This window comes from Pararobbsia alpina (assembly GCF_965118125.1).
GTDB lineage: Bacteria > Pseudomonadota > Gammaproteobacteria > Burkholderiales > Burkholderiaceae > Pararobbsia > Pararobbsia alpina_A.
This window is the reverse complement of record NZ_OZ221287.1, coordinates 3,627,364-3,742,706: the sequence shown is the minus strand read 5'-3', so window position 1 is coordinate 3,742,706 and position 115,343 is coordinate 3,627,364. Positions and strand designations below refer to the sequence as shown.

At 61.3% G+C, this 115,343-nt stretch carries 95 protein-coding genes, 4 tRNA genes and 2 pseudogenes (3 of these 101 cut by a window edge); 49 read left to right on the top strand and 52 right to left on the bottom strand.

The genetic code is table 11. The features are described from left to right. Positions 1-807, top strand: the end of a protein-coding gene (locus ACMFWR_RS16155) for an Orn/Lys/Arg decarboxylase N-terminal domain-containing protein (protein WP_413192612.1). 1,467 nt of this gene lie to the left of the window's left edge; the window shows 807 of its 2,274 coding nt (coding positions 1,468-2,274); its start codon lies off the left edge, out of view; its stop codon occupies positions 805-807. Positions 808-1,016: 209 nt separating this feature from the next. Here ACMFWR_RS16155 and argH read toward each other — a convergent pair whose 3' ends face one another. The 4 genes from argH to ACMFWR_RS16135 all read right to left on the bottom strand — a co-directional run bounded on the left by argH (position 1,017) and on the right by ACMFWR_RS16135 (position 5,103). Continuing rightward, complete coding sequence (gene argH, locus ACMFWR_RS16150; RefSeq protein WP_413192611.1) at positions 1,017-2,423, bottom strand: argininosuccinate lyase; 1,407 nt, start codon at positions 2,421-2,423, stop codon at positions 1,017-1,019. 159 nt (positions 2,424-2,582) lie between these two features. Next, positions 2,583-3,401: an anti-sigma factor domain-containing protein gene (locus ACMFWR_RS16145; RefSeq protein ID WP_413192610.1), complete on the bottom strand. Its 819-nt coding sequence runs from the start codon at positions 3,399-3,401 to the stop codon at positions 2,583-2,585. After that, a complete protein-coding gene (locus tag ACMFWR_RS16140) occupies positions 3,398-3,970 on the bottom strand; it encodes an RNA polymerase sigma factor (protein WP_413192609.1) in 573 nt (190 codons plus the stop codon). Before ACMFWR_RS16140 ends, ACMFWR_RS16145 begins: the two co-directional genes overlap by 4 nt. 293 nt (positions 3,971-4,263) lie before the next feature. Next, complete coding sequence (locus tag ACMFWR_RS16135; protein WP_413194928.1) at positions 4,264-5,103, bottom strand: helix-turn-helix transcriptional regulator; 840 nt, start codon at positions 5,101-5,103, stop codon at positions 4,264-4,266. A gap of 306 nt (positions 5,104-5,409) precedes the next feature. Here ACMFWR_RS16135 and ACMFWR_RS16130 point away from each other — a divergent pair, with 306 nt between their 5' ends. The 3 genes from ACMFWR_RS16130 to ACMFWR_RS16120 all read left to right on the top strand — a co-directional run bounded on the left by ACMFWR_RS16130 (position 5,410) and on the right by ACMFWR_RS16120 (position 9,308). Continuing rightward, a complete protein-coding gene (locus ACMFWR_RS16130) occupies positions 5,410-7,053 on the top strand; it encodes a filamentous hemagglutinin N-terminal domain-containing protein (RefSeq protein WP_413192608.1) in 1,644 nt (547 codons plus the stop codon). Positions 7,054-7,056: 3 nt separating this feature from the next. Next, entirely contained in the window at positions 7,057-7,458 is a 402-nt protein-coding gene (locus ACMFWR_RS16125; RefSeq protein ID WP_413192607.1) for a hypothetical protein, read from the top strand. 92 nt (positions 7,459-7,550) lie between these two features. Continuing rightward, a complete protein-coding gene (locus ACMFWR_RS16120) occupies positions 7,551-9,308 on the top strand; it encodes a ShlB/FhaC/HecB family hemolysin secretion/activation protein (RefSeq protein WP_413192606.1) in 1,758 nt (585 codons plus the stop codon). 141 nt (positions 9,309-9,449) lie between these two features. On the opposite strand, the gene ppc is transcribed toward ACMFWR_RS16120, so the two are convergent. Further along, positions 9,450-12,473 (bottom strand): phosphoenolpyruvate carboxylase, encoded by a 3,024-nt coding sequence (gene ppc / locus ACMFWR_RS16115; protein WP_413192605.1) that lies wholly within the window; start codon positions 12,471-12,473, stop codon positions 9,450-9,452. Between the two features lie 276 nt (positions 12,474-12,749). Here ppc and hemC point away from each other — a divergent pair, with 276 nt between their 5' ends. The 4 genes from hemC (at position 12,750) to ppa (ending at position 18,241) form a co-directional block, all read left to right on the top strand. Further along, entirely contained in the window at positions 12,750-13,748 is a 999-nt protein-coding gene (gene hemC, locus ACMFWR_RS16110; RefSeq protein ID WP_413192604.1) for a hydroxymethylbilane synthase, read from the top strand. A gap of 86 nt (positions 13,749-13,834) precedes the next feature. Then, positions 13,835-16,381, top strand: a complete 2,547-nt coding sequence (gene hemDX / locus ACMFWR_RS16105; protein WP_413192603.1) for a fused uroporphyrinogen-III synthase HemD/membrane protein HemX — start codon at positions 13,835-13,837, stop codon at positions 16,379-16,381. Positions 16,382-16,385: 4 nt separating this feature from the next. Next, positions 16,386-17,579 carry a heme biosynthesis protein HemY gene (locus ACMFWR_RS16100; protein WP_413192602.1) on the top strand — a complete coding sequence of 398 codons (1,194 nt, stop codon included), beginning with the start codon at positions 16,386-16,388 and terminating at the stop codon, positions 17,577-17,579. A gap of 134 nt (positions 17,580-17,713) precedes the next feature. Beyond that, the gene (gene ppa / locus ACMFWR_RS16095; RefSeq protein ID WP_413192601.1) at positions 17,714-18,241 is read left to right on the top strand and encodes an inorganic diphosphatase; all 528 of its coding nucleotides are present in this window, start codon (positions 17,714-17,716) and stop codon (positions 18,239-18,241) included. Between the two features lie 211 nt (positions 18,242-18,452). On the opposite strand, the gene ACMFWR_RS16090 is transcribed toward ppa, so the two are convergent. Further along, positions 18,453-19,793 (bottom strand): GNAT family N-acetyltransferase, encoded by a 1,341-nt coding sequence (locus tag ACMFWR_RS16090; protein ID WP_413192600.1) that lies wholly within the window; start codon positions 19,791-19,793, stop codon positions 18,453-18,455. 139 nt (positions 19,794-19,932) lie between these two features. On the opposite strand from ACMFWR_RS16090, the gene ACMFWR_RS16085 reads away from it, so the two are divergent. Together ACMFWR_RS16085 and ACMFWR_RS16080 are read left to right on the top strand one after the other, a co-directional pair. Continuing rightward, positions 19,933-21,984 carry an NAD(+) synthase gene (locus ACMFWR_RS16085; RefSeq protein ID WP_413192599.1) on the top strand — a complete coding sequence of 684 codons (2,052 nt, stop codon included), beginning with the start codon at positions 19,933-19,935 and terminating at the stop codon, positions 21,982-21,984. 212 nt (positions 21,985-22,196) lie between these two features. Then, complete coding sequence (locus tag ACMFWR_RS16080; protein ID WP_413192598.1) at positions 22,197-22,535, top strand: P-II family nitrogen regulator; 339 nt, start codon at positions 22,197-22,199, stop codon at positions 22,533-22,535. A gap of 368 nt (positions 22,536-22,903) precedes the next feature. Here the strand turns inward: ACMFWR_RS16080 and ACMFWR_RS16075 are convergent. Both ACMFWR_RS16075 and trxB read right to left on the bottom strand, forming a co-directional pair. Beyond that, positions 22,904-23,638 (bottom strand): annotated as a pseudogene (locus ACMFWR_RS16075) (Smr/MutS family protein); the annotation flags it as partial. Next, complete coding sequence (gene trxB, locus ACMFWR_RS16070; RefSeq protein ID WP_413192597.1) at positions 23,523-24,482, bottom strand: thioredoxin-disulfide reductase; 960 nt, start codon at positions 24,480-24,482, stop codon at positions 23,523-23,525. The pseudogene ACMFWR_RS16075 and the gene trxB, both read right to left, overlap by 116 nt. Before the next feature lie 673 nt (positions 24,483-25,155). On the opposite strand from trxB, the gene ACMFWR_RS16065 reads away from it, so the two are divergent. The 5 genes from ACMFWR_RS16065 to ACMFWR_RS16045 all read left to right on the top strand — a co-directional run bounded on the left by ACMFWR_RS16065 (position 25,156) and on the right by ACMFWR_RS16045 (position 31,389). Continuing rightward, on the top strand, positions 25,156-27,510 hold the full coding sequence (locus tag ACMFWR_RS16065) for a DNA translocase FtsK (RefSeq protein ID WP_413192596.1): 2,355 nt from the start codon (positions 25,156-25,158) through the stop codon (positions 27,508-27,510). Positions 27,511-27,784: 274 nt separating this feature from the next. Continuing rightward, positions 27,785-28,429: an outer membrane lipoprotein chaperone LolA gene (gene lolA, locus ACMFWR_RS16060; protein ID WP_413192595.1), complete on the top strand. Its 645-nt coding sequence runs from the start codon at positions 27,785-27,787 to the stop codon at positions 28,427-28,429. Beyond that, on the top strand, positions 28,422-29,735 hold the full coding sequence (locus tag ACMFWR_RS16055) for a replication-associated recombination protein A (protein WP_413192594.1): 1,314 nt from the start codon (positions 28,422-28,424) through the stop codon (positions 29,733-29,735). The genes lolA and ACMFWR_RS16055 overlap by 8 nt, the downstream gene beginning before the upstream one ends. Before the next feature lie 102 nt (positions 29,736-29,837). Beyond that, the gene (gene serS, locus ACMFWR_RS16050; protein ID WP_413192593.1) at positions 29,838-31,130 is read left to right on the top strand and encodes a serine--tRNA ligase; all 1,293 of its coding nucleotides are present in this window, start codon (positions 29,838-29,840) and stop codon (positions 31,128-31,130) included. Positions 31,131-31,298: 168 nt separating this feature from the next. After that, positions 31,299-31,389: transfer RNA gene (locus tag ACMFWR_RS16045), tRNA-Ser, on the top strand. Positions 31,390-31,569: 180 nt separating this feature from the next. Here ACMFWR_RS16045 and ACMFWR_RS16040 read toward each other — a convergent pair. Next, positions 31,570-32,424: a formyltransferase family protein gene (locus ACMFWR_RS16040; RefSeq protein WP_413192592.1), complete on the bottom strand. Its 855-nt coding sequence runs from the start codon at positions 32,422-32,424 to the stop codon at positions 31,570-31,572. 406 nt (positions 32,425-32,830) lie between these two features. Here ACMFWR_RS16040 and folE point away from each other — a divergent pair, with 406 nt between their 5' ends. From folE to araH, 4 genes are all read left to right on the top strand, one after another. Continuing rightward, positions 32,831-33,640, top strand: coding sequence for a GTP cyclohydrolase I (folE, locus tag ACMFWR_RS16035; RefSeq protein ID WP_413192591.1), 810 nt, complete (start codon positions 32,831-32,833; stop codon positions 33,638-33,640). A 326-nt stretch (positions 33,641-33,966) separates the two neighbouring features. Then, positions 33,967-34,962: an arabinose ABC transporter substrate-binding protein gene (locus tag ACMFWR_RS16030; protein WP_413192590.1), complete on the top strand. Its 996-nt coding sequence runs from the start codon at positions 33,967-33,969 to the stop codon at positions 34,960-34,962. A 234-nt stretch (positions 34,963-35,196) separates the two neighbouring features. Next, positions 35,197-36,696, top strand: coding sequence for an L-arabinose ABC transporter ATP-binding protein AraG (gene araG, locus ACMFWR_RS16025; protein ID WP_413192589.1), 1,500 nt, complete (start codon positions 35,197-35,199; stop codon positions 36,694-36,696). Positions 36,697-36,771: 75 nt separating this feature from the next. Further along, the gene (gene araH, locus ACMFWR_RS16020; protein WP_413192588.1) at positions 36,772-37,761 is read left to right on the top strand and encodes an L-arabinose ABC transporter permease AraH; all 990 of its coding nucleotides are present in this window, start codon (positions 36,772-36,774) and stop codon (positions 37,759-37,761) included. 140 nt (positions 37,762-37,901) lie between these two features. Here the strand turns inward: araH and ACMFWR_RS16015 are convergent, their stop codons facing one another. Continuing rightward, positions 37,902-38,648: a GntR family transcriptional regulator gene (locus ACMFWR_RS16015; protein ID WP_413192587.1), complete on the bottom strand. Its 747-nt coding sequence runs from the start codon at positions 38,646-38,648 to the stop codon at positions 37,902-37,904. A 189-nt stretch (positions 38,649-38,837) separates the two neighbouring features. Here ACMFWR_RS16015 and ACMFWR_RS16010 point away from each other — a divergent pair, with 189 nt between their 5' ends. The 5 genes from ACMFWR_RS16010 to ACMFWR_RS15990 all read left to right on the top strand — a co-directional run bounded on the left by ACMFWR_RS16010 (position 38,838) and on the right by ACMFWR_RS15990 (position 46,082). Continuing rightward, the gene (locus tag ACMFWR_RS16010; protein ID WP_413192586.1) at positions 38,838-40,040 is read left to right on the top strand and encodes a pyridoxal-phosphate-dependent aminotransferase family protein; all 1,203 of its coding nucleotides are present in this window, start codon (positions 38,838-38,840) and stop codon (positions 40,038-40,040) included. Beyond that, positions 40,037-40,795: a 2-keto-4-pentenoate hydratase gene (locus tag ACMFWR_RS16005; RefSeq protein WP_413192585.1), complete on the top strand. Its 759-nt coding sequence runs from the start codon at positions 40,037-40,039 to the stop codon at positions 40,793-40,795. The genes ACMFWR_RS16010 and ACMFWR_RS16005 overlap by 4 nt, the downstream gene beginning before the upstream one ends. A 314-nt stretch (positions 40,796-41,109) precedes the next feature. Then, positions 41,110-42,393 carry an MFS transporter gene (locus ACMFWR_RS16000; protein ID WP_413192584.1) on the top strand — a complete coding sequence of 428 codons (1,284 nt, stop codon included), beginning with the start codon at positions 41,110-41,112 and terminating at the stop codon, positions 42,391-42,393. A gap of 320 nt (positions 42,394-42,713) precedes the next feature. Further along, entirely contained in the window at positions 42,714-44,357 is a 1,644-nt protein-coding gene (locus ACMFWR_RS15995; RefSeq protein ID WP_413192583.1) for a methyl-accepting chemotaxis protein, read from the top strand. Positions 44,358-44,675: 318 nt separating this feature from the next. After that, positions 44,676-46,082 (top strand): MFS transporter, encoded by a 1,407-nt coding sequence (locus ACMFWR_RS15990; RefSeq protein WP_413192582.1) that lies wholly within the window; start codon positions 44,676-44,678, stop codon positions 46,080-46,082. A gap of 166 nt (positions 46,083-46,248) precedes the next feature. Here the strand turns inward: ACMFWR_RS15990 and ACMFWR_RS15985 are convergent, their stop codons facing one another. From ACMFWR_RS15985 to ACMFWR_RS15930, 12 genes are all read right to left on the bottom strand, one after another. After that, on the bottom strand, positions 46,249-47,493 hold the full coding sequence (locus tag ACMFWR_RS15985; RefSeq protein ID WP_413192581.1) for a helix-turn-helix transcriptional regulator: 1,245 nt from the start codon (positions 47,491-47,493) through the stop codon (positions 46,249-46,251). 66 nt (positions 47,494-47,559) lie between these two features. After that, positions 47,560-49,896 (bottom strand): TonB-dependent siderophore receptor, encoded by a 2,337-nt coding sequence (locus ACMFWR_RS15980; protein ID WP_413192580.1) that lies wholly within the window; start codon positions 49,894-49,896, stop codon positions 47,560-47,562. 206 nt (positions 49,897-50,102) lie between these two features. Then, positions 50,103-50,405, bottom strand: a complete 303-nt coding sequence (locus ACMFWR_RS15975; protein WP_413194927.1) for a Rieske (2Fe-2S) protein — start codon at positions 50,403-50,405, stop codon at positions 50,103-50,105. Between the two features lie 106 nt (positions 50,406-50,511). Continuing rightward, positions 50,512-51,630, bottom strand: a complete 1,119-nt coding sequence (locus ACMFWR_RS15970; protein WP_413192579.1) for a branched-chain amino acid ABC transporter permease — start codon at positions 51,628-51,630, stop codon at positions 50,512-50,514. A gap of 56 nt (positions 51,631-51,686) precedes the next feature. After that, entirely contained in the window at positions 51,687-52,550 is an 864-nt protein-coding gene (locus ACMFWR_RS15965) for a branched-chain amino acid ABC transporter permease (RefSeq protein WP_413192578.1), read from the bottom strand. After that, complete coding sequence (locus tag ACMFWR_RS15960) at positions 52,547-53,290, bottom strand: ABC transporter ATP-binding protein (protein WP_413192577.1); 744 nt, start codon at positions 53,288-53,290, stop codon at positions 52,547-52,549. Before ACMFWR_RS15960 ends, ACMFWR_RS15965 begins: the two co-directional genes overlap by 4 nt. Further along, positions 53,287-54,015: an ABC transporter ATP-binding protein gene (locus tag ACMFWR_RS15955; RefSeq protein ID WP_413192576.1), complete on the bottom strand. Its 729-nt coding sequence runs from the start codon at positions 54,013-54,015 to the stop codon at positions 53,287-53,289. The genes ACMFWR_RS15960 and ACMFWR_RS15955 overlap by 4 nt, the downstream gene beginning before the upstream one ends. Further along, positions 54,012-55,367: an ABC transporter substrate-binding protein gene (locus ACMFWR_RS15950; protein ID WP_413192575.1), complete on the bottom strand. Its 1,356-nt coding sequence runs from the start codon at positions 55,365-55,367 to the stop codon at positions 54,012-54,014. The genes ACMFWR_RS15955 and ACMFWR_RS15950 overlap by 4 nt, the downstream gene beginning before the upstream one ends. A 153-nt stretch (positions 55,368-55,520) precedes the next feature. Next, the gene (locus ACMFWR_RS15945; RefSeq protein ID WP_413192574.1) at positions 55,521-56,618 is read right to left on the bottom strand and encodes a maleylacetate reductase; all 1,098 of its coding nucleotides are present in this window, start codon (positions 56,616-56,618) and stop codon (positions 55,521-55,523) included. Between the two features lie 95 nt (positions 56,619-56,713). Further along, positions 56,714-58,177: an aldehyde dehydrogenase family protein gene (locus ACMFWR_RS15940; RefSeq protein ID WP_413194926.1), complete on the bottom strand. Its 1,464-nt coding sequence runs from the start codon at positions 58,175-58,177 to the stop codon at positions 56,714-56,716. Positions 58,178-58,318: 141 nt separating this feature from the next. Next, positions 58,319-59,314, bottom strand: coding sequence for a hydroxyquinol 1,2-dioxygenase (locus ACMFWR_RS15935; protein WP_413192573.1), 996 nt, complete (start codon positions 59,312-59,314; stop codon positions 58,319-58,321). 124 nt (positions 59,315-59,438) lie between these two features. Then, entirely contained in the window at positions 59,439-59,933 is a 495-nt protein-coding gene (locus ACMFWR_RS15930) for a hydroxyquinol 1,2-dioxygenase (RefSeq protein ID WP_413192572.1), read from the bottom strand. 244 nt (positions 59,934-60,177) lie between these two features. Between ACMFWR_RS15930 and ACMFWR_RS15925 the strand changes: the two genes are divergently transcribed. Further along, a complete protein-coding gene (locus tag ACMFWR_RS15925; RefSeq protein WP_413192571.1) occupies positions 60,178-61,191 on the top strand; it encodes a LysR family transcriptional regulator in 1,014 nt (337 codons plus the stop codon). Between the two features lie 111 nt (positions 61,192-61,302). Here ACMFWR_RS15925 and ACMFWR_RS15920 read toward each other — a convergent pair whose 3' ends face one another. After that, positions 61,303-61,917, bottom strand: a complete 615-nt coding sequence (locus ACMFWR_RS15920; RefSeq protein ID WP_413192570.1) for an NAD(P)-dependent oxidoreductase — start codon at positions 61,915-61,917, stop codon at positions 61,303-61,305. 102 nt (positions 61,918-62,019) lie between these two features. Here ACMFWR_RS15920 and ACMFWR_RS15915 point away from each other — a divergent pair, with 102 nt between their 5' ends. Then, a complete protein-coding gene (locus ACMFWR_RS15915; protein ID WP_413192569.1) occupies positions 62,020-63,030 on the top strand; it encodes a LysR family transcriptional regulator in 1,011 nt (336 codons plus the stop codon). Between the two features lie 114 nt (positions 63,031-63,144). Here the strand turns inward: ACMFWR_RS15915 and ACMFWR_RS15910 are convergent, their stop codons facing one another. The 4 genes from ACMFWR_RS15910 to ACMFWR_RS15895 all read right to left on the bottom strand — a co-directional run bounded on the left by ACMFWR_RS15910 (position 63,145) and on the right by ACMFWR_RS15895 (position 69,017). Then, entirely contained in the window at positions 63,145-64,125 is a 981-nt protein-coding gene (locus tag ACMFWR_RS15910; protein WP_413192568.1) for a Gfo/Idh/MocA family protein, read from the bottom strand. A 51-nt stretch (positions 64,126-64,176) separates the two neighbouring features. Next, complete coding sequence (locus ACMFWR_RS15905; RefSeq protein ID WP_413192567.1) at positions 64,177-64,686, bottom strand: DUF1993 domain-containing protein; 510 nt, start codon at positions 64,684-64,686, stop codon at positions 64,177-64,179. Positions 64,687-64,734: 48 nt separating this feature from the next. Continuing rightward, positions 64,735-66,810 carry a M3 family metallopeptidase gene (locus ACMFWR_RS15900; protein ID WP_413192566.1) on the bottom strand — a complete coding sequence of 692 codons (2,076 nt, stop codon included), beginning with the start codon at positions 66,808-66,810 and terminating at the stop codon, positions 64,735-64,737. 545 nt (positions 66,811-67,355) lie between these two features. Continuing rightward, on the bottom strand, positions 67,356-69,017 hold the full coding sequence (locus ACMFWR_RS15895) for a methyl-accepting chemotaxis protein (protein ID WP_413192565.1): 1,662 nt from the start codon (positions 69,015-69,017) through the stop codon (positions 67,356-67,358). Between the two features lie 537 nt (positions 69,018-69,554). Between ACMFWR_RS15895 and minC the strand changes: the two genes are divergently transcribed. From minC to ACMFWR_RS15875, 4 genes are all read left to right on the top strand, one after another. Beyond that, positions 69,555-70,436: a septum site-determining protein MinC gene (minC, locus tag ACMFWR_RS15890; RefSeq protein WP_413192564.1), complete on the top strand. Its 882-nt coding sequence runs from the start codon at positions 69,555-69,557 to the stop codon at positions 70,434-70,436. Positions 70,437-70,503: 67 nt separating this feature from the next. Further along, complete coding sequence (gene minD / locus ACMFWR_RS15885) at positions 70,504-71,319, top strand: septum site-determining protein MinD (protein WP_413192563.1); 816 nt, start codon at positions 70,504-70,506, stop codon at positions 71,317-71,319. A gap of 9 nt (positions 71,320-71,328) precedes the next feature. After that, positions 71,329-71,580, top strand: a complete 252-nt coding sequence (gene minE, locus ACMFWR_RS15880; protein ID WP_413192562.1) for a cell division topological specificity factor MinE — start codon at positions 71,329-71,331, stop codon at positions 71,578-71,580. A gap of 243 nt (positions 71,581-71,823) precedes the next feature. Next, entirely contained in the window at positions 71,824-71,958 is a 135-nt protein-coding gene (locus tag ACMFWR_RS15875) for a hypothetical protein (RefSeq protein WP_413192561.1), read from the top strand. A 198-nt stretch (positions 71,959-72,156) separates the two neighbouring features. Here ACMFWR_RS15875 and ACMFWR_RS15870 read toward each other — a convergent pair whose 3' ends face one another. Together ACMFWR_RS15870 and ACMFWR_RS15865 are read right to left on the bottom strand one after the other, a co-directional pair. Then, on the bottom strand, positions 72,157-73,533 hold the full coding sequence (locus ACMFWR_RS15870; RefSeq protein ID WP_413192560.1) for a chloride channel protein: 1,377 nt from the start codon (positions 73,531-73,533) through the stop codon (positions 72,157-72,159). 245 nt (positions 73,534-73,778) lie between these two features. Continuing rightward, positions 73,779-73,970 carry a hypothetical protein gene (locus ACMFWR_RS15865; protein WP_413192559.1) on the bottom strand — a complete coding sequence of 64 codons (192 nt, stop codon included), beginning with the start codon at positions 73,968-73,970 and terminating at the stop codon, positions 73,779-73,781. Positions 73,971-74,230: 260 nt separating this feature from the next. Between ACMFWR_RS15865 and ACMFWR_RS15860 the strand changes: the two genes are divergently transcribed. Continuing rightward, complete coding sequence (locus ACMFWR_RS15860) at positions 74,231-75,535, top strand: diguanylate cyclase (protein ID WP_413192558.1); 1,305 nt, start codon at positions 74,231-74,233, stop codon at positions 75,533-75,535. Between the two features lie 3 nt (positions 75,536-75,538). Here the strand turns inward: ACMFWR_RS15860 and ACMFWR_RS15855 are convergent, their stop codons facing one another. After that, positions 75,539-76,051: a TonB C-terminal domain-containing protein gene (locus ACMFWR_RS15855; RefSeq protein ID WP_413192557.1), complete on the bottom strand. Its 513-nt coding sequence runs from the start codon at positions 76,049-76,051 to the stop codon at positions 75,539-75,541. 122 nt (positions 76,052-76,173) lie between these two features. Between ACMFWR_RS15855 and ACMFWR_RS15850 the strand changes: the two genes are divergently transcribed. After that, positions 76,174-76,560: a hypothetical protein gene (locus ACMFWR_RS15850; protein ID WP_413194968.1), complete on the top strand. Its 387-nt coding sequence runs from the start codon at positions 76,174-76,176 to the stop codon at positions 76,558-76,560. Between the two features lie 7 nt (positions 76,561-76,567). Here the strand turns inward: ACMFWR_RS15850 and ACMFWR_RS15845 are convergent, their stop codons facing one another. Both ACMFWR_RS15845 and ACMFWR_RS15840 read right to left on the bottom strand, forming a co-directional pair. After that, positions 76,568-77,206 carry a surface-adhesin E family protein gene (locus ACMFWR_RS15845; RefSeq protein ID WP_413192556.1) on the bottom strand — a complete coding sequence of 213 codons (639 nt, stop codon included), beginning with the start codon at positions 77,204-77,206 and terminating at the stop codon, positions 76,568-76,570. Between the two features lie 275 nt (positions 77,207-77,481). Beyond that, complete coding sequence (locus tag ACMFWR_RS15840) at positions 77,482-77,892, bottom strand: hypothetical protein (RefSeq protein WP_413192555.1); 411 nt, start codon at positions 77,890-77,892, stop codon at positions 77,482-77,484. On the opposite strand from ACMFWR_RS15840, the gene ACMFWR_RS15835 reads away from it, so the two are divergent. Next, complete coding sequence (locus ACMFWR_RS15835; protein ID WP_413192554.1) at positions 77,878-78,102, top strand: hypothetical protein; 225 nt, start codon at positions 77,878-77,880, stop codon at positions 78,100-78,102. The two genes, ACMFWR_RS15840 and ACMFWR_RS15835, sit on opposite strands and share 15 nt — an antisense overlap. Before the next feature lie 218 nt (positions 78,103-78,320). Here the strand turns inward: ACMFWR_RS15835 and ACMFWR_RS15830 are convergent. From ACMFWR_RS15830 to rph, 4 genes are all read right to left on the bottom strand, one after another. Next, a tRNA-Ser gene (locus ACMFWR_RS15830) sits at positions 78,321-78,410 on the bottom strand. A gap of 251 nt (positions 78,411-78,661) precedes the next feature. Then, positions 78,662-79,855, bottom strand: coding sequence for a radical SAM family heme chaperone HemW (gene hemW, locus ACMFWR_RS15825; protein WP_413192553.1), 1,194 nt, complete (start codon positions 79,853-79,855; stop codon positions 78,662-78,664). 184 nt (positions 79,856-80,039) lie between these two features. Beyond that, positions 80,040-80,693: an RdgB/HAM1 family non-canonical purine NTP pyrophosphatase gene (gene rdgB, locus ACMFWR_RS15820; RefSeq protein ID WP_413192552.1), complete on the bottom strand. Its 654-nt coding sequence runs from the start codon at positions 80,691-80,693 to the stop codon at positions 80,040-80,042. Between the two features lie 116 nt (positions 80,694-80,809). Beyond that, the gene (rph, locus tag ACMFWR_RS15815; protein WP_413192551.1) at positions 80,810-81,550 is read right to left on the bottom strand and encodes a ribonuclease PH; all 741 of its coding nucleotides are present in this window, start codon (positions 81,548-81,550) and stop codon (positions 80,810-80,812) included. Positions 81,551-81,961: 411 nt separating this feature from the next. Between rph and ACMFWR_RS15810 the strand changes: the two genes are divergently transcribed. From ACMFWR_RS15810 to ACMFWR_RS15795, 4 genes are all read left to right on the top strand, one after another. Then, a complete protein-coding gene (locus ACMFWR_RS15810) occupies positions 81,962-82,897 on the top strand; it encodes a YicC/YloC family endoribonuclease (RefSeq protein WP_413192550.1) in 936 nt (311 codons plus the stop codon). 126 nt (positions 82,898-83,023) lie between these two features. Then, on the top strand, positions 83,024-83,632 hold the full coding sequence (gene gmk, locus ACMFWR_RS15805) for a guanylate kinase (protein ID WP_413194925.1): 609 nt from the start codon (positions 83,024-83,026) through the stop codon (positions 83,630-83,632). A gap of 167 nt (positions 83,633-83,799) precedes the next feature. Next, positions 83,800-84,003, top strand: a complete 204-nt coding sequence (gene rpoZ, locus ACMFWR_RS15800; protein ID WP_413192549.1) for a DNA-directed RNA polymerase subunit omega — start codon at positions 83,800-83,802, stop codon at positions 84,001-84,003. A 90-nt stretch (positions 84,004-84,093) separates the two neighbouring features. Beyond that, positions 84,094-86,478 carry a RelA/SpoT family protein gene (locus ACMFWR_RS15795; RefSeq protein WP_413192548.1) on the top strand — a complete coding sequence of 795 codons (2,385 nt, stop codon included), beginning with the start codon at positions 84,094-84,096 and terminating at the stop codon, positions 86,476-86,478. Between the two features lie 163 nt (positions 86,479-86,641). On the opposite strand, the gene greB is transcribed toward ACMFWR_RS15795, so the two are convergent. Continuing rightward, positions 86,642-87,220, bottom strand: a complete 579-nt coding sequence (greB, locus tag ACMFWR_RS15790) for a transcription elongation factor GreB (protein ID WP_413192547.1) — start codon at positions 87,218-87,220, stop codon at positions 86,642-86,644. Between the two features lie 118 nt (positions 87,221-87,338). On the opposite strand from greB, the gene ACMFWR_RS15785 reads away from it, so the two are divergent. Then, positions 87,339-87,415, top strand: a tRNA-Arg gene (locus tag ACMFWR_RS15785). A 350-nt stretch (positions 87,416-87,765) separates the two neighbouring features. On the opposite strand, the gene ACMFWR_RS15780 is transcribed toward ACMFWR_RS15785, so the two are convergent. From ACMFWR_RS15780 to ACMFWR_RS15770, 3 genes are all read right to left on the bottom strand, one after another. Then, positions 87,766-88,077 (bottom strand): transposase, encoded by a 312-nt coding sequence (locus tag ACMFWR_RS15780; RefSeq protein WP_413192546.1) that lies wholly within the window; start codon positions 88,075-88,077, stop codon positions 87,766-87,768. Positions 88,078-88,220: 143 nt separating this feature from the next. Further along, entirely contained in the window at positions 88,221-89,372 is a 1,152-nt protein-coding gene (locus ACMFWR_RS15775) for a porin (protein WP_413192545.1), read from the bottom strand. Positions 89,373-90,116: 744 nt separating this feature from the next. Further along, on the bottom strand, positions 90,117-90,338 hold the full coding sequence (locus tag ACMFWR_RS15770; protein WP_413192544.1) for a hypothetical protein: 222 nt from the start codon (positions 90,336-90,338) through the stop codon (positions 90,117-90,119). A 351-nt stretch (positions 90,339-90,689) separates the two neighbouring features. Here ACMFWR_RS15770 and ACMFWR_RS15765 point away from each other — a divergent pair, with 351 nt between their 5' ends. Beyond that, on the top strand, positions 90,690-90,893 hold the full coding sequence (locus ACMFWR_RS15765; protein WP_413192543.1) for a cold-shock protein: 204 nt from the start codon (positions 90,690-90,692) through the stop codon (positions 90,891-90,893). Between the two features lie 129 nt (positions 90,894-91,022). On the opposite strand, the gene ACMFWR_RS15760 is transcribed toward ACMFWR_RS15765, so the two are convergent. From ACMFWR_RS15760 to ACMFWR_RS15750, 3 genes are all read right to left on the bottom strand, one after another. After that, complete coding sequence (locus tag ACMFWR_RS15760) at positions 91,023-91,625, bottom strand: chorismate mutase (RefSeq protein ID WP_413192542.1); 603 nt, start codon at positions 91,623-91,625, stop codon at positions 91,023-91,025. A 270-nt stretch (positions 91,626-91,895) separates the two neighbouring features. Beyond that, the gene (locus ACMFWR_RS15755; RefSeq protein ID WP_413192541.1) at positions 91,896-92,042 is read right to left on the bottom strand and encodes a hypothetical protein; all 147 of its coding nucleotides are present in this window, start codon (positions 92,040-92,042) and stop codon (positions 91,896-91,898) included. A gap of 480 nt (positions 92,043-92,522) precedes the next feature. Continuing rightward, a tRNA-Thr gene (locus ACMFWR_RS15750) sits at positions 92,523-92,598 on the bottom strand. 401 nt (positions 92,599-92,999) lie between these two features. Between ACMFWR_RS15750 and ACMFWR_RS15745 the strand changes: the two genes are divergently transcribed. The 4 genes from ACMFWR_RS15745 to ACMFWR_RS15730 all read left to right on the top strand — a co-directional run bounded on the left by ACMFWR_RS15745 (position 93,000) and on the right by ACMFWR_RS15730 (position 98,482). Further along, a complete protein-coding gene (locus ACMFWR_RS15745; RefSeq protein ID WP_413192540.1) occupies positions 93,000-94,490 on the top strand; it encodes an amino acid permease in 1,491 nt (496 codons plus the stop codon). Between the two features lie 113 nt (positions 94,491-94,603). Beyond that, positions 94,604-96,085: a coniferyl aldehyde dehydrogenase gene (locus tag ACMFWR_RS15740; RefSeq protein ID WP_413192539.1), complete on the top strand. Its 1,482-nt coding sequence runs from the start codon at positions 94,604-94,606 to the stop codon at positions 96,083-96,085. A 292-nt stretch (positions 96,086-96,377) separates the two neighbouring features. Beyond that, complete coding sequence (locus tag ACMFWR_RS15735; RefSeq protein WP_413192538.1) at positions 96,378-97,733, top strand: tyrosine-type recombinase/integrase; 1,356 nt, start codon at positions 96,378-96,380, stop codon at positions 97,731-97,733. Next, positions 97,730-98,482, top strand: a complete 753-nt coding sequence (locus ACMFWR_RS15730) for a hypothetical protein (protein ID WP_413192537.1) — start codon at positions 97,730-97,732, stop codon at positions 98,480-98,482. The genes ACMFWR_RS15735 and ACMFWR_RS15730 overlap by 4 nt, the downstream gene beginning before the upstream one ends. A gap of 75 nt (positions 98,483-98,557) precedes the next feature. Here ACMFWR_RS15730 and ACMFWR_RS15725 read toward each other — a convergent pair whose 3' ends face one another. Beyond that, positions 98,558-99,892 (bottom strand): hypothetical protein, encoded by a 1,335-nt coding sequence (locus tag ACMFWR_RS15725; RefSeq protein WP_413192536.1) that lies wholly within the window; start codon positions 99,890-99,892, stop codon positions 98,558-98,560. Between the two features lie 633 nt (positions 99,893-100,525). Between ACMFWR_RS15725 and ACMFWR_RS15720 the strand changes: the two genes are divergently transcribed. Next, a complete protein-coding gene (locus ACMFWR_RS15720; RefSeq protein WP_413192535.1) occupies positions 100,526-101,644 on the top strand; it encodes a hypothetical protein in 1,119 nt (372 codons plus the stop codon). A gap of 73 nt (positions 101,645-101,717) precedes the next feature. Here ACMFWR_RS15720 and ACMFWR_RS15715 read toward each other — a convergent pair whose 3' ends face one another. Beyond that, a complete protein-coding gene (locus ACMFWR_RS15715) occupies positions 101,718-102,002 on the bottom strand; it encodes an H-NS family nucleoid-associated regulatory protein (protein WP_413192534.1) in 285 nt (94 codons plus the stop codon). Positions 102,003-102,445: 443 nt separating this feature from the next. Beyond that, entirely contained in the window at positions 102,446-103,114 is a 669-nt protein-coding gene (locus tag ACMFWR_RS15710; protein ID WP_413192533.1) for a peroxiredoxin-like family protein, read from the bottom strand. Position 103,115: 1 nt separating this feature from the next. Here ACMFWR_RS15710 and ACMFWR_RS15705 point away from each other — a divergent pair, with 1 nt between their 5' ends. Next, complete coding sequence (locus ACMFWR_RS15705; protein ID WP_413192532.1) at positions 103,116-103,832, top strand: TetR/AcrR family transcriptional regulator; 717 nt, start codon at positions 103,116-103,118, stop codon at positions 103,830-103,832. 599 nt (positions 103,833-104,431) lie between these two features. On the opposite strand, the gene ACMFWR_RS15700 is transcribed toward ACMFWR_RS15705, so the two are convergent. Continuing rightward, a complete protein-coding gene (locus ACMFWR_RS15700) occupies positions 104,432-104,692 on the bottom strand; it encodes a hypothetical protein (protein WP_413192531.1) in 261 nt (86 codons plus the stop codon). A gap of 114 nt (positions 104,693-104,806) precedes the next feature. Further along, the gene (locus ACMFWR_RS15695) at positions 104,807-105,031 is read right to left on the bottom strand and encodes a potassium channel family protein (RefSeq protein WP_413194924.1); all 225 of its coding nucleotides are present in this window, start codon (positions 105,029-105,031) and stop codon (positions 104,807-104,809) included. Between the two features lie 1,596 nt (positions 105,032-106,627). Between ACMFWR_RS15695 and tnpA the strand changes: the two genes are divergently transcribed. The 3 genes from tnpA to tnpC all read left to right on the top strand — a co-directional run bounded on the left by tnpA (position 106,628) and on the right by tnpC (position 109,024). Next, a complete protein-coding gene (tnpA, locus tag ACMFWR_RS15690) occupies positions 106,628-107,107 on the top strand; it encodes an IS66-like element accessory protein TnpA (RefSeq protein WP_413192530.1) in 480 nt (159 codons plus the stop codon). Further along, positions 107,088-107,321, top strand: coding sequence for an IS66 family insertion sequence element accessory protein TnpB (gene tnpB / locus ACMFWR_RS15685; RefSeq protein ID WP_413192529.1), 234 nt, complete (start codon positions 107,088-107,090; stop codon positions 107,319-107,321). Before tnpA ends, tnpB begins: the two co-directional genes overlap by 20 nt. 149 nt (positions 107,322-107,470) lie before the next feature. Next, complete coding sequence (gene tnpC / locus ACMFWR_RS15680) at positions 107,471-109,024, top strand: IS66 family transposase (RefSeq protein WP_413194923.1); 1,554 nt, start codon at positions 107,471-107,473, stop codon at positions 109,022-109,024. Between the two features lie 66 nt (positions 109,025-109,090). Here tnpC and ACMFWR_RS15675 read toward each other — a convergent pair whose 3' ends face one another. Beyond that, positions 109,091-109,669, bottom strand: coding sequence for a nucleotidyltransferase family protein (locus tag ACMFWR_RS15675; protein ID WP_413192528.1), 579 nt, complete (start codon positions 109,667-109,669; stop codon positions 109,091-109,093). Between the two features lie 141 nt (positions 109,670-109,810). Between ACMFWR_RS15675 and ACMFWR_RS15670 the strand changes: the two genes are divergently transcribed. Continuing rightward, the gene (locus ACMFWR_RS15670; protein WP_413192527.1) at positions 109,811-111,448 is read left to right on the top strand and encodes a S46 family peptidase; all 1,638 of its coding nucleotides are present in this window, start codon (positions 109,811-109,813) and stop codon (positions 111,446-111,448) included. A gap of 368 nt (positions 111,449-111,816) precedes the next feature. Here the strand turns inward: ACMFWR_RS15670 and ACMFWR_RS15665 are convergent. Next, positions 111,817-112,271 (bottom strand): annotated as a pseudogene (locus tag ACMFWR_RS15665) (tyrosine-type recombinase/integrase); the annotation flags it as partial. 444 nt (positions 112,272-112,715) lie between these two features. After that, positions 112,716-115,343, bottom strand: partial view of a caspase family protein gene (locus tag ACMFWR_RS15660; protein ID WP_413192526.1) — the 3' portion only. It continues 9 nt past the right edge of the window; only the last 2,628 of its 2,637 coding nucleotides appear in the window; its start codon lies off the right edge, out of view — the gene reads right to left on this strand; its stop codon occupies positions 112,716-112,718. Continuing rightward, a protein-coding gene (locus ACMFWR_RS15655) for a hypothetical protein (protein ID WP_413192525.1) crosses the window boundary here: on the bottom strand, positions 115,316-115,343 show its 3' end. 548 nt of this gene lie beyond the right edge of the window; only the last 28 of its 576 coding nucleotides appear in the window; the start codon falls outside the window, past its right edge; the stop codon is at positions 115,316-115,318. The genes ACMFWR_RS15660 and ACMFWR_RS15655 overlap by 37 nt, the downstream gene beginning before the upstream one ends.

Genomic DNA, 115,343 nt, shown 5'->3' with positions numbered 1-115,343 from the left:
GACTGGTTCTTCAAGGTCTGGGGTCCGGAACACCTCGCCGAGGAAGGCATCGGCGATCGTGAGGACTGGATGCTGCGTCCGGGCGACCGTTGGCACGGCTTCGGCGATCTGGCCGAAGGCTTCAACATGCTCGACCCGATCAAGGCGACGATCATCACCCCGGGTCTCGGCATCGACGGCGATTTCGGCGACACGGGTATCCCGGCTGCGATCGTGACGAAGTACCTGGCCGAGCACGGCATCATCGTCGAGAAGACGGGTCTCTACTCGTTCTTCATCATGTTCACGATCGGCATCACGAAGGGTCGCTGGAACAGCATGGTGACCGAGTTGCAGCAGTTCAAGGACGATTACGACAGCAATCAGCCGTTGTGGCGCGTGCTGCCTGAGTTCGTCGCGCAGCATCCGGCCTACGAGCGTACGGGTCTGCGTGATCTGTGCGACCAGATCCATAGCGTCTACAAGGCGAATGACGTGGCGCGCGTGACGACGGAGATGTACCTGTCGAGCATGGTGCCGGCGATGACGGCGACCGAAGCCTATGCCAAGCTCGTTCACCGCGAGATCGATCGCGTGAAGATCGACGAACTCGAAGGCCGTGTGACGAGCATTCTGCTTACGCCGTATCCGCCGGGTATTCCGTTGCTGATTCCGGGCGAGCGTTTCAATGCCATCATCGTCCAGTATCTGCAATTCGCACGCGAATTCAACGAACGCTTCCCGGGCTTCCATACGGATATTCACGGGCTCGTGGCGGAAGTCGTGAATGGCAAGGTCGAGTATTTTGTCGACTGCGTGCGGGATTAAATGAGCGATAAGTGCGCGATAAGTGCGCGATAAATGAGTCAGTTCATTGCCCGATTTATCGGGCAATGAAACAGAGATTGGCGGGTGATTTGCCGAAGTAAATAATATTTCGGCCTTTCAATGCAGCCAATAAAAAGGGCCGCTCCGATGATTCGGAGCGGCCCTTTGTTCGTTGGGCGCCGATATGTGATCGGACGCCCGGGGAGCGATCAGGCCAGCGACTTGCGCGCCTCGGCAATCGCCGCCTTCACGCGCGACGGCGCCGTGCCGCCGATATGGTCACGGCTGGCGACCGAGCCTTCGAGCGTCAGATAGCTGAACACGTCGTCGCCCAGCAGCGAAGCGACGGCCGGCAGGTCGGCGCGCATCTGTTCAAGCGACAGGTCGGCGAGATCGATGCCGCGCGTTTCGCAGATCCGCACGGCATGCGCGACCGCTTCGTGCGCATCGCGGAACGCGAGACCGCGCTTGACGAGATAGTCGGCGAGATCGGTCGCGGTCGCAAAGCCTTGCAGCGCGGCAGCGCGCATATTGTCGGCCTTGACCGTGATGCCCGCGACCATCTCGGCGAAGATCCGCAGCGTGTCGGCCACCGTATCGACCGTGTCGAACAGCGGTTCCTTGTCTTCCTGATTGTCCTTGTTGTACGCGAGCGGCTGGCCCTTCATCAGCGTGAGCAGCGCCACGAGGTGGCCGTTGACGCGTCCCGTCTTGCCGCGTGCGAGTTCGGCGACATCCGGGTTCTTCTTCTGCGGCATGATCGACGAGCCTGTGCAGAAGCGGTCCGCCAGATCGATAAAGCCGACGCGCGGGCTCATCCAGAGCACGAGCTCTTCGGACAGGCGCGACACGTGCGTCATCACGAGCGACGCCGCGGCCGTGAATTCGATCGCGAAGTCGCGATCCGAGACGGCATCGAGCGAATTGCGGCAGACGCCGTCAAAGCCCAGCGTCTTCGCCACGCGTTCACGGTCGATCGGATAGCTCGTGCCGGCCAGCGCAGCGGCGCCGAGCGGAAGCTGGTTCACGCGCTTACGGACGTCGAGCATGCGCTGCGCGTCGCGCGTGAACATCTCGAAGTAGGCAAGCAGGTGATGACCGAACGTCACCGGTTGAGCGACTTGCAGGTGCGTGAAGCCCGGCAGGATCGTTTCGGCATGCTGATCCGCGAGATCGAGCAGGGCGGTACGCAGACCGCCTAGCAGGTCGCCGATGCGATCGATCTCGCCGCGCAGCCACAGGCGGATATCGGTCGCGACCTGGTCATTGCGCGAGCGGCCCGTGTGCAGGCGCTTGCCGGCGTCGCCGATCAGCGCCGTCAGGCGGGCTTCGATATTCAGGTGAACGTCTTCGAGGTCGAGTTGCCATTCGAACTCGCCGCGCTCGATTTCACCGCGGATCTGCGTCATGCCTTGTTCGATCTTTGCGAGATCGTCGGCACTGATGATCTTCTGCGCGGCGAGCATGCCGGCATGGGCGAGCGAGCCCTCGATGTCGACGAACGCAAGGCGTTTGTCGAAGAACACCGACGACGTGTAGCGTTTGACGAGCTCGGACATCGGCTCGGAGAAGCGGGCAGACCACGCTTCGCCTTTCTTGTGAAGTTGGGACGTCATGGTGAGGTGCAGTTAGGGACAGCGAGTCTCGCCGCGGGCGTGCGCGGCATTGCGCGACCGTGTCGAGCGGCCAGGGCCGCTGTGTGCGGTCGACGGGGTCGGCGAATTATACCAACCGTGCCGCGCCGGACCGCCGCGCGTCGACACGGCGGTTGCGCATCAGCTCGCGGGGACGAGTTTGCCGGTGAGGATGACGGGTCCCGTCGGTCCATTCGGATTCGGCGAACCACCGGACGGTTCGACCGAAATGGCGAGCACGGCGTAGTTCTGCGGCCGGTGCTGAACCTTGAAGACCGCCGCGCCTTTACGGGGCAGCACGCCGAGCGATACCGGGGTGCCGCTCGACGGAATCCCCCAGAGTTGCAGGTCACGCCCGCTTGGCGCAGCACTGTCGCTGAGCCGGCGCAGCGTCACGGTGCTGTGGGCATCGTCCCACGTCACCAGCATGGTCGAATGCGACTGATCGTCATGGAGCACCGACACATAGGCGACACGCGACTCGCCGGGTGCGCCGAGCGGTACAGTCGGTGCGATGCTGCGCAAGGCAATGACGATGGACACGATCGCCGCGGCCACGGCGACGCCGGCGATGCCGCGCCAGACGCTGAGCGATTCCCACCAGCGCGGCGCGGGCCGGGCGGGTGCCGCCTCGGGCTGTGGCGGAATAACGGTGGGTTGCTGGGGACGCTGTGGACGTGCGGGCGATGGCGCCCCGCTCGGCGCATCTGCGCCCCGTGTGGCGGAGGCGAGCCCGAGGCGGCTCTCGATGGCAAGCCAGACCGAGCCAGGCGGCTCCACGGCGCGGCCCAGCTCGCTCATCGCGTCGAGCCGTCGTTGCCACTGCTGGATGGCCTGATGAATGGCCTCGCTGCTGTTGGCCAGGGTATCGAACCGGTGGCGGGCGCGCCCGCGCAACGTGCCGAGCGCATATTCGGCAGCGAGACGGTCGATGAGCTCGGGGCGTCGATGCAAGTTCATGCGGCCCCCAGACACGTTTTGAGTTTCTCGAGCCCGCGCCGTATCCACGACTTGACCGTGCCGAGCGGCACGCGCAACGACGTCGAGACTTCGCTGTGGCTCTGGTCCCGCAGATAGGCGAGCGCGATGGCCTGACGCTGTTCGGGGTCGAGCACGTCGAGACAATGCGCGAGCGCGCGCGCCTCCTGACTGATCGACAGGGCGTCGGCGGGCTCGACGTCGCCGGAAGGCAGCAACTCGTCGAGGCTGTCATCCCATTCGCTCTCGGCGGTCGCGCGTACGCGCCGCAGGTGATCGAGCGCGCGGTGCCGCACGATCGACGCGAGCCAGGTCATCGGCGCCGCGAGGCTCGCCTGATAGTCGCCGGCATGCCGCCAGATATTCACGAAACTGTCTTGCAAGACTTCCTCCGCCCATTCGCGTCTGACCAATATACGCAGGGCGAGTCCGAACAGTTTCGCGGAGGTCAGATCGTAGAGGGCGCGCAAGGCCGTCGGGTCGGCGCCCTGGATGCGGGCGAGCAGATCGGCGAGCGAATCGGGCGTGGGTTCCGGACGTGTCGCTGGCATGGGCGGGTAGTCGAGAGGAGAACGCGCGGGCTAAGTGGGCCTAAGTGAGTTTAGGCAGGCCAAGCGGACTCATAGTAACCAGAAAAACGCACGGCCATGAAGTGTCGGAAGGGGAGGCGGTAAACGGTCGTTCGAATCGGAGCGATATCAACGCTTCAACGCAGTAATCAGGTGCTTGGGGCCCCGTCCAACCCGTTCTGACCCAGCCCGGCTCGGCTCGGTGCGCGCAACCTCAGTCGCACGTTCGACGCGAGGTTTGGCGTCCGGGTAGGGCGACAGGCACACGACGGCGCCTACGTCGATCCGTTCCCGGAGGCGTCGCTACGGTAAGCCGTACCGTCGAACGGGATCAGCGCCACAAACTTGAGATCGTCGCGCAGCGCGGGCTTGAGCGTGATCTGGTCGAAGCGAAGCAGGCCGTGCACCGGGTGGTTGAAGTCGCGCACCCCGCCTTCGCGTTCGCCGACGTCCTGCGAGCGCCAATACAGCGCGAAGTCGTCGCTGCTGGTGAGGAGGTTTTCGATCAACGTCCGTGTCGGCGTGTCACTCAGATGCCGGCTCGAATCCGCGCGGAATTCGCCCACGAGGCGGCGCGCACGGGTGCTCCAGTCGACAACGAGTTCGCGCGCACCGGGGCTCGTGAACATCCAGCGCAGCAGGTTGTGATCGTCACCGTCACCGAGCAGCCCCACGAACAGATCGCTCGCGCGCGTGTTCCAGGCCAGCGCCGTCCACTGCCGGTCGAGCACGTACGCGGGCGCATTGAGCAGGGCGACGCTCGCAATCAGCGCCGACGGCGCGTCGCTGGCACCCGCGGTCGGTTCGGCCGGATCGCGCAGCGCCGCGAGCTCGAACAGGTACGCACGCTCGGCACGAGTGAGCCGCAGCGCGACCGCAATCCGGGCCAGGGCGTCCGGGGATGCCGAAACCGGACGGCCTTGCTCGATCCACGTGTACCACGTCGGGCTGACGCCGCAGAGTTGCGCGACCTCTTCCCGGCGCAAACCCGGGGTGCGCCGCCGGTTTCCGGGCGGCAACCCTGCGGCGTCGGGCGCCAGGCGTTCGCGATGGGCACGAATAAAGTCGCCCAGCTCGCGCGCCGGCGAGCGCGGCGGCGCAGGGTCCTGCCCGATGGGCGGTGCGGACGACTGCGGCGAAGCGGGCGGATTCGATGGCATGGGTCAGGGGTGAGCACAATCAGTAACAGGATAAGCGATCCACTGTACCAGTAGTAGAAGGACTCGTCGTCGTGTCCCCGATAGGTCATGGCAACGGGAACATTTCTGAAAGTCGCTGTCTTCTGTCCTGTATTTCGCCGGGTAAGTCGGCCATACGGCTATCAGTCTTTTCCCATTTTTTGCCAGGTTGCACTGATCAACCGGACCCGCCGCTAGAGTCGTTGGCGTTATCGCGACTCGATATTCAAGGAGGGTAACCGCATGGGTGCACACAACTTTCAGCGATGGAAACGTCGTTCGTGGTTCAGTCGGATTGTGGTCGTCTCACTGGGATGCATCTGGATGGGTGAAGGCGTACGGGCTCAATCCGGTCCACCGATCGTGCCGGCAGAAGGCAGCCCTCATGCGCCGTCGGTCGTTCAGCAAGGCGCGGTACCGATCATTAACATTAATGCGCCGTCGCCCGGCGGCGTGAGCCGCAATGAGTACGAGGCCTTCAATGTCCCTCGCGAAGGCGCCGTGCTCAACAACACGGGCGCGAGTGGTCATTTGACGCAAGTTGCCGGCGCGGTGGCTGGCAACCCGAATTATTCCGGCGATCAGGCAGCGTCGCTGATCCTCAATGAAGTCACGGGTACGACCTGGACTTCGATGCTCGGGGCGCTTGAAGTCAACGGGCACGCTGCAGACGTAGTGGTAGCGAATCCGAACGGCATCTTCTGCGGAGGGTGTTTATTCAACAATATTCCGCGCGTCGTGCTGACGACGGGCAAGCCTTTTTTTGATGCAGAAGATCGGCTCAGCGGCGTTCGCGTGACACGCGGCGAACTCGTCGTGCACGATGCGCTGGGTGCCGATTCCGTCGCACGCCTTGACCTGTGGGCGAAAAAGATCGTCGTCGCGGGCACGGTGCGGATCGAGCAGGGCGAGTTGTTCGCCGTTGCGGGCAACACCATCGTACGGGACCGCGGCAGGCACGACACGCCGACCGTCGAGCCTGTCGGCGGCGAGCCGGTCCGGCCCGCAGGTCCGCACGGCTCGCCGGATCGTACGGACGAATGGGGCATCGACGTGATGCATCTGGGCGGCGTCTTCGCGGGACGCATTGTGCTGATTGCATCCGGTGACGATATCGGTGTGCGCAATCTGGGGCGCCTGTATGTCGACGAGAAGCCCCCGAAGGGACCCGCAGGCCGATCGAACGACACGCCGGGCCGACGAATCGATATCCGCACGCGCGGCCTTTTCGAAAACGCCGGACGGATCGAGTCATGGCACGCCGTCGACATCCGGTCCGACGGGATCTTCAACCGTTCCACCGGCGTGATGGATGCCGTCGATGTCCGCCTTCACGGCGGGCGTCGGGTGGCCAATGAAGGCCATATTCACGCAACGTTCGCGGTCATCGCGGCCGACGAGGTCACGAACTACGCCGGCAAGGTCGCGCCGTGGCAATTCCGAAGAGAGCGCGACGCACAATGGCGAGCCCAGTATGACGCCCTGAAGTCCGGGCATGTCGACACACGCGAGCGACTGACGGTCGCGACGCAGCGCCTGTTGAACGGCCCCGGCGCGCAGATGCGATCTGACGCAGACCTGCGCATTCACGGCAACGCAGGGCGATGGTCGTCGCAGTACGCACCACCGGCCGCGCGCGTGTTCAGCAACCACGGTGTCGTGCTCGCGCAGCGCAGTCTCGACGTATCTGCCGACGCAATCCAGAACTGGAATGAGAGCCTCAAGATTGTCGGCGGGCCACGGCAGCGCGACAGGGTCGTTGAATATGTGGATACCCATTCGCAACGAAGCTATGCCCAGCGTGACGTTCGCCACGTCACGGTGAATGGCGTGCCGATGCTCGAGACGCACGACGGCCAACGGATCTCCCACTACACGCGGTATTAAGTCGTGCGAGACATCGGCAGTCAGATCGCGGCCGAAAGCCTCCCGGGCAGACTCGAGTCAGGCGGCGACATGCGGCTGCGCGGTAACGTCGTCAACGACAAGGGCGAAATCGTGGCGGGCATGCGTTTCCGGCATCAGCCGATCAAGCCGGACCAAACCATCCGAACGATCGATGCTGTCGGGAAGCGCGTGCAAACCGACAACGGCGTGAGGATTACGACGTTCGTCGGCCCGTGTGCCGATGGAATCTCGCAGTGCCGGCATAGCAATGCGCCCGTCAGGATCGAGAATGTGTGGCAGGCCGAATATCATCCGCTCAAAGTCGGATTTATCCGGGAGGGCGGACGCGACCTCAGCGAAGTCGACGTGCGCGCCCGGAGCATGCGGTCGGGGCTTGCACCGTGACAGCCGGGCCGAACGGTCGAGCGTTGCGCCGGCTGTTCGCATGCGTTGCACTGTGCGGGTGGGCGCGGATCGTCCACGCGCTCGAATCGCCCGTGCATGCCGATGCAGTGCTTCATTCGCAGTCCGAGGCCGCGTCGGCACAGATGCAGCGTGATCGCGACCAGCGCGAGGCCGAAGCGCGTGCACGAGACCTGATCGCGCCCGATGTGCGAGGCGAGATCTCGCATGCCGGCGCTGACGAGGCCGCCGCGCTTCCGGTCGAAGCTCCCTGCTTCGTTCTCGAGCGGTTTGAACTTGCCGTGCCGCAGACATTGCCCGCCGAAGCCCATCGTGCGGGCGCGTCGGCACGGCCGACGGATCCGTTCGCGTTTGCGCTTGCGTGGCTCGACCCCTATCGCGGTCAATGCATCGGCGAGCGCGGTGCGCAGCACATCGTCGACGGACTCGGCGCACAGGTGCTTGCCCGAGGCTATGTGACCACGCGGCTTCACATCCCGCAGCAGGATCTGTCGTCACGCGTGCTCAGGATCGATCTGATACCCGGCCTGATTCATGCGATTCGGTTTGACGGCGCACTGGATCGCACGTCGTGGCGCACGGCGTTTCCGTCCGGGCCGGGTCATATCCTGCGGCTGCAGGATCTCGAACAGGCGCTCGTCCAGTTCAAGCAGGTGCCCGGCCAGGATGCGTACTTCCGTGTCGAACCGGCGAACGAGCCCGGCCAAAGCGATATCGTCGTGACGCTGGAGCGTGAGCGACCGTGGCGATTGAGCGGCTCAGTCGACAATGGAGGCGTTACGCAAACCGGCAAGCTGCAGGGGACGCTCTCGCTGAGCGTGGATAACCCATTGGGGCTGAACGACCGGTTCAATGCTGCGCTGAGCCATGACCTCATGCTGGGTCAGCGTGGCAGGGGTACGCGGGGTTGGAGCGCGTACTACGCCATACCGTATGGTTTCTGGTCGTCATCGCTCACGGCTTCCGAAAGCGCCTATTCGCGGCGCGTCGCACCGCAGGGCTCGCGTCATGCCGCTTCGGGCACCTCGAAGGTGTTCGAATGGCAATGGGCCCGGCATCTTTTGCGCACGCATTCGGCCACGCTTGGCGTTCAGTTCCGGCTCGGCAGACGCTTTGCGCGCCATTTTTTACGGGATGTCGAAGTCAAGGTGCAGCGTGTCAACACCACGCACGTGCAATGGGGGCTCATCGAGCGTCACTACTTCGGAGACGTGCAGGTCGATTCCCTGCTTGCCTGGCGGCAGGGCGTGCGCTGGTTCGGATCGCATGAGGGACCGGCGCATGACGGGCCGACTTATCACTATCGGATGGCGCTGCTCGATACGAACGTGTCCGTACCCGCGAATTGGGGGCGATGGCGCCTCACCTACACGTCGGCGTTTCATGGCCAATGGACGCCTGACCGGCTTTATAAGATCGACCAGCTTGCAATTGGCTCGCGCTGGACCGTCCGTGGCTTCGACGGAGAGCAGGTGCTTAGTGCGGAGCGCGGGTTTTACTGGCGCAACGATCTCGCCATGGCGCTTCCAGGAAGCGGCAACACGTTTTACGTGGGGGTGGACTATGGGCGCGTGTTCGGCCCGGGTACGGAGTGGGGGAGCGGCACGCAGCTGATGGGCGCGGTGATCGGTTGGCGGGGCATCATCGGACGGCGCGCGTCGGCGAGCCGTTCTGCAGCTGCCTCAGCGCCGACGCAGGCCCTCACATTGGCCGACACGGGCCTGCCTGGCGTGCTGAGCTACGACATTCAAGCGGGCGTGCCAGTCTGGACGCCCCAGGGCTTCTCGACGGCGCCGATCGCCGTGGGGTTCCAGCTTGCGTACCAGTATTGAAACTGCGACAGATACAGTGACTGCGATGGATACAGTCATTGCGATGCATACAGCGACTGCAAGTAGTACGGTTCCCGCGAGGGATACATCACCGACACCCATGCTGATGACGACCAGCACGGGTGTCGGGTGCGATGGTGCTTAGCCCGTATTGCGCAGGCCCGCCGCGATCCCGTTGATCGTCAGGTGGATGCCGCGGTTCAGGCGCTGGTCGTCCATGCCCGAGCGGTGCCGCTTGATGAGCTCGACCTGCAAGTGATTGAGCGGATCGAGGTACGGGAAGCGGTTCTTGATCGAGCGTGCGAGCAGCGGATTGGCCGCGAGCCGCTGCGCGTTACCCGTGATTTCCGACAGCACCGCCGACGTGCGTTCCCACTCGCCGACGATCCGGTCGAACACGTGCTTGCGCAGCTTCTTGTCCGTCACGAGCTCCGCATAGCGCGATGCGACCGCGAGGTCCGTCTTCGCCAGGACCATGTCCATGTTCGACAGCAGCGTGGCAAAGAACGGCCAGGTCTTGTTCATCTTGCGCAGTGTCGCGAGACGTCGCGCCCTCTCGGCCGGCGTGGCCGATGCACCGAGCCACGACTCGACGGCGCTGCCGAAGCCATACCAGCCCGTGAGCAACAGCCGGCATTGACCCCACGAAAAGCCCCAGGGGATCGCGCGCAGGTCTTCGATCTTGCGCTGCTTCGGATCCTGCAGCTTGCGCGATGCAGGACGGCTGCCGATATTGAGCTCCGCAATCTCGTTGATCGGCGTCGACTGGAAGAAATAGTCCTTGAAGTTCGGCGTTTCGTAGACGAGGTCGCGATACGAGGCCATCGCCGCGTCGGACAGCGCTTGCATGGTTTGCTCGAAGACCGGCAACTGGTCCGGCGCATTGCGATCGGGCAGCAGCGAGGCCTCGAGCGTGGCGGCGACCACCGTCTCGAGATTGCGTCGGCCGATCTCCGGGTTACCGAATTTGCTCGCAATGATTTCGCCTTGCTCGGTCAGGCGGATCTGGCCGTTGACCGTGCCCGGCGGCTGCGACAGGATGGCCTGATACGTCGGACCACCCCCGCGGCCCACGGTGCCGCCGCGGCCATGGAACAGGCGCAGCTTCGTGCCGCGTTGCTCGAACAGTGCGACGAGCGCGAGTTCGGCACGGTAGAGCTCCCAGTTCGACGTCAGGAAGCCGCCGTCCTTGTTGCTATCCGAGTACCCGAGCATGACTTCCTGCTCGCCGCCTTGTTCCTCGACCACATCGGCAATGCCCGGCAGGTCGAAGAAGTCGCGCATGATGTTCGGCGCGTCGCGCAAGTCGGCGATGGTTTCGAACAAGGGAATGACCATGATGCCGCAGCTCGCCGGCGCTTTCGCGTCGCCCAGCCGGCCGTTGAACAAGCCCGATTCCTTCTGCAGCAGCATGACTTCGAGCAAGTCGCTGACCGTCTCGGTGTGCGAGATGATGTAGTTGCGCACCGCGCGCGCGCCGAATCGCTCGCGGATCGAGCGCGCGGCTTCGAACACGGCCAGTTCGCTGACCGTGCGGTCCGAGTAGTCGAGCCACGACGAGCGCAGCGGGCGCGATTGCGCGAGCTCGGCTTGCAACAGCGCGACCTTTTCGCTTTCGCTGAGCGTCGTGTAGTCGGCGATGACACCGGCGTTCGACAGCAGTTCGGCGATCACCGCTTCGTGGATATCCGAACTTTGACGCAGGTCGATGCTTGCGAGGTGGAAGCCAAAAATATCCGCGGCGCGCGCGAGCGGAATCAGGCGCGGCCGGGCAAGCGACTCGCCGTGATTCGCCATGAGCGAGTCGACCAGCACGTGAAGGTCACGTGCAAAGTCCGCCGGGCGAGCATAAGGCAGCGCGTCAAAGGTCTCGCGCGTGCCGATCGTGTCTTCGCCGAGCAACTCGCGCGCCGTCGCGGCGAGGCGCGCGTAGATGCCGACGAGCGCACGACGGTACGGCTCATCGCTACGGTGCTCGGACTGATCGGGTGATGCGTTGACCAGTTCCTGCAGCTCGTCGCTCGTACCCGCGAGCAGGCTCGACACCGGGAGTTCGGCGCCCAGCGCGTGCACTTCCTCCAGATAGTGTTCGAAAATCGTCGTCGCCTGGCGCGTGATCGCACGTTCGAGCGTTTGCGCCGTCACGTTCGGATTGCCGTCGCGGTCGCCGCCGATCCAGTTGCCCATCTGCAGAAACGGCGGCAACGTTGCAGCGATGCCGTGCTCGGCCAGCGACTGCTCGATATCGTCGTAGAGCGCCGGGATTTCCGACAGGAACGTGGTGCGGTAGTACGACAACGCGTTTTCGATTTCATCGGCGACGGTGAGCTTCGCGTTGCGCAGCATCCGCGTTTGCCAAAGGATCGTCACGCGCGCGCGCAGCAGGGCCGTGTTGTGCTCGCGCTCACGCACGGTCAGGTCCTGGTCGCGTTCAGCCAGCAGACGCGCGATGTCGTGCTGCGCATCGAGGATGCTCTTGCGCTGCACTTCGGTCGGGTGGGCCGTCAGCACGGGGACGATCAACGCTTCGTCGAAGAACTGCTGCAGCTTCTTTGCACAGTTCCGGTCGACTTCCTTGAGCCGGTCGAGCGCGTGTGCCACCGTCGAAGGTTGCGATACCGACCCGGCGATCGCATGAACGCGGCGGCGACGGTTGTGATGGCGGTCTTCCGCAATATTGGCCAGATGCGAGAAATAGCTGAACGCGCGCACCACCGAGTTGGTTTGCTCGCGGTTCAGCTTGTTGAGCATCTTGTCGAGCTTCTGCGCCGCTTCGCGATCGTCTTCGCGGCGGAATTTGACTGCGGTCTGACGAATGGTTTCGACGACTTCGAAGACTTCGTCACCCTCCTGTTCACGCACGACGTCGCCGAGCAGGCGACCGAGGAAGCGGATGTCCTCGAACAACGGCTGGTCCTTGTCTTCACGCGCACGGGGCGTGGCACTCTGACCGTTGACGGCGGGTTTGCGGCCGACCGGCGCGCTTTTGGCGGCGCCGCGCTTGGCCGGCGCGGGTTTCGCGGCTGGCCGGGCGGGGGATGTCGTGGCGGGCTTTGCTGCAGTGCGCGTGGCCGACTTGGCCTTCGGCACCGAGGTCTTGGCAGCCGCCGCGGTCTTCGACTCGGGCGCCTGTGCCCGTTTGGTCGTGTCTCCGGGCGTCTTCATGGTGGTCCTGGCCGCGTTGGAGCGGGTGGCGGCGATACTGCGCTTGGCAGAGCGGGTACGGTCCTTACCGAGAGACGTCACGATGTTTCCTCAATGAGCATGGGTCATGGCACCGCATGGGTGCGTGCTACCATGTTTTCTTATGTCCACCCCTTGGCCAGAGCCCCTGACAAAATGATCGACTCGCCGTCGCGCGGTTTAGACGTTCCGCACGCAACGCTCAATCAATGGTTCATCCGCGAGGCCGGATGGTCCGCATTTTGTCAGGGTCTCTGAATGAATACAGGGGTGGTGTCTTCTTCCCAGCCGCCTAAGAAGCTGGTGATCGCGTCGCGCGAAAGCCGCTTGGCGATGTGGCAAGCTGAACATGTTCAGGTTGCACTGCAAAAATTATATCCATCTTGCGACGTTTCGATCCTCGGAATGACGACGCGAGGCGATCAAATTCTTGATCGCACGCTGTCGAAAGTCGGTGGAAAGGGTCTTTTTGTTAAGGAACTCGAAGCGGCGCTGGCCGATGGACGCGCCGATCTGGCGGTGCATTCGCTCAAGGATGTGCCCATGGATTTGCCGCCTGGCTTCGCGCTGGCGGCGGTTCTGGACCGTGAGGATCCGCGCGATGCGTTCGTCTCGAACGACCATGCATCGCTCGACGACTTGCCCCCGGGCAGCGTGGTAGGCACCTCGAGTCTGCGTCGCGAGGCACTGTTGCGTGCACGCTACCCTCATCTCGTGATTCAGCCGCTGCGCGGGAATCTTGATACACGGTTACGAAAACTCGATGCCGGCGACTACGCGGGCATCATCCTCGCCGCGGCCGGACTCAAGCGACTGGGTCTCGCGGCACGCATTCGCAGCGTGCTCGAACCCGAGGTCAGCCTGCCGGCAGCCGGACAAGGCGCACTCGGTATCGAAATTGCGGCGGCACGCTCTGACGTCGCGCAATGGCTTGCCCCGTTGCATGACGCACGGACTGCGTTTGCGGTCAGCGCGGAGCGTGCGGTGTCGCGTGCACTTGCCGGCGGTTGCGAAGTGCCGCTCGCCGCGTATGCGGACTGGCATGACGAGGATGGCCAGCAACGTCTGCATCTGCGCGGCTTTGTCGCGCTGCCCGACGGCTCGCGCATCCTGCGCGCCGAGGGGAGCGCGCGGCCGGCCAGCGAAGCGGCCGCCGATGCACTCGGCCGCGAGGTCGCCGAGGCACTGGCCGGGCAGGGTGCGCGCGAGATCGTGCAGGCTGTCCGCGGCGTCAGCGCGCCGCCCGAGAACGCATGACGCAAGGGCCGGCTGTGCCCGACCATTCGCCGGATCCGTCCGGTAACCCGCCGTCGCGGCCGCAGCGCGACGACCCTGCGCCCGCTATGTCCGACACTCCCGACACGTCCAGTTCGTCGACGGCTCGTGCCGTACGCGCAGCCGGTCCGACTCGAGTCATCCTGACGCGGCCTGCGGGCCAGTCCGCGGCGCTTGCCGCGTCCCTGCGCGAAAACGGATGCGAAGCCGTTGAATTTCCGTTGATTGCCATTGCGCCGGCACAGGATCCCGCGCCGCTCGATGCCGCGCTCGGGCGGGTTGGCGACTGTGCACTCGTGGTTTTTGTCTCGCCGAACGCCATCGATCAGGCCTTCGCGCGCTTCAAGGGCGTCTGGCCCGAACACGTGCCGGTCGCGGTCGTCGGCCCGGGGAGCATCGCGGCGCTGTCGCATCACGGGATCGCCGCGCCCGGATATCGGGTCATCGCGCCTGACGGCGCAGCGGTTCAGGCGCGTGCACTGACCGGCGGCCCGGAGACGTCGAGACCGGGCCCGTTTGCTACGCCGGGGTCGTCATCGACAACTGCATCGCCTACGGTACCTGTCGCCGCCGCAACCCCGCAGCCGGACGCGGGAACGACGCCGACCCGGAGTGAGGCGCAACGTGCCGCGGCCGCTCGAGCCGTATCAAGCGACAGTTTCTTTGCCCCGCCGCCCGATCCTGTCACCGTCGACGCTGCTGCGGCGGCAACGGCGGAAGGCTCGACTGTCAGCGCATCGACCGACACGCCCGTCGACCCGGACTCGGTGCGCTTTGACTCGGAAACGCTGATTGCCGCGCTCGAACGCGAGTTGGGCCTGGCTTCGCTCGCCGGGCGGCGCGTGCTGCTCGTGCGCGGCAATGGCGGACGCGAACTCGTCGCCGACACGCTGCGTGAACGCGGTGCTGAAGTCGAGCCGGTCGTCGCTTACCAGCGCAGCGTGCCGGTGCCGGATCCGGCGGCGTTGACCCAGGTGCGGCGCTGGCTGACGGAGCAGCACCCGGAACGTGACCCGGTCTGGGTCGTGACCAGTTCCGAGGGCGTGCGTAACCTGTCGACGCTCGCCGAAATTCATTTCGACGCTCGGGAACAGGCTGCGCTGCACCGCGCGCGTTTTGTCGTGCCGCATCCGCGCATCGCCGAATCGGCTCGAAATGGCGGGTTTGGTACAGTTACGATCAGCGGAGCAGGCGATGCGGCGCTGATACGCGCGATTCTTGCCCTGGACGCCGGGGTTGAAGGCGATGCCAAAGCCAGGGTCGAAGACCCGGCTTTGAACGCAACGACTGCGGCACAAGCGTCGCAGAACTCGCGGGGTGATGCGCCACAACCCGAAACGCCGCGTGCCGATGTGCACGCTGGCCCGTCTGTCAATTCAGCCACCGGAGATCGGGCCTCGACGGACCCGTCTCCGCGGACCGGTGCGACTCCGGCCGCTTCATCGACTCCTCGCGGAGCTTCATCGAGCATGACTGATTCGAAAGACACCTTGACACCGACCCCCATGCCGCCGACGCGCTTCAGCGCGAGCGGCGCCGACCGGCCCGCACCGTCGGGCCGGCAACGCGGACGCCTCTTGCTCGCATGGCTGGCCCTGATCCTCGCCGTGGCGGCGGGCGTCGGCGCGTACGCGTTGAACCGCAAGCTCGACCGGATGGAGCGCGCGCTCAACGACCGTCAGCAGACGAGCGAACGCACCGCCGCGGCTTCGACGCAGGAAAGCACGCGCGCCTTCGAATTCGCGCAGCAGACCGACCGGCGCCTGTCGCAGATCGAAGGCAAGCTGGCCGATGCGCAGGGGCAGCAGCAGGCGCTGCAAAACATGTATCAGGACCTCGCGCGCGATCGCACGCAGTGGACGTTGTCGGAGATCGAGCAGATCGTCGCGAACGCCAGCCAGCAGCTTCAGCTGACGGGCAATGTGCAACTCGCGCTGTTTGCCCTGCAGAACGCCGACGCGCGCCTGTCGCAGACCGAAGGCGCGCAGATCCTCGCGATTCGCAAGGCCTTCGCGCAGGACATCGACAAGCTCAAGGCGACGCCGAACGTCGACATCGCCGGCCTCGCGATCAAGCTCGATGATGCGATCGCACGCATCGACTCGCTGCCGCTCGCGGGCGAAGGCCCCGTGCCGCAGGCAGACTCGGCGTCATCGTCGGCGGCCGCGTCGACGGATACCAGCTCGGCTGCGTCGGCCACGGCCGGTGCGACCGGTGGCAATGCCTTCTCGAATGCGGTCAAACGCTTTGACGCTTTTTGGGGTGAGTTCGGCACACGACTGCTGCACCAGCTCTCCGGCGTCGTTCAGGTTCGCCGCATCGACAACGCCGACGCGATGCTGGTTGCGCCGGATCAGGGGCAATACGTTCGCGCGAACCTGCGCCTGCGCTTGCTGTCGGCGCGCCTGTCGCTGCTCTCGCGCGATCAGAAGACGATGGACTCGGACCTCGACGCCGCGAATGCCGCGATCGCGCATTACTTCGATCCGAATGCACCGGCGACGCGTACCGAGCGCGACCTGATCGCACAGGTACGGCAGGCATCGACCGCGGTCGAGCTGCCGAACCTCAATGCGAGCCTCGACGCGATCCATCAATACAAGAGCGGGGACTGACGCGATGGCGATGCGTGCTCTCTTCTGGCTGGTCCTGCTCTTTGTCGCTGCGGTCGTGATCGCGTTGTTCGGCCATTTCGATGCGGGGCAGGTGCTGATCGTCTATGACCCGTATCGGGTCGACATGTCGCTGAACTTTGCGATCGTGGCGATCGTCGTCACGTTTATCGTGCTGCACATCGTGATCCGCACGGTGCGCAATATCTGGAAGATGCCCGATCGCGTAGCGGCCTATCGTGCGCGCTCGCGTGCCGCGAAGGCGCATGCGTCGTTGCGTGAGGCCGTCGCGAATCTGTTTTCAGGCCGGTTCTCGCGCGCCGAGAAAGCGGCGCGCGATGCAGGCGTGATCGGGGAAAACCAGCCGCCCGCCGCGATCATCGGCGCGCTCGCTGCACACCGCATGCACGAATATGCGCGCCGCGATGCGTGGCTCGAGCAGATTTCCGAAAAGGACTGGCAGGATGCGCGCCTGATGGCGAGTGCCGATATGCGGGCCGATGCGCGCGACGCCGAGGGCGCTTTGAATGCGCTCGCCGAACTCGAAGCGCAGGGCGTGCGACGCCTGCATGCGCAGCAGATTGCGTTGCGTGCGCATCAGCAGCTCAAGCATTGGCCCGAGGTGCTCAAGCTCGTCAAGCAACTCGAAAAGCGCGAAGCGATTCATCCGGCCGTGGCATTGCGGCTGCGTCAGCTCTCGGCTGAAAACCTGCTGCGCGACCGGCGCCACGATTCGGTCGCGTTGCTCGAATGCTGGGACGGCCTGCCGCTCACCGAGCGCCAGACACCGCGCATTGCGGATCTCGCCGCCGATCTGTTGCTCCAGCTCGACAGGCCTCGCGAGGCACGCAAGATCGTCGAGGATGCGCTTGCCCAGCAGTGGGATGCGCGGCTGCTGCGCCGTTATGCAGACTGCGGCGGCAGCGAGGCGCTGCCTTTGATTCAGCGCGCCGAGGGCTGGCAGGAAGATCATCCTGACGATGCCGACCTGAAGTTCACGCTCGGCCGGCTCTGCCTGCAGCAACAGCTGTGGGGCAAGGCGCAGGCCTTCCTTGAACAGTCGCTTGCGCTTGCGGGTGAGAACGACACGCTGAAGGTCCGTGCGCATCGCGCGCTGGCCCGGCTCCATGAAGAACTCGGCAATACGCTCGAGGCGAGTTCGCACTATCGTGCGAGTGCGCTTGCCGTGAAGCTGACCTGAGATCGGCCAAGGTCTCGCCGCTGGCCGCCAGCGGCGAGGGCCCGGCGGCCTTGCCGCTATAATTGCGGCCGACAACATTTCCCCGAACGGCGCGTTGCGCGCCGACCGACAGACCCCCTGAAACAGAGAACACCATGAGCTTCGATCGCGTGCCTGCTGGCAAAGACCTGCCGTCCGATTTCAACGTCATCATCGAGATTCCCGCGCAAAGCGATCCGGTCAAGTACGAAGCCGACAAGGAAATGGGCCTGCTCGTCGTCGACCGTTTTGTCGGCACGGGCATGCGTTACCCGGTGAACTACGGCTTTATTCCGCACACGCTGTCGGGCGACGGCGACCCGGTCGACGTGCTGGTGATCACGCCGTTCCCGCTGCTGGCGGGCTCGGTCGTGCGTGCGCGTGCACTGGGCATGCTGCAAATGACCGACGAGTCGGGCGTGGATGCGAAGCTGATCGCCGTGCCGCACGACAAGGTCTGCCCGATGACCGCGCATATCAAGTCGATGGACGACGTGCCGGGCTACTTGAAGGACCAGATCAAGCACTTCTTCGAGAACTACAAGGCACTCGAAAAGGGCAAGTGGGTCAAGGTTGAAGGCTGGGTCGGCATCGAAGCCGCCCACAAGGAAATCACCGACGGCGTGGCGAACGCGCAGAAGTAAGCTCCGTCGTTCGCTACGGCGGCCCGGCGTGGTCGCTGTCGCAATCGGACTGGAAAAAACCCGGCGAATGCATGACCGCCGGGTTTTTTTGCGCCATCAGTTCGGCTTGGCGCTCGGCTGGATCATCGAATATTCGCCAAAAACGCCATATTCGCTGAACAGCGAATATCGACGCACGGGCGGCGCCGCAGGTGTCAAAAGATTTTCCATTTCATTCGCAAGCCGGACCGCTTGCCTCGGGCGTCGGGTGCCTGAACGGGTCATGCTCGCGCAGCTCATCGACGTAGTTCTGCATATGCGCGGTTTCCTGGGCGAGGAACCGCTCGACCGCATCGGCGAATGACGGATGGGCGAGCCAGTGCGCGGAGTGCGTGACGGTCGGCAGGAAGCCGCGTGCCATTTTGTGTTCGCCTTGCGCGCCGCCTTCGAAAGCTCGCAAACCTTCTTCGATGCAGAATTCGAGCGGCTGGTAGTAGGCCGTTTCGAAGTGCAGGCAGGGGATGTGTTCGATGGCGCCCCAGTAACGTCCATAGAGCGTGCCGCCGTCGATCTCGCGTTGGTAGACGACGAGTGAGCTCGCGACGGGCTTGCCCTCACGCTCGCCGATGACCATCAGCAAGTTGTCGGGCATCGTCTGTCCGATCGTCCTGAAGAAATTCAGATTCAGGTACGGACTCGAATAGTGATCGCGGTAGGTCTGCTGGTAACAGCGATTGAAGAATCGCCAGTCGGCTTCGGTAATGTCGGGGCCCTTGATTCGACGCATCGTCACACCAGCTTCCTGAACCTTTCTGCGTTCCGCTCGGATGTTTTTGCGTTTCTTTTGCTCGAGCGTCGCGAGGAAATCGTCGAAGCTCTGATAACCCGGATTTTCCCAGTGAAACTGCACGCCGGTTCGAGCCATCAGGCCGACCGCGTCGAGCACGGTCGCTTCTTCGTCGGTCGGATAGAGAATGTGCAGCGATGACACGCCGGATTCTTCGGCGAGCGCGCGTAACGTTGCGGCGAGGGTCAGGCGGCTTTCGTCGTCGACGGCCATCAGGCGCGCGCCGGTCACGGGCGTGAACGGTACGGCGCAGAGCAGCTTCGGGTAGTACTCGAGACCATTGCGCCGATACGCATCGGCCCAGGCCCAGTCGAACACATACTCACCGTACGAATGGTCCTTGAGATACAGCGGCGTGGCAGCCACGAGTTCTTCGCCTTCGAAGCTCGTCGCGCCGATCTTTTCGTTGTCACCGAGGGTATGGACGACACCGTCGTCCGCGCCGTTTTCGTCGCTGGCGTTGTCCGCCACATGTGCGACCTGTGCGACATTCGCGTCGTCCGTGTCGCCTTGCCCATTCTTCGAACTGTTACCCGTCGTGCGCCATATCGTCACGAAGCGCGGCGCCCACCCTGTTTCGGCCGTCGCGCAACCGGCGGTGGTCAGCGCGCTTAGGAATTCGTGCCGGAGAAAGGGTGTCGGGCGTGGCTGCTTTGCGAGCAGGGCGTTCCACATTTCGGCATCAAGGTCTGCCGGTGAGTCAACGATGCGCGTGCGATAATCCATCAGAACTGGATGACTCCGAAAGCCTCGCCGATCAAGCGCGATGCATAAGGTCTTAATTCGTCCCTATCTTAGCTGCATATCCCGTCCCGCGTTGCCCACCCGGCATCGGATGCCGGTGCGGTACCCCTAGGATTGCGTCATGACCCACCCGTTCTTCAATCTCTACACCCATGGTTTTGCGCGTGTCGCCGTCGGCGTGCCGCGCTGCCGGGTTGCCGACCCCGCATTCAATGCCGCCGAGACGATCGCGCTCGCACGCAAGGCCGCCGCGCAAGGCGCGGTCATCGTTGCGTTTCCCGAACTCGGACTCTCGGCCTACACCTGCGATGACTTGTTTCATCAGTCCGCCCTGCTCGATGCGTGTGAAGCGGCGCTGAGGACCATCGTCGATGCGTCGAATGAAATCGCGGCGACGGTGATTGTCGGCATGCCGCTGCGCGTGCAGCACACCTTGTTCAATTGTGCGGTGGTGGTGTCGGCGGGGCAGGTGCAGGGGATCGTGCCGAAGAGCTATCTGCCGAACTACAGCGAGTTTTACGAGGCGCGCCAGTTCAGCGCCGCGGAGAACGCGGCAGTCGACTCGATCGAACTCTTCGATCGCACGGTGCCATTCGGCGCGGACCTGGTCTTCCAGGCCACGCAGATGCCGCTGCTGCGTTTTCATGCGGAAATCTGCGAAGACGTGTGGGTGCCAATTCCGCCATCGTCGTTCGCCGCACTCGCGGGCGCGACCGTGCTGATCAATCTGTCCGCTTCGAATGTCGTCGTCGGCAAATCGGGCTATCGTCATCAGCTCGTCGGCCAGCAATCGGCGCGCTGCCTTGCCGCGTATCTCTACACATCGGCCGGGCGGGGTGAGTCGACGACTGATCTCGCGTGGGACGGTCAGGCACTGATCTATGAAAACGGCGAGCTGCTCGCCGAGTCCGAGCGCTTCCTCGACGACTCGCATCTGATCTATGCCGATGTCGATCTCGAGCGGCTCTCGCATGAGCGCCTGCATATGACGACGTTCGCGCAATCCGTGCGCCGTCATCGGGACGAAGTCGCACGCTTCCGTGTGATTCCGGTAGATATGCGGGCGCCCCTCGATCGCGCACTGCCGCTCAATCGCAATGTCGAACGGTTCCCGTATGTGCCGGCCGATCCGCGCCGTCGCGACGAGCGCTGCAACGAGGTCTACAACATTCAGGTGCAGGGCCTCGTGCAGCGGCTGTCGTCGAGCAAGATCTCGAAGGTCGTCATCGGCATTTCGGGCGGACTCGATTCGACACACGCGCTGCTGGTCTGCGCTAAGGCCATGGACCGGCTCAAGTTGCCGCGCACGAATATTCTGGCGTACACGATGCCGGGCTTCGCAACGAGCGAACGCACGCTGAATCAGGCGCGCGAGTTGATGCGCGTGGTCGGCTGCACGGCCCACGAAATCGATATCCGGCCCGCCTGCGAACAGATGCTGCGCGACCTCGGCCATCCCTATAGCGAAGGTCAGGCTCAGTACGACGTCACGTTCGAAAACGTGCAGGCCGGCGAGCGCACGAACCATCTGTTCCGGCTCGCGAACTTCAACCACGCGATCGTGATCGGCACGGGCGATCTCAGCGAACTTGCGCTGGGCTGGTGTACGTATGGGGTCGGTGACCATATGTCGCACTACAACGTGAACGCGAGTGTGCCGAAGACCTTGATCACGCACCTTGTGCGGTGGGTCGCCGAAACGCGTCAGATCGGAGAGAGCGGCGTCGATGTGCTCGAAAACGTGTTGTCGACCGAGATCAGTCCCGAACTCATTCCGTCGAGCGAGTCGGGCAAGATCGAGCAAAGGACCGAGTCGGTGATCGGGCCCTACGAACTGCAGGACTTCAACCTGTACTACACGCTGCGGTTCGGCTTCGCGCCGTCGAAGGTCGCATTCCTGTCGTATTCGGCCTGGCATGACCGCGAAACGGGCCGCTGGCCCGAAAACGCGAAGGTCGCGCGCAATCAGTACGCCCTGTCGGCGATCAAGCACAACCTCGGCATCTTCCTCGACCGGTTCTTCCGTCAGAGCCAGTTCAAGCGGTCGTGCATCCCGAATGCGCCGAAGGTCGGCACGGGCGGATCGCTATCGCCGCGCGGTGACTGGCGCGCGCCGAGCGACTCGGAATCGATCGTGTGGCTCAAGGAACTGAGCACGGTGCCCGAGCAATAGCCGGGCGTGAGGCGCCCGCATGAGGTGTACCCCGCATCGAGTGTCCCGGCGAGGCAGGTAGAATGCACCCATGCACGCGACTGTGCGGCCCGACGATAACCGGCCCGATCCGGTGGTCGGCCGGGCCTGCGACGCCCCCGAAACCGTCCGAATCAAAAGAATCAGAAGAATCCGAAGCATCCACCGCACATCAAGCCTTTTAAGGGACCACCATGAAACGAATCACTGCGATCATCAAGCCGTTCAAGCTCGACGAAGTGCGCGAAGCGCTGGCTGAAGCCGGCCTCACGGGCCTGACGGTGACCGAGGTCAAGGGTTTCGGCCGTCAGAAGGGCCACACCGAGCTGTACCGCGGCGCAGAATATGTCGTCGACTTTTTGCCGAAGGTCAAAATCGAGGTCGTGGTGACCGACGCGCAGTGCGACAGCGTGATCGACGCGATCGTCAATGCCGCACGCACGGGCAAGATCGGCGACGGCAAGATTTTCGTCTCGGACATCGACCGCGTGATCCGGATCCGGACCGGCGAAGAGAACGAAGCCGCGATCTGAGCGGGCGAAGGGATAGGAAAAACGGCGCCGCGGCGCCGTTTTTGTTTTCTGGAAGCGTATGCCGTCTTGTCGTTCGCAAGCCCGATTGACGGCGCCTTCGCGAACACGCACCCTGCGCGCGATGCTCCACTTTGCTGCGCAGATTGCCCGAACGGCCGTGCGAGCCGGCGATGCCGAGCTTAAGGCCGAGTCTTTCCGCCGACGGGATAGCGTTTGAGCAGTTCGGCAAACGAGGCCTCAAGCGCCTTCTCGGCCGGCGTCGCGGCTTTGCCGGCCGTTGGCGCGTCAGCGGCGGCGCCCATCTCGTCAACTGCATGAGACACCTGGTCGCTAATCGGCAGTTTCTCGGCTTCTTTTGCGAATTGCGTCGACGGTTGAAGCAGCACGACGACCGCGCCCGCGCCGCCGTCATGCGGACGGGCCTGGCAGAACGCAATCACTTCTTCTTTCTGGGCGAGCCAGCGGCGAACCTTGCCCTTGAGCACGGGTTCCTTGCCGACCGATCCGAGCCCCTTGCCGTGAATCACGCGCACGCAGCGCAGGCCATGTTTGACGGCCTCGCGCAAAAACGCGCCGAGGGCTTCGCGCGCCTCGTCGCTGCGTTGGCCGTGCAGATCGAGTTGAGCCTGCACGATCCACGTGCCCGCACGCAGTTTCTTGACGACATCGCCACGCACGCCGGGCCGGCAGAATGACAAGGTGTCGTCGACGTCGAGCAAGGCTTCGGGATCGAACTCGTCGGAGATCGATTCGACGAGGACTGCTTTCTCGTCCTGCTGCGTCTTGAGCGGGAGCGGCGGCGGGGTATCGCGTTTTTTCGGCGCGCGCGTCGGCACCGCGAGCGGCGCGACTTCGCCGATCGAACGCCGGAAGACGTCCGCTTCGGCCGCAGCCTCGCGCTTGCGGCGCTCGGTCTCGATCCGGTCGCGTTCGCGGGCTTCAGACTCGGTCTTCAGCTTTTTCGCGAACGCGCCGAGATCGGCGAGATCAGTGATCTTCGAGGCCTTCAAGGTAGCGCTGTGCGTCGAGTGCAGCCATGCAGCCCGTGCCGGCGCTCGTGATGGCCTGGCGATACACGTGGTCCTGCACGTCGCCGGCAGCAAACACGCCCGGCACGCTGGTTGCCGTGGCGTTGCCGCCGAGGCCGGCGTGCGTGACGATGTAGCCGTTCTTCATCTCGAGCTGACCGTCGAACAGGTCCGTGTTCGGCTTGTGACCGATCGCGACGAACACGCCCGCGAGCTTGATGTCTTCGGTCGCGCCCGTGTCGCGGTGCTTGATGCGCAGCGACGTCACACCGGCCTGATCGCCCTGAACTTCATCGACGACGTGGTTCCACTTGATCTCGATCGCGCCTTCCTTTTCCTTCGCGAGCAGGCGATCGACGAGGATCGGCTCGGCGCGGAACTTGTCTCGGCGGTGCACGACCGTCACTTTCTTCGCGATATTCGACAGGTACAGCGCTTCTTCGACCGCGGTATTGCCGCCGCCGATCACTGCCACTTCCTGCTGCTTGTAGAAGAAGCCGTCGCAGGTGGCGCAGGCCGACACGCCCTTGCCCATGAACAGCTCTTCGGACGGCAGGCCCAGGTACTGGGCCGAGGCGCCCGTCGCGATGATCAGCGAGTCGCATGTGTACTCACCCGCATCGCCGATCAGGCGGATCGGCTTTTCGGTCAGCTTGGCGGTGTGAATGTGGTCGAACACAATTTCCGTGTTGAAACGCTCGGCGTGCTCGAGGAACCGCTGCATGAGCTCCGGACCCTGGACGCCGTTCGCGTCGGCCGGCCAGTTTTCGACGTCGGTTGTCGTCATGAGCTGACCGCCTTGTGCGAGGCCCGTGACGAGCACCGGCTTCAGGTTGGCGCGTGCGGCATACACCGCGGCGGTATATCCGGCGGGGCCGGAACCGAGGATCAGCACTTTGGCGTGTTTAACTTGCGACATGTTCTTTCCCCAAAACGGGCAATCAGCAGGCTGTTTTTAGACCGGCAATTATAAGCGGGTGCCGCTACAAGACCGAATCATCCCTATCTATCGCACTGATAGCCGGAACCTCTCTGCGTCGGCCCGGGCGCGCGGGGCGCCTGCGCAGACCGCGCGTCAGAGCCGGATTCCGGCCGTCTTCAGAGTCCATATGGGGGTGGCTTCAAGGGGAGCAAGGCGGTTCGAGGGATCGCTCGATTGTGCAAGGTGGGCGCGGTCGTATCGATGACATGCGCCGCAATCCGGCGCGTGGGCATCGGTTCGCCTGGCGCAACGTCGCGGCGCTTGTGCGGCCACGACAGATCGCAAGGCAGCAGGCGACCTGATGACACGACGTGTAGTCGGGGCCCGGAGGCAGGCGACTCACGGCCAGGGTCGCCACGCACCGGCTGCCCGAATGTTGTTTTTTAGGGCCGGAAGGAGCCGCCGGAGTAGGGAAAGGGGAGCGTTCTCGCTCGGGTGTAGGAGTGTTCAAGCAAAACGTTCGGAATTTGCCCTTGAGCGTTGTTTTTGCTGCTTTTCGATACACATTTTTTTGAGTCTGACCACCCCGATGCGGCTGGAACGCGGGATCGGCGGTTTACAATGGCACGCATCGAACACCCGGCACATCTTGTGCCGACTAAGCATTTCAATGGCGAAAACGACTTATTCCCCTGGCGCGAACGCGCTGCCGCATCGGATGTCGCGGCTGTTTTCGGAAATTCGCTGGCTGATTCAGGCAGCGTTGCTGCTGTTTCTCGTCATGGCGCTGGTCAGCTACAGCCGGCGCGACCCAAGCTGGACGCACTCGGTGCAGGTCGACCACATCTCGAACTGGGCAGGGCGTGTGGGCGCATGGACGTCCGACATGCTGTTCCTCCTGTTTGGCCTGTCGGCGTACTGGTGGATCGTGCTGCTCGCCCGGGGTGTCGCGGGCGGCTACAAGCGCATTGCGGAGCCGCGCGAATTGCGTTCGCGCACGGGGCGCGCGCTCGACGATGACGAGGACGACGCGCCTGTCACGCATTTCGGCGAAGGCTGGTTCGTGCAGATCGCTGCGTTCGTGCTCGTGCTGCTCGCCTCGATGGGCATCGAGTCGCTGCGCATGTGGTCGCTCAAGCTCGCGCTGCCGCGCTCGTCGGGTGGCGTGTTCGGCGATATCGTCGCGAGCGCGGTGTCGCATGCGCTTGGCTTTACAGGCGGGACGCTCGCGTTGCTGCTGGCCTTTTGTATTGGCCTGTCGCTCTATTTCAAATTCTCGTGGCTCAGCGTGGCCGAGAAAGTCGGCGAAGCGCTCATCAATGCCGTGACGCTCGCGCGCCTGCGCCAGGAAGCGAAGCGTGACCGCAAGGCGGGCGAGGTCGCAGCCGTCAAGCGCGAGAACAAGGTCGAACGTGGCCGCGTGAAGCTCGAGGAACACGAGCCGGTGCAGATCGTGCCGCAGGTGACGACCGTCGCGACGTCCGAGCGCGTTGAAAAGGAAAAGCAGCAGCCGTTGTTCGCCGAAATGCCCGACAGCACGCTGCCGCCTCTGGCGCTGCTCGATCCGGCGTCCGCGGTTCAGGAAACGGTGTCGGCCGATACGCTCGAGTTCACCTCGCGGCTCATTGAAAAGAAGCTCAAGGACTTTGGCGTCGACGTCAGTGTGGTCGCCGCGTATCCGGGCCCGGTCGTGACGCGCTACGAAATCGAGCCGGCAACGGGCGTCAAGGGCAGCCAGATCGTCGGCCTCGCAAAGGACCTCGCGCGTTCGCTCTCGCTCGTGTCGATCCGGGTCGTCGAAACGATCCCGGGCAAGAATTTCATGGCGCTCGAGTTGCCGAATCCGCGCCGCCAGACCGTGCGCCTCTCGGAAATCCTGGGGTCGGAAGTCTATGCAGATGCGTCGTCGGCGTTGACGATGGGTCTGGGCAAGGACATCAGCGGCAAGCCGGTGGTCGCCGACCTCGCGAAAATGCCGCACTTGCTGGTAGCCGGGACGACCGGTTCGGGCAAGTCGGTCGGGATCAACGCGATGATTCTGTCGCTGCTCTACAAGGCGACGCCCGATCAGGTCCGCATGATGTTGATCGACCCGAAGATGCTCGAAATGAGCGTCTACGAGGGCATTCCGCATCTGTTGTGTCCGGTCGTCACGGATATGCGCCAGGCTGGCAACGCGCTGAACTGGACCGTGGCCGAGATGGAGCGCCGCTACAAGCTCATGAGCAAGCTTGGCGTGCGCAATCTAAGCGGCTACAACAACAAGATCGACGACGCGGCCAAGCGCGAAGAAAAGATTCCGAACCCGTTCTCGCTGACACCGGATGCGCCGGAGCCGCTCGACCGGCTGCCGACCATCGTGGTGGTGATCGACGAGCTCGCTGACCTCATGATGGTGGTCGGCAAGAAGGTCGAAGAGCTGATCGCGCGGATTGCGCAAAAGGCGCGGGCAGCGGGCATTCACTTGATTCTCGCGACGCAGCGCCCGTCGGTCGACGTGATCACGGGCCTGATCAAGGCCAATGTGCCGACGCGGATGGCGTTCCAGGTGTCGTCGAAAATCGACTCGCGCACGATCCTCGACCAGCAGGGCGCGGAGTCGCTGCTCGGCATGGGCGATATGCTGTATCTGCCGCCGGGTACGGGGCTGCCCGTGCGCGTGCACGGTGCCTTCGTGTCCGACGAAGAAGTGCATCGCGTGGTCGAGAAGCTCAAGGAAGGCGGTGAGGCGAACTACATCGAGGGCATTCTCGAAGGCGGCATCGCCGGTGAAGACGGCGCGATCGGCGGTGAAGCCGGTGCGGGCGGAGCGGGCGGCGGCGAAGCGGATCCGCTTTACGATCAGGCCTGCGATGTCGTGATCAAGCACAAGCGGGCGTCGATCTCGCTGGTTCAGCGTCATTTGCGGATCGGGTATAACCGCGCGGCGCGGCTGCTCGAGCAGATGGAGCAATCGGGCATGGTGTCGGCGATGTCGTCGAACGGCAATCGTGAGATCCTCGTGCCGACACGGGAAGCGGAGTAGCCTCGGGCTCGCGTATGCTCCGGCGTGCCGGGGCGTGCCGGGGCGTGCCGGGGCGTGCCGGGGCGTGCGCAGCGTCGCATCCGGCAACACCTTCGCGTTGCAGTGGCGGTACCGCACGGCGCCCTGTTCCACGGTAGTCCGCACGCGTTGTGCACGGCCCGCCTGATCAGGGCGTTAAACACCCAAACACGTAGGGCGCGCACAGGGAATCGGCATTTGTCAAAATAGGGCACGTTTGTTGCGGCGCCCGCTTCATCCGATTCACGATACGACTATGAAATCCATTCTTCGAACTGCGGTGCTGACCGCATCGCTGCTGTTCGCCTCGCACGCCTTCGCGGGCGGGATCGACGACCTCAAGGCGTTTGTCGCGCAAGTGCACTCCGCGCGAGGTGATTTCGTTCAGCACCAGATCACCGCGAACAAAAATGCGAGCGGCGCGGCGGCCGTCAAGGCCGGCGGAACGCAAAGCGGCAACTTTGTGTTTGCGCGGCCCGGCAAGTTCATCTGGGCGTACACCAAGCCTTATGACCAGTTGCTGCAGGCCGACGGCGACAACTTCTACGTCTACGACAAAGACCTGAACCAGGTCACCGAGCGCAAGCTCGGAAGCGCACTCGGTGCGAGCCCGGCTGCGATCCTGTTCGGCAGCAACGATCTCGACAAGAGCTACAACCTGCGCGACGTCGGCGTGAAGGACGGCATCGACTGGCTCGAGCTGACGCCCAAGAGCCAGGACACCCAATTTCAGCAGATCGGCATCGGCTTCAAGGACGGCACGCTCGCAGCGATGGAACTGCATGACGTGTTTGGCAACGTCACGCTGCTGACCTTCACGAACGTCGTCAAGAACCCGAGTTTGCCCGCCGATACGTTCAAGTTCACACCGCCCAAGGGCGCGGACGTGATCAATGGATGATTTGTTCAAGGTCGAGCCAAGGCGGCCGCTTGCCGAGGCTTTGCGGCCGGCGACGCTCGCCGATGTGATCGGCCAGAAACACCTGCTCGGCCCCGGCAAGCCGTTGCGGCTCGCATTCGAGTCGGGCCGGCCGCATTCGATGCTGCTCTGGGGGCCGCCGGGCGTTGGCAAGACGACGCTCGCGCGCCTGACTGCCGACGCGTTCGACTGTGAGTTCATTGCGCTGTCGGCTGTGTTCGCCGGTGTGAAGGACATTCGCGCGGCCATGGAACAGGCTGAGCAATACCTCGCACAGAGCGGCAAGCAGACGCTGCTGTTCGTCGACGAAATTCACCGCTTCAACAAGGCGCAGCAAGACGCGTTGCTGCCATTCGTCGAATCGGGCCTGGTCGTTTTTATCGGCGCAACGACCGAGAATCCGTCGTTCGAGGTCAATTCGGCTTTGTTGTCGCGCGCGCAGGTGTATGTGCTCAAGGCGCTGACCGAAGACGAGATGCGCGAATTGCTGACTCGAGCTCGCGAGACGGCGCTCTCGCACCTCGAGTTCGAAGAGGCGGCGATCACGACGCTGATCGGCTATGCCGACGGCGACGCACGGCGGTTCCTGAATCTGCTCGAACAGACCGACACCGCAGCCATGGCCTCGGGCAAGTCGAAGATCGATGCCGAGTTTGTCGAAAACGCGCTCACGCTCAATGTCCGGCGTTTCGACAAGGGCGGCGACAACTTCTACGACCAGATCTCGGCCCTGCATAAATCGGTCCGTGGCTCGCACCCCGATGCCGCGTTGTATTGGCTGTGCCGGATGCTCGACGGCGGCGCCGATCCGCGTTATCTCGCGCGGCGCATCATTCGTATGGCCTGGGAAGACATCGGCCTGGCCGATCCGCGTGCGATGCAGATCGCCAATGATGCAGCGCTGACCTACGAGCGCCTCGGCAGCCCGGAAGGCGAACTCGCGCTCGGCCAGGCGGTGATCTATCTGGCGATCGCGGCGAAGAGCAACGCGGGCTACAACGCGTTCAATCAGGCGATGGCTTTCGTGCGGCAGGATAAGTCGCGTGAAGTCCCCGTACATTTGCGCAATGCGCCGACCAAGCTCATGAAAGAGCTCGGCTACGGCCATGATTACCGCTACGCGCATGACGAGCCCAACGCCTACGCGGCGGGCGAGACCTACTTCCCCGACGATCTCGACGAGCCCGGCTGGTACCAGCCGGTGCCACGCGGCACCGAGTCGAAGATCGCCGAAAAGCTCGCCTGGCTGCGCTCGCTCGACAACGAGGCAAGGCGCTCGGAGGAGTAATTTCACGAAAAGCGGGCATAAATCCGGCCTGAACCCGTGAAGTCCCCCGACGCGCTCGGTTAGAATCGCCAGATTCGAATAAACACCCGCAGCGATCTCTTCATGCTCGACCTACAACTTCTCCGCAAGGATCTCGACGCCGTCGTCCGGCGCCTGGCCGACCGTGGCTTCACGTTCGATGCCGCCACGTTCAGCGCACTCGAGGCCGAGCGTCGCGATATCCAGATCAAGACCGAAGAACTTCAGAGCCGCCGCAACTCGCTGTCCAAGCAGATCGGCGCATTGAAGGGCAAAGGCGAAGACGCATCGGCTGTGATGGCCGAAGTCGGCGGCATCGGCGACACGCTCAAGGCGTCGGCCACGCGACTCGACGAGATCCAGACGAAGATGTCGGACTTCCTGCTCGGCGTTCCGAATCTGCCGCACGAGTCGGTGCCGGCCGGCAAGGACGAAAACGACAACGTCGAAGTGCGTCGCTGGGGCGCGCCGCGCACGTTCGATTTCGAGGTCAAGGATCACGTCGATGTCGGCGAGCCGCTCGGTCTCGATTTCACGACGGGCGCGAAGCTCTCGGGCGCGCGCTTCACGTTGCTGCGCGGTCCGATGGCCCGTCTGCATCGCGCGCTCGCGCAGTTCATGATCGATACGCACACGACACAGCACGGCTACACCGAGTGCTACACGCCGTATATCGTGAATCCGGAAGTGCTGTTCGGCACGGGCCAGCTGCCCAAGTTCGGCGACGACATGTTCCGCGTCGAGAAGGGCGGTGGCGAAAACACGATCACGCAGTACCTGATTTCGACGTCGGAAATCACGCTCACGAATACCGTACGCGACAGCATCCTCGATGCCGCGCAACTGCCGATCAAGCTGACCGCGCATTCGCCGTGCTTCCGTTCGGAAGCGGGTTCGTACGGTCGCGATACACGCGGCATGATCCGCCAGCATCAGTTCGACAAGGTCGAGATGGTGCAGGTCACGACGCCCGATCAGTCGTATGAAGCGCTCGAGCAGATGGTCGTTCACGCCGAGACGATCCTGCAGAAGCTGGAACTGCCGTATCGCGTGATCACGCTGTGCACGGGCGATATGGGCTTCACCGCTGCGAAGACGTACGACCTCGAAGTGTGGATCCCTGCGCAAGGGACCTATCGCGAGATATCGTCGTGCTCGAACACCGAAGCGTTCCAGGCGCGCCGCATGCAAACGCGTTTCCGCAATGCGCAGGGCAAGCCCGAGAACGTGCATACGCTCAACGGTTCGGGTCTCGCTGTGGGCCGTACGCTTGTTGCCGTGCTCGAGAATTATCAGAACGCGGATGGCTCGGTGAATGTGCCGACGGTGCTGCGTCCGTATCTCGGCGGTCAGGCGGTATTGACGAAGCTCGACTGATCGACTTCTGCTGCGCAACAAAAAATATTGAGCGGAGTGCAACAAGGGACTTGAAAAGCCGAAAGGCCTCCGCTAATATCTCGTTTCTGTCGCAGCTGACCTCCCCGCGACAGATCAAGCAGTTCAAAGCGGCCAGCAGTATCAGCGTCGCGCAGGCTGTGAACACCCGGAAAGGTGGCAGAGTGGTCGAATGTACCTGACTCGAAATCAGGCGTACGGTTTCCCCGTACCGTGGGTTCGAATCCCACCCTTTCCGCCAAGTATTGATAAAAAAGCCCATGCAAGTCATGGGCTTTTTTGCATTCAGCAGTTTGCAAATCGTCGTGCTGTATTCGTCACGCGTGGCGCGATTCGAATGACTTCAACTGTCGTGCCCGTCGTGCTCTTTGCACTCAGGTTTTGCGAAGAGGTCAACGACGGGAGATACCCGAAGCGTGATTCATCGACGTTGTGCGCGTCGTGCTTCCGCCGACAGTGGACTCCATTCGAGCAACGCAATGAATCCGTCGCTCGCTGCGACGATCAACTGCTCGCCATGGCGATGCACGACGGTGCCGGGTTCGAAACGATGCGCTTGTTGCCACGCCTCCACGCGCGACACGTAGAGCTTGCCCTCGCGAAGCGGTGCAATGCATTCGAGCAAACCGAATGAGCGTACCGTCAGCATGATCTCGTCGATGGTCAGCGAGAAATCGAGCGTGCGATGCGCATCGGTGTCGAACGGCCAGTAGTCACCACCGTGTTGCGGAGTGGCCGCGGGCCAAAGCGTTGGCAGCTCACGTGCCGCCCGTAATGCAAGCGGGCCGAGTGCGAGTTGCGTCTTGAGCTCGAGCGTCTCGTGCGTTTCGTTCTCCTGCATGGGAAAGAAGGTCTGCGCAAGAATGTCGCCGGTATCAAAGTCGGGTTCGATCTTGTGGCAACTTACGCCCCACTCGCGCCGCCGTTCCCGAATGGCGCGGCATAGAGGATAGGGGCCACGCGCCACGGGTAGCGGAGACGGATGAAAGTTGATGGCGTAGGGCAGATACTTGCGCCAGTCCGGCACGCGCCACGGATGCCCGGCGACCACGAGCGCGACGCAGCCGTCGCGCGCGAGATCAGACAAGTCCGCAGGCAGGATCCGCGAAAGCTGGATCGGCACGCGAAGGCGCTCAGCGCGGGCCAGCATGGCAGCGTTGGTGTCTCGCGCCGAAAGCAGGTTGGTCGAGAATATTTTGATCGGTTCCCAGCCGGCTTCGACGAACGCGTCGAGGACAATCTGGTACCGGTCAATCGTGGCAATGGCAAAGCGCATAAGCGGACTGGCAGCAATCGAGGGCGCGGCTCGCTGTTGGATCCGCTCATCGAGCCGGTCATCGATGCGATCGTCGATACATAGAAGGATGCGACGACCGATGCCACGATGAATGCAATGAGTGGGACAGTGAGCCGAACGCGCACTGTGCGCTTGTCAGCACGAAATACGAAGAGGGTGCATATTGCCTGGCGTTACGGGTGTAATGCATCACGAGATGATTCAATAACCCCACGGAGCGTGGTGCGGCGAGCCGGGCATTTTGACCGCGCCGCGCAGCGCGGCTAGCATGTGGGATTGGCCGGAATCGGCGCGCGGCCGGGGCAGGATAGTGACCCGCAGTATTGACCCCGAGTCCGCGCGATACCCCGAAACATAAACCGGCGTAGCAAACGAGGATTTCCCGATGGACGACGTTAAGGCGGCGCCACACGACCCTGCAGAACAGGCTCAGGCTGCGGCCGGCGTGCATGCCGACAAGCATGCCCAAAAGCGTGACGCCGGTCATGCCGGCGATGACGCGCACGAAGACGAAGGCGTGCCGCTGTCGACTCGCATTCGCGAGCGCGTGATCAACGCGCGCGGCCGCTATTTTGCGAATGACAATATTGCGGAATACATCCGCGACGGCGAACTCGACACCCTTCAACAGGAAGTCGAGGAGAAGATGCGCGGTGTGCTCGAAAGTCTCGTTATCGATATCGAGAACGATCACAACACGCAGGACACCGCACGCCGTGTGGCGAAGATGTTTATCCGTGAGGTGTTCAGCGGCCGTTATCAGGCCGCGCCTCCGGTGACCGAGTTTCCGAATGCGGCCGCGCTCAACGAACTGATGATCGTCGGTCCGATGACCGTGCGCAGTGCCTGCTCGCACCACCTGTGTCCGATCATTGGCCGCGTGTGGATCGGCGTGATGCCCAATGAGCATTCGAACCTGATCGGGTTGTCGAAATATGCGCGCCTGATGGACTGGATCATGAGCCGTCCGCAAATTCAGGAAGAGGCGGTTGCGCAACTCGCCGATCTTCTCGAGAAGCGCCTGCAGCCCGACGGCCTCGCTGTCGTGCTCGAGGCCGATCACTACTGCATGCATTGGCGCGGCGTGAAGGACAACCAGTCGAAGATGGTCAACAGCGTGATGCGTGGCTCGTTCCTGCGCGATTCGGTCCTGCGTCGCGAGTTTCTCTCGCTGCTTCAGACCAACGCACGCTAAACAACACACACGGCGATTCAACGCAGTTGCGTCACAATGACGCATTCGTCACAATATCTATTCGGTTTTAGCAAGGGCTCGCACTTCGCGGGCCTTTTATTTTCTTTCTGTTTATTTCCCGAATCCCATTTGCAGAGATCTGTAACTTTCACGGATCCATTTAACCCACATGTTGGGCTCTGCATGATAGGGATTTCCCGACTTATCGAAATCGGCAAGTCGCAAAAAAAATTTGGTATTAGAAAGCGCGGGCGCGCTTCGATATGCTTCGTCGACTCATAGCTTGAGCCACCACCCTTACAACAACAGACGAAGATGGAGACTGCATGAAGCGCCTTTTGAAATCCGCCATTCTCGCGTCGGCTGCCGCCGCGTCCTTTGGTCTCTCGATCGCCGGTGCACACGCTGCCGATGCGACGAAGATCGGCTTCCTGGTCAAGATGCCCGAGCAAGCCTGGTTCATCAATGAACAAAAGGCTGCGACCGAAGCAGGCAAGAAGGACGGCTTCGACGTGATCAACATCGGCACGCCCGATGGCGAGAAGACGCTCGCAGCGATCGACAACCTCGGCGCACAAGGCGCACAAGGCTTCGTGATCTGCGCACCGGACGTGCGTCTCGGACCGGCAATCGCCGCCCGCGCGAAGAAGTACAACATGAAATTCGTGACGGTTGACGACCAGCTCGTCGACTCGTCGGGCAAGCCGCTCGCAGACGTGCCCCACCTCGGCATGTCGGCATTCAAGATCGGTCAGCAAGTCGGCACGACGATCGCCGACGAAATGAAGAAGCGCGGCTGGAAGCCGGAAGAAGTCGGCGCGATCCGCATCTCCGACTACGAACTGCCGACGGCAAAGCTGCGTACGGACGGTGCGACGGACGCACTCGTTGCAGCGGGCTTCAAGAAGGAAAACATTTTCGACGCGCCGCAAAAGACGACGGATACGGAAGGCGGCTTTAACGCAACCACGCCGGTGCTGTCGCAGCACTCGAACATCCACAAGTGGGTCATCTTCGCGCTGAACGAAGAAACCGTGCTGGGTGGCGTGCGTGCAACGGAACAGCTGCATATCGCATCGGATAACGTGATCGGCGTTGGCATCAACGGCGCGGGCGAAGCCTGGGCCGAGTTCCAGAAGAAGGCGCCCACGGGCTTCTTCGGCACGATCGCAGTGAGCTCGACGACGCACGGCCGTCAAAGCGCGGAAAACCTCGATGCGTGGATCACGAAGGGCACGAAGCCGCAAGCGAACACCGAAACGACCGGCACGCTGATGACGCGTGACAACTGGACGCAGGTCAAGACCCAACTGGGTCTGTAATCGGACGAGCCTGCGCAACGGCCGAGGCATGCACGAGGACATCACACCCGGATGTCCTCGAACGCAGCTCGAATTCCGAAGCCAGGCTCCGAAGCGTGCCACGAAGCGACGATGCGCGAGTCCGGTGAGATCGGCGCACGCATTGTCGAAGTAGTCTTGTATCGAAACTGAACGAGAAGGCCTCGAGGCGCGCATGGACGATTCGTCCTGCGCGCCGCTTTTTTACGGACATCGATGAGCGCACCACACGACAGTTATTTGTACCTCGATGACATCTCCGTGCGTTTTCCGGGGGTGCTCGCGCTCGGCGGCGTGTCGCTCGACGTGCGTGCCGGCGAAGTGCACGGGCTCATGGGCGAGAACGGCGCGGGCAAATCGACGCTGCTCAAGGTGCTCTCGGGCGTGAATCATCCCGAAAGCGGCACGCTGCATCTGGATGGCAAGGCCCAGACCTTCGTATCGACGAAGGCGGCGATCGACGCCGGCATTGCGATCATTTACCAGGAACTCCACCTGGTGCCTGAGCTCACGGTTGCGGAAAACCTGATGCTCGGCCAGTTGCCGAACCGCTTTGGCGTGCTCGACGAACGCACGCTCGTGAAGCGCGCGATCAGCGAACTCGAGCGCCTCGGCGAAAAGATCGACCCGCAGACGCCCGTCAAGGCGCTGTCGATCGGTCAACGCCAGATGATCGAAATCGGTAAGGCGCTGATGCGCAATGCGCGCGTGATCGCGTTCGATGAACCGACCAGTTCATTGTCGTCGCGCGAAACCGAACGTCTTTTTGCGATCATCCGGCAGCTTCGCGCCGAAGGGCGCGCCATCATCTACGTGACCCATCGCATGGATGAGGTCTATGAGCTCTGCGATCGCGTGACGGTGTTCCGCGACGGCAAGCGCGTGTCGACGTACGAGTCGGTCAAGGATCTCGATCGCGATACGCTGATCAGCGCGATGGTCGGGCGCTCGATCACCGACGTGTATGGCTACCGCACGCGTGAATATGGCGATGTGCAAATCGAAGTTCGTGACCTCACGGGTCCCGGACTGACTGCACCGGTGAGTTTCGCCGCGCGCAAGGGCGAGATCGTCGGCTTCTTCGGGCTCGTCGGCGCAGGGCGTTCCGAGCTCATGAAGCTGATCTACGGCGCGGAGCAGTCCACGGGCGGCGAAATCCGCCTGAATGGCAAAGTGACGAACTTCCGCACGCCGCGCGACGCCGTGCGAGCAGGTCTGGCACTGTGCCCCGAAGATCGCAAGCAAGAAGGCATCGTCGCGATCGCATCCGTCAGCGACAACCTCAATATCAGCTGCCGGCGCCACCATAGTCCGATGGGTTTCCTCCTCGACGATAAGCGCGAGGCGCAAACGACCGATGAGTACATCGACAAGCTCGCGATCAAGACGCGCACGGGCGAGACGGTGATCGGCACGCTGTCGGGCGGCAATCAGCAGAAGGTGATCCTGTCGCGCTGGCTGGCCGAGGAAATCGACGTGTTCCTGATGGACGAGCCGACACGCGGCATCGACGTCGGCGCACGGGCGGAAATCTACAACCTGCTGTATCAGCTCGCCGAGACCGGCCGCACCGTGCTCGTCGTGTCGAGCGACCTTGCTGAAGTGATCGGCGTCGCCGATCGCGTGCTGGTCATGAAGCAGGGCAAGCTCGTGGGCGATTTACCGAAGGCTGAAGCGTTGCCCGAGAAGCTGATCAAGCTCGCCTTGCCGCAGTGAGACAGATCAAGCGCCACTGATAAAGAGCGACAGATAGCGAGACTGAAGGCAGAAGCATTCTTTAGGAATTTATCGATGAACACTTCCATTCAACCTAACGCCGCGCCCGGCGCACGTGCGCGCACGGCCCGCATGTGGGACCTTATCAACAAGTCGGGCATCGTCATGGTGTTCCTGATCTTGCTCATCGTGTTGTCGGTCGCCGTGCCGGGCTTCACAAGCGTGCGCAATATTCAGGGCCTGCTGCTGTCGGTCACGCTGATTGGCTCGATCGCGGTCACGATGATGTTCGTGCTCGCGCTCGGCGAGGTCGATCTCTCGGTCGCGTCGATCGTCGCGTTTTCGGGTGTCGTCGCGTCGACGGTGATCACCGCGTCGCATAGCGTGACGCTGGGCATTCTGGCCGGCATTCTCGCCGGCGGCCTGGTGGGCCTGATCAACGGCGTGCTCGTTGCACGCTTCGAAATCAACTCGCTGATCGTCACGCTCGCGATGATGGAGGTCGTGCGCGGCCTCGCGTACATCACGTCGAACGGCGACGCCGTCATGATCTCGGAAGAGCGCTTCTTCGACCTCGGCGGCGGCGATATCTTCGGCATCGGCTACCCGGTGTGGAGCACGATCGTCGGCTTCATCATCTTCGGCTTCCTTCTGAGAAAGACGGTGTTCGGCAAGAACGTGCTCGCCGTCGGCGGCAATACCGACGCCGCACGCCTCGCCGGCCTGCCCGTGATGCGCATCAAGGTGCTGGTGTTCGTGCTGCAGGGCCTCGTGACGGGTTTTGCCGGCGTCATGCTCGCATCGCGGATGAGCCTGGGTGACCCGAAGACGTCGGTCGGCCTCGAGCTCGGCGTGATTTCGGCTTGCGTGCTGGGTGGCGTGTCGCTCACCGGCGGCGTCGCGACGATCTCGGGCGTGCTGGTCGGCGTGCTGATCATGGGCTCGGTGCAGGACGCGATGAGCCTGCTCAACGTGCCGACGTTCTATCAATACCTGATTCGCGGCGGCATTCTGCTGCTCGCCGTGCTGTTCGACCGCTTCCGTCGCAGCAAGCGCATCGTGTAACGACGCAGCGCCTCAAACACAGCGCTGCAAACACAACGGGCCGTCGCAAGTGATCGCATAGCGAATCACTTGCGACGGCCCGATTGTTTTTGTGTCGTTGAACGGAGTCTGTTCAGACTCAGCGTTCCGGCCTTAGTGCTTCAAGCCGCTGCGACCGTCCGCATGGCTGCGAGCACAGCGTCTTTCTTCTCGCTCAGATGCGAGCGCAGAATGGCCGACATCATCGCGCCATCGCGTGCTTCGAGCGCGGCAATCATCTTCTCGTGATCGGACACTGCGCGCTGCCATTTCTTCGGATCGTGATTCGACCGGAAGCGCAAAGCCTGCAGGCGGCGATTGACCGACTGATAGGTCTGACGCAGCGACGTATTGCCGGCGATCTCATTGATGAGGTCGTGAATCTGCTGATTGAGCGCGTAGTAGCCGGGCAGATCGACGCGCGCGTAGCACGCGAGCATCGAGAAATGCAGGGCCTTCACTTCGGCCAGTTGCTCGGGCGTGATGCGCGCGCAAGCCAGCTCGCCAGCGAACCCTTCGAGGCATCCGAGCAATTCGAACGCATCGATGATGTCGGCTTCGCTGAGCACCGGCACCACGGCGCCGCGATTGGGCTGATGCTCGATCAGGCCTTCGGCCGCCAGCGCCTTGAGCGCCTCACGCAGCGGGGTGCGCGAGACGCCGAGCGACGCGCAAAGGTCGCGCTCATTGAGGCGCGTGCCGGGCGGCAGCGTGCCTTCGACGATCAGCTTGCGAAGGGCGGTCGTGACCGCCGCATGCAAGACCGGCCGCTCGATCGTCACGCTGCGAATACCTTCGAGCGCGGCTTCGAGTTCGGGCGTCTTACTGACACCCTTCAGTTTGGGATTCTGTATGCCGTTGTCCGTCATATCGTGGCTCGTTTTCGAATCAGGGTTTACCAAAATATTAAGGGCACAAAATTACAATCGTCCATACGGGTAAGCGCCACAGTCGGCGCTCAGGCAGAAACCTTATGAACGCTACTCATACGATTGCAAAGGACATCGGGCGCGAGTATGGTATGCAAAATACCAAATACCACCACGCGTCGAGGAACCATGCTGAAGCTTAATTCGCATCCCAGCGGTCGCCACTTTCTCCAAATACCGGGACCCAGCACGGTTCCAGATCGCATTTTACGGGCAATGGATTATCCGACCATCGATCATCGAGGTCCGGAATTTCAATCGCTCGGAATAAAAGTACTCGCGTCGATTCGGAAAATATTCAAAACCGATAATCCGGTCGTGATCTATCCTTCGTCCGGCACGGGCGCGTGGGAAGCCGCTCTGGTCAATACACTATCAGCTGGCGATCACGTATTGATGTACGAGACAGGCCATTTTGCGACACTTTGGAAAAAGCTGGCCGATAAGCTTGCATTAAATGCGGAATTGATTTCTGGTGATTGGCGTCATGGTGTGGATGCCGCCAAAATCGAAGAACGTCTGAAAGCGGATACCGCGCACCAGATCAAGGCGGTCTGCGTCGTGCATAACGAGACGTCGACGGGCGCGACGTCGGATATCGCCTCGGTGCGTGCGGCGATCGACCGCGCGGGTCACCCGGCGCTGCTGCTTGTCGATACGATTTCGGGTCTCGGCTCGGCCGACTACCGCCACGACGAGTGGGGCGTCGACGTCACGATCAGCGGTTCGCAGAAGGGTCTGATGCTGCCGCCGGGTCTGGGCTTCAATGCGATCTCGAAGAAGGCGCTCGAGGCATCGAAGCAGGCGACGCTGCCCAAGGCGTATTGGGGCTGGGAAGAAATTCTCGCGATGAACGAGAAGGGCTTCTGGCCGTACACGCCGGCGACGAATTTGCTGTACGGCTTGTCGGAAGCGTGCGACATGCTGCTCGAGGAAGGGCTGGATCAGGTATTCAAGCGCCATCAGCGTCACGGCGAGGCGGCGCGTCGCGCCGTGCGCGCATGGGGCTTCGAGGTGCTCTGCCAGAACCCGGCGGAGTACAGCCCGGTGCTGACAGCGATCGTAATGCCGGAAGACGGCAAGGGCGGCCGCCACAACGCGGATGCGTTCCGCAAGGTCGTGCTCGAGAACTTCAATATGTCGCTCGGGCAGGGGTTGGGCAAGGTAACGGGCTGGGTGTTCCGGATCGGGCACCTGGGCGATTTCAACGACCTGACGCTGCTCGGCTCGCTGGCCGGCATCGAAGCAGGTCTGATCAAGGCCGGCGTGCCGCATCAGCGTGGCGGCGTGCAGGCAGCGATCGACTATCTCGCGGAGACGGCTGGACGATGAACGACGACCGGATGCGGCGCCTGGCGGGTTTGCTGATCGACGCACGCCGTGCGGGCACGACGCTCGACACGGTGCCGGACGATCTCGTGCCGGCGGACAATGACGAGGCGTACACCGCGCAAGCGATCACGATCGCTGCGCTGGGCGGATCCGCGGGTTACAAGATCGGGGCACGCTCGCCCGAAGCGGCGCCGCAGTTCGCCGCGTTGCCGGCCGACAAAGTGATGCGCAACGGGGCGACGCTTGCGTTCGGCGCGTTTGCGCGTGTCGGCCTCGAGCTCGAAATTGCGTTCCGCTTCGGCAGCGTGGTCGATGCATCGTTCGCGTCGCTTGACGATACCGCCATCCTCTCGCGCATCGCGACGGTTCACGTGACGAGCGAAGTCGTCGACAGCCGCTACGCGGACTTCCCTAAGACACCCAAGCTCGCGCAGCTCGCCGACTTGCAGAACAACGGCGCGCTGGTCGTCAACGAAGGCGTGCCGTATCGCGATGACCTGCCGTACCTCGAGCCGACCGTGGCGTTTCGTTGCGGCGCGCACGAGATCTTCAAGGGGCCGGCACGGAATCCGTGCGGCGACCCGCGGCGTCTTGTGACGTGGCTTGTGCGTGACCTGCTCGCGCGCGGCAGAACCATCGCCGCCGGTGATGTGCTGACGTGTGGCTCGTATACGGGCTGCCAGTTTGTGCAGGCCGGGGGTGCCGTCAGCGGCACCATCGACGGAATCGGTGAAGTGAATTACACGCTCGCTTAGGTGTCGTGATAAGCGGCGTGATACCAGGGTGGCACCCGGCCCAGTCCGCGCAGCGCGCGGCGTGGCCGGCAAGGACGCAGCGGGATTGGGATCAGGACCAGATCCGGCTCCCGACGATGCGTTCAGTGGCAGAACCGTGACAGTTCAGTAAGACCTTACATGAACCTGTCACGCAGTATTGGCTAAGCTGGCCGCCTTGCCGGGGTCAGCCCGACGATCAACGAAAAGATCTGGACCAGAACAGCCAGGCACCACGGGAGACGCGCCACATCACGGCGTCGCACGCGGCAGCGGGCCAAATACGGGAGCTTCTGATGTTTCGCCGTGTCACCACGAAGGTGCTTCTCCTGCTAAGCGTGATGTACTGCATCACGTATATCGATCGTGTGAATGTCAGCACCGCGGCCGCGCAGTTCGGCCCCGAGTTCGGGCTTTCGCATACGCAGATCGGGTTTGTCTTTTCCGCTTTTGCCTATCCCTACCTGATCATCCAGGTGTTCGGCGGCTGGCTCGGCGATCGCTTCGGGCCGCGTCGCACGCTGACCGTCTGCGCGATCGCGTGGGCGGGTGCGACGATCCTGACGGGTTTCGCCACGGGCATCGTGTCGATGGTGTTTGCGCGCCTGCTGCTCGGCCTCGGCGAAGGCGCGACCTTCCCGACCGCGACGCGCGCGATGTCGAACTGGATGGTTCCCGAGCGCCGCGGGTTTGCGCAGGGCATCACGCACGCGGCCTCGCGGATCGGCAATGCCGTGGCGCCGCCGCTCGTCACCTGGCTGATGCTGACCACCACCTGGCGTGGCGCGTTCTTTATCGTCGGCGCGGGCAGCATGATCTGGGCCTTCGTCTGGGGCTGGTACTTCCGCGACAATCCGCGCGAACACCGCCGGATCTCCACCGAGGAAGCCGATGCACTCCCGGCCTACAGCGGCAATCGCGCGCAGACGCCGGTGCCCTGGGGCCCGCTTCTGGCGCGCATGCTGCCGGTCACGGTGGTGTACTTCTGCTACGGCTGGGTGCTGTGGATGTTCCTGACGTGGATTCCGCAGTACTTCCAGCAGAGCCATCATATGCAGCTCGGCAAGTCGGCCGTGTTCTCGTCGGGCGTGTTCTTCGCCGGCGTGATCGGCGACTGGCTCGGCGGCGTGGTCACCGACCGCGTGCTGATGCGCACGGGCAAGCTGCGCCTCGCGCGCAACTGGATGGTCGCGATCTGCATGATGCTGACGTTCCTGTCGCTGCTGCCGATCCTGCTGGTGCCGAATATCAGCGTGCCGCTCGCCGCGATCTCGCTGAGTGCCGGGTTCTTCTTCAACGAAATGACGATCGGACCGATGTGGGCCGTGCCGATGGATATCGCGCCGAAATACTCGGGCACGGCGTCGGGAATCATGAATATGGGCTCGGCGGGTGCTGCGATCGTCAGCCCCGTGATCGGCGGCTGGATCATCGACCGCACCGGGAACTGGAGCCTGCCGTTCGTCGTGCTGATGGTGCTTATGCTGATCGGTACGGTACTCGCGTTCGTGATGCGCCCCGAGCGCCAGCTCGAAACCGAGGCCGAAGCAGGGAAAGCCACCGAGCCGCGTTACAGCTAAGTCGGCTGGATTCGCGGGCAGCATTGTCTTGCGGGGCGGTTCCGGGGCGGCGAGATGGCCGAACCGGGCCGGACCCGACTCCCCCTATGCGGAAAGCGCATCGCTAAACACTATGCATGCACCAAGCGCCTGTTTTTACGGGCGCTTTTTTTCGCGCTCTATCTGTCTAATGAATAAAGTTTTACAGAAATCGGCCGTAGTTAATGGGATGCGCCGGCGCGAAGTGTATGCAAAACGTAGGTGTCGATGTATCACATTGAAAGGATGAGAACCGGACAAAGCCGGCGCCGCGGTTTCGTTCGGGTCGTGGAACTTCACTCATGTTAAAGAACCTCTCGATTCGCCAATGCGTCAACGCCATCATCGGCCTGTTCGGCCTTGCGTTGATTGCGGGTGCCTTGCTCGGCGTGCTGTCGCTGAACTCGGCCAATCGCTCGCTCAAGCAGATGTACACGGTCGATACGCCAGCCGTGGCCAATCTTGAGGGCAGCTCAGGCCAGTTGCTCCGCCTGCGTCTCGCGCTCGCGACGTATCAGTCGCTGGTCGATATCAATGACGCGGATGGTGCGAACGCCGTGCTCAAGCGCGCCGACACGTACATCAAGCTCTCGGACGAGCGACTCAACGCCTATCTTGCCCAAGTGGGCAACGACGAGGGCGGTCGCAGTCTTGTCGAAGATATGCAGAAGAAGCGTGACGCGTTCCTGCATACCGGCATCGATCCGGCGATGGCTGCACTCAAGGCCGGCGACAAGGCGGCGTTCAACGAATTTCAGGCGCACAAGCTTTCGCCGCTGTATTCGGCGTACGAGAAGGCGATGCTCGAACTCGAGAAGCGCCAGGTCGATATCGGCGAGGCGCGTTACGAGGCGGCGCAATCGCAGTTCTCGATGGTGATCATCGCGGTCGCGATCGGTATCGGCGCTGCCTTGCTGTTGTCGCTGTTTGCGCGAATCTGGCTCGTCAATTCGATCGTCAAGCCGGTCGATGCCGCTGTCGAGAGCTTTGGCCGTATCGCGGCCGGCGATCTGACGGGCACGGTCGAGGTGCGCAGCAACAACGAAATGGGCAAGCTCAGCGCTGCGCTGAGCACGATGCAGGACTCGCTGATCGCGACCGTGGGCGTCGTGCGCACGGGGACCGAGTCGATCAATGTCGGCGTGAGCGAGATCGCATCGGGCAACACCAATCTGTCGCAACGTACTGAAGAGCAGGCGGCGTCGCTCGAAGAAACCGCGGCGAGCATGGAAGAGCTGACGTCGACCGTGAAGCAGACGGCCGATAACGTCCGTCAGGCGACCCAGCTTGCCGACGGCGCGTCGAGCCTGGCTGCCGAGGGTGGCAAGCTGGCCCGCGACGTGGTCGGCACGATGCAGAACATTGTCGACGACTCGCGCCGCATCGGTGACATCGTCGGCGTGATCGAAGGCATCGCGTTCCAGACCAACATCCTTGCACTCAACGCGGCCGTCGAAGCGGCACGCGCCGGTGAGCAGGGCCGCGGGTTTGCAGTCGTCGCAAGCGAAGTGCGCTCGCTCGCGCAACGCAGCGCGACGGCGGCCAAGGAAATCAAGGGCTTGATCTCCGATTCGACGCAGCGTGTCGAAACGGGCGCCACGCTCGTCGAGCGCTCGGGTTCCACGATGAGCGAGATCGTTGCCGCGATCAATCGCGTGAGCGCGATCATGAACGAAATCGCGGCTGCATCGAGCGAACAGAGCAACGGCATCGACCAGGTCAATATCGCGATCTCGCAGATGGACAACGTGACGCAACAGAATGCGGCGCTCGTCGAGCAGGCCGCCGCAGCTGCGGCCTCGCTCGAAGATCAGGCACAACGCCTGAGCGATGCGGTGGCGGTGTTCCGCATCGAGCAGCAAGCACGAGCAGCATTCGGCGGTCGCTCATCGGGTCACACGAGTGCCACGGGCAATATGCGCATGGACTTCCGCCCCGCGCGTTGAGGCTCGTTAGCTCGTCGACTCGTGGATACGTCGGATCGGTGGCTCGCTAAAGCCCAGAGGCACCCAGGCGTCGAAGCTTGAGTGCTTCAATGCCCCAAAGCCTCTTGGCCTCAACGTTGGAATGTTCAAAGCTTCAAGGCGGCCCGCATGCGCGGCCCGCCTTTTTTCTTGGCTGTGATATTTTGCCGGTAGGCTTGCAACAAGCCCTGTGCGAGGGGGCGCAGAAGCGGTCCCGCTGTACATGGCGTGCACGGGTCTATCCACTGTCTATTGCGTCCGTCCACCGCGCGCTTATCACCGCCACGTCGTCAGAAGTTCATGCAGCAACACGAACACGTCACGCCCCAATCTGCTATCGCAGGTGAAACGCATCGGCTCTCGAAGGTCATTGTTGCGACTTCGCTTGTCAGTTGCATCGAGCTGTTTGACTTCACGGTGTTCGGGCTGTTTGCCGCCGTTATCGGCGAGCAATTCTTTCCCGCTGCAAACCCGCTGACGTCGCTGTTGCTCGCCGCCGGCACGTTTGGCGCCGGGTTTCTCGCCCGGCCCGTCGGCGCGGTCTGGATCGGCCGGTACGCCGATCGCGTCGGGCGGCGTGCGGCCATGCTGTCGACAAGCTGGATGATGGCCGCAGGTACGGCCGCGATCGCGTTGTGCCCGCCGTTTTCGCGCATTGGCGTTGCGGCCCCGATCGTCGTCCTGGCCGGGCGACTCCTGCAAGGGCTGGCCGCCGGCGGCGAAATCGGTGCGGCAGCCAGTTACGCGATGGAGGCGGTACCGCGCGCGCGTCGCGGTTATGTCGTGAGCTGGCAGCTCGCCGGTCAGGGCGCGGCCGCATTGCTCGGCGCGTGCTTTGGCCTGGTACTCACGCATTCGATGCCGGCAGCCAGTTTCGCCGCATGGGGCTGGCGCGTTCCGTTTCTCGCTGGCCTGTTGATCGTGCCAATCGGCTTTTACGTGCGCCGCAGTCTTCCCGAGGTGTCATCGACGCAGGACACGCCGGTCGCAGTCGTACAAACGGCCACACTGCCAGTGGCATCGGCATCGGCATCGGCATCGGCATCGGCATCGGCGTCCACGGCGATACCGGTGGCGGCACCCACATCGACTGTGGATCGATCCCCGTTCGTCGAACTCTGTCGCGACTTCGGCGCACCGGTCGTGCTGGCGACGTTGATGATGCTGTGGCGAACCATACCGGTCTACACGATCGTCTATTTCATGCCGAGCTATCTGACGCGCGTGACGCATCTGCCTGCGATCGTGGGGTTTCGATCATCGGCTTTGTCGGCGCTGCTGCTCGTGATCCTTTCGCCGGTGTCGGGGATGCTTGCGGATCGGCTGACTCGTCTCAAGCCCTTACTCCTGATAACGTCAGGACTCGCGACCCTGCTTGTGGTGCCGGTGTTTTACGTCTTTACGCACGCGCACGACGAAGGTCCGGTGCTGATCGCGATTGCAGCGATCAGTATCGTGATCGCGCTGGGCGCGAGCGCGGGCACCGTGCTCGTGCTCGAGCGGCTGCCGTCGCGCGTGCGCGCGAGCGGTGTGGCGCTGTCTTATGCCTTGGGCGTCGCATTGTTCGGCGGCACTGCGCAGTTCGTCGTCACGGCGTTGATCAAATGGACGGGCGACCCCATGTCGATCACGTGGTATGTCGCGCCTGCGTGTTTGGTGAGTTTCTGCGCGTTCGCGATGTTTGACGAACAACGTGCGACGACTTGACCCCGGGGTGCTGCAAAGTCGGGTGACGGATTAAGCGCGCTCGCGATTCGAGCCGGGTCCTTGCCTAAGCCGGTACGTTGACTAGGTGAGGACGCTACCGAGGCGAGTACGCTACCTAATCGAGGACGGTAGCTAAGCGAGGACGGTAGCTAAGCGAGGACGCTGCCTATGCCGGCGTCAATATGTGACCGGTCTCGCGCGATGCGACCCGGAAATCCTGCGGCGCGATGTCGTACGCGCGGCGAAACGCGCGCGTGAAATCCGACGGACTCGAGAACCCGGTGCCGTACGCGATGTCCGTCACGCTCAGGTGCGGACGGTGAGCAAGGTCATCTGCCGCCTGACGCAGCCTCAGGTGACGGATGTAGGCGCCCAGCCCGCCTTCGTGCTGGAACATCCGATACAGCGTGGGACGCGGCAATTGCAACGCGTCGAGCACCGTGTCGGGTGTCAGCGAATCATCGAACAGATGATCGTGGATGTAGCGACGCACGCTGCCGAACATGGCAGCGCGCTTCGCAGCGCGCGCATTGCCGCGCAACCCTGCTTGCTTGCCGAATGCCTCGACCAGCAATTCAACGCCGGTGCGCAAACTCTGCTCGGCGAGATCGGCGTCCATGCGGTGGATCGTCCGGCTCAGCTCGGTCACATGCTCGACGATCAGGCGCGTCAGCGGCGAATCGTTGCGCATGCCGCGACCGTGCATGGCTTCAGGGTCGGGGAAGATCTCTGCGGCGACTTCAACCGGGGCAAACAGTGTCAGCACCCGGCACGCACTACGACGCATACGAACGGGCTGGCCGAGATGAAGCGCCAGCAGGCTCGCCGACGTGGTGGTCTGGTTGCGTTGTGATGCATGCACCGCGACGTTATCGACTTCGCCGTCGAGAAATACGTGAAAGGCGAACGTGCGAATGGAATCCTTCGAGATACGGGCAAGCGATCGATCGAGCCACATCGCGTCCGAGCGGCAATCGGTAAAAACGAAACGACCGACGCTGTACCGCTCGATCGACGCCGAGAACGGATGTTTGAGGTCAGACAGCGACGGCACGACATCGATCACGTGTCCGACGCGCTCACGCCACGCGAGCAGCCGATTCCGAGGCGAGTGTGACTCGACATCGAAATGGCTGTGGATGATGCTTTGACGGGGCGCAATCAACGCGCCGCGGGCCGTGGCGTAAGGGTTCATTACCGGTGTGCGTTCTGCTGCTGAGGGCGATCGCTGCCCGATCGCTGCAGCCATTCTAGCGAAGACTTCCGTTTGCCGCCGAGCCCTCAAAAACGCCCGAGTGCGGAAAAACGACGCTGCTTTGCCGACAATTCGCGTCGAAACGAGCGTGTCGAAATGACCGATTCGTCTCCGCCACTGGCACACGGCGACACGCAACTGTGTCGGACTAAACAACGAATGCCCCGCGCACTCAACTCCCTATTGACTTTGGTCAGAGCGCGCGGGGCGACGCACAAAACATCAGAAGTGCGTGTGCAGGTTCACGAACGCGCTCAGTGGGTCGCCGACATAGGCGCCGGCCGCATTGGCAGCGATGAAGTAGCGTCGATCCGTGAGGTTATGGACATTGAGGTCGATGCCCCATGAATGCGCCTCGTAGCCGAACGCGGCATTGAAGATCACATACGACGGAATGGAATTGACGTTCGTGATGTCGCTGAACGTCTGGCTCTGGTAATTGACCCCGGCGCCGACGTGGAATCCCGACAGACCCGCGATCGCAAAGTCGTAGGTCGTCCAGAGGTTGGCGATGTAGGCGGGCGCACCTTGCGGATGGTTGCCGACCGAGGAGATGCCCTGCGGGTTGTCGGTGATCACCGCGTGTTGCGCTGTCACATTGGCGACGACATGCCAGGCATCCGTCAGGCTTGCGTCGAACGAGGCTTCGGCACCTTTCGTGCGCTGACTGTCGAACACGACGCTTTCGATGCCGTTGATCGTGGTTGCCGCAGCGACGTTGTCACGTGACACATCGAACAGCGCCGTGTTCAGCACGTAACGGTCATCAAGGAACGAGAACTTGATACCGGCTTCATATTGCAAAGCGGACTCGGGCGCGCCGATGCCGTTTTGGGTGTTCTCCGAGTTGAAGTTCGCGAGATGGCTCTTCGAGACGCCGAAATACGGCGACAACCACGGCAGCGCTTTGTAGAGCACGCCGATATTCCAGCTGACCGGCGCATCGTCGCGGGTCTGCGTCATGCCGGCGATGAGTGGCTGGCCTTCCGAATCGAAGCGGCCCGGGACGGTCACGTTCGGTGTCAGCGACGTGTCCCACCAGTCCTTGCGCACGCCGGCGCGCACCTTGAGCGCATCGGTCACGTCGATCTGATCCGTCGCGTAAAGGCTGTAGTTGTTCGCGACGAGATGATCGTTGTCGCACGAGTGCTTCGCATCACACAGGAACTTGAGGCCGACCGTCGACGTTTCCGGCGGGACCGGATTGAACGCGTCAGGAATGTTCGGCAGATCGGCGGTGCTGCGTTCCGTGTCGATGATCTCGTGCTGATATTCGAAGCCCGTGAGCAGCGTGTGGTGGACGGAACCTGTTGCGAACTTCCACACCGGCTCGAGCTGATAGTCGATGCTGTTGTCCGAGTCGTCCTGTTGACGCAATTGCCGTCCGACCACTTCATCGCCGCTGACCTTCGTGCTCGTGCTGTCGCCATTGCCGAGCACGTCAAGGCTGCGGTGCAGGTACGACAGACGGTTGTTGATGGTCAGGAAGTCGTTGATCCGCCATTGGTCGGTCAGCGTCGGGCGCACATAGGTGCCGCGTGCAAAGGCGAACGGTGTCGAGTATTTCGAATCGATCGACACGTTCGACAGCGGTGTGCCGTGGAAATACAGAATGCCGTACGAGTCCGGGGTCTCGTGAATCTCGCGTGCATCGACCGAGAAATCGATCGTGTGATCATCGAGCTTCCATTCGAACGACGGACGGATTTCCTCATCGCGGTTCGCGAGGTCACGGAAGCCATCGGCACGTGAGACGGTCGCATCGACGCGATAGTTGAGTCCGCTGATCGCGGTCGGGCCGGTCACATAGCCGCTTGTCGATACCGTGCCGAACGAGCCGGCCTCGACCTGCGCGCCTGCATGAAACTCGGCCGAGGGCTTGAAGTGCACGATGTTGATCGTGCCGCCCGGAGGCCCGCTGCCGAACAGTGCGGAGCCCGGGCCTTCGAGCACCTCGATGCGTTCGACGCCGTTGAGCGAGTGCGAAATGCCGCCGAGCAGGTCGCCGTCGGAGAAGCCGTCGTTGAAGATCTGGGCATTGAGGCCGCGGATCAGGAAGTGGTCGTAGTAGCCCTTCGTGTCCTGGCCGCCGACGTTGACGCCGCTTGCGTTGGAGAGCCCTTGTCGAAGCATCGTCGCACCTTGCTCCTGAAGCAAGGTGGACGGAATGACCTGCACGCTGAGCGGCAAGTCCTTGAGTGCCGTACCGGTCTTGCTGACGCCGGTGATCTGGTTCGGGTCGTTGACGTTATCCGACGATGGGGCGCCCGACGGCGCCTGCACCTGAACCACCGGAAGTGTGCCGGCATCGATTGCAGATCCGGACCTTGATGGCGAGGCGGACGGATTCGCCTGGGCAACTTGCTGCGCGAATGCAAGCACTGGCATCGCGGCCATCAATCCGACAAGCACGGTCGGCATACGGCGGCGCGGCACCGTTGGTGTCGCCGCTTTGTATGCGCCTGCGAGTTCGTGTGTGTGACGCGTAGCGTGTGCTGTGCGTTGGCTATGGCGTCGGGGCGTGCGTGATCGTGCGTCGAGCGTCTTGTTGTTCGTCATGCGTTGTCCTGTGTCCGAGTGCAGCTCGTCATGCGCCCGCGTGTGTGAATCGCGGACGTGAGTCGGCCCCCACCGCATGCGGCGTCGCCGCGCGGTGTCCGAAAGGGGCTGGCAAATGAGAATCACTTCGATTGTGCGAAGCCACTGATAAACGAGCGGCATCGACAGATTCATCCCGGACGGGGACAGAGTTGCGTTACAACGTTTTACAAGCGGAGCACACGACCTTCACTGACAAAGACGTCAATCCGGGTAAGCGCCGCGCCTTCGCACGGGCCATCGACGCAGAGGCCATCTTCAAACCGGAACATCGCGCTGTGATGCGCGCACATCAGCATGTTCGCGTCGTATGTGCAAAACACGCCGGGTTCGAAATCGAGCGGGATCGAAAAGTGTGGGCAACGGTTCAGATAGGCCCAGGCTGCGTCGCCCCGGCGCAGCACGATGTATTGCGTCTTGTCGTCGACCTGAACGGCGATCGCGCCGCCGTCGGTGATGTCGTCGAGCATGCACAGCCGTTGCGTGTCGGACGGTGCGGTGCTTTGCGCCTCCACGTGCAGCGGCCCAGCCTCGTCCTTCGATGTCATGTCCATACGTCGGTTCCGCACCCGGCACTCAATGATTGGCATGTGACGGCGAAAGCGCCGTGTTTTGTTCGCCGAGGGTGGCCGCGTCAGAGGGCGCAGCTTGCGCATGGCTCAGCGCATCGTTCGAGACATCGCCCGCTGCAAGTGGCAGCACGAGCCGCCGGCTGACCGGGAAGAACTCGATGCCGAAGCGGCGCGAGACATAGCCCCAGAGCCCCTGCGGAAAGAAGATCGTGACAACGATCGCGAGCAAGCCGAGTCCGATCAGGTAGGTCGTGCCGTAGTCGGACAGGAACTTGTTGAGCAAATAAAACAGCAGCGTGCCGACAATCGGTCCCTCGAGCGTGCCGAGCCCGCCGATCATGACGATAAAGATCGCGAACGCGGTCCAGTTGACCGAGAACGCGGCGTCGGGCGAAATGCGCAGATTGCCGACGAAATACAGTGCGCCTGCAAGCCCCGCACCTCCCGCCGCGCAGAGATAAACCAGCAGGCGCGTGCCCGCAACATGAATGCCCTGGCTGCTCGCGGCAACCGCATCGTCACGGATCGCGGTCAGGGCGAGGCCGGTTTTTGAACGCAGGAAGCGGTAGACCAGTGCAATCGTCAACGCGACGATCGCCAGCGCGAGCCACAGCGTGATCGATTCGCGCGTGCTGCGCGAAATGCTGCGCAGGCCCGTCAGACTCGTGCCCGATCCGCCGCCGAGCACCGAGATATTGGCAAAGCCGAGACGGAACACTTCGGCGATGACCCACGTGCCGACGGCGAAGTACCCGCCCGACAGGCGAAACGCAATCCATGAGACCGGCACCGCGATCAACGCGGTCAATGCAGCGGCGATCGGCACCGATACGAAGGGTGACAGACCGACGACGTTGGCCAGCACGAGCATCAGATAGCCACCGAGGCCGAGATAGGCCTGTTGCCCGATCGATACCATCCCGCCATAGCCGGCGAGCAGGTTCCACATCATCGCGAAGACGAAATACGACGCGATCTGCGTGAAGTCACGCAATGCGTCGCGCCCTGCCCAGAACGGCATGGAGGCGACGACGATCGCGAGCACGATCAGCACGAGGCTGGCGATATGACTCGCTCGTGTGGCGCGTCGGACTTCGAAAGGAGGGCGCACGGCATTCATCATGACTTCACTCTTGCGGAGGCACGTCGACGAGTTCGAGGTGCGTGGTTCAAATTGGACTAGCGCGTGCGAGGCATCAACCCTTGCGGGCGTGCGACGAGCACGGCGAGAAACACCACGTGGCCGAGCCAGATACCCCAGCCCGGGTCGATGTAGAAGCCGATCTGCTGCGCGATGCCGAGAAACACGCCGCCGGCGAACGTACCCCAGAACGAACCCATGCCGCCGATGATCACGGCTTCGAACGCATAGAGCAGCAGCGACGGACCGTCGCTCGGCGACACGGCAGTGCGCATCGAATACAGCGTCGCGGCCACGCCGATCAGCACAAAAGCGATCCCCATCGCAAATGCGAAAGTGCGTCTGTGCGAGACACCCATGAGCCGCACGATGTCGCGATCATCCGAGGTCGCACGAAAGGCCCGCCCGAGCCCCGTCTTGCCGAACAGCCACTGCATCGCGAACGTCAACGCGACCGTCACGACGAGGGTCAGCAGCGGCAGATATCCGATCGTGAGGCCGCCGAAGGTCACGCTGGCCGATTCGAATCCTCCTGTTGCGATTGAGCGCGGGTCAGCCGAGAAGAGCTGCTGCAGCACGTTCTGAATCACGATCGACAAGCCGAACGTGACGATCAGTGATGGCAACGGGTCGCGCACGGCAACGCGGTTCAGCACGAGATACTGAAGCGCGAACCCGAAGCCGAACGCGATCACGAGCAACAGCACGATCGCCAGCGCGAGGGGAAGGTGCGCGTAGCCGGTCAGCGCGACGAGACCGAACACGAGCAGCACGATAAAGTCGCCATGCGCCGTGTTGGTCATGCGCATGACGCCGAACACGAGCGACTGCCCCATGGCGAACAGCCCGTAGAGCGCACCGAGCAGCACGCCCTGTACAAGGATATTGGCGAGTGCGATCATGCTGCGACTCCGAAGTAGGCGTTCGCGATGTCGGCATCCGACGCGTCGGCGGAGGTTCCGCTCAGCGACACCCGGCCTTCCTGCAGGCAATAGAACCGTTGCGACACGCGGCGAGCGAGCTGCACATCCTGCTCGACGATCAACACGCTCATGCCGTCAGCGACGATCGCCGGCAACGCCTCGTAGATCTCGCGCACGACGATCGGCGCAAGACCGAGCGACAGCTCGTCGCACATCAGCAGGCTCGGGTTGCTCATCAGCGCGCGGCCGATCGCAACCATCTGCTGTTGCCCGCCCGACAGCGAGGTCGATGGGTGATGACGCTTTTCCTTGAGGATCGGGAAAAGCGCGTAGATCGTGTCGAGGTTCCATCGCTGCGCGGCGCGCTGAGTGCTGCCCCGAGTGTTGCGGCGAGCACGGTTGGCTTGCGCGCCCAGCAGCAGATTCTCCTCGACCGTCAGACTCGCAAACAAACGTCGTCCCTCGGGCACCAACGCAAGGCCGAGTCCGACGATGCGCTCGGCTGGCATGCCGCCGATCGGCGCGCCACGCCACGTCACCTGATCCGCCTTGGCGGGTAGCAGCCCGGTGACCGTCTTCAGCAGGGTCGACTTCCCCGCGCCGTTCGCACCGATCAGCGCGACCACTTCACCTTGCCCGACTTCGATATCGACGCCAAACAGCGCCTGGAAATCGCCGTAGCCGCCCGTCAAGCCATGTGTCGCCAGCAGGGTGTTCATGCTGCGGCCTCCAGTCCAAGATAGACGCGACGCACCTCAGGATCATTCATGACGGCATCTGGCGCGCCTTCGGCAAGGTGCTTACCGAAGTTGATCACGAGCAAGCGATCGGCGAGCGCCAGCAACGCATGCACGACGTGTTCGATCCAGACAATCGTCACACCCTGCTGCTTGACGCGTTTGATCTCGGCGACCAGCGAGTGCGTTTCGGCCTCGGTGAGGCCGCCCGCGATTTCGTCGAGCAAGAGCAGCTTGGGGCGTGTTGCGAGCGCACGCGCCAGTTCGAGCCGCTTGCGGTCGAGCAGCGTCAGCGCGCCCGCAGGGCGGTTCGCTTTCGCTCGCAGCCCCGTGTGGTCGAGCACATCGACACAGAGTGCGTACGCCTCGTCCTCGCCCGCTTGCGCGCCATACGTCGCGGCAACGAGCAGGTTCTCGAACACGCTCATATTGCCGAACGGGCGCGGCACCTGGTACGAGCGGCCGATACCGGCGACACAGCGCGCATACGGCGGCAGCGCGCCGATATCGGTGCCGGCGAACTCGACGCTCCCCGAGTCGGCGCGCGTATCGCCGCTGATCAGGTTGAACAGCGTGGTCTTGCCCGCGCCGTTCGGCCCGAGAATCCCGAGCGTTTCGCCCTCGCTGACCGAGAAGCTGATGTTGTCGGTCACGGTCAGCGCACCGTAACGCTTCGAGACGTTGCGAAGTGACAGCAGTGTGGTCATGACAAGAGCTTCAACGGAGCAGAAACAGGAATCGCCGGTGCGAGCTGGTTGTTGACGATCGCGAGGTCGAAGCGCGTCTTTTGTCCCTTGACCCACTGACCGCCGACCAGCGGCGTCTTCGCCACGTTCGGCACCGGACCCTTGCCCCAAGTCACGTTGCCCACGACGGTGTCGAGCTTGGTGGATGCGATCGCATCGCGGATCGCCGTATTCGAGTCGATATCCTTGGTGCGCTTGAACACGTCGACGGCGATTTCAAAGAGCGCGTGCGCGAACCCGATCGGCTGTGTCCACTGCTTGCCCGTCGACTTCTCGTAGTCGTCGGCGAGCGCTTTCGCGGACTGACCCGTCAGCGACGATTTGAACGGGTGCATCGGCGTCCACCAGACTTCGGTCGACAGGCCTTCGCCAAGATCGCCGAGCGCTTCGAGCGTGCTCGGGAACAGCAGCGCCTTGCCGATCGACACGACCTTCGGCTTGAGACCTTGCTGGCGGGCCTGCACGAGGAAGTTCTTCGCGTCGGGCGGGATCACGACGCCGGTGATGATGTCGGCGTTGACTTGCTTGAAGGCCGAGATCTGCGACGAGAAGTCCTGCGTCATGCTCTGGAAGCGTCCGGTGTCCTTGAGCGTAAAGCCCTTTTGCGTGAGCACCGGCGGAAAGCCGAGTTTCGCATCGCCCCATGCATTGCCGTCGCCGTCGTTCGGGAACAGGCCGCCCACGACCTTGTCGGTCTGCACCGACTGCCACATGCCTGTGTAGACGCCGATGACGTCTTCGAGGCCCCAGAAGAAGTGGTACGTGAAATTGAAGCCCTTTTTCGGGTCACCCTTGCGCCCGAAGAACCATGGCTGCCAGGGAACGACCGTCGACACGCACGGCACTTCGTTGAGTTCGCATGCATCGCTGACCGGGTTGGCGGTCTCCGGCGTGCCGCTCACGAGCATGATGTCGACCTTCTCGCGCAGGATCAGATCGCTGGCCACCTCGCCGGCGCGATTCGGGTTGGACTGACTGTCCTTGACGATGATACTGACCGGCAACGTCTTGCCGCCCACGCTGATGCCGTTCTTGAGCACCGTCTGCATCTGCTGGATCGTGAAGCGGTCCGCTTCGCCGAAGGGAGCGAGCGGTCCCGTTTGCGGCGAGACGTAACCGATCTTGATCGTGCGTGCGGAAGCCGCGCGTGCGAGCGTCGACAGCAGCGGACTGCCGGCGACCAGCGCGCCGGCGCCCAGCTTCAGCATCTGGCGACGGCGGTCGCTGGCGGGTTGCCCGGCAGGGTTGTCCTGATCGGCGAGGGTCTCGAACTGCGCGCCATCGATCGGGTCTTTTGCGTCGTGCTCGGTCATGATTGTCTCCTGGTTATTGTGCGTTTCAGCGTGTGCGTACCAGCTTGTGTGTTACTGCATAAGCGCTACTTCACATACATCCGTGCGTCCATATTTCCCGGCAAGCGCGTTCCTCATGGGCTACTGGACATGGGCTTCACCCGCGGAGCCGGGTCATCGCGGCACGACGGACTCGGCCGCACCCGCTCGCGCGACTTCCGGCCTTCTGCCCTCGAACGCGTCACGCAGCAACGCGGCGAGCGGTTCGCGCTCGAGCGGCCGCGGGTTCCAGTACGGATCGCGAAGCGCGATATCGAGCGCGGTCGCGAGGTCAGCCTCCTTGAATCCCAGTTCGCGCAAAGACACGGGCGCGCCATTCGCCTTGGCGAGGTCGTAGATGCCTTGTGCTGCGTCGTCCGAGCCGAGCGCGCGTGCAATGCGTGTCATGGCTTCGGGCGCGGCCTCGCGGTTGTAGGCCAGCGCATGCGGCAGGACGATGGTGTGCGTCTCGGCATGAGGCAGGTTGTAGCTGCCCCCGAGCGTGTGGCAGAGCTTGTGATGGATCGCCATGCCGACCGAGCCGAGTACCGCTCCGCAGAGCCACGCACCATAGAGCGCATCGCTGCGCGCGCCGATATCGGTGGGGCGACGCACGAGACAGGGCAGGCCCGACGCAAGCGCACGGATCCCTTCCTCGGCCATCATCGCCGTGATGGGGTTCGCGTCCTGCGAGTAGAGCGCTTCAGCGGCATGCGCAATCGCATTGATGCCGCTCGTCACGGAGATCGTCGTCGGCAGCGACAGGGTGAGTTCGGGATCGTAGATCACCGTCTTCGGAAGCACGCGCGGGTCGCGGCCGGTCTTTTTGATGCCTTCGTCAGTGATGCCATAGATCGGCGTCATCTCCGAGCCCGCATATGTCGTCGGGATGGCGATGATCGGCAGCCCCGAGTCGAGAGCGATCGCCTTGCCGAGTCCGGTGGTCGAGCCGCCACCGACGGCTAAAGCGCAGTCGGCGCCGAGCCGGTCGGCGACTGCACGTGCCTCTCGTGCGACCGACAGTGGAACGTGCATCACTGCATCGGCAAAGACCCCGGCTGTGCGGTCGCCGAGTCGTGCGGCGATCGCTTCAGCCTGAACGCGTTGTTGCGGGGTCGACAGCACGAGGGCGCGTCGCAGGCCCAGGCGATCGAGCTCGCGTTCGAGGTGCTGCAGACTCCCCGCGCCGAATATCACGCGGGAGGGCAGGCCGTTGTAGATGAAGTCGTTCATGGCGATATCGGCAAGATCTTTAGAGCGGCGTAGTCGTCCTGGTTGGCATGGATGGCGAAGTCAACGCCGTCATCACGGCCGCCGCACGGGCTGACTCAACGCGGATACCACGGCGGTGTCTGCGCGTCGACATTGATCCACACCGACTTGGCCTGCGTGTACTCGCGCATGACATCGAAGCCCATCTCGCGGCCGTACCCGCTCGAGCCGACGCCGCCGAACGGCGAGCCCGGGTTGACGCGCTTATACGTGTTGACCCACACCATGCCGCTGCGGATATCGCGCGCGAGACGGTGCGCGCGTTGCAGATCACGTGTCCAGAATCCCGCGCCGAGGCCGTACTCCGTGCCGTTCGCGATCGCGAGTGCTTCCTCTTCGGTATCGAACGTGTTGATTGTCACGAACGGACCGAACACTTCTTCCTGACACACACGGTCATCGGGCCTGGCTCGCACGACGGTCGGTGCGACATAGCAGCCGTTGGCCAGCGCCGCGTTTGACGGCGCGGCGCCGCCGGTGAGAATCTCACCGCCTTGCTCGCGCGCGATATCGACATACGCGAGCACGCGATCGCGGTGTTGCTGCGAGGTCAGCGGGCCCATCTCGGTGTCGGGATCGAGCGGGTTGCCCACACGGATCGATCCGGCGAGCTTGATAAAGCGCTCGGTGAAGGCGTCGGCCAGCGAGCGATGCACGATGAGCCGCGAGCCGGCGATACAGGCCTGGCCCTGGTTGTGGAAGATTGCAAAAGCCGACCCCTGCAGCACCGCGTCGAGGTTCGCATCTTCGAACACGATATTGGCGCCCTTGCCGCCGAGTTCGAGCTGCACCTTCTTGAGGTTGCCGGCCGATGCCTTGACGATTTCACGTCCGATTTTGGTGGACCCAGTAAACGCGATCTTGCTGACGTCGGGGTGCTCGGCCAGATATTGCCCGGCAACGCCACCGAGGCCGGGCACGATATTGACCACGCCTTCGGGGAATCCGACTTCGGCCATCAGCTCGGCAATGGCGAGGCTCGACAGCGGCGTGAGTTCCGCGGGCTTCATGACCACGCAATTGCCTGCGGCAAGCGCGGGCGCCATCTTCCAGCTCGTGAACATCAGCGGGAAATTCCACGGCACGACCTGACCCACGACGCCGACCGGTTCACGCAGCAAGTAATTGAGGAAGCCCTGTTCGACCGGAATGACCGACCCCTCAAATTTGTCGGCCATGCCGCCGAAGTAGCGGAAGGTCGCCGCCGTGCGTGGCACGTCGAGAAAACGCGTGTCGCGAATCGGGTGCCCGGTGTCGAGCGATTCGAGCCAGGCGAGGCGTTCGCCGTTCGCCTCGATCGCATCGGCGAGCTTGAGCAGCAAGCGCCCGCGATCGGCAGCCGCCATGCGGCTCCACTTCGGGAACGCGGCCTTGGCGGCGGCCACGGCCCGGTCGATATCCGCTTTGCCGGCCAGTGCGATATCGGCGATCTTCGCGTTGTCGTGCGGATTGAGTACGGCAAGCGTCTCGCCGCTTTCGGCGGCCACGAAGCGCCCGCCAATAAACAATTGCGTCTGGATGGTCGACTGGCGATTATCGAATTCGACACTTCGGGCGGTATTCATAAGCAGTTCTCTTTCGGCGTGTCGGGGTACGCAGGGACGAGCGTGCCCCCGGCGCCCGGCATGACCGGGCGGTTGTGAGTGACGGCGCGTGCGGTGTTAGAACTGCACCGGATACGGTGACAGTTCGCCGCTTTCGTAGCGCTTGGGCAGGTTAGGCGTGGCGTTCTCCCACACGAGCAGCATCGAACGTTTCTGTGAGTAGCCTTTGTGGCGGATATCGGCGGGCATCGCGGCGATATCGCCTGCGCGCATCGTCACGCGTGCGCGCGGTTCACCCGTGTTCTTGTCTGCGACGTCCCAGACGATCTCGTCTGACATCTGCAGAAACCACTCGACGCGGTCGTTGCCATGAAACACCGGCAGCACGAACTCTTCGGTCGTCGGGCAGAACAGGCTTTCCTTGCAGACCGAGGTCACCGACGGGTTCCACGTCACGTCGGAACGCGACAGGTACTTGAACAGGTTGAACGCGTGCAATTCCTTCTCGAACCCGGGTTCGGCGTGGATCTCGGGCTCGTCTTGCTCGACGTCGTTGAATTGACGGTTGATCGGATAGTCGTCGCGCAACGGCGAGTCGCCTTCGAGCCCGGGCATGCGTTTGGTCGCGATACGCGAGCGGTCGATTGCGGCGAGGTTATCGCCATGCTTGGCGCCGAATGCCGTGCCGGTTTCTTCGGGGGCGGCAAACGGGTCGAAGCCTTCATTGACCCAGTCCTTCATGATCGCCTTGAAGGTCGCCATGATCACCGGCGTATCGAACTGTTCGAGGAAGTCGACGCCGGCCTCCTTGTAGCTCGCGTTGAACGAGCCTGCATAAAGGTCGACCTTGCCATAGTGGTTGCGCGTGCCGAGCACTTCGTCGAAGTTGACCCAGCCGTAAAAGAAGCCCCATGCGATATCGCGCATCATGGCGCGCAGGAATGCGTCGGCATGCATCTGATGGGAGTGCTGCGAGCCTTTGGCCGGCCATTTGACCGTGACGAAATAGGCGTCGCGCGTGAATTCGAAGTGACCGAGCTGGAACGTGCGGTAGCCGGTGACCGAGTCGGGCTGGCTTGCGCGGACGTTTTGGGGAAGAGTGGACATATCCATCGTGTGTGCCTCGTGGCGGAGTCGTATGCGGTGGCGCGTTCGTTGCGGGCGCGGTAACGGGTCGGTTCAGGAAGTCGCTAGGAAGCCGTTAAGCGAAGCCCATAAGCAAACCGGTAAGGTCGGCTCAGTGCAGGCAGATCTCGTTCCATTTCTCGACCGAGTTCGGGCCGAGAATGGTCTGCACGATAACGACACCCGGCTTTTCCGCGCGGAACTGATACGCGACGCCGGCAGGCAGCAAGGCCTGGTGACCGCGACGCAGCTTCACGTAACCCATCGACCGTCCCTGCGGAGCGGCATCGAGCTTGTAGGTGCCTTCGGAGTCCGCCGGCGCGAGTGAGCCTTCTGCGTCGGGCTTGATGAAATGGACGGTGACTTCACCGTCCATGACGACCGTGAATTCGTCGTGCGCTGCAGCGAACCACGGCGACTGTCCTTCGGCGCGCAACGACTCGATGACGAACTTCAGATTCTTGCCGACCACGGTCTTCTGATAGGGCGGCGCCTTGCTGGCGACCTCGTAGATATTGGAGAACGCGTAGTTCCCCGCATCGCCCTTGATGATCTCGATCGATCCCTTCTGAAAGTGCTCGAGACTTCCGAAAATGGTGTGCTGCATGTCGTCCTCCAGGTTGTCCGTGTCGATAGATGCACGGTGGCTGTGAGGAAAGAGTAGTGACGTGCGGCGCGTGAAGCAATCCATCGAGGGTCAGGAATTCCGAACGCTGGCAGCGCAATTTGCGAACGGTGACGGTGTGTGTGCGCGTAACGAATTTCCGCCGCGAATGCGTGCTTTTGTGAGGGAAAACAAGGGCGCGCGCCAATTGACAGGTTTCGTTTGCGCTCGACACAATCGCGCGACCATGGACCTATTCCTGAGTATCGAAGCCTTTGTGAAGGCCGCCGAAGCCGAGAGCTTCGCCAACGCCGCGCGCCAGCTCGGCATCGGCAAATCGTTGGTGACGGCACGCGTCAAGCAGCTCGAAGAGCACTACGGCGTGGCGCTGTTCCATCGCTCGACGCGCGCGGTGCGGCTCTCCGAGATCGGCGAGAGCTACTACAAGGACTGCGCCGAACTGCTCAAGCGGGTGTACGACCTGTCGGCGCGCTCGCAAGTGGAAACGCTCGCGCTGAGCGGGACGTTGCACATCCACGTGCTGCCGGGTTTTGCACTCGGGCACTTCTCGCGCACGCTGATCGATTTTCGTGCGACCTATCCGCGCATCGAGTTCGAGGTCACCGTGAGCGACCGGATCGTCGATCCGGTACAGGAAGGCTTCGACGTCGCGCTCCAGATCTATCCGCCCGCATCGAACTCGCTTGTCGAGCGGCGGCTTTTCCCGGTGAGGGGCGTGTTGTGCGCGGCGCCGCAGTATCTGAAGGACGAACCGGTTATCGAAACGCCGCTCGATCTGATCCGCCATGATTTCGCGCGCTACGCGTATTACCCGTGGGGCGACAAGTGGCCGCTGATGAAGGGCAACGAGTGCTTCGAGATCGAGCTGTCGCCCGTGCTCAAGACCAATAGCGTGCACTTGCTGCTCGAGTTCGCGCGTGCCGGTGCCGGCGTCGTGTATCTGCCGACGATGGTCGCGGCGAATGACTTGCTCGAACGTCGACTCGTGCGCGTGCTGCCGGACTATGCCGCGCCGCCGCTGTGGCTCTCTGCGGTTTACCCGACGTCGCATCGCTCGACGAGCAAGGTCAAGCTATTCGTCGACTTCCTGCGCGCGCGCTTTCAATCGGAGCCGCAGTGGGACAAGGCGCTCGGCATCGCGACGGATATCGAAGGGGTCGACGAGACGGGCTTGCCTGAGGGCAATGGGGTCGAGGGACACGCACCCGACATCGAGCCGGGTGCGTCGTCGGGCCGCTAGAAGGCCTGGAGAACGGCCGGAGAAGCCGGTCGTTGGCGATGAAGGGCTGCGAAATGGCCTCGGCGTTGAAGCTGCACGAGGCCCGCTGCGTCGCTTCTCTGCAGTCAGCGATTAGTAGCCCACCGAGAAACGCTTGCGGCTATGCGCGTGCTTTTCGAGTTCGTCGACAAGCGCGATCGCGTAGTCTTCCATCGAGATCGAGCTCTTGCCTGCTGCATCGACGATGAGGTTGTCGGTGCCGAGCCGGTACTTGCCGGTGCGCGTGCCCGGTTCGAGCAGTGCAGGCGGCGACAGGAAGGTCCAGTCGACGGTCTGATCACCTTGGCGCAGGGCGTCAAGGAATGCGGCGCCCGCCGTCGCTTCAGGCCGATACGCTTCAGGAAACTCGGGTGAATCGAGCAGACGCTTGCCCGGCACGGCCTCGAGGCTCGCGGCACCCCCAACGACGAGCAGACGCTTGACGCCGCCTTGCGCAACCGCGCTCGTCAACGCGGCGGCGTTCGAGCTCTGGAACTTGCCGGCGCTGATCACGGCGTCGTGCCCGGCGATCAGCGGCACGAGCGACGACGGCTGCGTGGCATCGCCCTCCTTGACGGTCAGCCCCTTCTGCGCGGCGACGTTGGCGGTATTGCGTGCGATACCCGTGACTTCATGGCCCCGGCTCAGCAATTCCGTGGCGAGCCGCGAACCCTGACGTCCCGTGATGCCGATCAAAGCGACTTTCATACTGACTCCTCGATGAAATGGTGGGTCGATCATAGTCGTTAGATTCGGTCAGAAATAGACGATAATTCCGACGGGTTTGTTGCATGAATCGAGCGAATTCATATGGATCGTCTGACCGCAGCTAAAGTCTTTGTTGAAGTTGTCGACCGCGGGAGCCTGACCGGTGCGTCGCAGGCACTCGATATGTCGCGGGCCATGGTCTCGCGTTACCTGAGCGAGATGGAGGAGTGGGTCGGCGTGCGGCTGCTGCACCGGACCACGCGGCGCCTGAGCCTCACCGATGCCGGCCAGGACACGCTGCCGCGGTGCCGGCAGATGATCGATCTCGCGGGCGCGATGCGTTGCGCGCTCGACGCGGACGCGTCGCCGCGCGGCTTGCTGCGGCTCACCTGCAGCATGTCGATCGGGCACGCCTATCTTGCACCGCTGATCGCGCGCTACGTCGAGCGCTATCCGGGAACGTCGATCGATATGCTGCTGGTCGACCGGCTCGTGAACCTTGTCGAGGAGCGCGTCGACCTGGCCATTCGCGTCACGAGTGATCTCGACCCGGGCCTGATCGCGCGACCGCTTGGCCAGTGCCCTTCGATCGTGTGTGCGTCGCCCGAGTATCTGCGTCGCCACGGTACGCCGATGACGGCCGAGGCGCTGAGCGAGCACAACTGCCTGACCTATACGTACTTCGGCAAAAGTATTTGGCGCTTCACGCCGCGAGAGACGAGTGAGGGTGCGGGTGCTCAACGTTCTGCATCGGTCGGAGCCGACGCAGAGACGGGCGACGAAACGAACGAACAAATCGCCATTCCGGTGAGCGGCAACCTGAGCGCGAATGAGGTGACGGTGTTGCGTGAAGCCGCGGTTGCCGGTGCGGGCATCGCGATGCAGCCCGCGTATGCGGTGCAGCAACTGATTCGCGAGGGCAAGCTGGTCGCGCTGCTGCCAGAGTATCGGCCGGATGAAATGACGATCTACGCGGTCTACGCGTCACGCAAGCATATGCCCGCGATTCTGCGCACGCTGATCGATTTTCTCGCCGAGCACTTCGCTGCCGATCCGATGTGGGGCGCGGTGCCCGTGACACGTCCGAAGAAGGTCCGGGTCACGGAGGCGTAGCGAAGTCGATGAACCCATACCGACGCTGCGCCCACCACGTATCAGCGCCGGAATCGGCATGCGCTCCTCAATCGCATCGACATCAACATCGACGTTGTAACCGCGGGCCGCCGGTTATTCGAACGGATAACGCAGACCGATGCGCTCGCGCGCAGTGTCGAGCACTTTCATCGTGGCCAGCGAATGATCGAGCGGCAGCAGTTCGCTTTCGAGCTTGCCCGCTCGCAGGCACTCGCTCACGTGATCGGCCTGGAATTGGTAACCGTTGCCTTCATAGGGCAGCTCGATATATTCCTCGCCTTCGCCGCGCGTCAGCGTCAGGCTGCGCGGGCGGCACAGTTCGCCGTTCAGGCGGATGCGGCCCGTGGTGCCCGTAATGACGGCATCGAACGGCGAGCGCGCGAGAATCGTCGCGCCCGACAGGCTCACACCGCCATCGCGATGGCGCATGCTGACCGCGATTTGCTCGTCGACGCCGGTGTGACCGATCGATGCACTGGCCTGCACGTCTTCAACCGGGCCCAGAAAGAACGTCGCGACCGAAATCGGATAAATGCCGATATCGAGCAACGCACCACCCGCGAGCGCCGGGTCCATGACGCGATGCGAGTCGTCGACATTGAACACCGCGCCGAAATCGGCCTGCACCATCTTCGGCGTGCCGATGGCGCCGCTATCGACGAGTGCCTTCGCGTGGACGACGGCCGGGATAAAGCGCGTCCAGAGCGCTTCCATCAGAAACACCTGCTTTTCCCGTGCCTTCGCGACGACGCGTTCGGCCTCCGCGAGATTGACCGTGAAGGGCTTCTCGCACAGCACCGCCTTGCCCGCCTCGAGGCACAGCAGGGCTGTGCTCACATGCTGCGGATGCGGCACGGCGATATAGATGACATCGACCTCCGGATCGTTCACCAGTTCGGCATAGCTGCCATAGCGGCGCGCGACATTGAACTGATCACCAAACCGATGCGCGCTGTCGATCGAGCGCGAACCAACGGCGACAAGTTCTGCATCGGGCGCCGACTGAATGCCTTGCGCGAACTGTGTAGCGATCCTGCCCGGGCCGAGAATGCCCCAACGAATGGTGCGTGTCATGGTGTCAGTTCAAGGAGTGGTTGGCGCGCGCCGCCGGGAGTCGGGAGTCGCTTAGTTGAACGGTCCGAGATAGTCGAGCTTGCCCACCGGCAGCCCGTTGTGGCGAAGAATGTCGTGCGCCGTCGTCACGTGAAAAAAGAAGTTCGGCAACGCGAAGGTCAGCAAGTAGTTGTCGCCCGAGAAGTTCGGCTTGAAATCGCCGAAGTTCAGTTGCACGGTGCGTGCCTCTGCACCCTGGAATGACGCGGGTTGCAGGGTCTCGAGATAGGCAACGGTCTTCGCGATCCGCTGCTGCAGTTCGTCGAAGCTCGTTTCCGTGTCTTCGAAGCGCGGCGCGGCCACGCCGCTCAGGCGCTGGCCCGAGAGCTTGGACGTATCACTTGCGCGCTGGATCTGACCGGTGAAGGGCAGCATGTCCGGCGCGAGGCGGGCGTCGAGCAAGACGGCCGGCGCAATCTTGTGCGTGTCGGCATACGCCTCGGCCTTGCCGACCAGTGTCGACAACACGCGCAGACCGCGCACGAACACGGGTACGGAAGCCTGGTACATCGTTAACGCCATGGTGTTCTCCTTATACGTAACGAGTCGACGCACTGATCGTGAATGCGATCAGGCGCTGACGGACATGTCCTCGTCGATATCGATGAGGCCGCGCTTGGCCAGCATCGGCTCGACCTTCGGATCGCGCCCACGGAATGCCCGATAGGCCGCGCCCGGTTCGAAACTGTTGCCCGCGCTGTAGACGTAGCGATACAGGCGCTCGGCGGTCGGGGCATCGAACGGGCTGCCCCGCTCGATAAACGCGTTGTAGCCATCGGCATCCAGCACCTCGGCCCACATGTACACGTAGTAGCCGGCCGCGTAACTCGAGCTTGAGAACAGATGCAGGAAGTGCGACAGATAGTGCCGCTGGCCGATGTCCGCGGGGACACCGAGCTTCGCGCATTGCTCGGCCTCGAATGCCGCGATATCGACGGGCGTGCCGTTCGGCAGCGAATGCAAGGCCATATCGATCAGTGCGGGTCCCACGTACTGAACCGACGCCCATGCCTGATTGAACTGGCGGGCCCGCTTGAGCTTCTCGAGCAGCGCGGCAGGAATCGGTTCGCCCGTGTCGATATGGCGCGCGTGACGCTGGAGTACCTCCGGCTCTTCGGCCCAGTTTTCGAAGATCTGTGAGGGCAGCTCGACAAAGTCGTTGAGCACCTGCGTGCCCGCAAGACCTTCGTAGCGGACGTTCGACAGCAGACCGTGCAAGCCATGACCGAATTCATGAAACAGCGTGCGCACGTCGTCAAAGCTCAGCAGCGTGCGTTCGGCCTTCGCAAAGTTATTGTTGTTGATGACGATCGGCAACGTGCCGCCATCGATCGCGGACTGGCTCTGGAAAATGCTCATCCATGCGCCACCACGCTTGGTCTGGCGCGCGTAGTTATCGCCGATAAACGTGCCGATCTGCTTGCCGGTGCGGTCGAGCACTTCCCACAGTCGCGCGTCGGCGTGATAGAGCGGCACGCCGCGCTTTTCGACGAAGCGCACGCCGAACAGGCGGTGGGCGCAATCGAACATCGCGCCGATCATGTTCTCGAGCGAGAAGTATGGCTTGAGTTCGGCATCGTCGAGGTCGTAACTCGTCTGGCGAACACGTTCGGCCAGATAGCGCCAGTCCCATGCCTCGATGGGCGTCGGCTCGCCGAGTTCGGTCGCCATCGCCGTGAGGCGCGCGCGGTCGGCGTCTGCCTTTACGAGTGCGGGCGTCCAGGCGCGCATCAGCAAGTCGTTTGCGGTTTCGGGCGTGCGCGCCATGCTGTCGTCGAGCTTGAATTCCGCATAGGTCGAGAAGCCGTGCATGGCCGCCTGTTGCTGGCGCAACTCGATGATGCGGGCCGCAATCGCGTAGTTCGCGTGCTCGCCGGGGTGCGCGCCGCGTGCGACCCGTGCGCGCCAGATGGTTTCGCGCAGATCGCGACGCGTCGAGAACGTCATGAACGGTTCGGCGATCGACGGCGACAGCGTGATCGCGTAGCTGCCCTCAGGCAGGTCGCGTTCGGCGGCCGCCGAACGAGCGGCCTCGCGGACCGATTCAGGCAGACCCGCGAGATCGGCTTCGCTCGTCAGCGTCAGCGCGAATGTCGATTCGTCGGCGAGCACGTTCTGCGAGAACTGCGTGGAGAGCGTCGCAAGCTCTTCGGTCAGTTCGGCATAGCGCGCGCGGTCGGCGTCGGAAAGCAGGGCGCCTGAACGCACGAAGTCCAGATGCTTGCGCTCGAGCAGGCGCAATTGCTCGCTGTCGAGACCGAGCGTGTCGCGCCGCGCGTAGAGGGCCGCGATGCGCGCGAAGACGCCGGCATGCATATAGGTGGCGTTGGCGTGCGCCGCGAGTTTCGGCGACAACTCCATTTCCAGGGTCTGCAACGCGGGCGACGTTTCGCTCGAGGTCAGGTTCCAGAACAGATTGCTCACACGCATGAACAGGCGACCGGATTCGTCGAAGGCCTGGACCGTGTTCACGAAATCGGGTGCGGCCGCGTTGGCGGCAATCGCGTCGAGTTCGCGAAGATGCTCGGCCATCGCGACATCAAACGCGGGCACATAGTGCTCGGGCTTGACCTTGTCGAACGGGGGCAGGTTATAAGGGGTGTTCCAGGGCTGCAGCAGTGGATTCGAAGCGAGCGAGTCTGACATGGCCGAATCGGAAGATCGAAGAAGCGAGACGAAGATAGTAGTCCGGTGCGCAGCGTTTTGCACGAACCTCGGTGCAGTAAGGCAATGCAGCATGTGACGGGCAGGATTTCCGCTTCTTGAGGGGCGGGTTGCTGAACGACGGTCGCATGGCGGGTCGCCGTGGACGCTTGCTTTGTGGTGCGGCCGTCGTTGCGCAGAGACGGCGGGCATCGATGCGAAGGGAATGCAAAGAAGAGAATCACGACGATGCGCCGTGTCACCTCGCACGATTTTGCGTCGTGAGTGATTTTGCGTGTCGGATCAGATGCTTGGAAAGTTATGCGGGCGGTTGTCCACAACCTTGCCAACATTTCCTGGGGACAACTCGCGTCACAGCGTGTGACGCGAGTCTGAAGACGGTGCGCGAGCGTTCGCGCACGTTTTTGAATCGCATGCGATTTCGCGCATGCGATCAATGACTTGAAAACTTATTCCAGCGCTTGTCCACAGCCCTTTCAACATAAACCGTGGACAAGTTCGAACATGTACGACTGAGGTGAGTGACCTCAGGCCGTGCGCAACTCGTGCTCCGCATAGGCCGCGCGGCGGCGTGATGCGTCCTGGGCGCCGGAGCCTTGCGAATCGCGACGCGCATCACTGCCGCCGTTGCCGCTTTGTCCGCCGCTGAGCCGGAACACCGCGACTGCATCACGCAGGATCGCAGCCTGTTCTTCGAGCGACTTCGCCGATGCAGCGGCTTCTTCAACGAGTGCCGCGTTGTGCTGCGTGACTTCGTCGATCTGCGTGATGGCCTTGTTGACTTGCTCGATGCCGTCGCTTTGCTCGCGTGCGGCCGCTTCGATCTCGCCCATGATGTCGGTCACCTTCTCGACCGATGTCATGGCTTCCTTCATCGTGGCGCCGGCCTGGTTCACGAGTGCCGAACCTTCCTCGACACGCGCGACCGAGGTGCCGATGAGGTCCTTGATTTCCTTCGCCGCCGTGCCCGAACGCTGCGCGAGGTTGCGCACTTCGGAGGCCACGACCGCGAAGCCGCGGCCCTGTTCGCCCGCACGTGCCGCTTCAACTGCTGCGTTCAGCGCAAGGATGTTGGTCTGGAACGCAATGCCTTCGATCACGCTGATGATCTCTGCGACCTTGCGCGACGACTGCGTGATGCCATCCATCGTGTGGATGACCTGGCCGACCACTTCGCCACCGCGCGTGACCGTGTCCGATGCGTTGTGCGCGAGGCGGCTGGCCTGCTTCGCGTTGTCGGCGTTCTGCTTGACGGTCGCCGACAGCTCTTCCATGCTCGCCGCGGTTTCTTCGAGCGCCGCGGCTTGCTGCTCGGTGCGGCGTGACAGATCGATATTGCCCGCCGCGATTTCGTTGGTGCCGAGGTGAATCGCATCGGTACTGCCGCGAACCTGCGATACCGTAGAGATCAGGCCTTCTCGCATCTTCTGCAACGCGACGAGCAGCTGACCCATTTCGTTCTTGCCGCCGCCGCGGATCTCGACACTCAGGTCGCCCGCCGCGATGCGCTCGAAGTGTTCCATCGTGTGACGGACTGGCTTGACGAGCGCGGCGGACAGCATCACGCGCGCGGCCAACGCAACGACGATCGTGATCGCACCGACGGCGAGAAACAGGCTCGATGCGATCGTGAAGCGCTTGCTTGCGACGTCGGCTTGCTGCTGCTCCATCTTGACCTGATAGTCCTCGAGCGCGTTGATCGCGTTCGAGTAGCTCGCGTACAGGTTGTTCGCGGTTTCGCCCTGAATCTGACGGAACGTGGTGAAGTCGTTGTCGTTGAGTGCCTTGAATTCGACTTCGATCGCATCGTCGACAAGCGTCTTGCGCGCTTTGGCGACGGCTTCAGCCAGACGTTGCTCCTCGGGCGAGGAGAACGGCGTGTTCATATACTGAGCGAAATCGTTGCTCGACTCGACGAGCACCTTGTGTGCAGCCGGGAGCAGATCGTCCGTCTGCTTGCCGACACTGAACAAGGTCTCGTAGCTGCCGAGCGCCAGTCGCGACTTGAGCAGTTTTTCAGAGCTTGTCTTGAGGTTCGAAAGCGCGGCGGAGTTGTGCTGCACTTCGTGCAGTCCGCTGTTGGCGAGCTTGAGCCCCGCGAACCCCACCCCGATCACGACGATCAGGAAGGCGACGAATATCCCGATGACCAGCGTCAGGCCACCGCGGATCGTGATGTTTTTCAGCATGCTTTCAATTCCCCGTTGAGCGTTCCTGCCGGTATGAGCGTTACACCGGCCCCGCCAGTGAGTTATCGGCACGCGGCATCACGCTCTAAATGAGGGTTTATGCGGGGTGGTTTAGAACCAGTTTGAAGGCGTGTTTGAGGGAGTGCGAAATATTCGAGTGGTTATTCGAATATCCATGCGAGCAGTTTGGTATGCAACTATCGGAACGTTCATACGCGCGGTATACCTTACCGATATCGCTGTGTGAGGCGCCGTGTGACGCGCTATGTGAGGCACACGGCGGGTGCTCAAATCCATGCCGGGAGATGCAGGTATTTGTCTGAAGCGCTGACACAGATCGCTCATCGATCGCTCAGGGTTCGGCGATATCTTGCTGCGGCGTTTTCACGCTTTCTGTTTAGATGTCATTCTTACGTGTTTCGCCGTTATGCTTCGTCGCCACTGCGCGAGGTGTGCAAATGGCATACCGAAGTTGGATTTTTTCTGAGTTCCCGGCCGACGCCTGTAAAATAGCCGGCAAATTTTTTACCCCTTCCTATGTCGCAGAAAAAGACGCCGTATTTCGAGTTGCGCAGCGGCTCGGTCGACACGTTGCTGTTTTCGGTCAAGACGACCGATCTCGACGCGTTGAGCAAGGAACTCACGCGTCGCTTCGAGGCGACGCCCGAGTTTTTCGCGAATGACGTTGTCGCGATCGATCTGCGCCGCCTCGAGGCAGGCGAGAAGATCGAGATGAGTGCGCTCGTCCATCTGCTCGAACAGGTCCGGATGCGGCCGATCGGCGTGGTGGCCAGCGAGGCCCAGCGCGAGTGGGCGGGCGCAGGCAGCCTGCCGCTCGTCGAGTCGCGCGACCGTCGCGGCATCAAGGACCCTAAGGACACCCGGGATTCGCGGGAGGCTGAGACCGACGGTCCCGCTCAGGCGGAACTGGCGATCGGCGACAATGGCTCGGCATCGAACCCCGATTCGGCTGCGGTGACGACTGGCGCGAGCACCACGAATGTGCCTGGCCTCGGCGCCGCGGCTCAGCAAGGTGCGCAGGCGGGCGGCACGAACGCGAATGGCGGCGACGGGCTCGTCGTGCGACCGACGCTTGTGATCGACAAGCCGCTGCGGTCGGGTCAGCAAGTCTATTCAAAGGGCGATCTCGTCGTGCTCGGTCTCGTGAGCTACGGCGCGGAAGTGATCGCTGAAGGCAATATCCATATTTATGCGCCGCTGCGCGGCCGGGCATTGGCCGGCGTGCACGGCAATCATGCGGCACGGATTTTCTGTACGTGCCTCGAACCCGAGCTGATCTCGATCGCAGGAATCTACCGGACCACCGAAAACGCGTTGCCGCCCGATGTGGTCGGCAAGCCCGTTCAGGTCCGCCTGGATCAGGAGAAGCTGTTGTTCGAGACACTGCGTCTGAATTGACCGCCGGCGGGGCGACGACGATCCCCGCCGACTTCATGCAAATCACCGATCTATAACAGGACCAGGAATGGCAAAAATCATTGTGGTGACTTCGGGCAAGGGCGGTGTGGGCAAGACCACAACCAGCGCGAGTTTCGCGTCGGGCCTCGCACTGCGCGGCGCCAAGACCGCAGTCATCGATTTCGACGTGGGTCTGCGTAACCTCGACCTGATCATGGGTTGTGAGCGCCGTGTCGTGTATGACCTGATCAATGTGATCCAGGGCGAAGCCAATCTGAACCAGGCCCTGATCAAGGACAAGAAGTGCGAGAACCTGTTCATCCTGCCCGCGTCGCAGACGCGCGACAAGGATGCGCTGACGCTCGAAGGCGTGGGCAAGATCATTGAAGACCTGATCGGCATGGGCTTCGAGTACATCGTCTGCGACTCGCCCGCCGGTATCGAATCGGGCGCGTTGATGGCCATGCATTTTGCCGATGAAGCACTGATCGTCACGAACCCCGAAGTGTCGTCGGTTCGCGACTCGGATCGCATTCTCGGCATTCTGGCGTCGAAGACCAAGCGTGCGATCGAAGGCAAGGATCCGATCAAGGAACACCTGCTGATTACGCGTTACAACCCGAAGCGCGTTGTCGAAGGCGAGATGCTGTCGCTCGGCGATATTCAGGAAATTCTGCGCATTCAGCTGATCGGCGTGATCCCCGAGTCGGAGTCGGTGCTCCATGCTTCGAACCAGGGCGTGCCGGCGATCCATATCGATGGCTCCGACGTTGCCGAGTCGTACAAGGACGTCGTCGCGCGTTTTGTCGGCGAAGACAAGCCGATGCGATTCACCGATTACCAGAAGCCCGGGCTGCTGTCGCGGATCTTCGGCGGCAAGTAAGGGGGGAGTATGTCGATACTTTCATTTTTGCTGGGCGAAAAGAAGAAGTCGGCTTCAGTTGCGAAGGAGCGTCTGCAGCTGATCATCGCGCACGAACGCGCGGGCAACACGAGCGCCGACTATCTGCCCGCGCTCCAGCGCGAACTCGTTGCGGTGATCTCGAAGTACGTGAAGATCTCGAACGACGATATTCGCGTGTCGCTCGAACGGCAGGACAATCTCGAGGTGCTCGAAGTCAAGATCGAGATTCCTCAGGCGTAGCACGGCCGTAGCACTCGTAACCAAACGTTAGGCCCGAATCGCGGTTTTTTCGAGGCCACTGGCGGGCAGGGGTTGTTTGGACTGGCTTTTTTGGTAGAGGCACACGGGATGTGAACGGCGCACGCAACATTCGTTCACAAACCATGGCACCGCGTAATAGTCGGGGTGTCGACCGCGGCAGGGGTTCACACATTAAATGGACACAACCGTCGAAGACGGGTCTGTATCCAAGTGGAGAACCTTATGAAGAAGCTCGTCATGCTGACCGCCGCCGCGGTCCTCGCCTCGCTGCTCAGCGGCTGCATCGTCGTACCGGCCGGCGGCCCGTACTACGGAGGCGGTTACTACCATCACGACCACGGGTACTACTACCATTGATAAAAAAGGCACGATGAGACGTGAGTCTCGTCGTGCCTTTTGCTTTGTTGCTGCGTTGTTGCCGGTCGGTCGTTCCTCGGTTGTTGCCGGGTTGCGTCTCGATTGTCGCTCGGTCCTTGCTCGGTCGTCGCTCGATAGTGATTGGATCGCAGCGTGACTGTCGCTTGATGGTGGCGTGACGGCGGCGCGACTCCGGCCTTAGTGCGGATGCTGTTCGAGATGGGCCGTCGCGTGCGGGTCGGGTTCTGTCTCCGGCGGAGGGGCCGTGGCGGCGTGAGCCTGAGCCGCGTAGCGTTCGGACAGCGCCTCGTAGAGCGGTGGCGTGAAGATCCTCGATACGCGGCTCGAAATGAGTGCCGTCGCCATCAGCGAAATCACGAGTGCGTGACCGTTGATCATTTCCATCACGATCACAAACGCCGTGATCGGCGACTGCGTCACGCCGGCGAGATACCCGACCATCGCCAGGCCGATCAGCATCGGCAGCGACATCGAACTGAAGAGACTGTGCAGCGCGTTGCCGATGCCCGCGCCGATCGACAACGAAGGCGCAAAGATCCCGCCGGGAATGCCGGGCAGGTAGGAACCGACCATCGATGCGAATTTCAGCAGCGGATAGAACACCGACAGCGCTTGACCTCCGTCAAGCAGGCCGCGTGCTTCGGTGTAGCCGCTGCCGAACGTCTTGCCGCCTGCCACGATACCGATCACCGCCACCGCGAGACCGCAGAGCGCAGCAAAGCGGACCGGGTAATCAGCACGCATGTTCAGAAGCTTTGCCGGCATCCAGCGGCGCGTGTTGAGCAGAAGCCAGCCAAAAATGCCGCCGGCGATCCCTGTCACGATTGCAGTCACGACGACCGCGATAGCCATCGTGTTCGGGAACGGCCCGGTCACGTTCATCGAGCCGAAGTACGTGTAGTTGCCGTTGATGGCCAGCGCGACGATCCCGGCGAAGACGATCCCCGTGATCACGACACCGCTCGCTCGCGCCTCGAAACTGCGCGTGAGTTCCTCGATCGCGAACACGATACCCGCCAATGGCGTGTTGAACGCCGCCGACAGGCCGGCAGCCGCGCCCGCGAGTGCGAGCTGTCGATCGATCAGTGCGTTTGCGCGGGGATAGAAGCGCCGCAGATTGAACATGATCGCCGAGCCGACCTGCACGGTCGGACCTTCGCGTCCGATCGTCATGCCGCCGATGATGGCGATCAGCGAAATCACGATCTTGCCCGCGACGACGGGTAGCGAAAGCAGTTTCTCGCCCATGCGTTCGCCGCCGACCTGAAGCGTCGCAATGACCTGCGGGATGCCGCTGCCTTCTGCCCCATTGAAGTAGCGTCGCGTGAGCCACACCGAGAGCGCACACGCGGCGGGGGTGACGAAGATCGGCAACCAGAAGTAGGTGTGTTCCATGCGCAGGAACAGATCGAACCCAAGATCGATGAGTCGCGCATACAGGACTGCGATAAGGCCGACCACGATGGCGCCGATCCAGAACACGCCATATTTGCGCATCAGGCGTCGGGCATGGCGGTAAGTTCGCCCGTGAAATTGCTGGAAAGGTTCGAACATCGTCGGCACGCAGGCAAAAGGCGATTATAGGACGCGATGACGATGCTCTGGAGAACAGACCATACGGAGGCGGCGTCGCGTGATGCTGCGTGACGGTGATCGCGATGATGCTGGCGGCGCAGATACGGTGTCGATGCGGTGTCGTCGCCGGGTCGATCGCCGCGTTTTGAGGCGAACGCGGCCATGCCTTGCGACGCGAAGGAAGAACTGCGATCGAACGGGTTACAGCAACGAACCGCTTTCGGTCACAGCACCATCTCGGGCAGAAAGAGTGCGATCAGCACGATCAGCACGGCACCGATATCAACAAGCAGCGCCTTGACGCACAAACCGAATACGGTCATGTGTTTCGAGCGCAGCGCAACGACCAGGGTGCCGATGAGCGCGAGCGCAATCATCGTCACGATGTCGCCATTGGTCAGGTGGGGAAGCATCATCGCGGCATCCTCTCGACAAAACCGCCTCTCGCGTGTGCGGGCGAAGAGGCGCGAGCGCCATCGGCCGGCGCTTGCCTGATCCTGCTTTTTGTTTCGAGTATAGGCCGTCAAAAGGCTGATCAAAATCATTGCAAGCCCTTGTCGGATCAGGACTTTCCCTTGTTTTAGGAGGGTTCCTCGGCAGAAATTCCCTGATTTATTTACAAATTGAGTAACTATGCTAGATTCCGGCAACGACCTTTGATCAGACAATAATCCAGATGAACTGGGATCCAGTCAGCGGGGCGAATGCAGCGGTATGGTTGGCGATCGTATTGGGTTTGCAGGTCTTGATCGTCTTGCTTTACCGCTGGGCCAACGGCGTATTGCCGGGGCTCAGACCATTCCTGATTAGTGCATTGCTCTCTCTGGCGGGGGCGATGATTCGCCTGACCGTTCATCCGGGCAACGACGCGTGGCAAAACGCGTTCGCGCTTGTCGGCGGCGTCGCCTTGATCGTCGCACCGTGTTTACTTCATTTAGCGCAACATCGCCTTCAGCGTCGCCACGGCCGGGCGCTGCCCTTGCGTTCGGCAGCGCTGATTGCAGTCGTGGCCTATCTGGCGTGGGCACGGATCGGTGACCCCGCGGTGCGTGATCTCGTCGTCGATGTCTGGCGCGCCGCGGTGTTCAGCCTGTGTGCCTGGCAAGCGCGGCATTTCCGGCGCGTAAGCGAACGGCATCCGGCATTGCCGGGTGTGGCGGCCGCGGCTTCGTTGTTGCCCGCAGGCGGTGCGGCCGCGCATGCGCTGCGCATCGTGCTCGATGTCTTCGATTGGTCGCCGCACTGGCTGACCGTGGTGACGCAGCCTGGATCGGCTGCCGTGTTCGAAGCGGTGACGGGTACCTTGCTGACTTTTGTGTTCGTCGCCGCTGCGACCTGCGCGATTCGCGATCGTTATCTTGATCAAGCTCGAGCGTTTGCCGATCAGGCCGAGCGCGATCCGTTGACCAACCTGATCAACCGTCGCGGGCTCGAACAGCGCCTGGACCGCCTGGCGCAGACACATCACCGGACGATCGGCGTACTCGTCATCGACGTCGATTACTTCAAGTCCGTCAACGACCGGTTTGGTCATCTTGTCGGCGATCTGGTGCTGCAAAAAATAGCGCTCCGTTTATCGGCGACTGTGCGGCCCGGAGACTTTGTCTGCCGTTTCGGGGGCGAAGAATTTGTTGTCGTCGTGCCGTGCCGCGAGATCGACGACGCACACGCAGCCGCCAAGCGATTGCGTCATGCAATCGGCGGCGAGCCGTTTGAGACGGGCGAGAGCGATGTGTCGCTGACCATCTCGATCGGACTCGCATTCGGCTTGCTGGATGACGCGGAACTGCTGCTGCGTGATGCCGACGAACGGGTGCTGCGCGCGAAGCATGTCGGGCGCAATACCATCGTGATTCCGACTGAGGATGGCCCGGTGCGCGGCTTTATCGCCACTGAGCAAATCGAAGAGCAGGCCGATTTGTTCGACTGGTTCGATGCCGGGACCGAGGATCTGTTCGGCGCGACTGAAGCACCGGTTTGACGGCTATTCCGTTTCTCCGTCCTGCTGGGGCGCGGCGAGCGATTGCAATTGGAATCGGCCGTCCGTGTTGAAGAGCCAGCCCTCCATCAGTTCGACCTGACCCGCAGCATTGAGCACCGATGCCGGCGGCTCCGGCAACGGGGCCGAACGTCTGAGCGTCGTGATCGCGACTTTCTCGGCGACGTCGTCGCCGTTCGTGCGGAACACGGACGAGCGCAGGATCTTGCCCTGACGGTCCACCACGAACGACACGATGACCACCGAACGCAGCATCGCTTGCGGCCGGCCCGGCGTGATGACCTCTGCATTGACCGTTTCGATGCGCTGGGCGACCTGAGTCTTGTAATCGTCGGTGCGAACCTGCTTCGCTTTATCCGGGCCCAGGTAAAGCGATTGAATGAATGACTTCGCCGCTGGCGCTTCAGAGCACCCGCCCAGCAACGACGCGCCCGCCGCGGCGCAGCTGATGGCCACAACCATCAGGGTCTGGGTGACGGCGTCGCGAGGCATCTTCATCGCAGGCATCCGGTGCGAAGGGTTTATTCATCATAGGCAACGCTGCTTACGACGACATTTTTCCGGGATCGGTATTTGCTCTAAGCCACAGTGGGGTCATCCTGATCCGAAGGAGCGAAAACATGCCACAGACACATGCCCAGGAACATGCGCTGTCGCGCCACCACGCGGGCAGGAATCCACGGATGAGCGGCGCACCGACGAAAGCCGACGAGGAAGGTATGAGCGTGAGCCACGCGAACATGCAACCGGATACGGCGTCTGCCGCGAGTGAGAGCGGAACCGTGCGCCGACCGCGCGCTGCGCAGGCCGGCTCGGGGACATCGCATGGCGCTGAACACGAGCGCCATGACCCGGCGACCGAGTCGGACTTACAGCATCCGCAGCCGGCCCATCACAACGACAACGAGAAGAGCAAGTTGCCCGAACGGGGCGATGAAGGGCGCAAGCAGGCGCCTCACGATCGACCCGGAAAGAAGTCGGGCGAGGGTGAAACGCCAGTAGGCTGATGAATCGTTATTGAAGCTGCGTAGCCGGATGCTGCGGTTCCATCGACGGAATCGCTGTCGCCGAAGCCGCATCCGAGGCGGAGGCGCTGGGTGCGGCAGCCGGTGCCGCGCCCGGTTGCAGCAGCACGTCCTTGACCGGGAACGGCGCGGGGCCGCTGCAGACCGCGTTGAACATGATCGCGCCGATCGTGCCCGGCACGGCAGGGCGCAAGTCGAGCGGCGCATCGGGCGCGACCCAGCTCGTGACCGAATGGCCGCCGCCGTCCTGACCACCGAACGCGATGAATTGATCCATGCCGATCGTGCCGCTGTCGCAATCCGCGACCACATGCTCCTTATACGACCGGAACGTGAAAGATTCGGACGTCGCGACCGGTGCCGGATAGTTGAACAGGAACCACGCCGACGCGGGCGGCGGTGCGCTCCGGAAGAACGATTCGATCGGATTCAGGCGCGCGGAGCGCGGCACGCGGCCTTCCGTCTGCATGCTGACCGTGACGCTCGTGCGCGGGATTTCCGCAATCGTCAGCCAGGACGCGAACGCGCTGCCCGCCGGCACAGCGAAAAGAAGCGCGAGCGCCGAGAGGGCGCGAGCAGGGCCGCTGCGAAGGCTGAGGCGGCGTGCAAATGTCGGTTGCAGGTTCATGCGGCGGACCGTTCCAGGATGCGAATAAACAGAGTCTGTGGGGTCCGGGTCCTGCGTCCGTCCTTGTTTCCGGCCCGATGATTCCGGGGCACGGGGCGAGGCGGTCAGACAACCCGTCAATTCCACGTAATTTCCGATATCACCAGTATGGTCGATTTGCCGCCCGGTTTAGGCGTTGAATAGACGGGGGAAATGGCGGCTGATTGGCGGGATTGGGACCTCAATCCCGCCAATGGTAGCGATTTGAAAGGGAAGGCCGCGACTCCGTGGCGGGATCACCGCTTCGAAGGCTTCTTGATCGTTCCGTCCTGCTCGGTCATTTGCGCGTACCAGGCATCGACGAGTGCAGCCGTTCTTTCGGTGCGCTCTTGCAACCGATCGAGCCGTTCGGTTGCTTGCGTGATCGCGGCAGCCGTGCTCTTGCCGGATTCGTACGATGCAACCATGTTCGACAACACCGTCGCGTTGAAGCCTGCGATCGCCATGACTGAACCGATCGCCGTCGTGACGACAATGGTTTTCACGCTGCGAGCCTCGCGCCTGGCTTCCGCGATCACCTCGGCATTGTTTTCCTTGATCGCAGCCATGTCGGCCTGGATGCAGACGTTGCTTTCCTTGATCTGGTTGACGATCAATTCGAAACGGCGCAGGCGTGCATTTGCCAGCCTTTCATGCACCTGATTCATTCGATCGAACTGCTCCTTGGCGCGTGCCTCCCGTTCGTCCAGCATCCGTGCGTGGTATTCGAGACGTTCATTCCACAAGTTGACCTGGCCTTCGAACAGAGCCCGCCATTTTTCGTCGAGGTTACGACAGTCAAAATCGAATTTTCGGTGGATAAAGGCGCCCATGCTCGCAACCTGATGATGAGAATCAATGATGAGCGACAGGCGTGACGGGTCGCTCTAGCGTCGAATCGGACGATCTCATGAGTCAGCCAACGAAGCTAGGCCTCGAACGCAGAATCAGAGCAAGCGACATGAATATAAGAAACGGCTGACACGCGCGGCGTTCATTTCCGCAGCACGATGCGCGAATTGCGGGATCGGGTTGTCAGAATACGGGGAGGTCCGGCTTCGCAGCGGTCTCGGAGGCAGGGATACGGGAGAGAAACTGGCGGAGGCGGTGAGATTCGAACTCACGGAAGGGTTACCCCTTCGCTGGTTTTCAAGACCAGTGCCTTAAACCGCTCGGCCACACCTCCTGCGTCGGCATCGGGGCATTGGTGCGTCGGAGAGACGCGCCTCGATGCGGCAAGGCGCGTATTGTACCCGACCCGGCGGCAGGATTAAAACTCGTGCGCACGACGTGCGCTGTGCCCGGTTTGGGAAGAGGCTTCGTCCTTGAAATTCTGCCCCTGTGCAACACGCGTTCTGGCCATCGCAGTTCAAACCCAACTCAGCGATCCGTCGCGCGCAGCGACCAGGACGTTGACCCCGCGCGGTTCTCGCCGTCCTACTCCTTCAAAAACAACCCCTGCAAATCATTGAGGAATCGCTGCCCGAGCGGTGTCGGCGCGATGTGCTGGTGATCGCGCGTAATCAGGCCACGTGCTTCGGCTTCGCGTAGCGGCGCTTCGATTGAATTCATCGTGAGCCCCGTGCGTTCCATAAAGCGATGCACCGGGAATCCCTCGTTGAGCCGCAACGCATTGAGCATGAATTCAAACGGCAGATCCGCTGTCGAGACCTCGTGCTCTTCCTGCACGGCTTCCTGCTTCAGTGCCTGCTCGATATAGCTCGTCGGATGCTTGTACCGGATCTGGCGGAGGATCCGTTCCGGGAACGAGAGCTTGCCGTGCGCGCCTGCGCCGATGCCGAGATAGTCGCCGAATTGCCAGTAGTTGAGGTTGTGTTTGCTTCGGTGGTGAGGCTTCGCATACGCCGACACCTCATACCGTTCGAAACCTGCTTCCAGTGCGCGTGCGTGAATCCAGTCCTGCATATCGGCCGACGTATCGTCGTCCGGCAGCGGGGGCGGATACTTCGCGAAGTACGTATTGGGCTCGAGCGTCAGATGGTAGAGCGACAAATGCGGCGAGCCGAAGGACAGCGCAGTTTCGACGTCTGCCTTGCATTCCTCAAGCGTTTGCCCGGGCAGCGCAAACATGAGGTCCATATTGAAGTTGTCGAACACCTTCGATGCGACTTCGAGTGCGCGGCGCGCCTGCGCGGAATCGTGAATCCGCCCGAGGGCCTTCAGGTGCCGATCGTTGAAGCTCTGGATGCCGACCGACAGGCGGTTGACGCCCATCTCGCGAAACTGCCGGAACTTCTCGGCTTCGAAAGTCCCCGGATTGGCCTCGAGCGTGATCTCGGCGTCGGCGTCGACGGGCAGCAGCGCGCGGATGTCCGACAGCAGTCGATCGAGACCCTTTGCCGACAGCAAGCTCGGTGTGCCACCGCCGATAAACACGGTATGGATGCGTCTGCCCCACACGAGCGGCAGCGCGGACTCGAGATCCGCACGCAATGCATCGAGGTAAGCGTCTTCGGGGAAATCGCCTTCACCCTTCCATTCGTGCGAATTGAAATCGCAATAGGGACACTTCCGCACGCACCACGGAAAGTGCACGTAGAGCGAGAGCGGGGGCACTGCGGGCAGACGGATACGTCCCGGTGCAAGGAAGGCTTGGGTAACTTGAGCCATGACGACAACCTCGATGCGTCTTCGTTGCCGAAGGCGCGATGTTTCCTGATATGGGCGCGGCCGTCGAAGACGTCCGATGTACGTGCGCCGCGACGACTACGCGATTTCCGCTGTGCTTCTACGACGTCTACACGATTCACGTGTGCTTCTACAACGTCTCAGCGATTCCCACAGCGTTTCTACGTCAACCGCGCTCGCGTAGCTGTGCGAGCAAATGCCGCAGCGCAATCGCGCGATGGCTGACGGCGTTCTTGACCTCGGGCGTGAGCTCCGCCGCAGTCATGCCTTGTTCGGGCAGATAGAAGAGCGGGTCATAACCAAACCCGTGCTCCCCGCGCGGCGATTCGGCGATTTCGCCGAACCAGCGGCCCGCGCCGATGATCGGTTCGGGGTCGTCCGCATGTTCGACGAAGGCAAGCACGCATACGTAGTGCCCGCGCCGATCGTCATGCGCGGCGAGTTCCGCGAGCAGATGTCGGTTGTTTGCCGCATCGCTCTTTTCGCCGCCCGCTCGTTGCGCGTATCGCGCCGAGTACACACCGGGCGCGCCGTGCAACGCGCGTACGCACAGACCGGAATCGTCGGCTAGCGCCGGCAACCCGGTGAGCCGCGACGCGTGCCGCGCCTTTTCCAGCGCGTTCTCGATGAACGTAGCGTGCGGTTCTTCGGCTTCCGGCACGCCGAGTTCGCCCTGAGGCACGAGGTCGAGCCCCGCGGTGCCGAGCAGCGACGCGAACTCGCGGAGCTTCCCGGCGTTGTTCGAAGCAACGACCACACGCCGGCGTTCACCGCGCTGTGTGTCGCTTTTGCCGCTTGTCGTCGCGATGTTCGAAGTCATCGGTTCTTTCTCAATTCATTCGATTGCGGCAGCGTCGTCGCTGACGTTGCCGCCGATGCATCGTGGCGCACGCAGCCGGTCACGGCACACGCCGTCGGACTTGCGCCACTCTTTGTTCAGGCGTAGACGATCTCGAGTGCCTTGCGTTGCATGGCGATCAGATCGTAGATCCCGCCCTGCGCGAGATCGAGCAGCCGGTTCATCTCGTCACGCGAGAACGGCGCGCCTTCCGCCGTGCCCTGCACTTCGACGAGGCCGCCCGAGCCGGTCATCACGACATTCATGTCGGTATCGCACTGCGAATCTTCAATGTAGTCGAGATCGAGCAGGGGCACGCCGTCGTGGATGCCGACGGAGATCGCCGCGACGAAATTGGTAATCGGCGACTCGGTGATCTTGCCGCTCGACAGCAGCTTCGATACGGCGTCGTGGGCGGCGAGGAAAGCGCCCGTGATGCTGGCCGTGCGCGTACCGCCGTCGGCCTGAATCACGTCGCAATCGAGGTTGATTGTGCGTGCGCCGAGCTTTTCGAGGTCGAACACGGCGCGCAGCGCGCGGCCGATCAGGCGCTGGATTTCCTGCGTGCGTCCAGTCTGCTTGCCGCGTGCCGCTTCACGATCGCTGCGCGTATGCGTCGCGCGCGGCAGCATGCCGTATTCGGCCGTCAGCCAGCCCTGGCCGCGGTCGCGCAGGAAACCGGGGACCTGTTCGCTGACGCTCGCCGTGCAGATGACTTTCGTGTCGCCGAATTCGATGAGCACCGAGCCTTCGGCATGCTTCGTGTACTGGCGCGTGATGCGCACGTCGCGCAACTGGTCGGCGCGGCGGCCGCTGTGGCGTGAAACGCTGGAAGACATGTTGGGGTCCGCGGGAAAGAGGGGTGGGGAGGGGCCCTGCACGCATCACACGCGTGCGAGCCCGTATCGACGAGCCCGAATCTTAGCGCTAAACGCGGATCGGCCCCAGTACTGCGAGTCGACGCGCGAAGGGCGGCATGGCAGTCCGCGATCCCGGCTTGAGATGCGGTTGTGCCGACCCATATCGTGCAGCGAGCCAAAGCCTCTCGACAGAATCACATGTCCGTGACGTGACGATTCATCGTGTCGAAACACATGCGCGCCGTGTCGGGCAGGCGCGAATTCAAACGCGGGAGCCGGGCCGGTCGGACCACCAAAACGCCCGTCCGGCCGACGTGCGCGCCGAAATGCGATAATCGTGCCTTCACTTGTTTCAGGCGGCCCCAGGCTGCCCTTACGCGGAACCGCACAATGATCTATAGCATGACGGGCTATGCGAGCGTGACCCGCGAACTCGCGGGCGATAACGCCGGCAGCGACGCAGGCGACGCCGTTGCAAGCGTCTCCGTCGAATTGCGCACGGTGAACTCGCGCTTCCTCGACCTCAATTTCCGGATGCCGGAGGAGGTGCGGGTCTGCGAACCGACGCTGCGCGAAATGCTGATGAACAAGCTTTCGCGAGGCAAGGTCGATATTCGCGTGAACGTGCAGCGTGGCGACAACTCGCTCGCGGGCACGATCCAGCCCGGTGCACTCGATCAGTTGCGTACGCTCGAAAACGAAGTGCTCACTGCTTTCCCGGGCGCCGAGCGCTTGCGTATCGGCGAAATTCTTCGCTGGCCTGGCGTGCTTTCTGAAAGCGCAGTGTCGCCCGAAGTGCTTCGCGACGCGGTCCTCGCGTGCGGCAAGGACGCGATCCGCGAACTGATCGACGTACGCGGCCGCGAAGGCGCTCAACTCGCAACGATGCTTCTGACCAACGTGGCGGAGATGGAAGCGATCGTCACGCGCATCACGCCGCTGGTGCCGGAACTCGTCGCGCGCCAGCAGGCCAAGATCGTCGAACGGCTCAATGACGCGCTCGGCGTTGGCGCGCCCGATAACGGCGCCACGGTCGTCACGCGCGAAGAAGCCGCGGAGCGGATTCGCCAGGAAGTCACGATGTATGGCATCCGCATCGATATCGCGGAAGAAATCTCGCGCCTGAACGCTCACCTGCGCGAAACGCGTCACGTGATCGAGAAGGGTGGCAAGGTCGGCAAGCGGCTCGACTTCATGATGCAGGAACTCAACCGCGAAGCGAATACGCTGGGCTCGAAGGCGGCTGCCAAGGAACTGGCGGATGCATCGATGACGCTCAAGCTGCTGATCGAGCAGATGCGCGAGCAAGTACAGAATCTGGAGTAAAGAACAATGAGTGACAAGATTCCGCGCGACGCACGCGCGGTACAAGCGGAGCAGCGTGCCGCCGAATCGGTCGCAAAGACCGCAAACCCCACCGAATACACGGGGGTGTATCCGGGGAATCTGTTTATGGTTGTCGCGCCCTCGGGTGCGGGCAAGTCGACGCTCGTGAACGCGCTGCTCGAGCAGGATTCGGCGATTCGCCTGTCGATCTCGTACACGACGCGTCCGCCGCGACCCAATGAAAAGCACGGGCGCGAGTATCTGTTCTGCACCAAGGAAGAATTCGCCGAGCGTCGTCGTCAGGGCGAGTTTCTCGAAAGCGCCGAAGTGCATGGCAACTTCTACGCCACCTCGCGTGTGTGGATCGAAGAGCAAATGCGCAATGGCCGCGACGTGCTGCTCGAGATCGACTGGCAAGGCGCGCTGCAGGTGCGCAAGCAGTTCAGCAATGCGGTGGGCATTTTCATTCTGCCGCCGTCGCTCGAAGTCCTCGAAGACCGCTTGCGCAAGCGCGGTCAGGATGCGGCCAACGTGATCGTGCGACGCCTGCTTGCGGCAGGTAGCGAGATCGCCCACGCGCCGGATTTCGAGTATGTCGTGATCAACGAGTCGTTCCCGCATGCGCTGGCGGAGTTGCAGTGCATCGTTGCCGCGACACGCCTCCGGTGTGCGTCGCAATACGCGCGGCACACCGAATTGTTCACGCAGCTCGGCATTCATTTGCCGCAAGCGTAAGGCATTTCAAACGGCGCACGCGGATACGCCGACAGAGCGTCGCCGGGGAGTCGCGCGCGAGTGTTGCAAAAGCCCCAACGGAAGGCGTTGTGCAATCGATTCGCGTCCCACGGACGTTTCGGCGCTTCATGTAGAATACGCAGCATATAAGGAAGGAACACACCACCATGGCACGCATCACCGTCGAGGACTGCCTGAAGCAGATCCCCAATCGTTTTGAACTCGCACTGGCGGCAACGTATCGTGCGCGCCAGCTCGCGCAGGGTCACACGCCCAAGGTCGAAAGCCGCGACAAGCCGACCGTCGTCGCGCTGCGCGAAATCGCTGAAGGCAAGGTTGGCGTCGAGATGTTGAAGAAGGTCCCGGTCTGACCGACCGGAATCGCTGGACTATCAGGAGGCGCTCCGGGTCCCACTCCTTGTGAGCGCTGAGCATTTGACATACTTAACAGGGAGGCGAGCATGAGTTCCGATTCCTCATCCGCCTCTTTGTCTGTCGATACGCCTGCGACGTCGAAGGCTGCGTCCGCACGCAAATATATCGACGCCGTGCTCGAGCAGTCGTTCCGGCATTTGTTCGGACCGACCGCCACGCCCGAGCAGCCGCGCAAGCATGAAGTCGTTTCGATCGCGAAACTGACGACTGCACTGTCGGCCTATCTCAAGAAAAACGAGCTGAAGGAAGTCAAAGCGGCTTTCCATTTCAGCGACGAAGCGCACCTCGGGCAATATCGCCAGAGCGGCGAACCGTACATCACGCACCCCGTTGCCGTTGCGGAGATCTGTGCCGACTGGAAGCTCGATGCCCAGTCGATCATGGCCGCGCTGTTGCACGACGTGATGGAAGACCAGGGCGTTACCAAGACCGAACTCGCCGAGCGTTTTGGTCCCAAGGTCGCCGAACTTGTCGACGGCTTGTCGAAGCTCGACAAGATGGAATTCCGGAATCGCGAGGAAGCGCAGGCGGAGAATTTCCGCAAGATGCTGCTCGCGATGGCGCGCGATGTACGCGTGATTCTCGTCAAGCTCGCCGATCGTCTGCACAATATGCGCACCCTCGGTGCGGTGCCGACCGAAAAGCGACGCCGCGTCGCGCGCGAGACACTCGATATTTATGCGCCGATCGCGCACCGCCTGGGGCTGAACAACACGTTTCGTGAGCTTCAGGACCTCAGCTTCGCGAATTTCAACCCGCGCCGGTACGCCACGCTCGAAAAGGCCGTCAAAGCCGCACGCGGCAATCGGCGCGAGGTCGTCGGCAAGATTCTCGAAGCCGTTCAGCGTTCGTTGTCCGAAGCCAAGATTCAGGCCGACGTGACCGGCCGTGAGAAGACGATTTTCAGCATCTATCAAAAGATGCGCGACAAGCAGTTGTCGTTCTCGCAGGTGCTCGACGTCTACGGTTTTCGCGTCGTCGTCGAGCAGCCGCTCGAGTGCTATATGTGCGTCGGCGCGCTGCACTCGCTGTATAAGCCCGTGCCGGGCAAATTCAAGGACTACATCGCGATTCCGAAGGTGAACGGCTATCAGTCGTTGCACACCACGCTCGTCGGCCCGTTTGGCACGCCGATCGAGTTTCAGATTCGCACGCGCAAGATGCACGAGATCGCCGAGTCGGGCGTCGCCGCGCACTGGCTCTACAAGAACGGCAGTGCCGATCTCAACGATGTCCAGAAGCGTGCGCATCAGTGGTTGAGCTCGCTGCTCGATATCCAGTCGGAAGCCGGGGACTCGACCGAGTTCCTCGAGCAGGTCAAGATCGATCTGTTCCCCGATGCGGTCTACGTGTTTACGCCAAAGTCGAAGATCATGGCGCTGCCGCGCGGTGCCACGGCACTCGACTTCGCTTATGGCGTGCACAGCGATCTCGGCAACCAGTGCGTCGCGGTCAAGATTAATAACGAGCTTTTGCCGTTGCGTACGGAGCTCAAGAGCGGCGACATCGTCGAAGTGATTACCGCGCCGTATTCGAAGCCGAATCCGGCGTGGCTCGGGTTTGTCCGAACGGGCAAGGCGCGCGCAGCGATTCGTCACTATCTGAAGACGATGCGGTTCAACGAGTCGGTTCAGCTCGGCGAGCGTCTTGTCGATCAGGCCCTCAAAGCATATCGACTGTCGTTGTCCGACGTCACGCCGGAAGTCTGGGAAAAGCTGTCGCTCTGGACGGGCAACCGCAATCGTCAGGAGCTGTTCGCCGATATCGGCCTGGGCCGCGACGTCGCCGCCGTCATGGCGAAGCGTCTCGAAGTGCTGATGAGTGGTCGCGAAGAAGATGATGAGGACGCGCTGTCCAACGCGGGTACCTCGACGCACCACGCATCGGGTGCGGGTGGCGCGGCGGTCGTGATCACGGGCACGGAAGGGATGTCGGTGCAGTTGTCGCCGTGCTGCCGCCCGATTCCTGGTGACGCGATCATGGGCTACATTGGTATTGGCCTCGGCATGGCGATTCACACGGCCGATTGCCGCGTTGCGCAACGCATTCACCGTCGGGATCCGGAACGCTGGATCGACGTCGCATGGGCGCCGCAACCCGGGCGTTTGTTCGACGTCGGCGTGAAGGTGCTCGTCAAGAGTGCGAAGGGTGTGTTCGCCCGCGTCGCTGGCGATATCACATCTGCTGATGCGAATATCGTTCACGTCGCTATGGACGAGAACATCGCGCAGGAAATCACCGAGCTGCGCTTCATCATTCAGGTCAGCGACCGTGTGCATCTCGCGAATGTGATGCGACGCACGCGCGCGAACCCGGACGTCGTGCGGATTTCGCGCGAACGGCCAAGCGAAGAGCCGCCGGGTCGGCATGACGGCGGCATTCGTATCGACCGCGAGCGGGCGGACTACTGATCACGCTGGCGGGTGCCGGCGTTGATGGGTGGTCGCAGCCTGAACGATGCGTACGCGTGCCTGAGTGGTGCGTGAGCACTCCCTGAGGATTGACCGAGCGTTACCCGAGTGCCGCGTGATGCGCATCGGTGAGACGCCACTCAGCCTGGGTTAATGTGCGCGCTCAGTGAATCGTCCCGTCCGCGTCGGGATAGATGACATCCAGAATTTCGATCTGCTCAACACCAGCGGGTGTCTGCAACGGCACGACATCGCCAATGCGCGACTTCACTAGCGCGCGAGCGATCGGTGAAATCCAGCTGACTCGATTGTGTTCGAGATCGACTTCATCGATCCCGACGATCATGATCTGGTGCTCGGTGCCATCCTTGGTCGCATAGTCGATCGTCGCGCCAAAAAACACCTGGTCGCGATTCTCCTGTTTGCTTGCGTCGACGACCTCGGCAATGTCGAGGCGCTTCGTGAGAAAGCGGATGCGTCGATCGATTTCGCGAAGTCGGCGCTTCCCATAGATATAGTCACCGTTCTCGGAGCGGTCACCGTTCGAAGCGGCCCACGATACGAGCCTCACGACTTCAGGACGTTCAACATCGATGAGACTCAGCAGCTCATCTTTGAGTCGCTTGTAGCCTGCGGGTGTGATGTAGTTCTTCGCACCCGCAGGGATTGCGGGAGCGGCGGCGTCGAGATCATCGTCGTCACCATCGGAAGATGAAGATTCTTTGACAAAAGCCTTGTTCATGGTGAAAATGCGGGCTGCGCGAGAAAGCGCGTGGACACGAAGCATAGTGTATAGGCAAAGAGTTTAACAAAACGCTTTGCAAACGCCGAAGTCCTCGCTATAATCTCGCTTCTGATGTGCGGCTGTAGCTCAGTTGGATAGAGTACTTGGCTACGAACCAAGGGGTCGTGGGTTCGAATCCTGCCAGCCGCACCACTTATGCTGTAAAAAAGGGGTCTTCCGAATGGAAGACCCCTTTTTCATTTCATCGTCAAAAATCACATTCGGATGCGTGGACGCCATCGAGTGCATTCGATGCCGCAGGATCGCGGTGCGTTCGCAAGGTGTCCGCGGTGTCGGTACGTTCGTCGGGATTTCGGTAGGACTACGAGGCGAATCTTGAAGCCCTGGTGCGCACCGGTTCAACGCACTCACGGTTCGCAGCGTCTCGCGAAACAGTGACGGCTGTGGTTACGCGCTGAACGCGCTGTGAGGGCCGGACGATTGGATGGCGCGACGCTCCGATGGAGCGCGCCGCTCAATGTCGCGACTCGCGCAACGCGAAGTCACGCGGTGAATGTGCCTGACTCTGACGGATCCGATTGCTCGCGCGATGGGCATGCGCCGGATCCCAGCAACCGCGCGACTTCGCTGAGCCGCCCGTCCTTCTTCCATATCAGGTACTTCGAATAGCACGTCTGCTGCGGCGGAAAGTGCGTAGGCAAGTACAACCAGCGTTCGCCCGAACGTTGTATCCAGAGGATCGCGTTGAGCACGGTGCGAGCATCGGTGCTTGGCCTCCCGATCGCTCTGCGTGTACCTGTGTCCTCAAACAAATGTCTGACGGCATTCCATTCGTGGTCGGTGAGATCACTCATATGAGGGTTCCTCGCGACGCCTGCCACGACCCGACTGCCCGGAGCGTTGACGCGCGCCGCTGGTGTTTGATCATCAGGCCAGGGACCTGACGAAAAAAAAGGCGCCACGACACTGCGTGGCGCCCTGCCTGATGTCAGCGATATCAGAAGCGGTGACGCAGGCCGGTCGTCACGAGCACCTGCGAATCCTGATCGGCAGGTCCGCTTGCACCGACGATGTACGCGCGGTTCGCATCACCATTGGCGTTTTGATAGGCCGCACCGAGATACACGTCAGTGCGCTTGGACAGCGAAAGATCCGACATCAGATTGATCTGCTGGAAGTTGCCATGCTGGTCGGCGCGATTGCGAGTGAACCGGACATCGCTGAACACATACGATCCGCTGAGCGTCCACGCAGGCGTGACTGCATACTTGCCGTTCAACTCGTAGTTATTGATCTTCGCGTCGCTGCTGCCGATCTGCGGCATCACGCCGATCGTGCCGCCAAAGCCGGTGGCGCCGTCGAGACGCGTCTGGGTCCAGACGAAGCCGACCGAGGCGGGGCCGAATGCGTAGCTGCCGCCGGCGCCGAATGTCGATTGCTTGTCGGCCTGGAAGCCATAGTCGCTCGACACGGCGCCGCCAGGGTTTGTGGTGCTATTGGGCTGGTTGATCGCCGTGTAGGCCGCGGCCAGGCGAAGTGGCCCGTTGTCGTACTTCATACCGAGGCTATAAGCCCGGTTGTTGTCCGACAGGCCGCTGCCACCGTTGGACGCGGCATACATGCCGCCGAAGGAGAAGCCGCCGTAGTTCGCGCTCGTGTACTTGAACGAGTTGTTGAGACGGAACGTTCCGCCGAGGTTGTCGGCATCGAACGGGTGCGCAAACATGAATCCGCCCGAGCGGTCATCCATGTTTGCCAGGCTCAGCGGGCTCAGGTAGTCGACCATGGCGTCGTACTGACGACCCAGCGTCACGGTACCCCAGTGATCGGAGGCCAGTCCGACGAACGCCTGCCGCCCGAACAAGCTATTGTTGCCTTGCGTCGATCGGCCGCTATAGACGTCGAATCCGCCTTCCAGGGTGAAGATGACCTTGAGTCCGCCTCCCAGATCTTCGGCACCGCGCAGACCAAACCGGCTGCCCGAGGCCATGTTGCTCGACGCGCGCCACGTCGAGCCGCCGCTGGCCACGTCGTTGCTCGTATAGGTCAGGCCCGCATCGATCAAACCGTAGAGCGTCACGCTGCTTTGTGCCTGTGCGGCGACAGCGAACAAGCCAGTCACACCGGCCAACAAAAGCTGCTTTTTCATATTTCCCACTCCGTTACGTATCAAGTCCCGTGGCGCATCGCATGCGCGGTATCTGGCGAACGCGTGCGATCACCCGGTCGCAAGAACGTCAGCGAAAACACTGATCGATTTCTTGACCGGGCCGAGCTTAAGGGCGACGGGGAGTGGCGGCCATGATTAAAAGTTAAATAGCCTTTTTAAATAAGTCGAACTATGAAACTGAGATACGCTGAAGAGCGATGCAGATAGATCTCAATGGACGGGGAGATAATTATTGGATAAGCATTGATTTTGCGGTGTTGTTAAAAAATCACGCTTGCATGTGAGTGGTATTTTTAAAAGTCGAAAACACTATTTGAATTCATTGAATAACGCGAGACGACAGATGTCGCAAAAAATCATTGCATCCGTCGAATTGTCTTTCTTCAACGGCGCGGCCGGCGCGGCGGGTGAGCGCGCAGGGGAGCATCCCATGCCTTCGAATTTTTTTATGCCTTGGCGGTACTCAGGGGAAGTCACGAGCCGGATTTGAGTGCGCGAGGTCGCCCGATGCGCGACCCCGATACGTCGAGAGGTTTTCCTATTCGACGTGTGCGACGTGTGTGTCGACGTTTTGTTGTAGCCGTGTTGTAGCAGTTTTATACCAGCGCACGACGAACGCCACGCATCGTCACGGCACCACGCCGCTCGGTGCAATCGCTCACGCGAAAATCCGCTCCTAACCGATATTCGATATATCAGTCGCGATGCGCATACGCTTGCAGGTTATACACCGTTCTTCGGGCTGAAATCAGTCACGCCCCAGTCTTCGAGCACGTAGTGACGTGCATCCATCGGCGAACTCAGAAGATTGGCCCAGTGATCGCCGTGCCAGCAGGATAGGTCAAGCGCGACGCCTGTTGGCATCGCGAGCGCGGGTTTCGCGCGTGTCAGTCGCGAGCGATGTTTGCTCGACAGGCCGACCGCACGTTTGATGAAATCGAACATCGAATTGCTCCAGAAAACGTGGTGGTCATGATCGATGTTATTTTGTCCATGAGTCACAGCAAGAGGCGTTAACACCTAGACATGCATACCGGTTATGTATTATCGGGTTATCTTTACCGACACCCATGGCATACCAAAATGAATGACGAGCGCTGATGTTTTGTCGCGCTAACGTTTGCGACCCGCGACTACGGCCGAAAGGCAGATACTCGGGTATCCGAAAAAGACTTGACTCAAATTTCGCGCCTATTTATAAAGTCGGTGTGGGCTGTGCCTCGATTAAATCGGGCGCCCGCTCAGTCGATGAGCAAGTGTGTCGACTTTGTATACATCAACTATTCGGGATGGAATATGGAAACGGGTGTAGTCAAGTGGTTTAACGATGCGAAGGGCTTTGGTTTCATTGCAGCGGACGGTGGCGGCGAAGATCTGTTCGCGCATTTCTCCGAAGTCAAGGTTGAAGGTTTTAAATCACTCAAGGAAAATCAACGTGTTTCCTTTGAGGTGAAAACCGGCCCGAAGGGTAAGCAAGCGGCAAATATCCGCCCGATCTGAGCCGCATGCCATCAGAGCATCCGGCTGCAATAAAAAACCCCACCGCGAATCGGTGGGGTTTTTATTTGGATAAGTGATTCGTGACGGGAGACGCTTAATCTCAGCTCTCACGAATCGTACGCGTGATCGCTATCCCTGGACGGCGACACCGCCTGCTTCGCACACGTGGCTGAGTGCACGCATCAATGCATCCGCTTCCGAGGAGTCGAATTTAGTCAGTTGTTTCCAGTTCGCGAGGCTTTCGGCAAGCTGGCTGGGGCAATCGGGAGCGTTGCGCACCGGGGTAACCCGCGCAAGAGCCTGAATCAAGGTGGCGTCGAGGTGATCCAGCTTCGGGCGGACATCCGTCGCCAGGTCGGGAGCGGGCTTTTTCGGCGCGCCACTCGCGTGCCATTGATCGAAGAGCTGCTGCTGGACCATTTTGCTTGCTTCGATTTGATCGGCGAAGAACGCTCGGGCGAACGCCGGATCCACTCCCTGCGTGGTCGCATGTCCAACGACGTCAGCGAGCACTTGCTTTTCGCGTGGCACATCGGTGATGGGTTTGCTGTTCAGCCACTTGTACTGCGCGACCGGTGTCGCGAGCGACAGGCGTTCGGCGACGAGGGCAATCACGTTCGTGAGGGCGGTCGTTTCGCCGGCGGCGTGAGCGGGTGGCGCGCTACAGACGGCAGACAGGGTCAGGGCGATCTGGCTTGCGACGAAGGCAATTCGGCGAATGCGGTTGTTCATTGCGCTGAAGACGATGGCGGGTGAGAGGACGTGGTGTGCGACGCGATTTTCGGTCCGACGTCGTGTGGAACGAAGAGTTCCGTCACGACCGAGTCGGCGTTCGAAAACGGGATAGTACCGGCGAATGGCGCGCGTCGACTGTACAGGGGGGGATCAGGCTGTGACGAGCGGTGCCGGACCGCTCCGATGATGGGTGCAACAAACAAAGGGAGTCCGCGTAGCGGCCCCCCGTACGAGCTTGAGACGAGTCCTACCTGGCGCTCGTCACGCTCAGTTTGGCTTCATGCGAGCCTGACGTTCTTCGAAAAAAGCGCGTACATGCTCAGGCAGGTCTGCCAGAAATTCTACGTTGGATGGCTCCGGATCCGGGCAGGCGACCTTGTCGGGCGCCGGGATCTTCGTGGGCTTCGCATCCATGGTCTTCTCCCCAATCGTGGCGTCAATTATCCGCTTGCGCGTGGGCTTGTCACAGCGACCCCCGGGTTTGCCAGCACGTGTGTTGCGCGGCGGGCACACGGAGCGGGAGCGGTGCAGCCATGAATTTGTTAACGACGCCTTTTATGTTTTGTTGACACGACGCGCAGAAGTTTTTTCGCCGCCGCCGAATGCACGGACAAGGCGTCATTCGACGGACACAACCTGGTGTTCGTGATGGCCGGACGGCCCAAATGCGATCGATCGTGCTGCGTTTGTCGAGCGCCATGTTGAGCTCGAGCGATCGAAGCGCCTCGAACGAATGGCGAGTCGTCAACAGTGATCGTTGAGGAACCGTCGACGACCGCGATCCTGTTTCAACACACCGGATCGCTGCATCCGCAGCCGACGTGAAAAACAAAAAACCCGTGAAGAACTTGCGTTCTATCACGGGTTTTTTGCTTCCCTTTACAGGGGGAATTCTGGTGCCGGAAAGAGGAATCGAACCCCCGACCTTCGCATTACGAATGCGCTGCTCTACCGTCTGAGCTATTCCGGCGACGAAGAAACGAGAGTATAGCGGGGGTATATCGGGAAGGGAAGCCCCTTTGTGCAAATCGATTCAAAAATCCGGACGACCATGGCGATCGCCGCGCGAACGATGTGAGTGCAATTCGATGCGACCGCGTCGGTCGTTGCGGCAGTGCATATGGCAAATCTGCGAGCGGTGCTGTATCAGGTAAACATCAGCGTGCATTCCGATGCTGATCATCGCCTTGCTTCTCAGTGCTTTACGGACCGAGGAGGCGTAGGGACAGCCTTAACCCAATACGTATAAAGTAAACACCTTTTTTGCCGCGAATAGCTGATGGAACAAGGCCTTGCGTGTGTTACGGCCCGGAAGTTGCTGCCGTGAATAGCGCGATGCCATCCCGTTGGCTCATCAAGGGAACGACAACAATGACAATCTTTGCCAGAAAAACAATCGATGCGCTTCAAGCCGAAGCGGACGCTGGAGACGAGTTCGACACGGGCGAAAGCCATCGGACATTGAAACGAACGTTGTCAGGCTTCGACCTGACGTTGTTAGGAATAGGCTGCATTATCGGCGCCGGGATTTTCGTTCTGACGGGCCATGCTGCGGCCGCGAACGCCGGTCCTGCCGTCGTGTTGTCGTTTGTGTTCGGCGCCATCGTCTGCGCCTTTGCGGGGCTGTGCTATGCGGAAATGGCGTCGACCGTTCCCGTGTCGGGCAGTGCCTACACGTACGCCTATGCCACCATGGGCGAGTTCATCGCCTGGCTGATCGGCTGGGACCTGATCCTCGAGTACTGCCTTGGGGCGACGACCGTCGCCATAGGGTGGTCGGGCTATGTCGTCAGCTTCCTGCACGGGTTCGGCATCGATATTCCGCAGACCCTTTCGCAGGCGCCTTTCGCATTCGACCCGGTCACGCACTGGAGCCACACCGGTGCGCTGCTCAATATTCCCGCCATGCTGATCGTCGCCGTGATCACGGTGCTGCTCGTGATCGGCATTCGCGAGTCGGCACGTGTGAACAGCGTCATCGTCGTGATCAAGGTCCTGATCGTCGTTGCGTTTATCCTGGCGGGCATCGCCTACGTCGACAAGGCGCACTGGGTTACGCAACATAATCCGCAGGGCCTGTTTATCCCACCGAATGCGGGCCATGACGGTGTGTACGGATGGAGCGGTGTGTTGCGCGGGGCGGCAGTCGTGTTCTTCGCTTACATCGGGTTCGACTCGGTATCGACAGTCGCCCAGGAGACAGTCAATCCGCGCCGCAATATGCCGATCGGTCTGTTGGGCTCACTGATCATTTGCACGATTCTGTACGTGCTGGTCTCGTATGTCCTCACCGGCATCGTGCCGTTCGACAAGCTCAACGTCTCCGACCCGATCGCGGTCGGTATCGATTCGATCGGCATGCGCTGGCTCGCGCCGATTATCAAGCTGGGGGCGATCTTCGGGCTGACGTCCGTGATCCTCGTGCTGCTGCTGAGCCAGCCGCGCATTTTCTATACGATGGCCAAGGACGGATTGCTGCCGCCGTTCGCGTCAAAGATTCATGCGCGTTTCCGTACGCCCTACATCACAACGATCGTCACCGGTGTGATCGTGATGGTGCTGGCGGGTCTGCTGCCGATCGGCCTGGTTGGTGAGCTCGTGAGCATCGGCACCTTGTTTGCGTTTGCTGTCGTCAGCATCGGCGTGGTGGTGCTGCGTATCACTGAGCCGACACTCGAGCGGCCGTTCCGCACGCCGGCCGTCTATGTCGTCGGTCCGCTCGGCGCGCTGTCCGCCGTCTTCCTGATGATCGGCTTGCCTGCCGACACCTGGATTCGGCTGGTCGTCTGGATGGCGATCGGTATCGTCATTTATTTCGGATATGGCGTGCGTCACAGCAAGCTGCGCAAGCAAGCCCACTGAGCGTCGCGCTTATCTCACAGTAATCAGATCAATCCGATATCTGAATCGGATTGATCTTGTGCATCGCCAAGATCCCAATGCCGCAGTATCTGGCCCACCCAACGGTGAGAGTCATGAGAGGACGGCAAATGGATATCTGCGATTCAGCACGACAACGAGAAGCGGGCGGTGGCGGCGTGGCGAGCCCGTTCGAGGCGATGGACGTCGCCTTCACCTGCCAGCGCCGTGCCTTCGAGTCCGCGCCGTATCCGGCTTTCGAAAGGCGGCATGAGACCTTGCGTCGACTGCATGCGGCTGTCCGAGCGCACGCCACACAGTGCGCGCAGGCCGTGGCGGCGGACTTTGGCATTCGCGCGCACGAAGAGACTCTGCTAGTCGATATGTTGCCGTCGCTGTTGCATATCGATCACGTGCGCCGAAATCTGAAAAAATGGATGCGGCCCTCGCGACGGCATACGGAATGGCTGTTCAAGACCAATAGCGCCCGTGTGCACTACCAGCCGAAGGGCGTGATCGGTATCGTCGTACCGTGGAACTTCCCGTATTACCTTGCGCTGGGTCCGCTCGCCACGGCACTTGCCGCGGGCAATCGCTGCATGATCAAGACCTCGGAATACGCGCCCCATGCGTCTCGCGCGTTGAAGGCGTTGCTCCGCGATGTCTGCGACGAAAGCGAGGTCGTCGTGGTGGAGGGTGATGCAGAATCGGCCAGGCACTTCTGTGCGCTTGCCTTCGACCATCTTGTTTTCACGGGGTCGCCGGCCGTGGGGAAGCACGTGATGCGGGCGGCGTCCGCAAACCTGACGCCGGTCACGCTCGAGCTCGGCGGGAAGTCGCCGGCGCTGGTGTCGCGCACGGCAGACGTGTTGGCGGCGGCACGTCGGATCGTGCACGGCAAGACAACGAACGCAGGGCAGGTCTGCGTCGCGCCGGACTACGCGCTGGTGCCGAAAGAAGATCTCGGGTTGTTTTGCGAACAGGCGCGGCGCGCCTATGAAAGCCAGGCTCATGACAGCGCATCGGGCACGGCGATGATCGACGAACGCGGATTCCAGCGCATGCTCGATCTGCTCGTCGACGCCAGAGCGTTGGGCGCAGACATTGTCGCGTGTGCGGACCCGCGGCCGCGAACGCGACAGCTACCGCTCTACATCGTCACGGGGGTGAAGCCGCAGATGCGCATTGCCCGGGAGGAAATCTTCGGGCCGATCTTGCCGGTGATCGCTTACGACGCATTCGACGAGGCGATCGATCGCATTCGTTTCGGCGACCGGCCTCTCGCGCTGTACTACTTCGGGAACGACCCGGACGAGCGCCGTCGTGTGCTTGACGACGTACACGCTGGCGGTGTGACGATCAATGACTGGGGCTGGCATGTGCTGAATCACAGTCTGCCGTTTGGCGGCACAGGCACATCGGGGATGGGCAACTATCACGGCGAGGAGGGCTTTCGCGAACTGTCGCATGCAAAAGCGGTATTCACCGAGCATCGGTGGTTTCCGATCGGGCTCTTCCATCCGCCGTACGGGAACTGGGTTCAGCGATGCGTGCTGCGGTGGTACTTCGGCAAAAGCGCCGCTTGCGAGGATCGGTAATCGATATTCGACGGCACGGGCCGCTGATCGGTTGAGGATCGATCGAACAATAAAAAAGGCTTAGCCGAAGCTAAGCCTTTGAATTCTTTGGTAGGCCGTACGTGACTCGAACACGTGACCAACGGATTAAAAGTCGTACGGTTATCGAATTCCTTCGTATAGATTCGCACGGATCGAAATCTTTTAATGACGGAAAATCAAAGGGATAGATATCATTTGCGTGTATATCGAATTGACTCAAATAGATTCATGTTCGTATGATCTGCCTACATGATGCCTACATGGAGGCGCGATGCCCAGACAAAGCCTGACCGTTTCTCGAGTTGAACGACTGCAATGTGAGGCCGGCAAACAGCAAACAATCTACTGGGACGACAAGACCCCGTGGTTGGGGTTGCGAGTTACCAGCGCGGGGGCGCGATCGTTCGTGTTCGAGTCGCGACTATTCGGAAAGACGCTTCGAACGACCATTGGCGATGCGCGCTCACTAGAACTGGGCAAAGCACGCACCGAAGCCGCACGACTCAAAACACTGGTCGACGATGGCAAAGATCCGCGAGAGTTGCGCGCTGCGGAACAGCAGGCTCACGCCGCAAGACAGGTCGAGGCGAAGCGCCGCAACGCGTCGTTCGGTGATGCCTGGGACGAGTACGTCGCAAATCGGCGCCCCTTTTGGGGCGAGCGTCACTATGCCGATCATCTCCAACACGCAGACGTCGGCGGCAGTCCCAAGAAGCGAGGCAAAGGCTTGACGCATCCCGGGCCGCTCGCGCCGCTTCGGCCGTTGAATCTCTCTGACCTGACCAGCGAATGCATCGGATCATGGATGACAGCCGAATCGGCGAAGCGTCCAACTATGGCTGCCCTGTCGTTTCGCCTGCTGCGGGGCTTTATCAGGTGGACAGTCGACACCCCGGCATACGCGGGGGTCGTTCCCGACGGCGCGTACAAATCACGTCAAGTCCGCGAAGCGATTCCCAGAGTCAGAGCTAAGGAAGGCGATTCGCTCCAACGCGAACAACTCGAGACGTGGTTCAGCGCAGTGCGCAAGATCGAGAATCCAGTCATCGCTGTCTATCTGCAGGGCTTGTTGATCACCGGCGCCAGGCGCGAGGAATGGGCAAGTTTGAAGTGGTCGGACGTTGATTTTCAGTGGCGTAGTGTCACGCTGGACGACAAGGTCGAAGGAACAGCGGGACGCACTATTCCCCTTAGCCCCTACCTGCGCGCGCTTCTGCTGGACCTGAAAACAAGAAACGAAATCGCGCCGAGCCCTAAACAAATCCAGCGGCTTGCCGCTAAAGGTAAACAGTGGGCGCCGTCGCCGTGGGTATTCGCCAGTAAAAGATCCGAAGACGGAAAGCTGGCGGAGGCTCGCCTTGCACATAACCAGGCGCTCGCGGTTGCCAGCCTGCCCCATTTGACTTTGCACGGCTTGCGGCGATCGTTTGGGACGCTGTCGGAGTGGGTGGAAGTGCCGGTGGGCGTCGTCGCTCAGATTCAAGGTCACAAACCCTCTGCGATCGCCGAGAAACATTACCGCCGACGACCGCTCGATCTGCTACGCAATTGGCACGACAAGATCGAACGATGGATGTTGGAACAGGCGAAGATCGAGTTTCACGAGGCGAAACAGGAGCAAGAATGAGCGGCGCAGTTTCGGCGGAAGAGTTCGTAAGCTATACAGTGCGGCTTCGAGACAAACTCATGCATTACGCGACCATGGATGCATGGACCCCAATCATGGGGGCTCTTCTCTTAGGCGGAATTGAACCTCCGATCGGTTGCACCACAATTCCCGCCGGTCCGATGGTAGGCCTAGATGGCGAACCGAGTCACGAGAAATGGGAAGCTCGCAAGATCCTCGAGGAATGGAAGGGTTGGTGCGCGGATCGGGACCAATACCCCGAGACGATTACGCCAGCCGACTTCATTGCGTGGTGCGTTGACGAAGGCATCAAAGAGCGCTTTTCCGTGCATTCCGCCTTTATTTGGATTGGCGCATTTAACGACCTATTCGGCTACACGGAGGTTCGAACGATACCTTTCGAGGTGGCTCTATATGCCAGCAAAATGGCTGAACCGATTCAGACGATCCTTGCGCGCTTGGATGAGTTGGATCATGGCGCCCGTCCCCCACCCCCGCACGATCACGTAACCGGCCGCGAGAAAGCCAACGTGAACAAGCCAAATGCTATCGCCGAAGCGCGTGGTTATCTGTTAACCGAAGAATTCGCGGCGGCGCTCAGCGTCTTGCCGACCACGATCCATAAGTCTTGGACACGAAACGGTCACTACGGAGGAGTTCGACCCGAAAAACTTCCCAGCGGGCGCCTAAAATGGCCCCTAGATGCGGTCGATCGAGCTTTGAAAGTCGTAAACAACAAACAAGACTAAGCACGTCACGACGTTTGCTATCAAGAACTCCCGAATTCACGAATCATGATCTCGTGAATCATGTCCGACAACTGTCTACGGTTCAGTCTGAGCGTTTCTCGATTTTTTTCCCTTCCTCGCGCTTTTCGAACGTGCCTTATCTGCCCGCTCTCGCGCACGTTCCCATTTCGAAGCGATCTCAGCATGTTCCGATGCCGCGGACTCGTTCAAGATATCTTCCAACAAGGGGTTAGTCGCTCGATCGGACACCTTTTGTTTTGATGGTTTTCGACTTGTTCGCGGCGAAAGTTTACCCGCCGGCGAGAGACTAGGCCAATATCGCCGCTTGCCATCCGGTGGATTCGGGCGCAAATAAAAATCAAATAATATTGCCGACATCAGTATCTGCAAAAGGTCAGCATAAAATCTAGTATTTTGTTGAAGGGTGAGCAGCGCATCTATTCGACAGGCGCCTTTGGTAGCCACCTCGAGTGCCCCCCACGCACCCAATAAGTTTAGCGCCGTTTTTTCAGCTGAATTAAAAATATCTTCCGAAAGAAATACGAATACATCAAACGCATAGCCCTCACGAGCGCTATGGTGAAGAAAGATGGATCTACCCAACAACAAATTCTTTTTCACTTGACGTTTTAACAATCGGAGAAAATGATCTCGCAATTTGATGCTTTCAGTGTGATCGCTTTTTAAGTCGACTGGCGTATCGGGCGTCCATTTGATGGTATATCTGCATATTGCAAAGTTCGGGGCTTTCTTCGCCAGATAGGCTACATTCGACATCAAACTGCGGCGGTTCTCCTTCGGCGTTTTTTGAAAAGATGCTACACGACCGTTGGCGTCACGTGCAAACTTTCTAACTTCGGAAAACATCGTGTTCAGGCCAGCGCAAATATGGTGCAAGTTACGCAAACCAAAGTCTGAAACGGGACCTTCGTTGTAATATGCGTAATTAGTCGCTATCTTCTCGATCGCAAGAAACAACATCCCATTCGTGGAGATCGGATGTTTCTTATCCACGAACTCGTAGAGATCCATATACGGATGAAAATGATGCAGGGGATAATCTATTTTTAATTTTGCCGCTGCACGTTTTCTTTCATTTGTCAGCAGATACACAAAGTCGAGCCCTACTGACGTCACGGTGATAACCGGTCGCGAACGAACCTCGGTTACCGAAAAAGGGGATTCCGATGGGTGTCGGATCCGAGAAATCTGGCCCACTTGGAAAACTACTTGGCTTACAAAGTTTGCGGCCTCGACATAGTCCCTCATCACCCCTAGCGACTGAACTCGGTTAGAAAACAAAACCCACACGGTTTGTGCGATTTCGGTCCATGGCATCTCCGACGTAAGCCGCGCGGCTAAGTCGAAGGGTGTGCTGGAGTCGGTCAACCGATTCGACATAGCGCTCATCAAGAACTGTCCGCAGGTGAGATGTACGAGCAATTTTAGCTCAAAATCTCGGGCACGAGTTAGCATCAAATTTGCGATCGAGTTAGTTCTTAAGCTTCTCTGTGGCCGCTGAGCGAGAGGCCATCGACCGGAGGTCTGCGCAACTAGATCGTTTCGCCTTCGGGGCCACCGCACCTGAAAGCCGGGTGATCCATTCGAACGCGGGCGCCGTGATGATCGCACCCTCATTATTCATGCGTGTGTATCTATGTATATGAGAGCATGAATTAACTCAGGAACATCTCTCGAGCGCCATCGACGAAATTCAGACGAACACCGAGTGATTGCGATTATTGTCGCTTTTGCTTCCTATGGAATAAACCGACAAAGAATTAGAGCAACGCGAGAAGTACCAATCGCTACCAGCGAACAGGATGCAAACCCGATCGAATCCGACATGACTCTTGCTAAAGTAAGGTTCATGTCGCGTAGGCGGCCATTTTCGCGGAATTAATAAGTGGCCAAACTATGAGAACAGTTAGGGCTCGAGGTCGTCGGCGCGTGTGGTCCGTTTTCACGCTGCAAAGCTATCGAATGGCGAGAAACCTAACGTCGACCTCGTCCCGTCCACCCACTACGTGGCGACATTTCATCATGCACGAAACTATCGAAGACCGGGAAGTAATGGAGGTGATCACTCATCTCGACGAACGAGCAAACCTTGAGGCAACCAACATAGATGGTCGCAGAGCTATCGTTATTCATAACGGCTATGGCTCGCGGCATTTGTTCGGCATCGAAAAGTTCGTAAAAGCAATTCAGAGGGGAAGGAAAGGGGGCTTTATCGAAGAAACCGCACGCTACAGCGGTATAAAGATCATTCGAGAGCTCTATCTCGGGGCGACGTACTACCAATCCGTGAACCACTGGATCGAGCAATATTCGAATCTGTACTGTTACTCCGCGCGAGTTCAAGCATTTTACGATGTGTGCAAGGCGATGGGACTCATCGGCAAACGTAATCACTATTTCGGTGAGCCAGGGGAAATCGCTCGCAGTGATGGAGCGAGGTATATGGACGCGTTCAACATGCTGATTGAAGCGGTAAACGCGCGATGCCTCTCGCGGGAATTCAAGGAAGCGGAGCGCCTTCGTCGTCTCAACGCCGAGCGTAACGAAGAAAATGTACTGGCGATGGAAGAAGAGATGTTTTCGGAGCAGACTGGCCGGTCGCGATGGCTGTTATTGTCTCTCACGCTGCGATATAAGCCGAGGTACCGAAGGTGGATAACGCCAAAAACTATCCAACAGCATCGCGAACGGTTCTTCGCGGCACGTCGTTACAACCAGCTCATGGCATACATCGGAAACTACGTCTGGGCGATTGAACAGGGCGAAAACACGGGTCTTCACTTGCACGTCATCCTCTTCTACTCAGGTGAGCACAATCACGACGAGTTCATTGCCAAGCAAATCGGTGAATACTGGGCCAATGAGGTGACGGGTGGGAAGGGCGACTATTGGAACAGCAATCAAGAATGGCTGAAGAGGCACTATAAACGCTATGGCCACGGCATCGGTGTTGGCCAGATCAATTGGAACGACAGAAAAGCTCGCTGGGCATTGCGCGAAAACTTGGTCTATCTAGCGAAGTCCGAGCAATACTTGATGAGCCGGAGTACCGAGCGTATCCGCACGTTCGATATGGGACAGGTGCCGAAGAAGCAGAAACGGGGGCGGCCACGCGCAAAGAATGGCTCAGCGGCTGAATGAGGTCCCCATTGCAGTGCTAGAGGACTTTCTGCAAGCTTGTATTGGTTTGATTTCTACCCTCAACTTCGCAATCTCAAATGAGGTAGGGCTCACGGGGCTTTCCTTGGATCCACTGTGGCGGCTTGCCGCGCCCCGACCAGGTACTTCCGGTCTCGGGATCCCGGTATTTGGCCGGACGTTGCACTGCCGGCCCTTTCTGCTTCTTCGGCTTCGCGAACAGTTCGTCAGCCGTGAATCCAAATGTCGCGATGACTTCGCGTACTTGTGCGAGCTGAGTGGACCGTTCCGCGGCGGTTAGGTCGGCGATTTCCTGTTCGATACGCCGACGCTGCTCGATTAGCTCTTGTAATTTGCTCATTTGATGACAGCAAGGGGATGGTGCGAGTACTGTAACGCGTCGCTTCAATTACATCAAATCTCGTATGCGTAAGGCCGCAGCCGTTGCGTTCCGACAGGGCGCACGGATAGCCCTCCGCCATGCCGCAGGCGGCCGGTTAAAACGCAGGCAACTATCTTCGGCGGTAAAGTTTTAAGAGCGGAACCACGGCTGATGATGGCTCGTACACAGGGGCTCGGGAATCCGAATTGGACGCGCGACGAAACAATTCTTGCGCTTGATCTCCACTTTGATTGGAGCGGCTAAATTCCGTCAGACGCGGACACAAGGATACAGGCGCTTTCCGACATGCTTCGAAGCCTTTTACCTCACGCGGAGGCATCGAGGAAATGCTTTCTAAAAACGCAGACAGCGTTGCATTTAAGCTTCAGAACGTACGCCATGCAGCGACCGGCAAAGAGCGCTTACGGCCCACTGATTTCGAGGTGAGAAAGAGCGGCCAGAATCTCGGCGACTTCGGTGCGGGCGGTGTAGTCGGGCTGGACGTCGACGAACTGAACGGTTTGATTTCGGTCGACAATCAATACGGTGGGCCGCGGCAGGTAAGTCGCCCCTTCGGCGTTGACTTTGGTCAGGTCGAGACCAAGCTGGCGCTGGGCGGCCAGAACGTCGTCGGCTTGCTGGAAGGCGATACCGATGCTTCGGGCCACGCGGCTGCCCGGGTCCGAGAGTACCGTGAAGGCCAGGTCCGCTTTCTCTGCGGTCGTAAGGGATTGATCGGGAGACTGCGGGCTGATGGCAACCAGCCGGGCGCCAAAGGCATCGAGCTGGGGGAGCAATTCCTGCTGATAGGCGCGCAGCGCCAGGTTGCAGTAAGGGCACCAGCTGCCGCGATAGAACACGATCACCGCGGGTCCCGCTGCGACGAGCTGGTCGAGGCCGACCGGCTTGCCGGCGGCGTCGTCGAGAGTAAACGCAGCCAGACGGTCGCCGATCTTGATGGCCTCGGCCGGGACACCCTCAGCCAAAAAATGCTCGACGCTGCGGTCGAACACTTCGAGAGCCTCGGGCGGGAGTCGCTTGGCAGCAACCGCTTTGAACTGGTCGGATTGTTCGCGAATCGTGGCAGACACTATGAATCTCCTGGTCCTGGGTCAAGGGCAAAGCGTCATTGGACTGGTCAGTCCATTTATTGAAGCAGGCGAGAACTGGACTGTCAAGTCCAGTTTCGGCGATAATTGCGACATGGGTACACAACCGACCACCGAACGAGGCCGTCAGACACGCCAGCGCATCGTGAACGCTGCGGCTCAGGTCGTGGCGGAAAAAGGGGCGCTCGCGGCGAGCCTGGACGACGTAGGTGCCCGTGCTATGGCCTCGCGCAGCCAGCTGTATCACTACTTTGATGACAAGAACGATCTGTTGCGCGCGGTGGCCGAAGCGACCAACGATGCCGTGCTCCGCGCCCAAGTTGATCTCTTTGCCGCCCTAGATACTTGGGATGGTCTGGTGGCGTGGACGAACGCCATCGTCACTATTCAAGAGCAAGGCGGCGGGCCGAGAGGTTGTCCCATTGCCAATCTTCTCGGCCAGCTTGGCGAACGCGACGAGGGTATCCGCGCCGTCCTTGCCGACGGCTTCGATCGATGGGAGGCTCACATCCGGTCTGGCTTGGCCGCGATGTTTGCTGCCGGCGAGCTGCGGGCCGAGGCCGATCCGGCATGGCTGGCCGCCTCTACGCTGGCCAGTCTTCAGGGTGGACTCATTCTCGCGCATGCCCGCCACGATTCCCGGCCGCTCCGCGATGCTCTCGATGGCGCACTCGCTCTAATCGGAACCTATCGTGCATAAGCGATAGCGGCTGCGGCAACCATGCCACTGCTCTCCGGTAGCGGTGCCTTACTGCGTAAGCGATTGGACCGCGCGAAATAAATTTGTCACTGGCATGCGCAAGTGAACCGCTTTCTCAGGCAGGGGCGGCCGCCTCGGCACTACCGCGAGTAATCGGGCACCAGTGCGCCACGAAGCCGCCGGTCAAGACTGCCTCCGATTTGAATAGCCACGGCCTCGGCGCTCCCGCTCAATGACTGGTTCCCGGCGAGCAAACTGCCGGTGGCACCGCCTCAATCCGGCCACAAAGCGTCGTTCGCATCTGTCGTCGGTGAGACGTTCAGGTGTCGGCTCCGCCTCGCAACCAGCCATCCGATTGTTATAGACGAGCCCACCTTCATCGTGACGATGTGCGTGTGTCCTGCCCGGTTTCCTAAGACCACGCGATTCCGGAAATAACGGCTGTTGGCAACCGCCATATCACCAGTCTTGGTTAAAAAAGAACTCGCGATCCTGTTGTTGAGCTTAGGCATGCCGATACGAGCACGAGAGACTCGCAATGCACATCGTGATCCACAGGTCACACGAGATCTGAAGATGGGCAGATCAAAGCTCAAGAATCACCTCCCGAGGTGGGTCAACACCGCATCTACCCTGTCCTTCACTTCGTTAATTTCTTGCTTGCAAGGGCACTCCGCGCCGAATTTATCGGCAATACGATTCAACCGCTGGATAGTCTCCTCCAACCGATCCAACAAAGGCGCTTCTTCCCCAACCAACATACCGGAACCTCGACTGGGCACTCTGGTCTCAAAAGGCCCTCTCTTTAGCACCCTGTCGACGATCTTAGCAATCAATTCTTCGAGATCTCTTTCGTCCATGGCTTGATCCTCAACAATTGTCTAAATGTGCGACGCCTTTGGCTGCAGCACTGCTTCGTGTAGCCACTTTACTCAACGGAAAACCAAAGCTCATTTCCGATTTACGCTGACGCATTAGTGGGTCTCGGCGTTTTGCAGTCCATTTATTACGCACGCAACGACCACGCCGACAAACACGGTTCCTAACAACCCAAGAAAAATAGACAGCGCCCGCCCTTCCCAGCGAATCGGCACAAGATCCCCGAACCCGATCGTGAGTGCTGTCGTCGCGCTGAAGTAGAAAGCCAAGCCTGCGTCATAGTAGTGCTTCCCTGCGCTATCCGAGAGCCCCGCTCCCATGATCCCGCACGCTGCGACCGCGTAAAGTCCGACCAAAGCTGCGAATACTGTCCATACGGCTAACATTTGTCCAACGATCTTACGAGCGGCTGACTTCAAACAAAGTGTGCTCATATTTAGTAGTTCCGTTGATCTTGTTAAACAAGTAAAAGAGCTTAAAAGAGCTCATGCGGCCACCCACGTCACCGTAGTGAGATACCCTCAAGCGCCCCATGGCTCTCGTCGAGGAGCTTTTGATACTCGTCGCGCGCCTGCTGTGCAACAGCGTTCAGGAGCATCGAGAAAACGTGACATGCTCTCGGTTCGCTGACGCAGATAGAGTGGATACCTTTCGGCGAATCGAAGAGCGCCCTAATTCATCGCATCGTATTGATACAGTCCATTGGCTCTTGGCTTTATGTTTGGTATCGCCATTTCTCTACTCGGATATCGTCAGCATTGCTCGTGCGTTCTAACAGGGCGCGACGGATAACGTTAATGTCCGAAGAATCTGTCTACGTTCGACTGAGCGAGTTGTGGCCCGGCTTTTGAGTTTGCTTAACGAAACTTTTCGACCTATGTTCTTCTCGACTACAGCGGGTGGACGACCACGTTGGATGAATGAAACGGGAAGTGGCTCCCAACGGGCATCGCGTTCAACTAACAATAGGTGGATGCAGCGATGAAAAGGATCGCCCGTTATTTTGCGTTGCTTGTAGCCGCATGTACATTGCTTCAGTTCAACGTACTTGGTGCACCTCCGCAGAGCAAGATTCCCGTTAAGGATCAAGGATTCGTTCCGTTAATGGCAGCGCCATCGCCCAGGCTACCGAACGGAGACATGGCTGTTGCACTACTAGGATCACCCGACTACGGTCAGCTTCCCGCCGGTCCGGGGAACTACGAAATACTAAAATCGAAGGTCGTTGCTGCTCCAGAGTATCAATACACCCTACCCGATGGACAGCTTCGCATAGTCATCTCGGACATTAAAATCACGGTCCAGCGTGTCAAGACCACGACGAACGGTAACGAGCGCATCTGGACGGGCGTTCAAACTACTTACACTCAGTACATGAACCGCGCCGGGGCGGTTCAGAGAGCATTCTGTACTCTCGACAAGACATGTATGAGGAGGACGGCGAGTAGGTATGGGGAAACTGGAATCCGTCACCCGAAGCTGCATGCACCGGATTGACCGTGGCGCGGACTGCGCTCGTCAAAGCCGCTTACACTCTTACGCAGATCGGTGGTTGCGCACAAGGTGGAGGGTTAGTCAGAGCCGCTTCGTAACGCGGTCGACGCCGGGTTGTGTCGGCAATTGAGTCTAGGTGGCAACCTAGTGTTCCGTCCCAGCAATAATTGCATAGCCAAGCTACTTTTTGGACGAAAGCTCTTTTTTGCATTTGGATATTCCAAGGAGGCGAGCGAAACACAGCAATCGGACAAGCGAAGTCGCTCCTGGAGGCCGATTGCGACGCCGAGCATCGTTGCACAGTTGAGGCATTCAATGGTGGTGCTTCGTTCAGATTGATTGTAAGCGGTCAGAAATCACCATCTAGCACATCGTGATCTGCGCAGGCAGGCTGTGTCCACTGTTTTTCAGTGGACACAGTCATGACATCAGAGCAGGTTGAACCGTCTGACCTCAAGGTGGTGAAGGTCGGCCGCGACGGCAAGCGCCGATTTGATCGGCAGACCAAGCAGAAGTTGGTTGACGCTTGCCTGGTACCCGGCGTGTCGGTCGCGGGCCTCGCGCTCAAGCATGGCGTCAACGCCAATCTGTTGCGTAGGTGGATCAAGCTGCATCAGCAGCGACGCACACACTCGCTGACCGATGCGCAGGCCGGCGAGGTAGCGACGCCGTTCATCGAAGTCGTCGAGGCCAGCACGTCTATGATCGCGAGCAGCTCGATCAAACAACAAGCTGTCGGCGCTGCGCGGAGCAAACCGCTGAGTGCGTCGACTGTGTCACATCTGAGCGCGCAGATGACGAACGGCGTCACTCTGACGCTGGAGTGTGGCGCCGACGGCGCAACGCTGATCACCGCCATGATCGACGCACTCGGGCGATGTGATGTTCCGACTGGACGCTGAGCTCAAGGTCTTCGTTCATCGCGACGCGGTCGACTTCCGCAAGAGCATCAACGGGCTCGCGGCCATCGTCGAGCAGTCGATGAAGCTTGATCCATTCGGCCGTGCCGTGTACGTGTTCAGCAATCAACGACGCGATCGTTTAAAGATGCTGCTGTGGGACCGTAACGGGTTCTGGCTTCTCATGAAGCGCCTTGAACAAGACCGCTTCGCGTGACCGCGCAAACAAGCTGTTCTCGAGTTGAGTACAGATCAATTGCACTGGCTACTCGACGGCATCGACATCGAAGCGATGCGCACTCATCCGACGCGATATTATGAGCGGGTGAGTTGAAACGCACGCCAGCATTGCTGGTCTACTCGGCGATGCCCACATCCTCCTCATCCCCCTCGGACGAACTGCAGGCGCTGCGCGCAGAACTCGCTGCCACCCGAAGCGAGTTGCGCACGGTGACGGTCGAGCGCGATTTGCTGCGCGAGAAGCTCAAGGCCTATCAACGGCAATTGTTCGCCGCGAAGAGCGAAGTGCGCGGTGCTGACCAACGTGATCTCTTCCTGAACGAAGCAGAAGCGCTCGCAGACACGAATGCGCCGGCACAAGAGAGCGAAGCCGAGCCGACGGTCGAGATCGGCGCGCACGAACGCAAGAAGCGGGGTCGCAAGCCGCTCGATCCGATGTTGCCGCGCGAGGTGGTGCGACACGAACTGCCGGAATCAGAGCGCGTGTGCGCACATGACGGAAGCGCACTCATCGAGATCGGCGCCGAGATCAGCGAGCAGCTCGATATCGTGCCGCAGCAGGTTCGCGTGATTCAACATCAGCGAATCAAGTATGCGTGCCCGTGCTGCGACCTGGGCATCAAGACGACGCCCGCACCGGCTCGCATCATTCCGAAGGGCTTGCTCACCGAGTCCGCACTTGCGTGGGTGGTGGTGAGCAAGTTCGCCGACGCGTTGCCGCTGTATCGCATCGCTGCGCTCCTGCATCGCTTCGGTGGAGATCTCTCGCGTGGCACGTTGGCATCCAGCGTCGTGCGTGTCGGAGAAGCCGTTCAGCCGCTGATCAATCTGATGCGTGATCATCTTCTGGATGCCGATATCGTCTACGGCGACGAAACGACCGTGCAAGTACTGAAGGAGCCAGGACGAGCCGCGCAACGCAAGAGCTATATGTGGGCACAGGTCAGCGGCACGGGTCCACCTGTGCGACTGTTCGGCTACAGCCCGACACGCAGCGCGGCGCAAGCCGCGACGCTCTACGCTGGCATCAAACCGGGGGCGGTGTTGATGACCGACGGCTATGAGCCGTACAACGCGATCGCGCAGGCGAACCAGTTGGTCCATCTCGGTTGCTGGGCGCACGCGCGTCGATACATGATCGAGGCTGAAGAGATTCTGCCCAAGGCGCAGTGCGGCGGCGAGCATCCCGTGAGCGAGTTCATCCGCTTGATCGCACAGTTATTTGCGCTCGAAGCGCGCGGCGAGCGCTTGACGGTTGACGAGCGGCAACAGCTTCGCCAACGCGAGAGCACCGCCGTGCTCAAAGCGATAGAAGCGCTGCTCCTGCGCCAGCTCAACGTCGTGTTGCCGCAAAGCGCGTTTGGCAAGGCCCTCAATTATTTGAAGGGCCAATGGCCCAAGCTGACTCGCTACGTCGAGAACGGGGCGTGGCCGATATCGAACAATCTCTGCGAAAACGCGATCAGACCGTTTACCGTGGGAAGGCGGAATTGGCTGTTCTACGATACCGTCGCGGGCGCGAATGCGGCGGCAAATCTGTACTCGCTGATCGAGACGTGTAAGGCCAACAGCGTCGAACCCTATCGATATCTCGTTGGGCTCTTTACAGCACTACCGCTCGCGCAAACTGCTGACGATTACGAGCGCCTGTTGCCCTGGCGCGGCTCAACACTCGGCTAAGCATCCACGGCGCGCACGTACAACGCGCGTCGGATGGCTCGGCGCTTGCAGCGAACTTACTCGGCCTTAGCTGGGAATGATGGTCACGTGCGGCCAACGATTGCGATACTGCTTCTGTGTGACTCGGTCCCGATAGGTTGCCACGCTGACTCGCGCGGGATTCCGACGAACCACCATTGCGAACAGATCGTCTAGCCCATATGGTGCGATTACCTTGATCGTATCGTCGTGAAGCAACGTCAACCCCACCGCTGTTGCATACTCCGGCCACGATGCGACGGCGGCTTCAAGCGAAATCAGCGGAGGCACGCCGTGACCAAATGCTGACTCGAACCAAGTATGGACTGCTGCCTGATTGGTGACCTCCCACGGAAACTCTGGACGCAGGCTGGTTAGCTCAGACTCAAACGACGCGTCGCGATCCGCTGAAAGATCTGTGGTATCGAAGTAGGCGACGTCGACATCAGGCAAGGCGGAGGGTGCTGCGAATCCATGCAGCGAATCCCAGACGAGATTCCGTACAGCCCCCGCGCCGATGCACCATGAATGCAGATTCAAACTTCGAACGGCGACGAGTGCCGGCCAAAGCCATGAAGACTCACGCGCGAGGGTAACAAGGCGTGTCTCAAAGTCGTTGAAGAACATAGGGGACGTCTGATGCATGAGGGTGGCAGTCGGCGATAGGACAAGCTTACAAGCCAAACAAGCCAAACAAGCCAAACAAGCTCTCGATATTAACGGACGGTGCCTCGCGCGCGAAGAGCGGACTTTATTGACCGCTTACGATTGATTCGCAAACGCGAGATTCGGGACATCCGCATCGTCTACGCACCACCCTTCTCGGTGGGCGAGTTCGGCGGGGAAGTTGACAATTTTCGATGGCCTCGCCACGGCGGCGACTTCGCGTTTTTTCGAGCATACGTTGCAAAAGATGGCCATACGGCCCCATATGCTCCTGACAACGTTCCTTTTACTCCTAAAGGTTGGTTGAAGATTGAACGCAACGGCGTGAAGGCGGGTGACTTTGTCATGGTCGCCGGCTTTCCGGGCGAAACCAGCCGTATGCGGCTGCCGGAAGAGTTCGACAACGAAATCAAGTGGGTGGCACCCCAGGCGATTCAGGCGTATGAAAGGCAGGTCGCCATCATTGATGATGCCGCAAGCGCGCGTCCGGACATCGCCACGAAATATGCGATCTTCACCGTCATTGCCAAGAATGAGATCGTCCGATCCCGAGCACTGATCGGTGCGGCGCGTGCGAATGACGCGTCAAACGAGTTTCATGCTGAAGACGCCGAGTTGAGAGCTTGGCTCGCAAATCCAGCCAACCTTGCTGCTGCCAAGCTACCTGCCAACACGCTGTCGAAAATCGCTGCACTGAAATCCATCGAGCAGAAGGAAATTGAGCGCCAAAATCAGTTGTTCGTGCTGTCCAAGTTGCATCAGTGGAACTTCTTCACCACGGCCTATCGTGCCGTACGTCTTGCATACGAGCGAGAGAAGCCAGACGCTGACCGAGCTGTGTCGTTTCACGAACGTGATGAAGCGATGATCCAAAACTCGGAAGAGCAAGCGGATAGTCGTTACGACCTGAATGTCGACAAGCGCTTACTCGTCGATAGCTTGACCAGTTATCTAGCGCTTCCTCGTTCGCAACGGATTCCATCGTTGGATACATGGCTAGGGAGTGCACCCACGCCTGAGGCTCTGACGTTAAAGGTCGACGCACTGTTCGCAGGCAGTCAGATTCTCGATGTGCGCAAGCGCGTCGCCTGGACACACATGTCGCTCCAGCAAATGCGGTCTGAGCACGACGCTTGGTTACAGCTCATGATCTCCGTCGTGCCAGATATCGCTCGTGTTGAAGGAGAGGCAGATGCATTGAAAAGCGAAGAAGGTGCTGATCGAGACGCCTATGTCGCCGCGAGACAAGCATTTGCGCACGCTCACGGCGCGCCAACGTACCCGGACGCCAATGGCACTCTGCGCATTTCGTATGGGAACGTGCAGGGCGAGAACGCCGCGGATGGTGTTGCATACACGCCCTTCACAACGCTGAACGGCATCACGGCAAAGTCGACTGGCGTTGAGCCATTCAATGTTCCCCAGAGCGAGCTTGTCGCCATTCAAAGCAAGCAGTACGGCCGCTATGCCTCTACCGAATTGAAATCAGTGCCGGTGAATTTCCTGTCTGACAGCGATACGACGGGTGGCAATTCGGGTTCGCCCACGCTCGATGCGCAAGGCCACCTCGTAGGGCTCGTATTCGATTCGGTGTTTGAAGGTATCGACTCGGACTGGTTGTATAGCGGCGAGAAGCGTCGAAGTGTGCATGTTGACGTCCGATTCATGCTTTGGTATCTGCACGAAGTCGATCACGCCGAAAGCGTCCTATCGGAGCTCTCCTTCACTCAAGATCGATAGCAACGCGGGGAGGCGATCGTTCTCGGCCAAGTCGCAGCGAATCTTGCCAGATTCGTTCAAGTTATTTCTACGGAAATCCAAAGCATCCCTGCGTCGGCAATGCTTGCGTCGGAGCAGGGGCCCTTCGCCACGGATACCTTCTTGGCGAAGCGTATCCCTCTCTCGATGCTTCGAGTCGTGCAAGTTCTACGAGGACGCAACCGCCAGACACTCCCAGAAGTCCTCTCGTTCGGCCGCGTGCGGACCCACAACCGTCTTTTAGTCGCGTCGTGCCAACGGCCGCAACGCTGCCGGGACGAGACATTCGCTGTTCAGCATTCAATGACCGCACCTGGCCGGCAAGCGTCCGCTCGCCGGCCGTCACCTCCTCACACCTCTGTTTGCTCAACCATCTCGAGCGCATCATCGACTTCGATCCCGAGGTAGCGCACCGTGCTCTTGAGCTTCGTGTGCCCCAACAGGAGTTGCACCGCGCGGAGGTTCTTCGTTCGCAGGTAGATCAATGACGCCTTCGTGCGACACATCGTGTGCGTGCCGTACGCAGAGTCGTCCAGGCCAATCGACGCGATACAGCGATGGACGATCCGCGAGTATTGCCGGGTAGAGATATGAGGCGAGTTGTGCAACCGGCTCGGAAACAGATAGTCACCCGCCGCGAGCTTCGCGCTGCGGATCCAATTTGCAACATCTCCCTCGTTTGCTCAGTGATCTCGAATTGACCCGGCCGCTGTGTCTTTTGCTGCATGACGGTGGCTCTTGACGCTACGCGATCTGCGCTGCCGACGTCACGCACCCGTAACTTGATGAGATCGCACGCGCGCACCGTAGTTGCTGGCTCTGGTTTGCGAGCGAGCGAACATCCGCGTTTTATTGCGGCCCCGAAAGACATCTCACTGTTTTTTACGTGGGGCTATACCGCGGACGCAAGAATCGCGGGAAGGACCGTCATGCACCGGGAAAAGACGCACGAAGTACGTAAGAGTCCGGCAAAATCATCTTGATTATGGAGCTGGGCGGTGACGTGTTCTTCCTGATGCGGAGTAAGTTCGTCGAGAGTTTCGCTTCGTGACGGCACAAAGGTATTCGATAGATCGCAACGATCGCGTGTTTGTTGCTTGAATTAGCCGCCTGGTTATGATGATGCGCAGCGTGTGCCGATCCAAATTGAAGTTGATCCGGTCGAACATGCCGCGCTCGACCTCGACCAGTTCTATGTACGGCGCCCGCATCGCGGGCGATGCCCACCCGGATTCCGGGTCATCGACCATCAGCGCGGTGCGGCGACGAGGAGCTTCCGATCGGCCATCGGGAATTGCATGTAGTAGCCGAGGTGCTGACGACCCTTCGACAGGGAGAACAGTTGCGGTCTAGCAAACGCTACGAGCTCGGCCATCGAGACGGGATGCAGGCCGCTCGCTGTCGGGTCCAGTGCCGTCAACAGGACCTTGGTGAAGGCTCCGTGCTGCCAGGCCGAGTCTTCGTAGGATGTCTCCGCCCCCGTCGATGAGGTCACAACCACGGTCCTGGCGTCTGGCGTGATGGCTGAAAAGCCCGTGGCGTTCGGCGCGAGCGGCGTCCCGTCGGCTGCGGCTCCGGAATGACAGGCGTCGATGAACACCACAACCTGGCCATTGGCGGCAAGCTTGCCGATGAGGTTCCGGAACTGGGCGAGGGGGATAGCCGTGTCCTCGATCCGCGCAGGGTTCGAAGCGTCGACTCCATAGGGCATCAGATAGAGAGAACCGCCGACTGGGAAGCCGTGCCCGGAGAACATGACGACGGCAACGTCCTGGCCGTGACCTTGCTCCATGCTCTGCGCCGTCGTCTCGAACGCCTGGTCGATGCCTCCCACGGTGGCGTACTGGTTTGTCAGAAGCATCGGCATAACCGCGGCGTAGAAGCCCTGTTGCGACCCCGGCGAAGTCGACTGGGTCAGATCGAGCGCCGAGGCGAAATCGGAAGCGTCCTTGTCAGCGAATTTCAGCATCAGACGTGCTGCCTTGGGACCGTAGTCCTTGATTCCGATCGCGATCACGTGGAGCCGTGCGCCGGGCTGGATCTTCGCGTTGGTCGCCACCTGCACAGCCGCCTTTGCGGTCGCGAGGTCTGCGGCCCCGAGCGCGCTGCGTATATCGAGGCTCTGCAGCAGCGGCGCGAACACGTCGGGCCGATGCATGATCGAGATTGAGGAGACGGGGACGCTGGAAGCCAGCGCCTCGGCCCCGTGGTTGACCCGCCACTGGAGCACATCCACCGCCTCGTCAGAGGCTGCATAGTAGCCCGCTGGCGTCCACAGTACCCATCCGAGATGGTCCGTGGCCGTACCGCCACCCATTTGTGCGGTCCCGCCGCTTGCGTAGGTCATGAGGGCGCAGATCTCATCGCCCGTGCGCGCGTCGTACCAGCGAATGCTGCTGTCGGCGAGGGCGGCGATAAGCAGGCGGCCGTCCTGGGACGGCAAGACCGAACGCACCGAGTCCGGCATTTCGCGGCGCCACAGTCTCTGACCGGTCCCGGCGTACGCGTAGATCTCCTGCGAGGTCCCCAAATAGACCCTGCTTTCGTTGTTGGTGATGTATCGTGTTAGGAGTGTCTCCTGGCCCTCGATCGCCAGCGCATGGCCCTTGAACACAGGATGGTGCAGGTCGTCGCCAAGGCCACTCAACTGGTTGCCCTCGTAGGGAATCTGCTCCGTATTCACCTCGACCGGCGTTGCGGGCTGGGCCGCGTTGAACGACAGGAACCTGCCACCGGCCTCGAAGCGGAATGTGATGATCTGCCCGTTCGCCGACGTCGAGATCAGCGGGTAAAAGTTCTGATTGTCGGCCAGGCTGGATCGATGCACCCACTGGGTGGCGCCGGCGAGTGAGCGTGCCTCCAAAAACGGTCGCGCTGCGCCGCCGACGATCAAGCCGTCTATTAGCGCGGCCATCGCCGTGACCTGACCGCTCGCGCGTGCCTGGTCCACGCAGTCCGAGTGGCCTCCATTGTCGCAAGCCAGAACCTTGTCGCCGACTCCGGCAAGGGTCGCAGACAAGCCCGTGGCCGCGAACAGGCGCGATCCGTCCCGGGACCACGCGAAATCTCGCACATCGCCACCGTTGAGTCTCCCACCCTCGGGCAAGTCGGCGAGCGTTCGCGCATCAAGGAAGTCAACCTTTCGCGTGTGGGGGTTTGGCACGGCGATCACCTGGCCATCAGGTCGGAAGACGGCAGTGGGAAGCTGCTGGTTCCAGTCCCAGGTGCGCTGCGCCAAAACGTTCCAAGTCGGACCGTAAAGCCGCAATTGACCATCGATGGTAGCGACGAGCAGGTTGCCTTGCGACGAGAAATGCAGGGCATAGACGACCTCGCTGTAGCTGTCGTCGTGGAAAACCTCGGCCCAGTTCTTGGTTCCGTCGAAGACGTGCAAACCCTGAGTGCCGGCCGCGAGATAGCGACCATCCGCGGAGAAGGCAAGCCGAGTGGTGGCGTCGCCAACGCCCTTGATGACGGCCACTACCGAGCTGTTGCCGGGATTCAGAAGGTAGATCGGGAAACCGGCCGCCTCCGAGGTGAAACCGCCGATCGCCAGAAGCTCGGTCCGAGGTTGGAACGCCACCGCGTAAGGCGTGCCCGTCCGGAGCGCGCCAGCGGGGAGGTTGATGGTGCTCAGAAGCCTTCCATCGCTGGCCGACCAAATGCGGACGGTGCGGTCATCGGCGGCGCTCGCCACCAGCTTGGACGCCTCATCGACTGCGACCGAATTGAGACCCGCGGTGTGGGTCCCTGCGTCAATCGCAAGATAGGGTTGATCGGCGACGGCCGACTCGATCTGCCCCCACGCAGCGGCGGGCAACGAAATACCGGCCGCAAGTGCGAGGGCGGCTAGGGTACGGTTGCGATTGAGCTGAAG

Coding starts and splice junctions, on each gene's coding strand:
- argH (WP_413192611.1), bottom strand. CDS start 2,423: ATGACGTCCCAACTTCACAAGAAAGGCGAAGCGTGGTCTGCCCGCTTC.
- ACMFWR_RS16145 (WP_413192610.1), bottom strand. CDS start 3,401: ATGAACTTGCATCGACGCCCCGAGCTCATCGACCGTCTCGCTGCCGAA.
- ACMFWR_RS16140 (WP_413192609.1), bottom strand. CDS start 3,970: ATGCCAGCGACACGTCCGGAACCCACGCCCGATTCGCTCGCCGATCTG.
- ACMFWR_RS16130 (WP_413192608.1), top strand. CDS start 5,410: ATGGGTGCACACAACTTTCAGCGATGGAAACGTCGTTCGTGGTTCAGT.
- ppc (WP_413192605.1), bottom strand. CDS start 12,473: ATGAAGACGCCCGGAGACACGACCAAACGGGCACAGGCGCCCGAGTCG.
- hemC (WP_413192604.1), top strand. CDS start 12,750: ATGAATACAGGGGTGGTGTCTTCTTCCCAGCCGCCTAAGAAGCTGGTG.
- hemDX (WP_413192603.1), top strand. CDS start 13,835: ATGTCCGACACTCCCGACACGTCCAGTTCGTCGACGGCTCGTGCCGTA.
- ACMFWR_RS16100 (WP_413192602.1), top strand. CDS start 16,386: ATGGCGATGCGTGCTCTCTTCTGGCTGGTCCTGCTCTTTGTCGCTGCG.
- ppa (WP_413192601.1), top strand. CDS start 17,714: ATGAGCTTCGATCGCGTGCCTGCTGGCAAAGACCTGCCGTCCGATTTC.
- ACMFWR_RS16090 (WP_413192600.1), bottom strand. CDS start 19,793: ATGGATTATCGCACGCGCATCGTTGACTCACCGGCAGACCTTGATGCC.
- ACMFWR_RS16085 (WP_413192599.1), top strand. CDS start 19,933: ATGACCCACCCGTTCTTCAATCTCTACACCCATGGTTTTGCGCGTGTC.
- ACMFWR_RS16080 (WP_413192598.1), top strand. CDS start 22,197: ATGAAACGAATCACTGCGATCATCAAGCCGTTCAAGCTCGACGAAGTG.
- trxB (WP_413192597.1), bottom strand. CDS start 24,482: ATGTCGCAAGTTAAACACGCCAAAGTGCTGATCCTCGGTTCCGGCCCC.
- ACMFWR_RS16065 (WP_413192596.1), top strand. CDS start 25,156: ATGGCGAAAACGACTTATTCCCCTGGCGCGAACGCGCTGCCGCATCGG.
- lolA (WP_413192595.1), top strand. CDS start 27,785: ATGAAATCCATTCTTCGAACTGCGGTGCTGACCGCATCGCTGCTGTTC.
- ACMFWR_RS16055 (WP_413192594.1), top strand. CDS start 28,422: ATGGATGATTTGTTCAAGGTCGAGCCAAGGCGGCCGCTTGCCGAGGCT.
- serS (WP_413192593.1), top strand. CDS start 29,838: ATGCTCGACCTACAACTTCTCCGCAAGGATCTCGACGCCGTCGTCCGG.
- ACMFWR_RS16040 (WP_413192592.1), bottom strand. CDS start 32,424: ATGCGCTTTGCCATTGCCACGATTGACCGGTACCAGATTGTCCTCGAC.
- folE (WP_413192591.1), top strand. CDS start 32,831: ATGGACGACGTTAAGGCGGCGCCACACGACCCTGCAGAACAGGCTCAG.
- ACMFWR_RS16030 (WP_413192590.1), top strand. CDS start 33,967: ATGAAGCGCCTTTTGAAATCCGCCATTCTCGCGTCGGCTGCCGCCGCG.
- araG (WP_413192589.1), top strand. CDS start 35,197: ATGAGCGCACCACACGACAGTTATTTGTACCTCGATGACATCTCCGTG.
- araH (WP_413192588.1), top strand. CDS start 36,772: ATGAACACTTCCATTCAACCTAACGCCGCGCCCGGCGCACGTGCGCGC.
- ACMFWR_RS16015 (WP_413192587.1), bottom strand. CDS start 38,648: ATGACGGACAACGGCATACAGAATCCCAAACTGAAGGGTGTCAGTAAG.
- ACMFWR_RS16010 (WP_413192586.1), top strand. CDS start 38,838: ATGCTGAAGCTTAATTCGCATCCCAGCGGTCGCCACTTTCTCCAAATA.
- ACMFWR_RS16005 (WP_413192585.1), top strand. CDS start 40,037: ATGAACGACGACCGGATGCGGCGCCTGGCGGGTTTGCTGATCGACGCA.
- ACMFWR_RS16000 (WP_413192584.1), top strand. CDS start 41,110: ATGTTTCGCCGTGTCACCACGAAGGTGCTTCTCCTGCTAAGCGTGATG.
- ACMFWR_RS15995 (WP_413192583.1), top strand. CDS start 42,714: ATGTTAAAGAACCTCTCGATTCGCCAATGCGTCAACGCCATCATCGGC.
- ACMFWR_RS15990 (WP_413192582.1), top strand. CDS start 44,676: ATGCAGCAACACGAACACGTCACGCCCCAATCTGCTATCGCAGGTGAA.
- ACMFWR_RS15980 (WP_413192580.1), bottom strand. CDS start 49,896: ATGACGAACAACAAGACGCTCGACGCACGATCACGCACGCCCCGACGC.
- ACMFWR_RS15975 (WP_413194927.1), bottom strand. CDS start 50,405: ATGCTCGACGACATCACCGACGGCGGCGCGATCGCCGTTCAGGTCGAC.
- ACMFWR_RS15970 (WP_413192579.1), bottom strand. CDS start 51,630: ATGATGAATGCCGTGCGCCCTCCTTTCGAAGTCCGACGCGCCACACGA.
- ACMFWR_RS15965 (WP_413192578.1), bottom strand. CDS start 52,550: ATGATCGCACTCGCCAATATCCTTGTACAGGGCGTGCTGCTCGGTGCG.
- ACMFWR_RS15960 (WP_413192577.1), bottom strand. CDS start 53,290: ATGAACACCCTGCTGGCGACACATGGCTTGACGGGCGGCTACGGCGAT.
- ACMFWR_RS15955 (WP_413192576.1), bottom strand. CDS start 54,015: ATGACCACACTGCTGTCACTTCGCAACGTCTCGAAGCGTTACGGTGCG.
- ACMFWR_RS15950 (WP_413192575.1), bottom strand. CDS start 55,367: ATGACCGAGCACGACGCAAAAGACCCGATCGATGGCGCGCAGTTCGAG.
- ACMFWR_RS15945 (WP_413192574.1), bottom strand. CDS start 56,618: ATGAACGACTTCATCTACAACGGCCTGCCCTCCCGCGTGATATTCGGC.
- ACMFWR_RS15935 (WP_413192573.1), bottom strand. CDS start 59,314: ATGGATATGTCCACTCTTCCCCAAAACGTCCGCGCAAGCCAGCCCGAC.
- ACMFWR_RS15930 (WP_413192572.1), bottom strand. CDS start 59,933: ATGCAGCACACCATTTTCGGAAGTCTCGAGCACTTTCAGAAGGGATCG.
- ACMFWR_RS15925 (WP_413192571.1), top strand. CDS start 60,178: ATGGACCTATTCCTGAGTATCGAAGCCTTTGTGAAGGCCGCCGAAGCC.
- ACMFWR_RS15920 (WP_413192570.1), bottom strand. CDS start 61,917: ATGAAAGTCGCTTTGATCGGCATCACGGGACGTCAGGGTTCGCGGCTC.
- ACMFWR_RS15915 (WP_413192569.1), top strand. CDS start 62,020: ATGGATCGTCTGACCGCAGCTAAAGTCTTTGTTGAAGTTGTCGACCGC.
- ACMFWR_RS15910 (WP_413192568.1), bottom strand. CDS start 64,125: ATGACACGCACCATTCGTTGGGGCATTCTCGGCCCGGGCAGGATCGCT.
- ACMFWR_RS15905 (WP_413192567.1), bottom strand. CDS start 64,686: ATGGCGTTAACGATGTACCAGGCTTCCGTACCCGTGTTCGTGCGCGGT.
- ACMFWR_RS15900 (WP_413192566.1), bottom strand. CDS start 66,810: ATGTCAGACTCGCTCGCTTCGAATCCACTGCTGCAGCCCTGGAACACC.
- ACMFWR_RS15895 (WP_413192565.1), bottom strand. CDS start 69,017: ATGCTGAAAAACATCACGATCCGCGGTGGCCTGACGCTGGTCATCGGG.
- minC (WP_413192564.1), top strand. CDS start 69,555: ATGTCGCAGAAAAAGACGCCGTATTTCGAGTTGCGCAGCGGCTCGGTC.
- minD (WP_413192563.1), top strand. CDS start 70,504: ATGGCAAAAATCATTGTGGTGACTTCGGGCAAGGGCGGTGTGGGCAAG.
- minE (WP_413192562.1), top strand. CDS start 71,329: ATGTCGATACTTTCATTTTTGCTGGGCGAAAAGAAGAAGTCGGCTTCA.
- ACMFWR_RS15875 (WP_413192561.1), top strand. CDS start 71,824: ATGAAGAAGCTCGTCATGCTGACCGCCGCCGCGGTCCTCGCCTCGCTG.
- ACMFWR_RS15870 (WP_413192560.1), bottom strand. CDS start 73,533: ATGTTCGAACCTTTCCAGCAATTTCACGGGCGAACTTACCGCCATGCC.
- ACMFWR_RS15865 (WP_413192559.1), bottom strand. CDS start 73,970: ATGATGCTTCCCCACCTGACCAATGGCGACATCGTGACGATGATTGCG.
- ACMFWR_RS15860 (WP_413192558.1), top strand. CDS start 74,231: ATGAACTGGGATCCAGTCAGCGGGGCGAATGCAGCGGTATGGTTGGCG.
- ACMFWR_RS15855 (WP_413192557.1), bottom strand. CDS start 76,051: ATGAAGATGCCTCGCGACGCCGTCACCCAGACCCTGATGGTTGTGGCC.
- ACMFWR_RS15850 (WP_413194968.1), top strand. CDS start 76,174: ATGCCACAGACACATGCCCAGGAACATGCGCTGTCGCGCCACCACGCG.
- ACMFWR_RS15845 (WP_413192556.1), bottom strand. CDS start 77,206: ATGAACCTGCAACCGACATTTGCACGCCGCCTCAGCCTTCGCAGCGGC.
- ACMFWR_RS15835 (WP_413192554.1), top strand. CDS start 77,878: ATGCACCTGATTCATTCGATCGAACTGCTCCTTGGCGCGTGCCTCCCG.
- ACMFWR_RS15840 (WP_413192555.1), bottom strand. CDS start 77,892: ATGAATCAGGTGCATGAAAGGCTGGCAAATGCACGCCTGCGCCGTTTC.
- hemW (WP_413192553.1), bottom strand. CDS start 79,855: ATGGCTCAAGTTACCCAAGCCTTCCTTGCACCGGGACGTATCCGTCTG.
- rdgB (WP_413192552.1), bottom strand. CDS start 80,693: ATGACTTCGAACATCGCGACGACAAGCGGCAAAAGCGACACACAGCGC.
- rph (WP_413192551.1), bottom strand. CDS start 81,550: ATGTCTTCCAGCGTTTCACGCCACAGCGGCCGCCGCGCCGACCAGTTG.
- ACMFWR_RS15810 (WP_413192550.1), top strand. CDS start 81,962: ATGATCTATAGCATGACGGGCTATGCGAGCGTGACCCGCGAACTCGCG.
- gmk (WP_413194925.1), top strand. CDS start 83,024: ATGGTTGTCGCGCCCTCGGGTGCGGGCAAGTCGACGCTCGTGAACGCG.
- rpoZ (WP_413192549.1), top strand. CDS start 83,800: ATGGCACGCATCACCGTCGAGGACTGCCTGAAGCAGATCCCCAATCGT.
- ACMFWR_RS15795 (WP_413192548.1), top strand. CDS start 84,094: ATGAGTTCCGATTCCTCATCCGCCTCTTTGTCTGTCGATACGCCTGCG.
- greB (WP_413192547.1), bottom strand. CDS start 87,220: ATGAACAAGGCTTTTGTCAAAGAATCTTCATCTTCCGATGGTGACGAC.
- ACMFWR_RS15780 (WP_413192546.1), bottom strand. CDS start 88,077: ATGAGTGATCTCACCGACCACGAATGGAATGCCGTCAGACATTTGTTT.
- ACMFWR_RS15775 (WP_413192545.1), bottom strand. CDS start 89,372: ATGAAAAAGCAGCTTTTGTTGGCCGGTGTGACTGGCTTGTTCGCTGTC.
- ACMFWR_RS15770 (WP_413192544.1), bottom strand. CDS start 90,338: ATGTTCGATTTCATCAAACGTGCGGTCGGCCTGTCGAGCAAACATCGC.
- ACMFWR_RS15765 (WP_413192543.1), top strand. CDS start 90,690: ATGGAAACGGGTGTAGTCAAGTGGTTTAACGATGCGAAGGGCTTTGGT.
- ACMFWR_RS15760 (WP_413192542.1), bottom strand. CDS start 91,625: ATGAACAACCGCATTCGCCGAATTGCCTTCGTCGCAAGCCAGATCGCC.
- ACMFWR_RS15755 (WP_413192541.1), bottom strand. CDS start 92,042: ATGGATGCGAAGCCCACGAAGATCCCGGCGCCCGACAAGGTCGCCTGC.
- ACMFWR_RS15745 (WP_413192540.1), top strand. CDS start 93,000: ATGACAATCTTTGCCAGAAAAACAATCGATGCGCTTCAAGCCGAAGCG.
- ACMFWR_RS15740 (WP_413192539.1), top strand. CDS start 94,604: ATGAGAGGACGGCAAATGGATATCTGCGATTCAGCACGACAACGAGAA.
- ACMFWR_RS15735 (WP_413192538.1), top strand. CDS start 96,378: ATGCCCAGACAAAGCCTGACCGTTTCTCGAGTTGAACGACTGCAATGT.
- ACMFWR_RS15730 (WP_413192537.1), top strand. CDS start 97,730: ATGAGCGGCGCAGTTTCGGCGGAAGAGTTCGTAAGCTATACAGTGCGG.
- ACMFWR_RS15725 (WP_413192536.1), bottom strand. CDS start 99,892: ATGAGCGCTATGTCGAATCGGTTGACCGACTCCAGCACACCCTTCGAC.
- ACMFWR_RS15720 (WP_413192535.1), top strand. CDS start 100,526: ATGCACGAAACTATCGAAGACCGGGAAGTAATGGAGGTGATCACTCAT.
- ACMFWR_RS15715 (WP_413192534.1), bottom strand. CDS start 102,002: ATGAGCAAATTACAAGAGCTAATCGAGCAGCGTCGGCGTATCGAACAG.
- ACMFWR_RS15705 (WP_413192532.1), top strand. CDS start 103,116: ATGAATCTCCTGGTCCTGGGTCAAGGGCAAAGCGTCATTGGACTGGTC.
- ACMFWR_RS15700 (WP_413192531.1), bottom strand. CDS start 104,692: ATGGACGAAAGAGATCTCGAAGAATTGATTGCTAAGATCGTCGACAGG.
- ACMFWR_RS15695 (WP_413194924.1), bottom strand. CDS start 105,031: ATGGGAGCGGGGCTCTCGGATAGCGCAGGGAAGCACTACTATGACGCA.
- tnpA (WP_413192530.1), top strand. CDS start 106,628: ATGACATCAGAGCAGGTTGAACCGTCTGACCTCAAGGTGGTGAAGGTC.
- tnpB (WP_413192529.1), top strand. CDS start 107,088: ATGTTCCGACTGGACGCTGAGCTCAAGGTCTTCGTTCATCGCGACGCG.
- tnpC (WP_413194923.1), top strand. CDS start 107,471: ATGCCCACATCCTCCTCATCCCCCTCGGACGAACTGCAGGCGCTGCGC.
- ACMFWR_RS15675 (WP_413192528.1), bottom strand. CDS start 109,669: ATGTTCTTCAACGACTTTGAGACACGCCTTGTTACCCTCGCGCGTGAG.